The following is a 115343-nucleotide window of genomic DNA, read 5'->3' as shown; positions in this document are numbered from 1 at the left end:
AAGGCGGCCGCACAGGTGCTGGACAACGAACTGATCCACCAGACCAATGCCTGGAAGAAAAAGCAGATCGTATATCTCGACCCACAGGCGGCCTATATCGTCAGCAGCGGCTATACGGCGCTCACCACCCTGCTCGATCAGGTCTACAAGGCCGTATCCGAGAAGAAGTCGTAAAAACTGCTGGGCACCCGCTCCTGAAGGCTGCTCCACACTCCCCGTCATCCTCGGGCTTGACCCGAGGATGACCAAGGAGAGGTCGAACACCTGTTTCGGCAGCCTGCGAAGCCACCGGGAGCTTTCACCATTTTCGAAAAACCACCAACGTGAAATCCCTGTCTCTCATCTTTGCCCTTCTGCTGGCGCTGACACTCACCATCGTCAGCCTCTTCGTCGGTGTGAGCAACGTCTCGCTGGCGACGCTGTTTTCACCTGACACGAGCACGGATGCGCTGCGCGTGCTGCTCGTCAGCCGTATTCCGCGAACCTTGGCGCTCATACTGGCCGGAAGCTCGATGGCGATTGCCGGCCTCATCATGCAGATGCTGGTGCGTAACCGCTTCGTGGAACCTTCGACGGCAGGCACCACTGAATCCGCCGGCCTTGGCCTTTTGGTCGTCACCCTGCTTGCGCCGGAAACACCCATATTCAGCAAGATGCTGGTGGCGGCAGCTTTTGCGCTCGCTGGAACAGCGCTTTTCCTGCGCATTCTGGAGACAGGTACCGTTGCGCGACGTGCTTCTGGTGCCGCTGATCGGCATCATGCTTGGCGGCGTCATTTCCGCCGTCACCACCTTCTTCGCCTATCGTTTCGATCTCTTACAATCGCTCGGCGCGTGGATGACCGGGGATTTTTCCGGTGTTCTGCGTGGCCGCTACGAATTGCTGTGGATCGGCTTCGTTTTCGCCATCGCCGCCTATCTAGCCGCCGACCGCTTCACGGTGGCCGGCATGGGACGTGACTTCACCACCAATCTCGGCCTCAACTACCGCCGGGTGATGGCGCTCGGCCTCACCATCGTCTCGCTGGTCAGCGCCGTCGTTGTCGTGACCGTCGGCATGATTCCCTTTCTCGGACTGATCGTGCCGAATGTGGTCAGCCTGATGATCGGCGACAATATGCGCCGCTCCGTGCCCTGGGTGGCGACGCTTGGCGCGGTCTTTGTTCTCTCCTGCGACATCATCGGCAGAACGGTGCGCGCGCCCTATGAAGTGCCGATCGGAACCGTGGTCGGTGTCATCGGCAGCGCGCTGTTCCTCTATCTCCTGCTGCGGAAACGCCACCATGCGTGAGAGACATCCCGACCGGCGGGCGAAACTCGTATTGCTGGCGCTTCTGGCGCTGGCGCTCATCTCCATGGCCGCCTTCATGACGCTCGGCGCCAAGGGAAGCTGGAGCTTCGTGCTGCCGTTTCGCGGCATCAAGCTTCTGTCGCTGCTGCTGGTGGCTTATGCCATTGCCGTTTCCACGGTGCTGTTCCAGACGGTCACCAACAACCGCATTCTCACCCCTTCGGTGATGGGTTTCGATTCACTCTATGTATTAGTGCAGACGGGGCTAATTTTCGTTTTCGGCTCCGCAACCGTTGTCATGATCGATCCGCAGCTGAAGTTCCTTACTGAGACCGCCCTGCTCGTCACCTTTTCCGCCCTGCTCTATCGCTGGCTTTTCGTCGGCGCGGAACGCAGCCTGCACCTTCTAGTGCTGGTCGGCATCGTCTTCGGCGTGTTCTTCCGCAGCCTCTCGGGTTTCATGCAGCGGGTGCTGGACCCCAATGAATATGCGGTGCTTCAGGATGTGCTGTTCGCCAGCTTCAATTCCATCGATCCGACGCTTCTGGCGGTCTCGGCCATCATTATCGGCGCGGTGACGATCATCGGCTTGAGGCTCCTGCACACGCTCGACGTCCTGTCGCTCGGCCGCGCAACGGCCATCAGCCTCGGCATCGAATACAAGCGCACCGTCACCGTCATCCTCGTTCTGGTCTCCGTGCTCGTCGCCGTCTCCACCGCACTCGTCGGCCCAGTCATGTTCTTCGGGCTGCTGGTCGCGGCCCTTGCCCATTATCTCACCGGCAACGGCAAACACGCCTATGTACTGCCGGCTGCAATCCTCATCGCCATCATCTGCCTCGTCGGCGGGCAAGTGGTTCTGGAACGGATATTCGCCTTCGATACGGCGCTCTCCATCATCATCGAATTTCTGGGCGGCATCGTCTTTATCGGTCTCATTCTCAAGCGGGGTGCGCGATGATCATCGCCAGTCAGATCAGCAAATCCTATGGCGACACGCTCGTTGTCGATGGCGTCTCAGTCTCCATTCCGGCAGGCGGCGTCACCTCCATCATCGGGCCGAATGGTGCGGGAAAATCCACGCTGCTCTCCATCGTCGCGCGGCTGATGTCGATGGATGCGGGAACCGTAACGGTGGATGGGCTGGATGTGACCAAGACCCCTTCGGACATGCTGGCGAAGCGGCTCTCGATCCTGCGGCAAGACAACCACATCTCATCGCGCCTGACGGTGCGCGATCTCGTCGGTTTCGGGCGTTATCCCTATTCCAAAGGTCGCCCCACCATCGAGGACAAGGTCCATATCGACCGGGCGCTGGAGTATCTCCATCTCGAAACCCTCGCCGGCCGTTTTCTGGATGAGCTTTCCGGTGGCCAGCGCCAGCGCGCCTTCGTGGCCATGGTGCTGTGTCAGGATACGGATTACGTACTGCTCGACGAGCCGCTCAACAATCTCGACATGAAACACGCCTCCAGCATGATGAAGATCATGCGCAAGGCCGCCGACGAGCTTAAGAAAACCGTCGTTCTGGTGCTGCACGACATCAACTTCGCCTCCTGGTACTCCGACACCATCATCGCCATGCGTGAGGGCCGAATCTGCCATCAGGGGCCGGTGGATGACATTATCCGGCCGGAGGTATTGGGAGAAATCTACGACATGAGCATCCGCGTCAATGAGATAGACGGCCGGCGCATCTGTCTGTTTTATGAGTGAGGCATGATGACCGTGCAGAATTTTCATCACCGCTGTCCTTAACGTGGAACAGGGCCCAGGGCCCAGGCGTTAAACGACGGTCCTTTTCCCAAGCGGCATTCCGTCCGCAACTTCAGGAGACATCGATGAAGACGCACAAGACGAAGAACGACCTACCTTCCAACGCCAAGTCGACGGTGATGGGCATTCTGAACGAGACGCTGGCTTCGGTGATCGATCTTGCCCTTGCGACCAAGCAGGCGCACTGGAACCTGAAAGGCCCGCAATTCATCGCCGTCCACGAACTTCTCGATGGCTTCCGCACCCAGCTTGACGATCACGGCGATACCATTGCCGAACGCGTCGTCCAGCTTGGCGGCACGGCGCTCGGCAGTCTGCAATCCGTCTCCTCGACAACGAAGCTGAAGGCCTATCCGACCGATATCTACAAGATTCACGACCATCTCGAAGCGTTGATCGCGCGTTATGGCGACGTGGCCAACATGATCCGCAAGGCGATTGACGATTCCGACGAGGCAGGCGACCCGACGACAGCGGATATCTTCACCGCCGCCTCACGCGATCTCGACAAGGCGCTGTGGTTCCTCGAAGCGCATGTGCAGGAAAAGAGCTGACCCGGAACGGGTTCAACTCTCCGCCAAACGACAAAGCGCCCGGACAAGCCGGGCGCTTTTATCATTCCTGACCATCAATGCCGCCGCAGAACGGCAAGCCCGATGTCCCGCAGCATCTCGTGGTCGAGAATGCCGCGCTGGGCGCTACGGATCAGAACCGCGGCGCACTCATTGGCGACATGGCTGCTGCGATCTTGAAGGCACTCGAAACATACGCCGTCGAAAATATTCTGCAGATCGGTGATCTGCTGGGGCGACAATTGCGCGCCGACTCTTTCAAAAGCTGCATACGACAAGGCTCATCCTCCCGATGATGATATGCCAAGTATCGTTTCTTCTTTTCGTGGGCATAAAATTTGTACACCCGAACGAATCACTTGTCGAATCAGATTTTAACCAAATGTAAACAGGTTATTTTTTGGCCATCAGGCCGGTTGCATCCCGTTTACAACCTAAATAAAGGCCAGCCGAAACAATACCTTCGTCCAGAATAGCGCTGTTTTCCGCCGCATCGGTCCGACCGCTTCGAATAAACCCGTGGGCCAAGCGGATTTCCACCGAAACCGCAAAAGAAACTGTTGCATTCCAAAATCGATTGAGCGATATAGCACCCGTCGCCGCAGTTAGGCGCCTCGCGGTCCAGCGAACTACCCCGGACCAGCGAATTTTGAGCGGGTGTAGCTCAGGGGTAGAGCACAACCTTGCCAAGGTTGGGGTCGAGGGTTCAAATCCCTTCGCCCGCTCCAGTTTTCCTAAGAGATATCAGATCTATCGAAGCGGCTTTCAGGCCGCCGCTCTGATTTTTTGGCTGCCGATCTAGATAGTTCGTCTTCAGCCACAAACTCCCTACGCACTCGCCCAGCCGACGCCCGGACCAAAGTCACGCGCATTGAATGCCAAACTTATCCCCCGGAAGGGTCGTTTTCAGCGGCACAAGGCACGTCTTCCGGCATCGAGATGCCGGTTAAGGGACGTCATTTTCTTCTGTATTAAATATTACTTTTATTGATAATAATGAAGTAAATAACTAAGTTATAGATACACTATCGCTAATAATACATAATTATTTCTTAAGTGTATAAGTATATCCATCGTCGATAAAGTGCATGACGCCAAAACAAGACCCATGAAGGGATCGATCTTTTCTTATTGAGGGTTGTAACGATGAGAAATATTCCCGTCGTCGGAAAATTTTTGACTGTATTTGCGCTGTTCGGCATTTGCGCGATCCTGATCGCGGCCTATGCCGCCGTGCAGATCAAGTCGATCGATAAAAGTTATACCGAGCTTCTTGATCATGACAGTGCGGCGGCCTTGAATCTGGCGTTGGCGAACCGTGCCCTGTCGAACGGACGAGCCGCTTTGGCCGATATGATGATTGCCTTTACGGATGAGGGAAATGCCGCTGCTGAAGTTGAGGTAAAAGCCACACGCAGCGAGTTCACGCGGTTGATGGATGAAGCCATCGCCAATGTCCCTGAAGACAAACGCCTGCCTCCGCTCAAGCAGGAAGCCGTGACGCTCTACGACGTAACGTGCAAGAACGCCTGGCATCTGGGCCGAACCGCAGCGAATGTGGATGAGGCGCTTGCATCGCAAAAAGCGTTCGGCACCGAGTGCCAGCCGGTCTTCGGCAAGATCGGCGCCAATCTGACGCAGATAGCCACGGACATTATGGCCCGGAGCAACAAGCAGAGCGATCTTCTGACCGAGGCGAGCGATAATACTGCGCTCGTGACCGTCGTGGCGGTCATCCTCGGCTTCATCACCGTCGTTGTCCTCGGATATTTCGCGATCCGCAGCTGGCTGGTTATGCCGATGCAGGGACTTGTCGGCACCATGCAAACGCTTGCGGACGGCGACCTTTCCGCCAACATCATGGGAGCGGACCGACGCGACGAGGTTGGCACGATGGCCAAGGCCGTGCAGGTCTTCAAGGACAACGAGTTGAAGGCCCGCCGTCTGGAAGAGGATACGGCACAGGTGCGTGACCAGTCTGAAGCGGACCGTCAAAGAGCCGCCGAGATCGACCGCAAACGCGCCGCCGAAATGACGGAAGCGACAAGCGGCCTGGCCGACGGCTTGAAGCATATGGCCAATGGCGACCTCTCCTACCAGCTGGTAACACCTTTTGCAGCGGACTTCGAAAGCCTGCGTGCGGATTTCAATATGGCCGTAAACCAGCTCAACAAGACGCTGATTTCCGTTGCCGATGTCACGGCCACGATCGATGACGGCTCTCGTGAGTTGAGTACCAGTGCGGGCGACCTGTCGCAGCGCACGGAAACCCAAGCCGCCTCGCTGGAAGAAACAGCGGCAGCACTCGACCAGATCACCAGCAACGTCAGCAATTCGACAAAGCGGACGGAAGAGGCACGGATCGTGGCCGTTGAGGCTAACCGGTCGGCGCAATCATCCGGTCAGGTCGTCGCAAATGCGGTCGACGCCATGAAGCGCATCGAAAGCTCTTCCAGCCAGATTTCCAACATCATCGGCGTCATTGATGAGATTGCCTTCCAGACCAATCTGCTCGCACTGAACGCAGGCGTCGAGGCGGCCCGCGCCGGCGAGGCAGGCAAGGGCTTTGCGGTTGTCGCGCAGGAAGTGCGTGAGCTTGCCCAGCGTTCGGCGCAAGCGGCCAAGGAAATCAAGGAGCTTATCCGCAACTCTGCCGACGAGGTTCAGAACGGCGTTAAACTGGTGACCGCGACCGGCGACGCCCTGAAGGTCATCGAAAGTCACGTCATCGCCATCAACACGCAACTCGACGCCATCGCGACATCCGCACGGGAACAGTCGGTCGGGTTGGCCGAGGTCAACAGCGCCGTCAACCAGATGGATCAGGTGACGCAGCACAATGCCGCGATGGTGGAAAGGGCGACGGCCTCCAGTGCATCGCTTGCAGGCGACGCCGAGAAACTCCGCCAGATCGTTGGCCAGTTCAAGCTGGATGGCATAACCGTCAGCACCAGCACGGCGAGAACCGCATATCAACCATCGACACCGATGCGCGTTGCGGACAACAACGCGCAACCGAGGCCATCTCCGGCACGGCGCATGATCGGCCAGGTGGCCGCCGCACTCGGCGTCTCCACCGCCTCGAAAGAGCAATCCTGGTCCGAGTTCTGATCTACACGCCAAACGACACCCGGACAGCCTGTCCGGGTGTCGTATATTCTTACCCTCTGGCAATGACTATCAGGCAGCCTTGTCCCAGATAGGTGCAAGCCCATCCGGCGAGACGATGCGACCATCCGGCCTGGAGAGCGCACGGATCGCAGCCATTTCATCGGCAGACAGCGTGAAATCGAAGATCGCGAGGTTCTCATCAACGCGGGCTTCGCTCACCGTTTTCGAAAGTGCCACCACGCCCTGCTGCTGCACCAGCCAGCGCAGCACCACCTGTGCCACCGACTTGCCCCGGCTTGCGGCGATGTCCTTCAGGACCGGATCGGCAAAAACCTTACCGTCGGCCATGCCGTAATAACCCGTGACCGACATGCCGGCGGCCTTGGCCGCCGCGATCACCACGTCCTGATCGATATAGGGGTGGTATTCGATCTGATTGGTGACAATCGGCGCCTTGGAAAGACTGACCGCCTCGGCCATCAGCGCCGTATTGAAGTTGGAAACGCCGATATGGCGGACCTTGCCGGCTTCACGAACTGCATTCAGCGCGCCGATCTGTTCGGCAAGCGTCAGCGCCTCATTAGGCCAATGCAAAAGCAGGAGATCGACATAATCGGTCTTCAGTTTCGCGAGGCTCTCATCGACGGAAGCAAGGAATGCATCGTGCTTATAGTTCTCCACCCAGACCTTGGTGGTCAGGAAGATATCACCACGCGCAACGCCGGAACCGGCAATGGCTTCGCCGACTTCGGCCTCGTTGCCGTAAATCTGGGCGGTATCGATATGGCGGAAACCGGCTTTCAGCGCATGCGGAACGATCCGCAGAACATCAGGACCGGGAATACGGAAGGTGCCGAAGCCAAGCGCGGGGATAGAAGCGCCGTTCGCGGTTACATCAAACATATATTTTCTCCTAGGGGTTTTCCCGGCCAGCCCTGCTGGAAATGGCCGGGATTTATATGAAAAGCTCAGGCGGTTTTCAGTGTGAGCGCGGCGCGGCGATCAAGCGCGCCGCTCCAGAGGGTGAGAATGAGGGCAAACGCGACGAGGATGGCGCCGACCCACGGGGTTGCCGCAAGACCCATCGGCGATTCCACCACCAGACCGCCGAGCCATGCGCCAATCGCGATGCCGAGATTGAAGGCGGCGATATTGAGTGCCGAGGCGACATCGACGGCACCCGGGCGATGTTCCTTGGCCAGCTGCACCACATAAAGCTGCAGGCCGGGAACGTTGGCAAAGGACAGGAAGCCAAGCGCCGCCAGCGTGATGAGCGTCAGAACCGGCGAGACGGCGGTGAAGGAAAAGACCAGAAGCACGATGGCCTGCGCCAGAAAGAGGCCGACAAGCGCCTTGACCGGGTTATGGTTGGCGATCTTGCCGCCACCAATGTTACCGGCGGCAATGGCAATGCCATAGAGCACGAGGATCAGGCTGACGCTGGATTCGGAGAAGCCGGTGACGTCCTGAAGAATCGGCGCAAGGAAGGTGAAGGCGACGAAGGTACCGCCGTAACCGAGCGCGGTCATGGCGAAAACGATGAGCAGGCGGCCGGAACCCAGCACACGCACCTGATCGAGAAGGCTTGCGGGCGGCGCTTTCTTCAGTGTGGACGGCAACAGGGCCGCGATGCCGGCAAAAGCAACAACACCAAGAGCGGCAACCGCCCAGAAGGTAGCGCGCCAGCCGAAAATCTGGCCGATATAGGTGCCGATCGGCACGCCGGTGACGATGGCGACGGTCAATCCCATGAACATCATGGCGATCGCCGAGCCGCGACGGTTTTCCGGCACGAGATCGGCGGCGATGGTGGAGCCGACGGAGAAAAACACACCGTGGGCGAAGGCGGCAAGCACCCGCGCCACCAGAAGCGCCTCATAGCTGGGAGACAGGGCAGCAGCGGCATTACCGATGGTGAACAGCGCCATGAGACCGAGCAGCAGCGGCTTTCTTTCTATCTTGCCGGTGAGCGCGGTCAGGATCGGCGCACCAAACGTAACGCCCAGCGCGTAGACGCTGACGATGAGACCGGCAAGCGGCAGGGTGATGTGGAGATCGTTGGCGACCGTCGGCAACAGGCCGACGATGACGAACTCCGTGGTTCCGATCGCGTAAGCCGCGATCGTCAGGGCAAATATGGCCAGTGGCATGATGAATACCTCTTCACCCGGAGCGAGATCACGGGCGTTGTGGGCAGCGTGTGCTGTCCGGTTGGATCAATTGTGTGAGTGCAATATGGGCGAAGGGGACTTGCATGATAATCAGCAAGATTGGATAAAGGCCTTTGAATTGATTTCACAGGTGGTGCGACGATGGACAATCGGGCCGGAGAAATGGAAGTCTTCGTGGCGGCGGCCGAACTGGGTAGTTTTTCCGCCGCAGGACGCAGGCTGAAACTTTCGCCCTCGGCGGTGAGCAAACTCGTCACCCGCATCGAAGACCGGCTCGGCACCCGCCTCCTCGCCCGCTCGACCCGTGTGGTGACGCTGACGCCGGAGGGAGAAATCTATCTTTCGCGGGCACGGCGCATTCTGGCCGATATTGCCGAGACGGAGCAAATCGTGGCAAGCGGCGGCAAGGTGGTGCCGCGCGGGTTGCTGCGCGTCAACGCCACGCTGGGTTTCGGCGAACGTTACCTTCTGCCGCTCGCGCCGGAGTTTTTATCGCTCTATCCGGAAATCGAGCTGGATATTTCGCTGACCGACGGCGTCATCAGCCTGATCGAGGAACGCACCGATATCGCGATCCGCTCCGGCGCGATGGGAGATTCCTCCCTGAAGGCGAGAAAGCTGAAAGAAGTCCGCCGGGTCATCGTCGCCTCCCCCGCCTATATCGAAAAACACGGCATGCCGGAAACGCCGCAAGATCTGGCGCGTCACAATTGCTTCAGCTTCAACTTCAGCCGCAGCCTCAACGAATGGCTGTTCCGCGATCCCGGCTCAACGGAGGTGTACCGCCTTCCCGTAACCGGCAATGCTTCGGTCAATAGCGGCATGGCGATGCGCAGGCTCTGCCTGACCGGCCTTGGGCTGGCAAGGGTCGGGGAATTTCATGTCGAGCCGGATATCGAGGCCGGTCTGCTCGTTCGGGTGCTGGAAGACTACAATCCCGAAGACATGGAAGTGATCCACGCCGTTTATGCCGGCCACGAGCATCTGGCCGCCCGCGTGCGCGCCTTCATCGATTTTCTCGCCGCAAGGGTCGGGCGGTAACGGCGCGGGACCGGATCACGTCAAACCACGCTGTGAACCAGCTTCGCCAGCCAGTCGACAAAGACCCGGACCTTGTTGGTGACATGGCGTGTCTGCGGATAGACCACATAGATCGGCATCGGTTCGCGCCGCCATTCCGGCAGAACCGGTACCAGCTCGCCACGCGCGAGCGCATCCTTGACCATGAAAACCGGTAACTGCACGATGCCCATGCCCGCCAGCGCCGCATTGAGATAGGTGCGGCTGTCATTGACAGACACGACATAATTCGGGGTCAGCTCGACGCTGCGCACGCCGTTGTCGAAGGAGATCGGCATGATCTGGCCGGAGGTGGCATTGAGATAACCCACCGAATAGTGGCCGTTCTCCAGATCCTCCGGTTTTTCGGGCATGCCGAAGTTTTCGATATAGAAAGGTGCGGCAAATGTCTCGAACCTGAGCTCGCCGACTTTGCGGGCGATCAGCGACTGATCGCGCAGCACGCCGACCCGCAGCGCGCAATCGACATTCTCCGCGATATAATCGACCAGACGGTCGCCGACGCCGAGGTCAAGACGGATTTGCGGATAACGCTGGTAAAATTCGCAAAGATGTGGAATAACGATGAGGTCCGCGAAGGCACCGGCCATTTCGACACGCAGCCGGCCGGATGGCTGTACCTGTGCACTGGACATGCTGCCATCAAGCTCTTCGATTTCCGATAATATCTGCGAGGCCCGCTCATAATAGAGAGCGCCGTCCGTTGTCAGCATAACCCGGCGCGTCGTGCGGTTGAGAAGAGTGGTCTGCAAATGCGCTTCCAGCGCCTGCACCATATTGGTCACCGTGGTTTTAGGCATGCTCAGCGTGGTCGCGGCGCGGCTGAAATTGCCTGTTTCGACGACACGCGTGAACACTCGCATAGCAGAAAGCTGATCCATATACCTATTATCCGTATTTTTGGAATAGTGTTTTCATTTTGACGTACTTGATCGATTTCGCCCGAACAATAATATGAATTTCAGATTTTGCAAATAAGGTGAGCTGCCTGGTGGCGGCGCACGGGACCGGATCAGATGAAAGCGCACTGGGAAAATATCGAAAGCTGTGGGGGCTCCGCATCCCAGCTCTCCCTGCGCCGATATGAAAACACCGGCCTTTGCAGCCACCCGCCCGTGGTCCTTTATCTGCGCGGCGGCTCGTTTCTGGAAACGGGCAGCAATTGCCCGGAGCCGCCCGTGGCCCGCGCACTCGCGGAAAGCGGAGCGATCGTCGTCGAGGCCGACTATAGCAAGTCGTCCGGCAACGAATTCCCGATGGTGATCGACTGCGCCTTCGAAGCGCTCGACCATCTGAGCCGGGATCGAAAGCATTATGGCAGCGCGAAATCGCTGCTGTTCGTCGCCGGCGAAGAGGCGGGCGGCAATGTGGCAGCGGGACTTGCACTGAAGGCCCGTGACCGCATGCCCGGCAAGCTTGCCGGACAGATACTTCTGTCGCCCATGATCGACCCGATGATGACGACGGAATCCTTCCGCGACGCGGACAGGATCGGCATGCGCCAGCGCTGGGCGGATGGCTGGAGCCATTACCTTGCCAAGGCCTGCGGGTTTTTCCACCCCTATGCCGCGCCCTGCCAGTGCACGCGGCTGAACCGGGTGGCGCCGGCGCTGATCTTTACCGCCGAGGATGACCCTCTGCGCGACGAAACGGTCAACTATGCAGACCGGCTCATCGCCTCCGGTGTCAGCGTCCGGCAGCATGTTTTCCCCGCCGGCATCGGCTGGACGGGGCTTTATCAAGGAGAGGGCGGCGGATGGGTTTCATCCGTCTGTTCGGAGTTCAAGACCTTCGTTGACCAGATAAAACACTGAATACCGCATTTATTGAGAAACTGACCGGCTCCTGATCCGAGCCAAGGAGAAACCCATGACGCTGAACAACAAGCGCCGGGCCCTGACGGGCGCCGGTATCGGACTTGCCTTGTCCGTTGCAGCTGCCGCGCTGATTTTCGACCTGCCCGCCAGCCGTGACGCCACGGCAGCCTCCACGCCAGCCGCACCCCCGGCTATCCCTGTTACCGTTGCCAAGGTGGAAAGCCGCGACGTGATGCGCTGGGAAGAATTTTCCGGCCGTCTGGAAGCCGTTGACCGCGTGCAGATCCGCTCGCGCGTCGCCGGCCAGATCAAGGCCGTGCATTTCCGCGAAGGCGCGCTGGTGAAGGAAGGCGACGCCCTCTTCACCATCGACCCGGCCCCCTATCAGGCCGCGGTTTTGGGCGCTGAAGCCCAGGTCGCCTCGGCGCAAGCCAAGGTCGGCCTTGCCAAAACGGAACTTGACCGTGGCCGCAGGCTTTCCGACAATCGCACCATCTCCCAGAGCGATCTCGACCAGCGGCAAAGCTCGTTTGCGGATGCCGAAGCCCAGCTTCGCGCCGCCCGCGCAGCACTGACCACGGCCCAGCTCGATCTCGGTTACACCGAAATCATCGCGCCGGTTTCCGGCAAGGTCGGCCGCATCGAAATCACCGCCGGCAACCTCGTCGCCGCCGGTTCCACCTCCCCTGCCCTGACGACGCTGGTTTCGGTCAACCCGATCTACGCCAGCTTCAACGCCAGTGAAGGAACGGTGGCGAAAGCGCTTTCCGAACTGCCGAAAACGACCGACGCTCTGCCCGCACTCGAACAGATCCCGGTGGAAATCGGCACGCTTTCGGACCAGGGCACGCCGATCAAGGGCACGCTGCACCTGATCGACAACCAGGTCGATTCCGCCAGCGGCACCATCGGTGTGCGTGCGGTCTTCGAAAACCCGGATGGCAGGCTCATTCCCGGCCAGTTCGTGCGGGTGCGCATGGGTGAACCGAAGCCGGAAAACCGTATCGTCATCAGTGACCGCGCCATCGGCACGGATCAGGACAAGCGGTTCGTCTTCGTCGTCGATGCCGAAAACAAGGTGAGCTACCGGCAGATCAAGCCCGGCGCACCGGCAGACGGCCAGCGTATCATCGATAGCGGCCTTGCCGCCGGCGATACGATCGTCGTCAACGGCCTGCAGCGCATTCGCCCCGGTGCAACCATCGCACCGCAGGCGGAAGACAAGGTCGCCGCCTCGCAATAACGATCCCGGCGCCTCGCCTTCGTTGCGGGACGCCATTCCATAAAGAACCGGCATGACCGGCGGCAGGAAAGCCGCCGGAACGGCCTTCGCATTCCAAATACCCGGAGAGGGACTGGATATGAATATTTCCAGATTTTTTGTCGACAGGCCGGTATTCGCCGGCGTGCTGTCGATCCTGATCGTGGTGGCAGGCCTTCTCGGCATGCGCGCCCTGCCGATTTCCGAATATCCGGAAGTCGTTCCGCCATCCGTCGTTGTCCGCGCCACCTATCCGGGCGCGAACCCGGCCGTTATCGCTGAAACCGTCGCCACGCCGCTTGAAGAACAGATCAACGGTGTCGAAGGCATGCTCTATATGGGCAGTCAGGCGACATCGGACGGCGTGCTCACGCTGACCGTAACCTTCAAGCTTGGCACCGATCCTGACAAAGCGCAGCAGCTGGTGCAGAACCGCGTCTCGCAGGCCGAACCGCGCCTGCCGGCGGAAGTGCGCGCACTCGGTATCACCACCGTCAAAAGCTCGCCCGACTTCATCATGGTCGTCAATCTGGTGTCGAAAACCGATGCCTATGACATCACCTACCTGCGCAACTATGCGACGCTGAACGTCAAGGACAGGCTTGCCCGCATCGAAGGCGTTGGTCAGGTGCAGGTCTTCGGCGCCGGTGACTATTCCATGCGCGTCTGGCTCGATCCGCAGAAGGTTGCCGAACACGATCTCGCCGCCAGCGACGTTTCCGACGCCATCCGCCAGCAGAACGTACAGGCGGCAGCCGGTGTCATCGGTGCTTCGCCAAGCCCGAACGGCGTCGATCTACAGCTCAACGTCAATGCCCAGGGCCGTCTGACGACGCCGGAGGAATTCGGCAACATCATCGTCAAGAGCGGTGCCAACGGTGAAATCACCCGCCTGCGCGATGTCGCCCGCATCGAACTCGGTGCAGCCGACTACACGCTGCGCTCGCTGCTCGACGGCGAACCTGCAGTGGCGGTCGCCGTGCTTCAGGCTCCCGGCTCCAACTCCATTGAAATCGCCGACAATGTGCGCGCGACGATGGACAATCTGCAGCTGGCGATGCCTGATGGCGTGAAATACGAAATCGTCTACGACACGACGAAATTCGTTCGCTCGTCCATCGAAAAGGTCGTTGATACGCTCCTCGAGGCCGTTGGCCTCGTGGTGCTGGTGGTTATCCTCTTCCTCCAGACATGGCGCGCCTCGATCATTCCGCTGATCGCCGTTCCGGTCTCGATCATCGGTACCTTCGCCGTCATGTATGCCTTCGGGTTTTCCATCAATGCGTTGACTTTGTTCGGCCTCGTGCTGGCAATCGGCATTGTGGTGGACGACGCCATCGTGGTGGTCGAAAACGTCGAGCGAAACATCGAAAACGGGCTATCGCCGCGTGACGCCACCTACAAGGCAATGCGCGAGGTCTCCGGGCCGATCATCGCAATCGCGCTGGTTCTGGTCGCCGTCTTCGTGCCACTCGCCTTCATCTCGGGTCTTTCCGGCCAGTTCTACCGGCAGTTCGCACTGACGATCGCCATTTCGACCGTCATCTCAGCGATCAATTCGCTGACGCTTTCGCCCGCGCTTGCAGCCCTACTGCTGAAGGAACACGGTGCGCCGAAAGACTGGCTGACCCGCGTCATGGACCGGCTTTTCGGCTGGTTCTTCCGTGGCTTCAACCGCGCCTTCGGGGCCGCCTCCAACGGCTACGGCAAAACCGTGGGCGGGCTGGTGACGCGCAAGAGCCTGGTGATGATGGTCTATATGGCGCTGGTCGCGGCCACCTACAGCATGTTCAGCATGGTCCCGAGCGGCTTCGTACCGGCGCAGGACAAGCAGTATCTGATCGGCTTCGCCCAGCTTCCTGATGGTGCAACGCTCGACCGGACCGAAAGCGTCATCAAGCGCATGAGCGATATCGCCATGAAACAGCCGGGCGTCAGCCACGCCATCGCCTTCCCCGGCCTGTCGATCAACGGCTTCACCATCGGCTCCAACTCCGGCATCGTCTTTGCGGTTCTCGACGACTTCGAAAAGCGCAAGACGCCGGAACTGTCAGGCGGCGCCATCGCCATGCAGCTGAACCAGAAATATGCGGGCATTCAGGATGCCTTCATCGCCATGTTCCCGCCGCCGCCGGTCAACGGCCTCGGCCAGACGGGCGGCTTCAAGCTGCAGATCGAGGACCGCGCCGGTTACGGCTACCAGACGCTTGACGAAGCGGCGAAAGCCGTGATCGCCAAGGCATACCAGACGCCGGAGCTGGCAGGCATCTTCTCCAGCTTCCAGATCAACGTACCGCAGCTCTTCGCCGATCTCGACCGTGCGAAGGCCGAGCAGCTGGGCGTTTCGGTCAGCGACGTCTTCCAGACGCTGCAGATCTATCTCGGTTCGCTTTATGTCAACGACTTCAACGCCTTCGGGCGGACATACAGCGTGCGTGTACAGGCAGACGCGCAGTTCCGCGCCCATGCAGAGGATATCGGCCGCCTGAAAGTACGCTCGTCCACCGGTCAAATGATCCCGCTTTCCACGCTCCTGAAGGTGGATGCGACAACGGGACCGGAGCGCACCAACCGTTATAACGGCTTCCTTGCAGCCGATATCAACGGCGGACCGGCACCGGGCTACTCTTCCGGACAGGCACAGGCAGCGATGGAAAAAATCCTTGCCGAAAACCTGCCGGCCGGTATTGACTACGAGTGGACGGACCTGACCTACCAGCAGATCCTTGCCGGTAACTCCAGCATCGTCGTCTTCCCGCTGGCGCTGCTGCTCGTCTATCTCGTGCTCGCCGCGCAATATGAAAGCCTCACATTGCCGATCGCGATCATCCTGATCGTGCCGCTCGGTGTGCTGGCTGCGCTCACGGGCGTCTGGCTGACGGGAGGGGATAACAACATCTTTACGCAGATCGGCCTTGTCGTCCTTGTGGGCTTGTCGGCGAAAAACGCGATCCTGATCGTGGAATTCGCTCGCGAGCTGGAATTCGAGGGACGAACGCCGCTTCAGGCGGCGGTCGAGGCAAGCCGGCTTCGCCTTCGCCCGATCCTGATGACGTCGCTCGCCTTCATCATGGGCGTGGTGCCGCTGGTCATCTCCACCGGCGCAGGCGCGGAAATGCGCGCGGCCATGGGTGTCGCGGTGTTCTCCGGCATGATCGGGGTGACGTTCTTCGGCATCTTCATGACACCGGTATTCTACGTTCTGTTGCGCAAGCTGGCCGGTAACCGTCCCCTCATCCAGCACAAACAGGAAGAACCGGCCAATTCGGACTACAAACTCGAAAAGGCCGGCTGAGACTTACTCCAATCCACCGCAAACCTTCGACGCAAGCACGCCGCGCATCCCACGATGCGCGGCGTTTTTGTTGGAATGAATGTCCATGTGCATCGCCTGAAATAGAATCCGTTTCAATGGCTTAGATGGAAATCACAAACATGTTGCGTCGCAATAAAGACGCCCAGAACAGACTATACCTAAACAAGGCAACAGACACACAAAGAAACAGTGCTATTTTATTCTTTATGCTTTGTGGTAATTTGAAGAACAGGGTGATTCGGACTAAATGATTTAGTTCAGGGGCGACATGATGGAGCAAGAATACGAGAACTGGGCAACGACCGTTGCCTATTCGATCGTGATGCACGAAGGTCTGGATCTGGCGCTTGCCGCGCAAAATCTGGACAGGGGCAAGACCAGAAACAATCGCGAGCGGCTGATGGAAGCCATACGTACATCGCTGCTGGAGGCCCGTTCGCGCAGCCATCTGACGGTGGCGCACCGGCTCTGAATTCCGTCTGCCGTGTCTGATGCTGCCGGAGGATCAGGCCGGAAGCAGGTCGGTGCGGATCGCGGCTTTCAGCGGCAGGTGGTCCGAGGCGATGCGCGCCAGCGCGCTGTCATGCGCCTCGACCTGCTCGATCAATCCCTGACGATTGGCGATGATCCTGTCGAGCGCCAGCACCGGCAGGTTGGACGGAAAACTTGGCACCGCGGGCGGCAAGGCGCCGAAAGCATCCCTCAGCGTATTGAGCGACGAGCCATTGCCGAGACGCCATTCGTTGAGGTCTCCCATCAGGATGGTCGCACATTCGTTGCGCGCTTCCAGAAGGCCGATAAGCGCCTTCGCCTGCTGGGCACGGGAATGGCGCAAGAGACCGAAATGCGCGGCGATGATGCGCAGCGTGCCACCGCTTTTCAAATCCAGTTCCACGACGAGCGCGCCGCGCGGCTCCAGCCCTGGCAATTTCAGCGTATGGACATCCCGCACAGCGCCTTCCCTGAACAGCACGACATTGCCGTGCCACCCGTGCGCCTTCACCCCGGCCTGCACCCGCACGGGAATAAGCCCGCTTTCCCGCTCCAGCCGGGCAAGATCAAGCAGACCCGTGCGCTCACCGAAACGGCTGTCCGCCTCCTGCAGCGCGATGATGTCTGCGCCGATTTCCTGAATGACGCGGCTGGTGCGGTCCGGATCGAACTTGCGGTCGCGGCCAACGCACTTATGCACATTGTAGGAGGCGATGACGGGAAAGGAGTGATCTCTCACCGCCTGCCCCGCTTTCTTCCTTTGGTGACGGTCGCGCAGCGACTGCATGACGAAGGCGGGCAAACTGCTGTTCTTCGCCAGGGCCGTTTTTTCGCTGTCCAGCAAACCGTTTTTCTTCACGCTGCAATGTCTCCTCACAGATTGAAAGTGTCAGAGCGCCCTTTCAGACGCGTGGCGCTCTAAAGATAGGGCGAAGCGAGCCACAGGATACGCTCCCCCAAACGAACAACGAATGGCCGCGCATTCAGTTCGCTCAGCCGGACGGGCAAGGCGGTCGCGCGCGCATCCCGGATGCGGTTCCCGATCGTCGCGGCGAATTCTTCATCCATGACCTCGAGATCGATCTCGAAGTTCAATCGCAATGAGCGCGGATCGAGGTTGGAAGAACCGATATAGCTCCAGCACCCGTCGATCACCAGAAGCTTGGAATGGTTGAAAGCCCCCGTCGCCCGCCAGATGCGGCAGTAATTCTTCAGCATCTGGTCGAATTGCGCCGTCATCGCCCTGTCCACAAGCACCAGATTGTTGCTTTTCGGCACGATGATATCCACCACGACTCCCCGCCTTGCTGCGGTAATGAGCGCCGAAATAAGCTCCCGATCAGGGAGAAAATAGGGCGACATGATGAGAATGGAGGAACGGGCGACGGAAAACGCACCCATCAGCATCTTGTGATTGGTCTCGATGCTCTTGTCCGGCCCCGAGGATGAAACCCGGGCGACGATCTGCGAACCCGGTACGCCATCGGGAATGGCGATATCCCAGACCGGCGTGTCCAGAAGCTCCCCGGTCGTGAACCGCCAGTCCTCAGCCGCGATGGAGAAAAAGTCAGACACCACCGGCCCACTGATCTTGAAATGGGTGTCGTGCGCCTGGTGTTCGCCACCGAATTCCAGGGTGAAACCCTCACGGATATTCATGCCGCCGCTAAACGCGATGCGCCCGTCCACCACGAGGATCTTGCGGTGGGTGCGCAAATTCGCATAGGGCAGCCGAAGCCCCATGATGACATTGCCGTTGAAGACATCGGCAACGATGCCCTTCTCCCGCAGCGTCGGCAGGATGCTCGGCACGGAATAACGTGCGCCGACCGCATCCACCAGCACCCGCACTTCCACACCGCGAAACTTCGCCCTTTCGAGCGCCCCAACAAAACGGGCGCCGATCCTGTCATTGTCGAAAATATATGTTTCGAGGATGATCGACCGTTTCGCCTCTTCGATCGCCTCCAGCATGGCGGCATAGGCCGTGTCACCGGTGACAAGCGGTTCGATACCGTTGCCGGTTGTCAGCGCATGGCGCGTCACCCGGTCGCCGAGTGTCTTCATCGCCTCGAAACGACGCCCGAACCGCGCAGCGATCACCTCACCGCTCGCATCCAGACGCGCGACGCGATCCATGATCTCGTCCTGCATGAAGGATCGCTGTTGCCGGATGTTGGACCGGCGGATCCGGTTGATGCCGGCAATCGCATAAATGACCGCGCCGACGATCGGCGACAGCACGATGACGCCGACCCAGCCAAGCGCGGAGCGGACCTCCTCCTTCGTCATCGTGGCATGCACGGCCGCCACGGTTCCCATCAAAATGGAAAGAACAGCAAGGATATGGGGCCAATAGGCGATGACGAGAGCGAGCATGCTGCGACTATAGAGCAGTTCGGCGATCCCGCAATGACAACCCCGCACTGTAGGCCCTGCAAGAAGAGTGGACCACGAGCTTTCCGCCCATCCTTTTGCGGGACAGACCCTTGCGGGATTAACGGTGGAAAGTGACGGTGCGATATGTCATGAGAGCGCATCTTGATCTGTGAGCAGGGGCACTTGCGGGCTTCTGCGGCGTTTGAAAGCAAGAAGGCCGTGATGCAGGAAAATACACAGGGCGCCGTCATCGTTATTTCCAGCCACGTCATGCGTGGATCGGTCGGCAACCGTGCCGCGGTCTTCGCGCTGGAGACGCTGGGTTATCCGGTATGGGCAGTGCCCACCATCGTTTTGCCCTGGCACCCCGGCCACGGCCCGTCCACCCGGATGCGCTTCCAGGACGACGACTTCGACAAGGCCATGACCGACCTCGAAAACGCCAAATGGATCGGCGAGGTCAAAGCGATACTCACCGGTTATTTCGGAAGTGCCGCACAGGTCCGCTCGGTCGCAAGGCTGATCCGCAATCTCAGGGAGAAAAACCCGGCGCTCGTTTATGCCTGCGATCCTGTCATGGGCGACAAGGGCGGGCTTTATATTCCGGTGGAGACCGCAGAAGCCATCCGCGACGAACTCATTCCGCTTGCCTCGGTCGCAACGCCGAACCGCTATGAACTGGCGTGGATGAGCGGCGCGGAGCTTGAGACCAACAACGCCATCATGGATGCCGCCCTCGCCCTCGGCCCTTCGAAAATGCTGGTCACGTCAGCCGTGCCGATGATGGCGGGCGGCACCGGCAATCTCTATCTGAGCGGCCGGCACGCCCTTCTTGCGGAACACCGCGCCATAGATGACGCGCCGAACGGTCTCGGCGACCTGATGGCGGCACTGTTCCTCGCCCGCCTGCTGGAAGGCATGGACGACGAAAAGGCGCTGCAACTGGCCACCGCCAGCGTGTTCGAAATACTGGCGCGAACCAAAAAACGCGACATGAACGAATTGACGCTGGAGACAGACGCTTCAAGTCTCTCCACACCCATGGCCATGGTGCAGATGCGCCATCTCTTGCATCCTTCACGCAGCAAGCGCAAATAGCGCCTTTAAGGATTGGTCTTCAACGCACCAGGTTCGCCTCCTGATCTTGGTCCAAGCATAACGGTACTGCGATATCATGAAAGATTTTCCAGAAACCCTTCTGAACGGCTACAAGAACTTCATGAGCGGCCGTTATGCCGACGAACGCGAAAGATACCGTGTTCTGGCCGATACCGGACAGAAACCACAAACCCTGTTCATTGCCTGTTGTGACTCCCGTTCGGCGCCGGAAACGATTTTCGACTGCGGACCGGGAGAATTATTCGTCATGCGAAACGTCGCCAACATGGTGCCGCCCTATGAGCCTGATGGTCAGTACCACGCCACCTCCGCCGCCATCGAATATGCCGTGCAGGTTCTGAAGGTGAAGGACATCGTGGTCATGGGCCACGGCCGCTGCGGTGGCATTCAGGCCGCGCTCGACCCGAACCTTGAGCCCCTGTCGCCCGGCGATTTCATCGGCAAATGGATGAACATGGTCAAGTCGGCAGCCGAGCAGATCCAGAGCAACGACATCATGACCGCCTCCGAGCGTCAGACGGCACTGGAGCGCGTTTCCATCCGCAACTCCATCGCCAACCTGCGCGGCTTCCCCTTCGTCAAGGCGCAGGAAACCGCCGGCAAGGTGAAGCTGCATGGCGCCTGGTTCGATATCTCGACCGGCGAATTGTGGGTGATGGACAGCAAAACGGGCGACTTTCGCCGCCCGGAACTGTGATTGAGTCGGGTGGTTCTGCGGGCACCGTTTGGGCCTGCTCCGGTAACTCCGTCATCCTCGGGCTTGTCCCGAGGATCTAACCACCCAACAGAAAATCGAAGCGTCGCAGATCCTCGGGACAAGCCCGAGGATGACGTCGAGAATGCGGATAAGGCCTTGCGATCACAAAGCCTGTCAAACCAACGGCCCTATTGGCCGTCGATCGACTTGCCGATGAAGGCGATGGCCTGCTGATAGACGCTTGCGGCGTTCCAGCCCTGAATGGCCGCGTAGTTCGTCTGGCCCTGCTGATAACCCGCACCGCGCTGCCAGCCGTGACCGACAAGGAAATTGGCCGTGGAGGCCAGCGCATCGGCGCGAGAGCCGACGAGATCGATACGACCGTCACGGTCGAAATCCACACCGTAGCGCACGACGTTCAACGGCAGGAACTGCGTCTGGCCGATTTCACCATGGGCAGCGCCCTTGGCGTTGACGTTCAGCGAACCGTTGCCGACGAGCTTCAGGGCCGCATAAAGCTGCTCAGTGAAATAATCAGAACGGCGGCAGTCGAAGGAAAGCGTCGCCACGGCGGAAAGCGTGTGCTGGTTGCCCATGAAGCCGCCAAATCCGGTTTCCATGCCCCAGATGGCGAGCAGCGGGCCGGCCGGCACGCCGTAGGCCTTTTCGATCGAGGCGAAGAGAGCCGCATTGTTCTTCTTCATGGTCTTGCCGCGCGAGATGATCGTCTGGCCGCCACGCTTCTGCATGAATTGATCGAAGGACAGCTTGAAGCTGTGCTGGCCGCGATCGGCGCGAATGGTCGGCTGGTTGTAGGAGACGCCGGAGAAAGCGCGATCGAGCACCGAGGCACTGACACCGCGGCCCGCCGCTTCCTGCTTGAAGGCACCGACCCAGGCGTCGAAGCCTGCCGAAGTGTTGCCGCATTGCGCAGCCACAACCGGCGTCGCCGCCATAACCGAAACCATGGCTGTACCAGCCAGAATTGCCTTCATTGCCCGCATCAAAATCTGCCTTCGATATCCTTTGGGGAGTTCATCCCGAGAACCAAAACGTCACCGCTGTATGAATTTAGGTGCCAAATTGCCTTTTGGCGGCCTAAATTGCCTTTCGGCAGCAAGACCTGCAAATAAACTGGCCGTGATCGTCACCAATCAAAAAACCCGCCTGCCCACACGGAACAGACGGGTTATACTTAACGAACCTTAAAAAATCGTATCAAGCAGCCGCCTTGCGGGGCTTGATGAGACCACGATTGACCAGAAGTTCGGCGATCTGGATGGCATTGAGGGCAGCGCCCTTGCGCAGATTGTCCGAAACAACCCAGATGTTGAGGCCGTTTTCAACCGTCGCATCCTCGCGGATACGCGAAATATAGGTCGCATCTTCGCCGGCGGATTCAACCGGGGTGATGTAGCCGCCATCTTCGTGCTTGTCGATGACGAGGCAACCCGGCGCTTCGCGCAGGATGTCACGCGCCTGATCGGCGGTGATCTCGTTTTCGAACTCGATATTGACCGATTCCGAATGGCCGATGAAGACAGGAACGCGCACGGCCGTGCAGGTTACCTTGATCTTCGGATCGAGCATCTTCTTGGTTTCAGCAAGAACCTTCCACTCTTCCTTGGTGTAGCCGTCTTCCATGAAGACGTCGATATGCGGAATGACGTTGAAGGCGATGCGCTTGGTGAACTTCTTGTTCTCGACCGGATCTGCGACGTACACGGCGCGGGTCTGCCTGAACAGTTCGTCCATGCCTTCCTTGCCAGCGCCGGAAACCGACTGGTAGGTGGAGACGACGACGCGCTTGATCTTGGCGAAATCATGCAGCGGCTTCAGCGCGACGACGAGCTGGGCCGTGGAGCAATTCGGGTTGGCGATGATGTTCTTGCGGGTGAAGCCCGAGATCGCATCGGCATTGACTTCCGGAACGATCAGCGGAACGTCCTGGTCGTAGCGCCATGCGGACGAGTTATCGATGACGACGCAACCCTGCTGGCCGATCTTCGGCGACCACTTCTTGGAAATCTCGCCGCCGGCCGACATCAGGCAAATATCCGTGTCGGAAAAATCGTAGTTTTCGAGGTTGGAAACCTTCAGCGTGCGGTCGCCATAGGAGACTTCCGTGCCCTGGGAGCGGGAGGAAGCGAGCGGCACGACTTCATCTGCCGGAAAACCACGTTCGGCCAGGATGTTGAGCATTTCGCGACCGACGTTGCCGGTGGCGCCTACAATTGCAACTTTGAAACCCATGATCAAGCTCTCTTTCTGTCTCTCCTCTTTTGGGTGAGGTGGGGAACCCGCATCGCATTGCGGCTTCCTCGATCCCCAGCCAAACCGGGGAGAGAGCGGCGGGCCAGAGACGTCAGACGGTTTTAATCGTCGTTTTGGCCGTAATTCGGATGGAATAAGAAAGGCGCGGATCATCGCCGGCGGATTGTGCCGGTCCTTCCATAACAATCATGTCTGCAACATGCTTGCGCAAGGTGATGCTCCTTCTTCGCGAGAAGCTATTAGAAGGTTTGGTGTTCGTGTCAAGGAAAAAGGCGTGTTCCGAGCCGCGGGACACAAACCGGCAAACACCGCCTCGCGACATTTTTGCACGTTAAACATTAGACTAAAGTCATAATCCGAAAGCATCGCTCTTATTGGGGTTAATTTTCTGTCACTCTGACACCATGCGCATTGCACCCTTATGGGGGAGTCCGGAGGAGAGACAGGGCTCTGCAGTGCGCCCATTTGACATCTGTGGAGGACAGACAATGGCAAACGTAGCAGCCGTGAGCGGCGCCGCCCGTCCCATGACGGGCGAGGAGAAGAAGGTGATTTTCGCCTCTTCTCTCGGAACAGTCTTCGAATGGTACGATTTTTATCTGTACGGCTCGCTCGCGATCTATATCGGCGCGAACTTCTTCAGCCAATATCCGGAAACGACACGCAACATCTTCGCGCTTCTGGCATTTGCCGCCGGCTTCCTCGTGCGCCCCTTCGGCGCACTGGTGTTCGGCCGTCTTGGCGACATTGTCGGTCGTAAATACACCTTCCTGATCACCATTCTCATCATGGGTGTTTCGACCTTCCTCGTCGGCGTCCTGCCCGGCGCGTCCCAGATCGGCATCGCAGCTCCGGTCATTCTCGTCATCCTGCGCATGCTTCAGGGTCTGGCGCTTGGCGGCGAATACGGCGGTGCTGCAACCTATGTGGCCGAACACGCGCCCAACGGCCGCAGAGGCTACTACACCTCATGGATTCAGACGACGGCAACGCTCGGCCTGTTCCTGTCGCTGGTGGTCATTCTCGGCGTGCAGTTCGCACTCGGCAAGGAAGCCTTCGCAGCCTGGGGCTGGCGCATTCCCTTCCTCGTTTCAGTTCTGCTGCTTGGCGTATCGGTCTGGATTCGTCTGAAAATGAACGAATCCCCCGCCTTCAAGAAGATGAAAGAAGAAGGCAAGACCTCCAAGGCACCGCTCAGCGAAGCCTTCGGCCAGTGGAAAAACGCAAAGATCGCCCTGCTTGCCCTCGTCGGCGCCGTCATCGGTCAGGCCGTCGTCTGGTATACGGGCCAGTTCTATGCGCTGTTCTTCCTGCAGAGTATTCTGAAGGTGGACGGCCAGTCGGCCAACATCATGGTCGCGGTGGCCCTCATCCTCGGCACGGGCTTCTTCGTGCTCTTCGGCTGGCTTTCCGACAAGATCGGCCGCAAGCCGATCATTATGGCCGGTCTCATTCTTGCAATGCTGACCTACTTCCCGCTGTTCAAGGCGCTCACATGGGCGGGCAACCCGGCACTTGCACAGGCGCAATCCACCGTTCGTGCCACCGTTACCGCCGCTCCGGGCGACTGCAAATTCCAGTTCAACCCGACAGGCACGGCGAAATTCACCACATCCTGCGACATCGCCACCTCGTTCCTGACGCGCAACTCCGTTCCCTATGACGTCGTTGCGGGAGCAGCCGGCGAGCCGGCAAGCGTCAAGATCGGTGACGCCACCATTGCCAGCTACGACGCCATCGCAGCCGGCGCGGATGCTTCCGCGAAGGACAAGGCCTTCCAGAAGCAGGTCAACATCGCGTTGCACGACGGCGGCTACCCGCTGGTGCGTGGCGCGGCACAGGTGCCGGACGCCAAACTGGATGCCTTCATTGCCGCCAATCCGGAACTCAACCTCAATGCGGTGGCCGTTCGTGCCGCCGACAAGAAGATGGTTGCGACCGACAAGCTGGTAACGGACAAGCTGCTGACACCGGCCGAGGCCGCTGGAGCTGCGGAAATGGCCGTCTACAGCATTGCCGGTGGTGGTGCCTTCGCCATGGTCGCCGATCCGGCCGCCGTGAACTGGGTCGTCATCATCGCGGTTCTGACCGTCCTCGTGATCTATGTGACGATGGTCTACGGCCCGATCGCGGCCCTCCTGGTCGAACTGTTCCCGACCCGCATCCGCTACTCCGGCATGTCGCTGCCCTACCATATCGGCAACGGCTGGTTCGGCGGCCTTCTGCCCGCCACCGCATTTGCGATGAGCGCGGCGAAGGGCGACATCTATTACGGCCTCTGGTATCCGATCGTCTTTGCAGGCATCACGCTGGTCATCGGCCTGCTGTTCCTGCCGGAAACCAAGGATCGCGACATCCACACCATGGAGTGAACCAAGGGCCTGACGGACATTTTCGGAACCCGGCGCGCAGGCGCCGGGTTCTTTTATTGCGCGGTGAGCCGCAATATCGAATGAACTGTCGCAGGGGCCTGACATTCCGTCGCAGGTAAGACAAAATCAATATGGAGACAAAGTCCCCCTGAATAGGTTATGACCCCCCCTACATTTTCGGGCAGAGGGAGAGCCATTTTGAAGATCGGAACGCCTAAGGAACTATATGAGGGCGAGGCGCGCGTCGGTATGACGCCCGACAGCGCCCAGGCATTGCAGAAACTCGGATATGATTGCATCCTCGAGACAGGTGCGGGCAAGGCGGCGGGATTTTCCGACGACGCCTATCGCGCAGCCGGTGTCACGGTCGTCGATAGCGCCGATGCGCTTTACGCCGGCGCTGATATCATCGCCAAGGTTCGTCCGCCGGAAACGTCGGAGATTGATCGCCTGTCCTCGGACAAGACGCTGATCTCGTTCTTCTACCCCGCACAGAACAAGGACCTTCTGGAGCAGGCGAAGGAAAAGGGCGCAAACGTCATCGCCATGGACATGGTGCCGCGTATTTCCCGCGCCCAGAAGATGGACGCCCTGTCCTCCATGGCCAATATCGCCGGCTACCGCGCCGTCATCGAGGCGGGCAATAATTTCGGCCGCTTCTTCACCGGTCAGGTAACCGCCGCCGGCAAGGTGCCGCCCGCCAAGGTTCTGGTCATCGGCGCAGGTGTGGCCGGTCTTGCCGCCATCGGCACAGCCACCTCGCTCGGCGCCATCACCTATGCCTTCGACGTGCGCCCGGAAGTGGCCGAACAGATCGAGAGCATGGGCGCCGAATTCGTCTATCTCGATTTCGCCGACCAGAGCCAGGACGGTGCAGCCACCGGCGGTTATGCCGCCCCCTCCTCGCCGGAATTCCGCGAGAAGCAGCTCGAGAAATTCCGCGAACTGGCACCGCAGATCGATATCGTCATCACCACCGCGCTCATTCCGGGCCGTGACGCCCCGAAACTGTGGCTGGCCGACATGGTGGCGGCAATGAAGCCGGGTTCGGTCATCATTGACCTTGCTGCCGAGCGCGGCGGCAATTGCGACCTGACGGTTCCCGACCAGCGCGTCGTCTCCGACAACGGCGTCATCGTCATCGGCTATACGGATTTCCCGAGCCGCATGGCGACGCAGGCCTCGACGCTCTATTCCACCAACATCCGTCACATGATGACCGACCTGACGCCCGCAAAGGACGGCAAGCCGGTTCACAACATGGAAGACGACGTCATCCGCGGCGCGACCGTCACCTATCAGGGCGAGATCACTTTCCCGCCGCCGCCGCCGAAGATCCAGGCCATTGCCGCGCAGAAACCCAAGGAAAGAGCAAAAGAGCTTACGCCTGAGGAGAAGCACGCCAAGGAACGGGCTGAGTTCAAGGCGCAGACGAAAAGTCAGGTCGGCCTGCTGGTCATCGGCACGGCGGTTCTGCTTCTTGTCGGCCTCTATGCGCCGGCAAGCTTCATGAGCCATTTCATCGTCTTCGTGCTCGCCTGCTTTATCGGCTTCTCCGTCATCTGGAATGTCAGCCACTCGCTGCACACGCCGTTGATGGCGGTGACGAACGCGATTTCCGGCATCGTCATTATCGGCGCGCTGCTGCAGATCGGTTCCGGCAATTGGCTGGTGGTGCTCCTTGCCTCGCTTTCCGTCCTGATCGCGACGATCAACATCGTCGGCGGTTTCCTCGTGACACGGCGCATGCTCGCCATGTTCCAGAAGTCCTGAGCCGTGTAGGGGACACTTTATGACCATTGGTATCGTTTCCGCGGCCTATGTTGCCGCAGCCGTTCTTTTCATCCTTTCCCTCGGCGGCCTTTCCGGACAGGAAAGCGCCAAACGCGCCGTCTGGTACGGCATAACAGGCATGGGCCTTGCCATTGTCGCCACGGTCTTCGGACCTGACGTCGGCAACTGGTTCATCGTGCTTCTGATGCTGGCGGGTGGCTCCGTTCTCGGCTACTTCGTCGCAAGCCGCGTACAGATGACCGAGATGCCGCAGCTTGTCGCAGCCCTTCACTCCTTCGTCGGTCTTGCCGCCGTCTTCATCGGCTTCAATGCCCATATCGAGGAAGCGCATGTCGCTTCGCTCGATGAGACGGCGCGTTCATTGTTGACCGGCTTTTCCGCCCTCCTCGCCCACAAGACGCCGGTGGAACTGGCCATCATGAAGGTGGAGGTCTTCCTCGGCGTCTTCATCGGTGCCGTCACCTTCACCGGTTCGGTCGTCGCCTTCGGCAAGCTGGCCGGCAAGGTGGATGGCAAGGCGAAGAAGCTGCCGGGCGGACATGTCCTCAATGCGAGCGCCGCGATCCTGTCGCTCGTGCTGCTCCTCATGTATTGCAACGGCGCCGGCGCTTGGACGCTGGTGCTGATGACGCTTGCCGCCTTCTTCATCGGCTATCACCTGATCATGGGCATCGGCGGCGCCGACATGCCTGTCGTCGTTTCGATGCTGAACAGCTATTCCGGCTGGGCAGCAGCTGCCATCGGCTTCACGCTCGGCAACGATCTCCTGATCGTCACAGGCGCGCTGGTCGGTTCCTCGGGTGCGATCCTCTCCTACATCATGTGCAAGGCCATGAACCGCTCCTTCGTCTCTGTCATCCTCGGCGGCTTCGGCGGCACGACGGGTCCGGCGATGGAAATCGATGGCGAACAGGTAGCGATCGATGCCGAAGGCGTTGCTTCGGCGCTGAACGATGCCGACAGCGTCATCATCGTTCCCGGCTACGGCATGGCGGTGGCGCAGGCGCAAAGCGCGGTGTCCGAACTGACCCGCAAGCTGCGCGCCGACGGCAAGACCGTGCGTTTCGCCATCCACCCGGTGGCGGGCCGCCTTCCCGGCCATATGAACGTGCTGCTCGCCGAAGCAAAGGTGCCTTACGACATCGTGCTGGAAATGGACGAGATCAACGACGATTTCCCCAATACCGACGTCGTCATCGTCATCGGCTCCAACGACATCGTCAACCCGGCGGCACAGGACGATCCGAACTCGCCCATCGCCGGCATGCCGGTTCTGGAAGTGTGGAAGTCCAAGCTGGTCATCGTCTCCAAGCGTGGCCAGGGAACGGGTTATTCCGGCATCGAGAACCCGCTGTTCTACAAGGACAATACCCGCATGTTCTACGGTGACGCCAAGAAGTCGATCAACGAACTTCTGCCGCTCATCAAGTAACAAAAAGGGCGTTTCCGGGAGACCGGAAACGCCCTTTTGATTTTCTGAGAACGCATTCCACCTTGACGTCATCCTCGGGCTTGACCCGAGGATCCATCGCGCGTCGGGTTGTGGATCCTCGGGTCAAGCCCGAGGATGACGACGGTGAGGTTCGAGCTGGTACTCAGCCAAAACGGTCGCCTTAAAGCACCCGGTAACGCCGGTTGAAATACATCAGCGCTTCTTCGCCTTCATTGATCTTCATATCGACGACATCGCAGATCAGAATATCGTGCGTGCCGCCATCGTGCGCCTCGCGGATGCGGCAATCGAAGGAGACCAGAGCGTCTTCCAGAACCGGAGCGCCGGTTTCAAGCACGCCCCAGCGCCCGGCGGCGAAACGTTCGTCCGCCGGCGTCTTGCCGCCGAACAGGGTGCTCAGCGCCTCGTGCTTTGAGGCAAGCGTGTTGACGCAGATGACGCCGTTGCTCTTCACCACCTTGTAGGCGGAAGCATTGCGATTGAGGCAGACGAGCAAGGTAGGCGGATTGTCGGAAACGCTGCAAACGGCCGTCGCTGCAAAACCCGCACGTCCAGCCACCCCGTCCGTGGTGACGATGTTGACCGCCGCACCGAGCCGCGCCATGGCGTTCCTGTATTCGAGGCTGCGCTGCTCAGCAGTCTTCGTCTCCATTTCCGCTTCCTTTTCAAGAGACATCATCCGCATCTAACCCATCCTTCCTTAACAGGCCCTCAAGCCAGCACGCAGGCGTCGTCAAAGCCGAGGCGCGGCAGACGGCCGAACAGTTTCGACGGATCGCCGTAACCGAGATTGATCAGGAAATTGGATTTCCACGTCGTGCCCGCGAAAAACGCCGTATCCACCTTGCCTTTGTCAAAACCGGACATCGCCCCGGTATCCAGTCCCAACGAGCGGGCCGCAATAATGAGATAACCCGCCTGCAAAGTGGCATTGCGGAAGGCCGTTTCCTCGGCGACGGCCGGGCTAGAGGTAAACCACGAACGCGCGTCGGCATGTGGAAACAGCACCGGCAGTTTCTCGTAAAATTCGCGGTCGATAGCAGCGATCACCGTCACCGGTGCAGCCATGGTCTTTTCGAGGTTGCCCGAAGAAAGCGCGGGCCGCAGCTTTTCCTTGGCTTCCGGGCTGCGCACGAACACGAAACGCGCCGGCGAGCAATTGGCCGAGGTCGGCCCCATCTTCGTCAGATCGTAAATTGCTCTCAGTGTCTCGTCGCCGACCGGCTTGTCAGCCCAGCCATTATGGGTGCGTGCCGCGGTGAAAAGTGCTGCAAGTGCCTTATCGTCGAGTGCTGTCGTCATTGTCTTAAAAATCCTGTCAGAATGGCCGTGTTGCCGGCAGCAGAAACCGCAAAAGCCGCGCGTTGAAAAGGTCAGTCTCGGTGATATTGACCGCATGCGCCCCGAAATCGAGGAGACAAAGTTCGCTTTGCGGCAAACCCTCAGCAAGACGCAGCGACCGGGTATAGGGCACCAGAAGATCGTCCTTCGTCGCCACCAACAGCACCGGATTGTCGATCTCGCCAAGACGGGTATCGATATCGAAGGCCCTGAGCGCCGCGATGCGCCGAAGCACATTCGCCCTGCCCTGAAAATGCGCGACACCATGCGCATCGTCGCGTGCAAGCCGCTCCTGATGTTCCGACATCCAGGCCGCCGGATACAGAAACAGCGGCTGGGCTTTCACGAAAGCCTCGACGCCGGATTTCTCCAGAAGCTCGATCCGCACATCAAAGCAGCGCCCGGAATGCGGATCGGCCTTGCTCCATGCATTGATAAGAACAAGCCTGTCGATGAGGCCGGGCTGGCGCAGCGCGATATCGAGACCGATCAGACCGCCGAGCGCATGACCCATGAAGTGAAATTTTTCGAGGTTCAGAGCCGAGACGATCTCCAGCACATCATCCGCCATGGCCGATATGCCGCCATCCGCCGGCACTTCGCCGCCGGTCCTGCCGGTTCCGCGATGGTCATAGGTGACGATCCGGAAATGACCGGAAAGAGCCTCGATCTGCGGCGTCCAATAGGTGCCCGACCCGCCCAGTCCCGATGACAGCAGGATAGTGGGCGCCTCAGGCTCGGCCCGGCCATGAACCTCGAAATGCATCATCTTGCCGTGTCGCCCCTATTTGCCGATATGGGCGACAGTGGCGATTTCCACCAGCGCGTCAGGCTTTACGAGGCCGCACTGGATGCAATAACGCGCCGGCTTGTCGCCGGGGAAATATTCGGCGTAGACAATGTTGACGGCCTGGTAGTTCGCCCAGTCGGTGATGAAGATGTGGTTCATCGTCACGTCCTCCATCGTGCCCCCGGCGGTCTCAATAACGGATTTGATGGTTTCCAGAACATGGCGGGTCTGCGCGCTGGCATCGCCCACATGCACGACATTATTGTCCTTGTCGAAGGGCAGCGTGCCGGAAACATAAACCACGCCATCGGCGAGGGTTCCCGGCGAAAAGGGAGCGATGGGTTTGCTGGTACCGGCAGGCACGACGATCTTTTTCGGCATTTCGTTCTCCTCTTTGTGTTTCTCAATCAATCGGTGACGGGTGCGGCCTGCGAGATGACGCCGCAGAAATCATTGACGGTCGCCACCCAGCCGAAAAATTTCTCGACATTGTAGACCGTCGCCTGCTGGATATAGTCCGGGCCGAGATGATGCGTGGCATCCTCCAGCATCACCCCGAAATATTCGAGATGGAAGGCGTCGCGCAGCGAGCTTTCCACGCAGACATTGGTGGCGATGCCGACGAACACCAGATTGCGGATGCCGCGGGCACGCAGAACGCTGTCCATATTGGTGTTGAAGAAACCGCTGTAACGCGTCTTCGGCACCAGAATGTCGCCGGGCTGCGGCTGCAGCTCGTCGACAATGGCATAATCCCACGTCCCCTTGGCAAGCAGCTGGCCCTGCAGTTCCGGCCTTTTGCGCATCGTCTTCAGCGCATTGGACTTGTGCCAGTTGGGCGAACCCGGCCCACCCGCCTCGACATAGTCCTTGTCCCAGCCATTCTGGAAATAGATGACCTGAACGCCCGCCGCCCGCGCTGCATCCAGCGTCTTCTTGATGTTGGCGATGGTGCCCTTGGCCCCGGAAATGTCGAACCCGGCCAGATCGACATAACCGCCCTCGGTCGAATAGGCGTTCTGCATATCGACCACGACAACGGCGGTCTCGCTGGGCTTGAGGGTAATCGGCTCCGGCCGTGCGGGAAGTGTGACACTTTCCGAACGGCTTTCCGGCCCCTTGTAACCCGCCACGACGGCTTCGCTCATTCCGCAGCCTCCAGTTCGGCCAGAACATGCTTGCGGCTCTTCATCAGCGGCTGCACATATTTGCCGAATTTTTCGACGCCTTCGAGGAAATCGTCAAAGGTCAGCATCACGCCGCCCGTTCCCGGCACTTCGCTCATCTCGTCCAGCATGGCCGCCACCTCCTCATAGGAGCCGATCAGCGTTCCCATGTTGATGTTGACCGCCGAGACGGGATTGGACATGTGCCGGACATTGGTGTCGGAGCCGGATTTGGTGTCGACAGAACTCTGCAGGCCGAGCCACTTGATCGCCTCCTCATCCGCGCCCGCCTTGTAGTGCTCCCACTTGGCCCAGGCATCCTCGGATTTTTCCTCGGCAAGGATCATGGTCAGCACGACGGATTTAACATCGCGGCCGGTCTTTTCGGTTGCCGCCAGAAGTCGCTCATTGGTGGGCGCGAAGGCCTTCGGCGTATTGACGCCAACGCCGAAGCAGAAGCTGTAATCGGCGAATTTGGCCGAGAACGCCATGCCGGAATTGGAGGAACCGGCGCAGATGAGCTTCACATCCCCCTGCGGCACCGGCTTCATGCGGCAATCCTCCATCTTGAAGAACTTGCCGTTGAAATCCGATTGGCCATCGGTCAGCAGCTCTTTCAGGACCGAGGTATATTCGCCGAGATATTCGTAGCGATCACCGAAATAATCATCGCCCGGCCAAAGCCCCATCTGGCTGTATTCAGGACGCTGCCAGCCGGTAATCAGGTTGATGCCGAAGCGGCCGCCGGAAATGGAGTCGATCGTTGTCGCCATGCGGGCAACGATGGCCGGCGGCATGACCAGCGTGGCGGCCGTGCCGAACAGCTTGATCTTGGAGGTGACGGCGGCAAGGCCCGCCATCAGCGTGAAGGATTCCAGATTATAGTCCCAGAATTCGGTCTTGCCGCCGAAGCCGCGCAGCTTGATCATCGAAAGCGCGAAGTCGAAACCATATTGCTCCGCCTTCAGCGTGATCGCCTTGTTCAGGTCGAAGCTCGGCTTGTATTGCGGCGCGTTTTCGGAGAGGAGCCACCCATTGTTTCCGATCGGTATAAAAACACCAACTTCCATTTTGCTGTTCCCTTTTTGGCGTCAGGTGTCTCCTGACTTGACAAAAGAGTAGCAGGTTCTGTGCCAGACCAAATAAAATAATTTTATCAAATGGATAAAATTTGGGGGCGCATCGAGCCTTGACCAAAAGATAAAAATTTTATCATTTGGTAAAAATATTTGCCTGTTTATTCGGCATAAATGAAGTGTGCAAAATGGGAAATGGGCGGCTGTCGCAATGGCCCGCAAGTCTTGAAAACGCACGCTCACGCTCTGCGTCATCCTCGGGCCTGTCCCGAGGATCTATCCACGTTGCGTAAAATCAATCGGTTGCAGATCCTCGGGACAAGCCCGAGGATGACGACGTGAAGTTTTCAGAACTACGATCAATCTTGGATAGCTATCACCGAGCTATGCCAAAACCTCAAACGAGGCGCTGCTGCGCATAGGCATGTACGGCGCGGAAGGCAGCCTCGGCGCCTGCGACAACACGCTCTTCCTCTTCAACCGTCAGCGAAATTTCATCGAGCGCGGCCGTAAATGTGCGCCAATGCAGGCCGCGTCCTTCAGGAGCGCCGGCCAGATGGCGTGCGCCGAATTCTTCGTTGAGCCCAAGCTTGGCCGCATCTTTCAGAAGGAACGCCGCACCGAGATTGGAGCCTTCCACCACATAAAGCCAGCCCATCGCCTCAGGCAGATCGAACGGCGTTTCGCCGGTAAAGCGCGGCGCTGCGGTTTCGGGAATAGCGTGACCGAGATCGGCAAGGTCCTGCTCAATCATCGCCAGACGACGGCGACCCTTGAGATCGGGCAGCAGGCCATCGAGCGCCGCGTTGGAGAAGAAAGCATCGAGGTCGCGATGGAAAAGATATTGCGTTTCCACGAATTTGCCGAAGTTCTCCCGGCTCTCAAACGGCTTGGCTGCCATGATGAATGTATCGAGACCGCCATGCGCGCCGCGCGTCGCAGCCCTCAGGCGCTTCACTCGGCTCTGCTCGATCTCTTCCACAGGCGCTGACGGCTCCACAACGGTCATGATACTTCCCTTTATCCCACAAACAGATTGCCTGATAAAAATCTTTACTGAAACAGTCAAATTTTATTTTAGCATTTTTTGGTGTTCAGCGGAAAAATGACATTCGCGTAAACCGCTGTAAACATTCCATGCCTCACCGGATGCAACACACCCCATCAAGCAGCCTCCGGAACCAATCCGCCCACCATTCCAGCCTACCGAACAATCATCTTGCAATTACTGCTTTACAACTAACATGTCAGTATGCCATCAATCTGCAGCCATCTTGGAGGAGCATCTTAATTGACCCAGAAATTCGGCCTTTCGGCAGCCCTGACGACCCCTTTCAAAACTGACGGAACCGTCGATATCGAAGCCATGATCGCGCATGCCCGCCGCTGCCTTGCAAATGGCTGCGACAGCGTGACGCTCTTCGGCACCACCGGCGAGGGATGCTCCGTCGGCAGCCGCGAACGGCAGGTCATTCTCTCCCGCTTCATCCAGGCAGGCATTGTGCCCTCCCGTCTGGTCACCGGCGTTCTGGTGGATTCCATCGAGGATGCGGCCGAACAATCGGCCGAGGCCCTGAAAGCAGGCGCACGCAACATTCTTCTCGCCCCACCCTCCTATTTCAAGAATGTCAGCGATGACGGCCTGTTTGCGTGGTTCTCGGCGGTTTTCGAAAAGATCGGCAAGGGCGCGCGCGACGTACTCGTCTACAACATTCCTTCCGTGACCATGGTGACACTGTCGGTCGAGCTGGTGGGACGGTTGAGGAAGGCGTTTCCGGGCATCGTCACCGGCGTGAAGGACTCCTCCGGCAATTGGGCACATACCGAGCGTCTGCTGAAAGAGCATGGCGATCTCGTCATCCTGATCGGCGATGAGCGTGATCTGGCCAAGGGCGTTCGCCTCGGCGGTCAGGGCGCTATCTCCGGCGTTGCCAATTTCCTGACGCAGGAAGTCCGCGCCATGGCCGTTGACGGCAAGGACGACCCACGCATCGTCGATCTTGTTGTGGAACTTCTGAAATTCCCGGTTACGCCCGCCGTAAAGGTGCTGGTATCACACACGACAGGGGAAAATATCTGGTCTGACGTGCGCGCGCCGCTCGTTGCCATTTCACCGGAGGACCGGCGGCAGATCGAAGGCGCATTTGATGCGCTGTTTCGCAGGCAGGCCGCCTGAACAGACCTTGAAAGGTTGAGCATGGACGATACCGGCGAACAGACATTGCGGGAACGGGCGTATGAAAGCTTTACGCATCACCTTCTCTCGCGCGACGTTCGTCCGGGGCAGTTCATCTCGCAACGCCGCCTCGTGGAATTGACCGGTTTGCCGCTAGGGGCGATCCGGGAAGCAATTCCACGGCTGGAGGCGGAAGGTCTGATCAAGACCGTGCCGCAGCGCGGGTTGCAGGTTGCCCATATCGACATCAACCTCATCCGCGAAGCGTTCCAGTTCCGTATCTTTCTCGAAAAGGAGGCCGTGGCGCTCTTTACCCGTTCGGCCTCCGACGAGACCATCGCCAAGCTGTTGAAACAGCACCGCGATATTGCCGAAGCGGCTGAAAAAGGCGGGGAATCGCCGGAACTGGACCAGCACGCGCAGCAGGTGGACTGGGGCATGCACGATGCCTTTATCGACGCGCTCGGCAATTCGATCATCTCGAATGCCTACCGCGTCAATTCCATCAAGATGCGCCTCATCAATCAGGAGCGCTTTCGCATCGCCGGTCACGTCAAATCGGTGATGAAGGAACATCTCGCCATTCTCGAAGCCATCGAGAAGCGATCCGTCGAAGACGCCGTGGAGCGGCTCACCGCCCATATCCGCAACGCAAGGGACAGGGCGCTGGCGGTGTAGGGCAATTTCGGCAGGGACACAGAGGATCCTGCGCCGGAATTGCAAGAAAATAAGCAACAAGCCGGGGTGAGGAGAATTTCCGGCTAACTGGAGGAGAACTGACATGAAGCATTCATTGCTCAACCCCACGCGTCGCGCCTTTTTGGCAGGCACGGCGGCGCTTGGCGGCAGCGCGGCGCTCGGCATTCGCCCGGCATCGGCGGCGGTGAACTGGAAAAAACACGCCGGCACCACCCTTGAAGTCAACCTCGTCAAAAGCCCGCGCAGCGAAACGCTGATCAAATATCTCGGCGAATTCGAAGCGCTGACCGGCATCAAGGTCAATGCCGAAGCAACGCCTGAACAGCAGCAGCGCCAGAAGGTGGTGATCGAGCTTTCCTCCGGCAAGCCGAGCTTCGATGTGGTGCATCTGAGCTACCACGTTCAGAAGCGCCAGTTCGAAAAGGGCAAGTGGCTGGCCGATATCAGCGGCTTCCTGAAGGACCCGTCGCTGACCGATCCTTCGCTCGTCGAGAAGGACTTCGCCGAAGCCGGCATGCTGTTTGCCAAGGATAGCGACGGCGTGCTGCGCTCGCTGCCCTTCTCGGTGGATTACTGGATTGTCTACTGGAACAAGGAACTGTTTGCGGCGAAGGGCCTGAAATATCCTGAGACCTTCGAGGAACTGGTAGCGGCGGCGGAAAAAATCACCGATCCCGCAACCAACACCTATGGTTTCGTCGCGCGCGGCCTGAAGAACGCCAATACCCCGGTCTGGACCTCGCTGATGCTGGGTTACGGCGCAAAGCCGATCAGCGCGGACGGAAAGATCGACACCGAATCCAAGGAAGCCGTCGAAGCCGCCAAGCTCTATCAGCGCCTGATGACCAAAGCCGCCCCTCCCGGCGTCTCCGGCTTCAACTGGGCGGAAGCGCAGTCTGCCTTCCTGCAGGGCAAGATCGGCATGTGGTTCGATGGCGTCGGTTTTGCGCCGCCAATCGAGAACCCGGAAAAGTCCCGCGTGGTCGGCAAGGTCGGTTACGGCGTCATGCCGAAGGGTCCGGCAACACAGGCCGCCGGCACTTTCGGCGATGGTCTGGGTGTTGTCGAAGCCAGCAGCAAGAAGGAAGCGGCCTATCTCTTCTGCCAATGGGCGATCTCGCACGACATGGGTGCGCGTCTGCTGCAGGCAGGTGCGGGCGTTCCGTTCCGCCAGTCCATCCTCGAAGACCAGAAGGTGCGCGAAGGCGTGAAGATGCCGGCCGCCTGGCTGGATGCGGTTGTCGGTTCCGGCAAGGTCTCGCAGCTTGCCCTGCCCGTCATCATTCCGGTGACGGAATTCCGCGACATCTACGGCGTCGGCCTCACCAACATGATCGGCGGCGCCGACCCGGCAGCCGAACTTAAAAAGGCGACGGAACAGTTCGCACCCGTTCTGGCGCGTAGCGAGGGATAATGGCCTCCGTGAGCATCGAAAACACCAAAACAGGCGTCAGTCGTAGAGAAGGGAGCAAGCCGGCAAGGCTTGCTCCCAACTACTGGCCCTTTGTCATACCGGCACTTGTCGTCATTTCGGCGGTGATCGTTTTTCCATGGGTCTTCACCCTGTGGATGAGCGTGCACCGCTGGACACTCGGACAGGAGCAGAGCTTCATCGGTTTCGAGAATTATATAAGGCTCGCAAGCGATATCAGGTTCTGGGAATCCCTGTGGCACACGCTCATCTATACCGTGCTGTCGGTCGTCGCCCCACTGTTCCTTGGAACATTGGCGGCACTGGTTTTCGATGCGCAATTTCCGCTGCGCGGTTTTCTGCGTGGCGTCTTCGTGATGCCGATGATGGCGACCCCGGTCGCCATCGCGCTCGTCTGGACCATGATGTTCCACCCGCAGCTCGGTGTTCTGAACTATCTTCTGTCCTTGATCGGCATCGGGCCGCTGGAATGGATCTACAACCAATCCACCGTCATTCCCTCGCTTGTACTGGTGGAAACCTGGCAATGGACGCCTCTGGTCATGCTGATCGTGCTCGGCGGTCTCGCTGCCGTACCGCGTGAACCCTATGAGAGCGCCGAAATCGACGGTGCCAACGCCTGGCAGAAGTTCCGTTACCTGACCATGCCGATGATCGCGCCGTTCCTGATGATCGCCGTCATCATCCGCTCCATCGATGCCGTCAAAAGCTTCGACATCATCTATGCGATGACGCAAGGCGGACCCGGCACGGCCTCGGAAACGATCAACATCTACCTCTATAATACGGCGTTTTCCTATTACGACATCGGTTACGGCTCAGCCATGGCCGTCGTCTTCTTCATCATCATCGTGGCGCTGTCCTTCGTACTTTTGATGGTGCGCCAGCGCGCGCAATGGAACGAGATGGAGGACCGCTGATGACCCGCCAATTGCTCAAACGTAAAACCCTCGACCGCATCGGCCTCTTTTTCGTGGCGCTGGTGATGATTTCGCCGGTCATCCTGTTCTTCATGTGGATGATCTCGCTGTCGCTGAAATACGAAATCGACAACGGCGCCTATCCGCCGATCCTCATCCCCGAACGTTTCGCCTGGTCGAACTATGTGAAAGTGTTCGAGGAAAATAATTTCTTCCTCTATTTCTGGAACTCGGTCCTCGTCACCGGTGCCGCCACCATTCTGGCGCTAGTGATCGGTGTGCCCGCCGGTTACGGCATCGCGCGGCTGAAGGCGGAAAAGTCGGCGGTTGTCATCATGATTGCACGCATGACACCCGGCCTCTCCTTCCTCATCCCGCTGTTCCTGCTGTTCCAATGGCTGAACCTGCTCGGCACGCTCTGGCCGCAGATCATCATCCATCTGGTGGTGACGGTCCCTATCGTGGTCTGGATCATGATCGGCTATTTCGAGACCACGCCGAAGGAACTGGAAGAAGCGGCAAGCATCGATGGCGCATCCTCATGGCAGGTGTTCCGGCTGGTGGCGCTGCCGATTGCCAAGCCCGGCATCGTCGTCTCCTTCATTCTGGCGGTCATCTTCTCGTGGAACAACTTCGTGTTCGGCATCGTGCTGGCCAGCCGCGAAACGCGTACCCTGCCGGTTGCGGTCTACAACATGCTGTCCTTTGAACAGGTGAGCTGGGGACCGCTTGCCGCCGCCGCGTTGATCGTGACGCTACCGGTGCTGCTGCTCACCATGTTCGCACAAAAACAGATCGTGGCGGGCCTGACCGCCGGCGCCGTCAAGGGCGGCTGAACCAACCAATTAAAAATACGGGAACATCCACATGGCACCGGTCAATATTCAAAACGTCCAGAAGCGCTTCGGCTCAGTCAACATCATCCACGGCATCGATATCGATATCAAGGATGGCGAATTCGTCGTGCTGGTCGGCCCTTCCGGCTGCGGCAAATCCACCCTGCTACGCATGATTGCGGGCCTGGAAGAAGTGAGCGACGGCGAAATCCACATCGGCACACGCGAGGTCAGCAACCTGCCCGCCCGTGACCGCGATATCGCCATGGTCTTCCAGAACTACGCCCTTTATCCGCACATGACGGTGAAGGACAATATGGGCTTCGCGCTGAAGCTGAAGAAGGTGAGCGCCGACGAAACCAAGGCCAAGGTTGACAAGGCCGCCGCCATTCTGGGGTTGGACAAGCTGCTCGACCGTTATCCGCGCCAGCTTTCCGGCGGCCAGCGCCAGCGTGTCGCCATGGGCCGCGCACTGGTGCGCGATCCGCAGGTCTTCCTGTTCGACGAACCGCTCTCCAACCTCGACGCCAAGCTGCGCGTGCAGATGCGCGGCGAGATCAAGGCCATGCACCAGCGCATCGGCACCACCACCATCTACGTCACCCACGATCAGGTGGAAGCCATGACCATGGCCGACAAGATCGTGGTGCTGCATGATGGCGTGATCGAACAGATCGGCGCGCCGCTCGAGCTTTACGACCGCCCGGCCAACCTTTTCGTCGCCGGCTTCATCGGTTCACCCGCCATGAATTTCATTCGTGGACGCGTCGAAGAAGGGGTGTTCCGCACCGTGAAGGGCTTAAGCCTTCCCCTGCCCACCAACACCGATATTGCCGCACTGGGCGGCCGCGACCTCGTCTATGGCGTGCGCCCGGAACACATCCGCGCGGCAAGCGGCGGTATCGAAGGCCGGGTCGAACTGGTCGAAGGCACCGGCTCGGAAATCTACGCCAAGCTGAACTGCAAGGGCGACGACATCGCCTGCCTGTTCCGCGAACGGCTGGATGTACGGTTTGGCGATACGATCCATATCGCCATCGACCCGGAAATGGTGCATCTCTTCGACAAGGCAAGCGGCAAGCGCATCTGAGATGCATTTCCGGTAAAACAAAAATACAGGGTGGAAAGTATGGAGAGCCAACACGAGAGCCGCAGGCATGTGCTGTGTGTGGGCGCCGCCGTGCTCGACACCCTGTTTCGTGTTCATGACATGCCAAAGGGTGAAGGCAAGGTCCTGCCCTATGAGATGCTGCAGATCGCCGAGGGCATGGCATCCAGCGCAGCCTATGCGGTGCATCGCATGGGCGGCCGCGCCAGCCTTTGGGGTGCGGTGGGTGACGACGAGACCGGCAGCCGCATCCTGCGCGATCTCGCCGAAAGCGGCATCGACACATCAGGCATGACGGTCGCTGCCGGCGCTCGTTCCGCACTCTCGACAATCATAATCGATGATCGTGGCGAGCGACTGATCGTGCCTTTCTACGATCACAGGCTGCACGAGAAGAAGCGCTCCTGCACGCCGGCAGACCTCGCGCCTTTCGACGCCGTTCTGGTGGATGTGCGCTGGCCGGAACTGGCGCTCGATGTTCTTGATGTGGCGCGAGCACTCGGCAAACCCGCCATTCTCGATGGAGACGTCGCGCCTGTCGAAACGCTTGAGAAGCTTGCGCCTGCCGCAACCCACATCGTTTTTTCCGAGCCCGCCGCCGCCCGGCTGACGGGGCTTGAGACCGTGAAAAACATGCTGCCGGTGCTGCACGCCCGCTACCCGCAGACCTTCATCGCCGTCACCGCCGGACCGGCAGGTTGCTACTGGACGGAAGCTGGCGATCCGACCGTGCATTTTCAGGAAACGATGCAGGTCAAGGCGGTGGACACGCTGGCGGCAGGCGATATTTTCCACGGCACCTTCGCGCTTGCAGTTGCCGAAGGCATGGAAAGCCGCTCGGCCATACGGCTCTCCTCCGTTGCCGCCGCACTCAAATGCACCGTCTTCGGCGGCCGCGTCGGCGCACCCTTGAGAGCAGAGGCCGAAGAAGCCATGCGGCAATGGCTGGCACAGGAGCAGGAACCGGCTGAGCGCGCCTCCCGACCGCATACGTTGTCCGCATAAAACTATTCCATTTTTGCGATGCCGTTTCGCTGCGAACTAGGCTAACGTTCGGACAGGCAAAGCTTTTCGGAAGCTGCGCTCGCCCGACACGTCAGCCTTAATTCCGCAAAAGTGACCGACCCGATGCACGAGACGACCCGCCCGAGACTGCGCGATATCGGCTTGCCGCCCGGCCATTTTAAGACCGGCGCACTCAACGCCATTACCGATGTCGAAGGTGTGCTTGTTGGCCACTCCACGGTGATCGAAGGCGATACGATCCGCACCGGCGCGACCGCAATCCTTCCGCACAGCGGCAATCTCTTTCAGGACAAGGTGCCCGCGGGTTTTGCGGTCTATAACGGCTTCGGCAAATTCGCCGGCTCGACCCAGATCGAGGAACTGGGCGAGATAGAAACGCCTGTTATCCTTACCAACACACTCGCGACCGGCAGGGCGATTGAGGCAATCAACCGCCATACGCTGTCGCAGCCGGGCAATGAAAAAGTCGTCTCTATCAACGCCATCGTCGGAGAGACTAACGATTCTCGCCTCAACGATATCCGCGCCGGACGCCCGACCGTCGAGGAAATCTCGGCTGCGCTGAAAAACGCTGATAAAGGCCCGGTGGCCGAAGGTGGCCTTGGCGCCGGAAGCGGCACCGTGGCTTTTGGCATGAAGGGCGGCATCGGAACCGCATCCCGCATCGCCACGATTGCCGGGGAAACCTATACGCTCGGCGTTCTCGTGCAGTCCAATTATGGCGGCCATCTCCTTGTCTGCGGCAAGCCCTATTTGAGCCCCGAGCACAAGGACAAAGACGGTTCCATCGTCATCATTGTCGCAACCGATGCGCCGCTATCGTCGCGCAATCTGAAGCGCTTGGCCGCTAGAAGCTTCGGCGGCCTTGCACGCACAGGCGCGGCACTGAGCAACGGTTCCGGCGACTATGCGCTGGCATTTTCGACCAATGAACGGCTTCGCAAAACATCCGCACGCCGCAAAGCCGTGGCGGATTTCCCCGAGCTTTCCAACGATGCCATTTCGCCGCTGTTCGAGGCCGCTATAGAGGCGACCGAAGAGGCGATCCTCAATTCGCTCTGCGCGGCAGCGACGACAACGGGCTTCAATGCCGGAACCGGCAAGGTCGCAACGGTCGAGGCCATTTCCATCGATACCCTTAAAACCCTTCTTTCAGCCTGACTTTTCCAGACGGAGTTTTCATGACTAGCCAATCCGGTCGCATCGTTTATCTCAACGGCGAATTCCTGCCCGAAGCGGAAGCCCGCCTTTCCATCTTCGACCGCGGCTTCCTGTTCGGCGACGGCATTTATGAAGTCACCTCGGTTCTCGAAGGCAAGCTGATCGACAGCGACCTGCACATGACGCGGCTGGAACGCAGCGCCCGCGAAATCGACGTGCCGCTGCCGGTCACGACCAAGGAAATCGTCGAGGCCGAACGTCGCCTGATTGCCGACAACAACCTTGTCGAAGGCATGATCTACCTGCAGCTGACGCGTGGTGCGGAAGACCGCAACTTCCTGTTCTCCGCTGATCTGAAGCCAACACTGGTCATGTTCACTCAGGCCAAGAAGCTCATCGGCACCCCGGTCGAAGAGGCCGGCATTGCGGTGAAATCCGTTCCCGACCAGCGCTGGGAACGCCGCGATATCAAGACCGTCTGTCTCCTGCCGCAGGTCATGGCAAAACGCATTGCCAAGGCGGAAGGTTGCGACGAGGCGTGGATGATCGAGGATGGTTTCGTGACCGAAGGCGCTTCCTCGACTGCTTATATCGTCACCGCCGATAAAAAAATCATTACTCGTGGCAACAGCAACAAGACCCTGCCCGGCTGCACTCGCCTTGCCGCCCTGCAACTGGCCAAGGAAGCCGGCTTCACGCTGGAGGAACGGCCTTTCACGCTGGAAGAAGCGCTAAACGCTGACGAAGCCTGCCTGACCAGCGCCTCCAACTTCGTGGTTTCTGTGACGAAGATCGACGGCAAGCCGGTGGGCAACGGCAAGCCCGGCCCGATGGTAAGCCGCCTGCGCGCGCTTTACCTCGAAAACGCCCGCCGCACGGCGATCTGAGAACGCCTCAATCTTCGAGAACCGCCCATATTCGCTCGACAACGGGGCGGCGGTTCTCCTTTGAACGGTAAAGCCTGATATCAACGGCAATATCGAAGCTGTGATCGGCGGCGCGAACCAACGTGCCGCTATCCAGCTCATGCCGCATCAGGCTTTCCGGCACCCAGGCGACACCCCAGCCCGCCATCGCCATAGCTTTCAGCCCTACCGACATACTGCCTTCATGCACCCGCTCGAATTTCGGCAGGCGCGCGCTCAGGAGATCGCGCAACAGCGGCCCGAAGAACGATGCTTTTTCGTAATCCAGATAGGCAAAGGGTTTTTTCGCGTTTTCCGTCAGGCTGTGTAAAGGCGAGCCGTTCTCGGTCGGCGCGGAGACCGGGATAATGTTTTCCGCGCCAAGCACCCGGAATTCGAAGGTCTGCGCATCAAGCAGCATCGGCACTTCCGGGTGAGCGTAGGTCAGAAGGAAATCGCTTTGCCCATCCACCAGCGAATTGAGATTTTCCTCCATGCTGCCGGAATCGGGTCGCAGCACCGAAAACAGTGGCCCCGCCGTCTCGTTCACCCGCTTCAGCCAGTCCGGAAAGAAGGTGAAGGACAGCGTATGCAGCGCCGTCAGCCGCACCGTTCTGGCATCCGCACCGTCTTCCTGCAGCAGGGTGCGCCGGGCGTGGTAAAGCTGTTTCAGCGTTTCCTGCGCCACCGGAACGAACTTCACCCCGGCCTCGGTCAGCCGTGAGGGATAGGAGGCGCGGTCGACCAGCGTGGCGCCGACCCAAGCCTCGAGTTGCTTGATCCTGCGGCTGAATGCGGATTGGGTGACATGCCGCTCTTCCGCCGCCTTCGAAAAATTGAGCGTTCCGGCCAGCGCCAGGAAATCCTCAAGCCATTTGACTTCCAAGGGCCTGTTCTCCTCACAAAGATGTTGTCCTAGCCTTCAGCCGGAACATGGGGTCTTTATTAAGAGCAATGGCAGCTGATTGAAACCCTTTTAGGAAACCTCAAGCTGTTGAGGAAACTGCCTGGGCCTTGCTTCCGTCATCCTTGGGCTTGTCCCAAGGATCTAAGCACGTCAACAAAATCAATCGTTTGCAGATCCTCGGGACAGGCCCGAGGATGACGTCGAGTTTGCGGAAAGCGACGGGATCAGTCTCAAACCGTTAGTGGCTTCTCGAATATTCGATCATCCGCGCCCGGCTGGAAACCAGCTCGATCCGGTCGTCACCCAGCCGGTTCAGGCAGATGCGCTTCGTCCACGGCCCATCCGAGAGCGTGAACAGGAAACGGCCATTACCAAGTGCCTTCAAAGGCATGCTGCGGCGCGTAGGGCCGATGCCCATCGTCAGCGTCGAACCGCTGATCGTGAATTCCGCTCCCTCATCCGAGCGCCATGACCCCGAAAGACCATCGGGCACCGCATGGTCGCCGACCGGCAGGAAGCGGCGGGCGGCGTGGCCTGCCTCGCCGACGATCGCATCGCCCTCGAGCTTCAGAAGCATCGGAGAGGATGCGGAGCGCGACGACACCCAGCCATCGGCCACTTCATAAAGCGTGTCGTCGCCATCGATGAAGGTGGAGGTGCTGCCCTTGATCTCCAGCCACCACGGTCCGCTTTCGGTGACGTAGAGGCCTTCCGGCAGGCTGGCGGCGGGTTTGGGCAAAGGCAGACCTGTCAGGGTCGCCATGCTTTCCAGCGCGATCTTGAAGCCGTTGGTATCCTCGCGGTTAGACACCACGACGAAGCCCGTGCCGTTTTCCGGATCGAGCAGGAAGTAAGTTTTGTATCCCGGGTGTGAACCGCCGTGACCGACGAAACGTCTGTCACCGAGATGCGACCAGCGCAGGCCGAGACCATATTCACTCATCCGTCCATCGGCGAGTGGCCGCTCGGTGGAAAGTCCGTCCAGAACGCCTTCAAAGCTGCCCTCACCGCGCATCAGGCCCTGCAGCCAGCGGGTCAACGCTTCGGCACTGCCGGCAAGACTGCCCGACGCGGAAATATGTAGGCCGGCTGCCGAAAGCTGCCAGTTGCTTTCCGCCTTCCAGTAGCCGGGTACCAATCCATCAACCGGATCGTTCCAGACATCCGGCGCCTTCAGGAAAACACCGAACGGACCGGCAATTTGCGCCTGCACGAAATCATCGAAACGGAAACCATGGCGCTCCAGCGCCGCCTCCACAAGACGATAGCCGGTATTCGAATAGGAAACCTCGCTGCCGACCGGAAAGTTCAGTCGGTTCAACCGCGACAGATAGTCGAGAAGCGGCCCCGCCTTCGTTTCGGTGTAGACGGAAAGGCCAAGCAGAGAGAGGCACTCGCGCGTATCCGGCAGGCCGCCGCTCATATCCAGCGCCTGCCCGACAGTGACGTCGCGGAGCGGCGATTGCAGCTCCGGCAGATGCTTGCCGAGCGGGTCGTCAAGCCCGATCAGATCGGAATGGGCAAGCACCATGGCGCAGAAGGCATGTTTGGTGACGGAGGCATAACGTACCACGCTTTTCGGCGTAAACGGTGCGAAGGTGGAAAGGCTTTCGACGCCGCCCGCATGGGCAAACCGGATGCCGCCGAGATCGAAACCAATCACCGCCCCGCCCGGCTCGTTGCCCGCCCATTGCGAGACAAAGCTCTCGGCAAGCGTTGAAGCGGCGTTCCAGTCGAGTTGCTGTGACATTGTTCGGTCTCGTGTCTTTGTTTCGACGCCGATAGCCTCGACGTCACCGCTTGTTTCTTCTCCCCGCCGGGGAGAAGGTGGCCCGAAGGGTCGGATGAGGGGGCAACGTTGCCGGATTTCGGAGAGCTTGCCCCCTCATCCCGCTGCCGCGACCTTCTCCCCGGCGGGGAGAAGAAGCGAGCGGCACCCACTCGATCCATACGCAACGTCGGTTAGGCGACCCGACCTCAGGCCGGCTCTTCCAGCCGGATGCTCAGGCTGCGCAGCTCTTCCGTATGCGGATGTTTGATGCGGCCGTCGCGCAGATCGCCCGCGCTCAGCTGTTCAACCATGTCTCCATTCAGCATCACGCCCACCTGCGGGCAAAGATGCGCAATAACCGCGAGATTGTGGCTGACGAGAATATAGGTGAGATTGCGCGCCGCACGCAGATCCTGCAACAGGTTCAGGATTTCCGCCTGCACCGAAACGTCGAGTGCCGAGGTCGGCTCATCGAGCAGCAGAACCTCAGGGTCGGCGATCAGGGCGCGTGCGATGGCGACACGCTGGCGCTGGCCGCCGGAGAGCTGATGCGGAAAACGGAAACGCACCGCCTGCGGCAGGGCCACGTCAGACAAAGCCTGCTGGATGCGTTTTTCGATATTGTCCATGCCGTGAACCAGCGGCAATTCGCTGAGAATGCGGTCGATGGTCTGGCGCGGATGCAGCGAACCATAGGGGTCCTGAAACACCATCTGCACCTGCCGGAAGAATTCCGGCGTGCGTTTCAACGGTGCGTCCTTGCCGGCAAAGGCGATGCGGCCTTCCCAGCTTTCATTGAGACCGGCCATGGCGCGCAGGATGGTGGACTTGCCCGAGCCGCTTTCGCCGACGATGCCGAAGCTGCCGCCCTTTTCAACAGAAAAGGACACGCCCTTCACCACTTCACGGTCGCCGAACTTGATACGGAGATTGTCGACGTCGATCATTGGCTGGACCACGCTGCATCACGGTTGAGAACGGGAAGACGCTCGCGCGGATGCGTCAGCGAGGGGATGCAGTTCAAAAGTCCCTGCGTGTAAGGATGCTGGGCTTTCAGGAGTTCGGAAGCCTTCAGCTCCTCCATCACCCGGCCGGAATACATGACAGCGACGCGGTCGCAAAAATGCGAGACGAGCGGCAGATCGTGGCTGATGAGGATGAGACCCATGCCGCGTTCCGACACCAGTTCCTCGATCAGCCGCAGAATTTCCGCCTGCACCGTGGCGTCGAGAGCGCTCGTCGGTTCGTCGGCGATCAGAAGCTCGGGATCGGGCGCCAGCATCATGGCGATCATGACACGCTGGCCCATGCCGCCGGAAACCTCATGCGCGTAGGACGAGGCGACCTGGCGCGGATTGCGGATCTTCACCTGATCGAGCAGGGCGATTGCCGCTTCCATGGACGCACGCTTGCTGCCGCCCTTGTGGGCGCGCCAGGCTTCCGCGATCTGTGCGCCCATGGTCTTGACCGGGTTCAGCGAATATTTCGGGTCCTGAAGGATAAAACCCGCGCGCTTGCCACGAATCTGGCGCATCTGCCTTTCGCTGGCGGAGAGCACATCGATACCGTCGAAGGAGAGCTTGTCGGCCCTGATATCGGCATTGGAGGGCAGAAGTTTCATCAGCGCGCGCGCCGTGAGGCTCTTGCCCGAACCGGATTCACCGACGATGCCGAGCTTTTCGGTTCCAAGCTTCATGGAAACACCGCGCACCGCCTCGAAACGGCTGGTGCGGGTCTGGAATGCGATCTTCAGATTTTCGATTTCGACCAGCATGGCTCAATGTCCCTTCGGGTCGAGCACGTCGCGCAGACCATCGCCAAGGAAGTTGAAGGCGAGCGAAACGAGGAAGATGGCGATGCCCGGAATGGTGGCGACCCACCATTGTTCGAAGATGAAGCGCTTGGCGGTGGCGATCATCGCGCCCCATTCCGGCGACGGCGGTTGCGCGCCCATGCCGAGGAAGCCGAGGCTGGCGGCGGTGATGATGATCGAGCTCATGTCGAGCGTGATGCGCACGATAAGGCTTGGCACGCAGAGCGGCGCGATATGGCGGGCAATGATGCGCCAGGCGGAAGCACCCGTCAGCCGGTAGGCCGCAACGAAATCGCTGCCACGAACCGTCATGGTTTCGGCGCGCGCAAGACGCGCATAGGGCGGCCATGCGGTAAGCGCGATGGCGAGAATGGCGCTTTCGACGCCCGGCTTCAGCGCCGCAACGAAGGCCAGCGCCAGGATGAGGCGCGGGAACGCCAGAAACACATCCGTCACCCGCATCAGCACCGTATCGACGATACCGCCGAAATAACCGGCGATGCAGCCGATGGCGAGGCCGATCGGCGCAACGAGAACAACGACGGCAATGACCATGCCGAGCGTGACGCGACCGCCGTAAAGAATGCGCGAAAGAATATCGCGGCCCAGCTCATCCGTGCCGAACCAGTGTACTGCGCTCGGAAAGGCAAGGCGGTTGCCGAGGTTCTGCGCGGCGGGATCGTAAGGTGCGATGGCGGGAGCCAGCAGCGACAGCGCGATGAAGACGAGAATGATGGTCAGACCGACCACCGCCAGCGGATTGGACTTGAGGTTCAGCCAGATGCGGTACCGATTTCCCCAGGCAGCCTGCCTGCGGGAATGCGGCGTCTCATCCAGCGCCCAGTTTCTGAAATTAGCTAACATCATCGAACGCGGGGATCCATTACTCGGTAAAGTACGTCTGCAAGCAGGTTGAGGCCGACATAGATCAGGCCGATCAACAGGGTTGCTCCGACGACGGGGTTCATGTCCGCGTTCATGAGCGAGACGGTGAGGTATTGGCCAAGGCCCGGCCAGCTGAAGACGGTTTCCGTCACCACCGCACCTTCGAGAAGGCCGGCATAGGTGAGCGCGATAACCGTGACGAGCTGCACGGCAACCGTCGGGAAGGCATGCCCCCAGATGACGGTCATCGCCGAAAGCCCCTTGGCGCGGGCAGTGATGACATATTCGCCCTTCAGCGCATCGATCATGAAGGCGCGCGTCATGCGGGTAACATAGGCCATGCTGAAATAGGCAAGGATACAGACGGGCTGCACCATATGGGCAAGCGCATCGTAAAAGGCGCCCCAGTCACCGGCGAGCAGCGTATCGACCGTCATCAGACCGGTGACCTGCGTGATCATGCCGTCATAGATGATGTCCTGCCGGCCCGGTCCGGGTGCAATGCCGAGTGTGGCGTAAAACACCAGGAGCGAAATCAGCGCCAGCATGAAAACGGGCACGGAATGGCCGGCAAGGCAGACGACGCGGATGACCTGATCCGTCAGCTTGCCCTGTTTGACAGCGGCCCAGACACCGAGCGGAATGCCGATCAGGGCAGCGAGAATGAGTGCTGCCGTGGCAAGTTCGAAGGTGGCAGGAAAGACGCGGGTAATATCCACCCAGACCGGATTGCGGGTCAGGATGGAATTACCGAAATCGCCGTGCAGGACCTGCGAGACATAATGGAAAAACTGCACGACCAGCGGCTGGTCGAGGCCCATTTCGGCACGCACGCGCACGATGACGTCTTCAGGCGCATTGTCGCCGACCGCCGCGATGACGGGATCGACGGGCATGACGCGCCCGATCATGAAGGTGATGATCATCAAACCGAACAGCGTCAGAATGACGCTGCTCAGTGTCGACGATATGCTTTTGATGCGCTTGTTCAATGTTACGCTTTCTTAGCATCGTGGTAGGAATTGCCCTCGGACAGAACGCCCAGTTCAAAACCGGAAACGCCCTTGCGGAAGGCAGCCGTCTTCGTCGTCTGGAACATGAAGACGAACGGGCTGTTCTGCATGTGCTCGCGCTGCAGGGCTTCATAAAGCTCGATACGCTTTGCCGGATCCTGCTCGTCACGGGCAGCTTCCGCCTTGGCGGCGAAATCGTCGTTCTTGAAGCGCGAACGCCACAGGAACGGCTTGGACTTCACATCGTCGCCATTGTCCTTGTTGATGTTGAAGACATCGGCATTGGAATGCGGATCGAAATAATCCGTACCCCATGCGGAAAGCGCCATCTGATGCTCGCGGGCGCGCATCTTGGTCAGAACCTGACGGTTCTCGGCCGATTGCAGACGCACCTTGATACCGATATCGGCAAGGTTTGCCTGGATCGCCTGCGCCAGATCCGGGTAGGGCTGTGCGGAGTAATGATCCATGGTGATCTCGAAACCGTCGGCTAGGCCGGCTTCAGCCATCAGCGCCTTGGCCTTTGCGACATCGCGCTGGAACGGCGTGTCATCGACGGCGCCGGGGAAACCTTCCGGCTCGAAGCTCTGGTGAACCTTGTGGGACAGCGGCACGATGTTTTCCTGCATGCCCTTGTAGTCCAGTGCCCATTTGATGGCCTGCCAGACCTGTGGCTTGGCAAGGTTCTCATTGCCCTGGTTGAGCGAGATCAGCACCAGCGAGGCAATGCTCTTGCGCTCCAGCTCGATGTTCGCGTCGTTCTGGGCGCTACGCAGCTGTTCCGAGGTGAGGTCGCGGGCAATGTCGATATCGCCCTTCTGCAGCATGAGAAGCTGGGAAGACGGATCGGTGACGTGGCGCAGGATGATGCGCTTGATGTTGCCCTTGTAGGGACCGTTCGGGTTGACCGTGAGTGCTACGCTTTCGCTCGGCTTCCAGGCCTGCAGAACGAAATCGCCGGAACCGGCGCTGTTCTTCTGCAGCCAGCCATTGCCGAGGTCTTCGCCCGAAGCATTGGCCAGAACGGCCTTCTTCTCGACGATCGCGCCGATGTTGGCGGACAGGCAATAGAGCAGGAAGGAGATGGCGGTCGGCTTTGCCGTCGTCAGCTTCACCGTCTTGTCGTCGGCGGCAACGATGGTCGTCTCGGCATTCTCAGGCGTGAAGCCGAACTGGCTGATGATGAAGGCCGGGCTCTTGTTCATCTTGATGGCGCGCTGCAGCGAGAAGGCAACGTCTTCCGCCGTGACTTTCGCGCCGCTGGAGAAGGTCGCCTCGTCACCGATCACAAAGGTGAAGACCTTGCCTTCGGCGTCGGCTTCCCAGGATTTCGCGATGACCGGATCAACCTTGGTGGAATCTTCGCGATTGGCGCGTACGAGCTTCTGGTACATGTTGGACATGATTTCACCGCCGACGGCTTCGAAGCCTTCATGCGGATCAAGGCTCGTCATATTGTCCAGCTGCTGGGCGACCACCAGAATATCCTTGGGCGTCGCAGCAAATGCCGGAATGCGCGCATAGGACAGGAACGGCACGGCTGCGCCGGCGATCAGCAGGTTGCGTCTTGAAATCATCGAAAATCCCCTTTCGGACCTTATTTTTCGGAAACGGTGGGGGTTTGCCCCAATCCAGTCATTTTTTTTATGTTTTCCCGCGATTACCACGAGCAAACGAGGCGCGACCAATTCCAAATTTGGCAGAGCCTATGCATGGATTGCATTTGCTCCGGCCTTGACCTTTCCTCTACCAATTCCCAAAACTCTGACGACCGCGCGCTCGCGCCCCGCCCGTATCCAAAGGTGAATGACCATGACCGATGAAAAAACCGTACCCGTCTTCGACGGCCACAATGATGTGCTTTTGCGGTTATGGCGGTCGGGCAATGCCTCGCCCGAAACACTTCTCATTGAGGGTGATACGGTTGGCCACATCGATCTGCCGCGCGCCAAAAAGGGTGGTCTGGCCGGCGGCCTCTGCGCCATCTACGTCCCCTCGCCCAGCATGGACAAGGACGCAAACGGTGACTATCCGACACCGACCGAAGCGGACGCCCTGAAGGCGACACTTGGCATGGCTGCCCTGCTGTTCCGCGCCGAGAAACAATCGGGCGGCGCGCTGAAAGTCTGCCGCACGGCCGCCGATATCCGCAGCGCCATGGCTGAAGGCGCCTTCGCCTCCGTTTTCCATATCGAGGGCGCGGAAGCGATCGGCACCGATCTGGATGCGCTGCACGTTCTCCACGAGGCCGGCCTTCGCACGCTCGGACCGGTCTGGAGCCGTCCGAACATCTTTGCTTACGGCGTTCCCTTCCGTTTCCCGTCGACACCGGATATCGGCCCCGGCCTCACCGATGCCGGCAAGCGGCTGGTGAAGGCCTGCAACGAGCTGAAGATCATGGTCGACCTGTCGCACATGAACGAGCAGGGTTTCTGGGACATCGCCAGGATTTCCGACGCCCCCCTCGTGGCGTCCCATTCCAACGCCTATGCGCTGTGCAACCACAGCCGCAACCTGACGGACCGTCAACTGGACGCTATCCGCGACACGGGCGGCCTGGCCGGCATCAATTTCGGCGTTCTGTTCCTGCGCCAGGACGGGGTGAAGAACCCGAATACCGATCTTGGCGAACTGGTCCGCCATGTGGATTACATCGTCAACCGCATCGGCATCGATCACGTCGCACTCGGCTCGGACTTCGACGGCACCACCATTCCCGCCGCCATGAAGGATGCGGCCGACCTGCAATTGCTGGTCGCGGCCCTGCGCAACGGCGGTTATGACGACGCCACACTCGCCAAGATCTGCCACGGCAACTGGGTGCGCGTGCTGGAGAAGACCTGGGGCGCATAACGCGCCCCGACTTCAACCTCTGATCCGGTGCATCCGCGCCGGAGACATGAAGCGGCAGGCCCTCAGGCCTTTGCCGCTTTCTTTTTGCCCATGGCGCGAAACGCCAGAAGACCGGCAACCACGGCAATCATCGCCCATTTGACCGGCAGCGCATCCGCCGTTTCGCTGCGGATCGGCAGAACCGTCACCGTTCCCGGACGCGATTCATATCCGGCCTGGCCGCTCGCCTTGGCATCGGCGATCTGCTTGGGCGAAACGACCCATTCAGCGCCCCGCATCTTGTCAACGGTCATGTAGCCGCCGCCCGCCAAAAGAGCGACAACCAGCGAAAGCACTATCCTTGTGGGCAAGTTCATTTGCATCTCCCTTCAATTGAAAGGAGCGTTAGTCGCATCAAACGGGGCAACCAAGCAATCGGAACGATCAATTCACGGCGTTTTTGAGCAAAAAAGCAAATCGCGCTCTTTTTGGTTGCGTTTTTCATTTTAGAGACGAAAATCTCGTTTGTTTATCCACAAACTTCACATCGACACGTCATGCATTTCTGCTAAGCAAATTTCCTCAACCGAAACGAATTAGCGACACAATCCTGTGGTTCGCCAACCAAGGGACTGGCGCTGGAAAAAGCAAATGGCAGACAAGAGCGAAATTATACAGACCGATATTACCGAATCCCCGGTTGAAAGCTTCTTTGCCAGAAACCGGCCGTATCTGACGGCCATCGCCATTACGCTCATCTTCGTGATGATGACGTTTGCGATTTATCGTCTCACATCCGAAGTACGATACGATGATGTGATCTCCGCCCTTCTGGGAACCTCGCTTCCGGCCATTCTTCTTGCGATCGTCTTTACGGCGCTAAGCTTCCTGTCGCTGATTTTTTATGACGCGAATGCGATCGAATACGTCGGCAAAAAGGTTCGCTTCCCCTCCATGGCGGCCACCGCTTTTGCCGCTTACGCCATCGGCAACACTGCGGGATTTGGCCCCTTGAGCGGCGGCGCCATCCGTTTTCGCGCCTATTCCCGGCTTGGACTTTCGCCGGGTGACATCGCCCGCGTCATCGCCTTCGTCACGCTGTCCTTCGGGCTGGGGCTTTTGTCGGTCAGCGCGCTTTCAACCTTCATCGTCGCACCACGCATCGCCGCCATCATTGGCCTTGACGCGACTGTTCTGAGGGGCGCATCGCTCGCCGTCATTGCCGTTCTTGTTGCCACCGCCTATGTCGGCCGCAACGGTAAAGTGATCCGGCTCGGCAAATGGCGACTGCGCCTTCCCGACAGCCGCACCTCCTCGCGCCAGTTTCTCGTCTCCGCTTTCGATATCGCCGCCTCGGCCTCGGTGCTCTACGTGCTGCTGCCCGAAACGCATCTCGGTTGGCCGACATTCTTCGCGATCTATGCCACCGCCGTCGGCCTTGGTGTTCTCAGCCACGTTCCCGCTGGTCTCGGTGTCTTCGAAACCGTCATGGTCGCCGGGCTCGGCAACGCGATCAGCGTCGATCAGCTGCTCGGAAGCCTCGTTCTTTATCGCGTCATCTATCACGTCCTGCCGCTGGTGGTCGCCATTCTGGTGATGATCGTTTCCGAAATGAAGCAGTTCGCGGCCAAGCCGGTGGTCTCCGATATCAGCCAGCTTGCCGTGCGGCTGGCGCCACCGCTGCTCTCCACCTTCGCGATCATTCTCGGCACCATGCTGATCTTTTCGAGCGTGACGCCGACGCCCGGCAGCAATCTGGATTTCCTGTCCAACTTCGTGCCCCTGCCGATCATCGAGGCGGCGCACTTTCTGACCAGCATTCTCGGCCTCGGCCTCGTTGTCGCCTCCCGCGGTCTCGGACAGCGGCTGGATGGGGCCTGGTGGATTGCCCTCGTTGCAGCATCGCTGGCGCTCATCCTTTCCCTGCTGAAGGCGATCGCGGTTTTCGAGGCAATCTTCCTCGGCATCTTCATCGCGGCCCTCGCCCTCAATGTGCGCAGCTTCAACCGCCATGCCTCGCTGGTCAAACAGGCGCTCGGACCAAGCTGGCTCGCTGCAATGGCCGTCATCATCGCCGGCGCGGCAACGATCCTTCTGTTCGTCTATCGCGATACCGATTACAGTCACACATTGTGGTGGGAATTCGAATTCTCCGAAGAAGCCCCGCGTGGGCTGCGCGCCCTTCTTGGTCTGGTGCTCGCCTCCTCGACCATCGCAATTTTCAGCCTGATGCGGCCGGTCACCTTCAAGCCGGATTCGATCCAGCCGGAAGACGTCGAACGCGCGACTGACATCGTCATGCAACAGGATTCGGCCGACGCCAATCTGGTGCGCATGGGCGACAAGCATGTGATGTTCTCGGAAAGCGGCAGCGCCTTCATCATGTACGGCATTCAGGGTCGATCGTGGATCGCCTTTGCCGACCCCGTCGGCGACGAGGAGGATTTCCCCGATCTGGTCTGGCAATTTGTGGAATCGGCCCGTTCGGCAGGCGCACGCGCCGCCTTTTACCAGATTTCGCCTTTCCTCCTGTCCCATTGCGCCGATGCTGGCCTGCGCGCCTTCAAGCTCGGTGAACTGGCGCTGGTCGATCTCGCCGCTTTCGAATTGAAGGGCGGCAAGCTCGCGACCCTTCGCCAGTCCCTGAGCCGCGGCGCCCGGGACGGGCTGACGTTCGAAGTTGTCGAGCGATCGCAAGTTCCGGATATTCTGGACGAGCTGAAGCAGGTCTCCGATGGCTGGCTTGCGCACCACAATACGCGGGAAAAACGCTTTTCGCTCGGCGCCTTCGAGCCGGACTATATCCTGTCGCAGCCCGTTGCCGTGCTGCGCAAGGACGGAAAAATCACTGCTTTCGCCAACCTCATGGTGACGGACACGAAAAAGGAAGCCACCATCGACCTCATGCGCTTTTCGGCGGATGCGCCGCGCGGCTCGATGGATTTCCTCTTCGTCAGCATCATGCAGCATCTGCGCGACGCGGGATATGAAAGCTTCAATCTCGGTATGGCGCCCATGTCCGGCATGTCGAAGCGCGATGCAGCACCTGTGTGGGACCGCATCGGCAGCACACTTTTCGAACATGGCGAACGTTTTTACAACTTTAAGGGGCTTCGCGCGTTCAAGACGAAGTTCCACCCGAAATGGGAACCGCGTTACCTTGCCGTGCAAAACGGTGCAGACGCCGCTCTGGCGCTGATGGACGCGACGGTTCTGATCAGTGGCGGTGTCAGAGGAGTGATCGGAAAATGAGAAAATACAACATGCTGAAAGCGGTCCTTGCCGCCTCCGCCCTGTTCGTCTCCCCACTATTTGCTTCCAGTGCCGCCTTTTCGCAGGACAAGCCGGCCTATGACACCGGCATGATCCCCGCCGAGCACATCATGGTGCCGGACAGAGATATTCTGGCCAGCGTCTTCCTGATCTCCGACGCCGATGGATGGACGAGTGCGGATGATGAGCGCGCCAAGGCGCTGGTGGAAAAGGGTGCCGCCGTGGTCGGCATTGATTTCAAGGAATATCTGAAGGCACTCGAGGCCGATGACGACGAGTGCATCTACATGATCTCGGACATCGAGTCGCTGTCGCAGCAGATCCAGCGCACCGCCGGAACGTCCAGCTATCGCCAGCCCATCCTCACCGGTATCGGCAAGGGCGGAACGCTGGCGCTGGCAATGATCGCGCAAAGCCCGGTTTCCACAATCCAGGAAGCCATCGCGGTCGACCCCAAGGCCGGCCTGCCGCTTCAGAAGATACTCTGCACCCCCGCCACCAAGGACAAGGTGGATGGTGAAACGGTCTATGGCCTGACAGATGGCCCGTTGCCCGCGCCGGTCAGCGTGCTGTTCACGCCCGATGCTGATCAGAAGGGCCGCGACCACGTCAACGCCCTGGTGAAGCTGCATCCCGATATCGAAGTGACTGACGTGACCGGCAAGGCGAACGAGGTTCTGTCCCAGACCCTGTCCGACAAGGTCGATGCAGCCGGCGATACCAGCAGCCCGCTCGGCCTGCCGATCACGGTTCTTGAAACGACCCCGGTGATGGACACCATGGCGGTGATCTATTCCGGCGACGGCGGCTGGCGCGATCTGGACGAGGAAGTCGGCGGTGCCCTGCAAAAGCAGGGCATACCCGTGATCGGGGTCGATGCGCTGCGTTACTTCTGGAAAGAAAAGCAGCCGCAGGAAGTGGCGAACGACCTTGCACGCATCATCGATACCTACCGCAAGGAATGGAAGGTTCGGAACGTGGTGCTGATCGGTTATTCCTTCGGCGCCGATATCATTCCCGCCACCTATAATCTTCTGCCGGACCGCGCGAAATCGCATGTCGTGCAGCTCACCCTGCTGGGACTTTCGACCGAAGTCGATTTCGAGATTTCCGTCCAGGGCTGGCTCGGCGTTGCCGGCGAAGGCAAGGGCGGCAAGACCATCGACGACATCGTCAAAATAGACCCGAAGCTGGTGCAATGCGTCTATGGCACGGAGGAAGAGGATGAAGATCCCTGCCCCGGCCTGAAAGCGAAGGGCGTGGAAACGATCGGCATCGAAGGCGGCCACCATTTCGATGAGGATTACGAAGGGCTCGCCAAGCGCATCGTGACCTCGTTGAAAACCCGGCTACCGAAATAGGCTGCCGCGACCTGAAGGGCTTCGGGAGATTTCCCGAAGCCACACCGATGGTTCCGTCGGAATTCACCCACCTGAAGTACCACCGGCAACATGCCGGCTCCCCGAATGACCGATATCGGCTCGGAAACCTTCCTTGATAGGTTCCCCGCGTCATGGCCATACTTGCGGAATCGATTAAAGTATTATTCAAAAGAAATATGCTGGCGGCGAATATCCATGGCATTTCCGCAACCATGCTTCTGTTGATTACCAATCATGGATTTTATATTTCCGGACCGGTTCAGGGAGCCGCCGCATGCCCGCACGAAAGACCAAAACACCAGTTCTCGTGGAACGCATCGACCAGTTCGTCGGCCGCGTCAGGGAGGCGATGAAAAGCAGCGACGCGTTGCGAAACAAAAAAAATCCGCGATCTGTGGGACGCCGAGGTCCGCTACCATTTCGACAATGGCCGCACGGAAAAGACGCTCGAACTTTACATCATGAAATATCGCTATGCCCTGAAGGCCGAATTCGGCCCGAAGAGCACGCCGCTTGCCATCTGCAACATGAAAAAGCTGCGGGAGCGTCTGAACACCTATATCGAGCGGGCCGACTATCCGAAAACCGGTGTGGCGACATCCATCGTCGAAAAAATCGAACGTGCGGAATTCAATACAGCCGGCCGCAAGCCGACAGTCCTTTTGCGGATCGCGGATTTCATTGCAGCGATGAATGGCCTCGGCTCTAAAGAAGAGATGCAGGCTTTGTGGACCGCTGAAATCGGCATCATGAAGGGCAGAGCCCAGACAACGATCATTTCCTACATCACGAAGTACCGCAACGCCATCCGCGAAGCCTTCGGCGACGAGCATCCGATGCTGAAGATAGCGACCGGTGACGCCGCGATGTACGACGATGCGCGCCGGGTTAAGATGGAGAAGATCGCCAACAAGCATGGCGCGCTGATCACCTTCGAGAATTACCGGCAGGTCTTGAAGATTTGCGCCGATTGCCTCCAGTCCAACGATCCCCTGATGATCGGCATAGGCCTGATTGGCATGACGGGACGACGCCCCTACGAGGTCTTCACGCAGGCGGAATTTTCCCCTGCCCCCTATGGCAAGGGCGTTTCCAAATGGAGCATCCTGTTCAACGGCCAGGCCAAGACGAAACAGGGCGAAGGAACGAAGTTCGGGATTACCTACGAAATTCCGGTTCTTGCCCGCTCCGCCGCCATTCTCTCCGCTTATCAGCGCCTGCGCGAAAGCGGGCAGGGAAAACTGTGGCACGGCATGTCGATAGACGATTTTTCATCGGAAACCCGCCTGCTGCTCCGAGACACGGTTTTTAATCTGTTCGAGGATCTCTGGCCGAAGGAAGAACTGCCCAAGCCCTATGGCCTGCGGCACCTTTACGCCGAGGTGGCGTATCACAATTTCGCACCGCCCCACGTCACCAAGAACAGCTATTTCGCCGCCATTCTCGGACACAACAACAACGACCTCGAAACCTCGCTGTCCTATATGACCTATACGCTGCCGGAAGATCGCGATGATGCGTTGGCGCGGGCCAAACGCACGAATGAACGGACATTGCAGCAAATGGCGACGGTCGCGCCGGTGTCCGCCAAAAACCCACGGTAGTACCCGGAACCGCTCCAGAAAAAGCGTCCAATACACCTTGCTTCGAAAATTGCGCTGGACCAGCTGCCGGCCGCATTTTCGTATGCCTGTTCCGGCAGTCCAGACAAATGCAGGTGCATGCGCTTTTGACAAGCCTTTACCCTGTTATCTGCCGGCGTGGTGTTGGCACCTCGGGCGGCTTTTGCCTGCACACGACCTAAACGCGGCAACGTAAATCCTCCATCCATCAATATAAATTCAGCCTAATTTAATAATATAAAATCCTTGTTACAATTATTATTTTTAATAGTACAGCTACACGCAAGGATATACTATAATAATTCACCGCAGTACTGGTTAACACATGGATTTCAGCCATGGTTTTTTCGGAGGCACATGGTGCTGCCCGCATATACGACTTACGCTCTCTACAATCGTGATCTGGGATTGTCGCTGAAACGTGTCGCGAGTGACCCGGTCGTATCGCGCGACGCCAAATATTATGCGGACAATATCGGCAAGGTCAAAAACCTAGACGATTTTCTCAAGGACTACAGACTCTACTCCTACGCCATGAAAGCCTATGGCCTGGAAGAGATGACCAATGCCACGGCCTTCATGAAGAAGGTGCTGGGAAGCGACCTCAACGATGCCAACAGTTTCGCCAACAAGCTGAAGGACACACGCTACCGCGACTTCGCCGCGGCGTTCGATTTCGGCAATATCAAAACAGAAAAAGCGGTTCAGACCAAATCCCAGCAGGACCGGCTGATTGCCACCTATCACGACACGATCAAACAGGAAGGCGCGGAACTAAAGGAAGAGACGCGTTTTTACAACATCATCATCGACAAGGTTGGCCATGTCGATGATATCTTCAAGAACACGCGGCTTCGGGATTATATTTTCAAATCCTTCGGCGTTGATGCCGAAACCTTCAGCTACAAGCATATCAAGGATGTTCTGAGCAGCGACATCAGCAGTGCCGATAGCTACGTCAACAAGACCTACAAACCGTTGATCACCGACTGGCAGGCAAAAACGGCCGACCTGCGCATCGAGCGGGCGAAGATTGCCTCCACCGACAAGGTGGCGCTCGCAAAGATCGACTATCTGATCAGCCAATATAACAAGCGTATCAACGATGCCAACAAGCTGTTCGAGATGGCGGCGGCGTTTAATTTCCGGGACGATGGCCGCGTGGATGATGGCATGCCGGCGCAGACGGCGGCCCAGAAGCGGCTGACCAACGAGACCTACGTTCTCTCAAATCCTCGCCTGACACAGGCCGGAGCGGTTCTCAACCGTGATTATTTCACGGACAAGATGAAAACCATCACCGAGGTCAACCAGATGACCCAATTTGCGCGCGTTAGAACGATGCTCATCGTCAGCTTCAATCTGACAGACAACGACAAAACGGATGAGAAAATCAAGTGGGCTCTTTTACAAGACCCGGACGATGCACAAAGCCCGATCCACAAGGAGAAAGACAAGGGCCTCGTCGATCTGGCGCGGGCCTTCAATTTCGGTGCGGACGGCAAGGTCGAGGCCGGAAAGGTCGTGCAGACCGAACCTCAGCTCAGCACCATGATGAACCTCTATTTCAGCCGTTACGACGACAAGGACGAGGCGGCGGACGAAAAGGTGATCAAGGATTTCAAACGCTATGTCGGCCTGACAAAAAACCTCGAGGATTTCCTGTCAAATGCGCAGGCTGCGGTCGTTATTCGAAACTTCGCCCTCAAGGCCTTTGATATTCCCGCTGAGGAAGCGTCACCCTTCAAGCTCAAACGGGTATTCACCAGCGATCTGTCGGACCCGAAAAGCTATGTTAACACCCTGAAGGACAATCGCTTTGTACGGCTGGCCAAGGCTTTCAACTTCAATGCCGAGGGCAAGATCGGCTCGCCACGGCTCGCCCAGGCGGAAAACGAGATCACCCGCATCTCGCGGAGTTATTTGACGGAAGTCACCCGTTGGGACAAGGACAAGAAGATCAAGGAAAAGGGGCAAAAAGAGGTCACTTATTATCGCGAGAAAATGGAGACGCTCGAAACCGTCGACCAATTGCTTGCAGACCGCCGCCTGCTCGATTTCATGCTGGTTGCGGAACGCATTGATCCCAAATCGGTCACCACCGATTATCTGAAGAAGATTTTCAAGTCCGACCTTAAGGATGCCAAAAGCTTCGCCAATACCGAAAAAGATGCCCGCTTCCGCGCGCTTGCCGGTTCTTTCAATTTCGACGCCAAGGGAAATATCGCCGCGAAAGCCGGCCAGGGCGTGCAGAATACCCGCAGCCTCATGGAAACACGCGACAAATATGTTCGCCAGACCCTTGAGCAACGGGCCGGTGAAGAAAATTCCGGCGTTCGCCTTGCGCTTTATTTCAAACGGATGGCCGGCGGTATTTCCAATCCTTACGACATACTGGCTGACAAGGCGCTTGCCGAATTCACCCGCACTGCTCTTGGAATTCCGGCCGAAACCGCAAATTCCAAGGTGGATGCGCAGGCAAAGATGATCGAGAAGAAGCTGAAGATAAAGGACCTGCAGGACCCCAAGAAGGTGGAAAAGCTGGTCAACCGCTTTCTGCTGACATTCGAGGCGAACAATTCAACCTCCGATCCGCGTCTGGCTCTGTTCGGCAACGGCGCCAAGTCGATCAGCGGCAATACGCTTGCGACCCTGGCGCAACTCCGCAGCGGCCGCAGAGGCTAAACTTCCGCTAGAGCATTTCCAGTAAAAGCGCGTAGCGGTTTCACGTCGGGAAAATGCGTAAAAACAATGAAGTAGAGTGTTTTTGCGTTTCGGAGAAAAGCGGAAATGCTCCAGTGCTGGCCGCAGGTTTTATCCCGCGGCCAGCACTGTCTCCGTCAAACCCGCTCATCACCAGACGTGCGATAAAGCAGGGTCAACACGGTCAGCGCCAGCCCCGCCAACGCCACCGAACCGAAAATGTAGAAATTCCACTCCGGCGCCAGCCCCCGTTGCAGCACGAGGCCGCCGATCATCGGACCGGCAATGCCGCCCAGCCGCCCGACCGCCAGCGAGAAGCCGAGACCCGTGCCGCGAATATGGACCGGATAGAGCCGTCCAACCAGAACATTGGCAAGAATCTGGGTTCCGATCGTTCCGGCACCCGCAAGGGCAACGAAGACATAGAGAAGCGGCCCCTTGTTCACCGCCAAAGCCCAGATCGAGGCGGCACCGATGGCAAACAGAACTGCCACGACGACCTTGACGTTACCCTTATCGGCGAAGCGTCCACCGATGAGAATGCCGATCGCGGCCCCGACATTGAGCATGATCGAGAAGCTGAGTGCCGAGCTGATATCGTAGCCCATCTTGTTCATGATGGTGGGCAGCCAGTTGACCATGCCGAAGGTCAGGAGCAGCGAGCAAAAGTGAATGCCCCAGGCATTCAGCGTCGAAAGCAGCCGGCCTTCCGAGAACAGGGCGCTAACGCCACCCTTTTGGATTTTGGCATGCGGCACGATGCGTTGCAGGCCATAGGTGTCGCAAACCCCATCGGCTTCCGCCTGCCGGCCCTTGCTCGCCAGCCATTCAGGCGATTCCGGCAAAAGCCGCATGAACAGCGGCAGAAGGATGAGCGGCAGGCCGCCGATCAGCATCAATGGCCGCCAGCCATAGGCCTCCAGCAGGAGGATGCCCATGAGGCCGGAGAAAATGCCACCGATAAGGTAACCGAGGAAAGACAGGGAATTTGCCTGCGCCCTGCGTTTGGGCGGCGAGAATTCCAGCACCAGCGCCGTCACCGTCGGCAAAAGCGCGCCAAGGCCGAGACCGGCCAGAAAGCGCGTGATTTCGAAGGCGAGGAAGTTCGGCGTCATGGCCGAGGCGATCATCATCGCAGAAAACCCGGCAAGGCTGATGAGAACGACCTTGCGGCGACCGATACGGTCCGCCATGGTGCCAGCAAACAGCGCGCCGAGCAGCATTCCCATCAATGTCAATGCAGCAGCACGACCGACCATGGCAGGATTGAGCGCCCAGGCCCCTTCCTTCAGCAGCGCCGGTGCAACCGCGCCGTAAACGACCAGATCGTACCCGTCGAACATGATCATCAGGCCGCATGTCGCGATGACGCCGGCCGGGTTTTTCGTCCGCACTGAAGCGGCGCTCATATAGTTCGTGGACATATTCCTCCCTTTCACGCATGAACGCGCCATCCGGAATGGATCGACGTCTTCCCGTTCTTGCGATTGCTCCGTGGGTACCCGGCTTGCTCCACCCTGATGTGTGTCCCGCTCCTGTCAAGACACATATCGCCGATGTCACCCGCCTCTGATTAAATGTTGCATTTGCAAAAATTGCAATTGAAATATTAACGATAATCAGCTGCCATCGCTCGTGTGAATTTCAGTCGCGTTGCAGCCCCGAAATTCTCGACAGCGTTGGCGTCCAGCTCAAAATACGAATGCGGTTATAGACGCCGTGGATGACAAACGGATCGGCGTCACTGAAAGCGATGACATCCTCGATTTCACGGGCTTCGACAATGACAAGGGCAGCCGCAGACCCTCCGCTATCCGCCTGCATCGGCCCCGATGCAAGAATTCTGAACCCTTCCGGCACGCCATCTTCGTTGCGCAAATGGGCTTTGTGAGCGTCCATCTGCGCCACCCGTTGCTCCACGGCTGCGGGATCGCTCTCGGCAAAACGCACGTAAAGCCCGGGCCGGTCGCTGCCGCCAGTCATCGGGCGAGCACGAAATCGTGGTTCACCGACCAGAACCAGTCGCCGGCAAAACCCAGATCCCCCGCCTTTTTCGCATCTTCCACCCGCTGAAAATCGGCCAGCAGGCTTTCCTTCACACCAAAAACCGCGTCCGAACGGATGTAGGGATCATCAGGGTCAAAAATATGCGTGACAAGCGTGGTGAAGCCTTCTGCCGAAACGATATAATGCAGGTGTGCCGGCCGGTAAGGATGCCGCCCCATGGCCCGCAGCAGCTGTCCGACAGGACCGTCATCCGGTATCGGATAATATTTCGGCTTCGCCGCCCGGAACCAGTAGCACCCGTCCTCGCCGGTGACGAATACGCCGCGCAGGTTGAAATCGGGCTGAATGCCCTTCTGCTGCACGTCATAGAAACCTTCGTCATTCGCCTGCCAGACATCGATGCGCGCACCTGCGACCGGCACTCCATCGGTATCGAGAATACGCCCGGTTACCACCATATCCTCGCCCTTGCCGTCGAGGCAGATATTGGCGCCCATCGGCATTTCCGGCGCATCGGCCACATGAAAAGGCCCGAGAACAGTGGATTCCGAGGCACCGCTGGGCTTGCGGTGATTGATCGCATCGACCAGCATCGAGACGCCGAGAATATCGGAGAACAGGATCCACTCCTGCCGCCACTCGTTGCAGATCTGGCCAACCTCGGTCAGAAAATGGATTGCCTTCATCCATTCTTCCTCAGTCGGCTCGATTTCTTTCACCGCCTCGTGAAGCTTGCGGGTAACGACCGCCATGATCTCCTTGAGGCGCGGATCGTCGCAATCGCGCATGCGGGCGATCACGGTCTCGGCCGAACGTTCCTCGACGAAATAGCCGTCATCACCGGTCGTTTTCATGTCCGTCATATCTTCCTCCCATCACTCCGGCCGTGCGCCCTCGAAGGCGCGTTGCAACAGGGCGCGGATCGCGGTTTTTTCGATTGGCCGCGGGCACCAGTAAGGATTGGCCGTCGCAAGCTCGGCCATAGGATCGAGATTTTCCGGCCGCACGCCGAGCGCAGCAAGACTAGCCGGCGCGCCGAGCCGGACGGCGAAATCGTAAAGTCCCGCCCCGGCCCTGCCGCCAACCAGTGCCGCAAGTGGCGCAAGCAAATCCGGCACCGCCTCTTCCACATAAGCGATGGTGTGCGGCAGAAGCACCGCATGGGTTTCCGCATGCGGCAGATCCAGACTGCCGCCAAGCGTGTGGCAAAGCTTGTGATGCAGCGACATGCCAACAGCGCCCAGCACCGTGCCACACAGCCATGCGCCGTAAAGCGCGGCTTCCCGCGCCTTGACATCCTGCGGCTGCGCTCTAACGCCAGAAAGCGCCTCGATCATCGCCCGCAATCCCTCCACCGCCATCAGACTGACGATCGGATTGCGATCCTGAGCATAAAGCGCCTCGGCCGCATGCGCCATGGCGTTCAGCCCGCTCGTCATGCTGATGGCGACAGGCAGCCCGAGTGTCAGCTCCGCATCGTAAATCACCACTTCCGGCAGAATTTCCGGCCCACGCATGGTGGTCTTCACGCCATTTTCCGTCTGGCCGAGAATGGGTGTCACCTCGGATCCGGCATAGGTGGTTGGAATGACGATCTGCGCCGCATCGGTGCGCAAGGCGATTGCCTTGCCGAGACCGGTGGTAGAGCCGCCGCCCAGTGATAGGACGCAATCCGCACCGGCGGCGCGATAGGCGTCGACCGCCTTTTTCGTCACCTCGACCGGCGTGTGCATGGCCGCATCGGAAAAGACACCAGTAGCCAGTGGGCCGAGCCGAGCCGCCAAGACTTCCGCATCATCCTTCTGGTGAGGGGTGGAAAGCACCAGCGCCCGCGACAGGCCGAGGCGGCGGATTTCCTCCGCCACGCCCGCTGAACTGCCCGCACCGAAGACGATGCGAGCGGGGGCCGCCATATAGACGAACGGCTGCATGGCTCAGGCTCCGTCGAGCTTGAACAGGCGGCGCGCATTGGTGCGACCGATCTTCACCCGGTCTGCCTCGGCGATGCTCGTCGCGTTGAACCAGTCGGAGGCGTGATCGATGTTCTCGAAGGGCCAGTCGGTGGAGAACAGGATGCGGTCGGCGCCGATTTCCAGAATGGCGTCGATCAGGGTCTGGGTGCGGAAATTGCCCGAGGTGGTGATGTGGAAATTCTCATTGAAATAATCCATGAAACGGCGCTTGGCCGGGTAGCGCGGCGGCAACTTCACCCAGGCATTGCGATGGTCAATGCGCCACATCATGTAGGGCAGGCCCTCGCCCATATGGCCAAGAATGATGTTGAGGCGCGGATGCTCGTCGAACAGACCTGATGCCATGAGACGCAGCGCGTGAACCGCCGTTTCCTGCGCAAAAGCCCAGGTGGGGCCAAGCAGCCAGGGATGGCCGTCATAGATGCGCGAATCCTGTGGCAGCGGATTACGCGGATGCAGGTAGAAAGGCACATCGAGCTTTTCGAGCTCGCCCCAGAACGGACGATATTGCGGCAGGTCGTAATAAAGCGGCGTCTGGCCGTCACCTTCCTGACTGAAGCCGTTAACGAGCGCGCCGACGAAGCCGAGATCGTTGACGCAGCGCTGCAATTCCTCTGTTGCCGCATCCGGGTCCTGCAACGGCAGGGCGGCGAAGGCGAGGAAGCGGTCCGGCCGTTTGGCGCATTCTTCAGCCAGAACGTCATTGGCGCGCCGCGCAATCTCGATCGCCTTCTTTTTATCGGGAATGGCCTGCACCGCCGGTGCATTCAGCGACAGGATCATGGTTTCGATGCCATGCGCATCCATCAGCTTCAGGCGCGTATCCTGAATGTCGAGCAGGCGATGCTGCAGTTCCTTCCAGTAGTCACCGGGCACGAACCCGGCCGAATCCTGAAGTGTTTCCGGGATTGCGAAATGCTCTTCGAGAGCGACCTTGCCTTGCATGTTGTTTCCTCCGAAAATCGCTGTTCAGTTGCCGCCACATGTGCGGTCAATATTGGCCCTTGGGTTCCAGGCCGAGCATGCTCTGGCCGATCATGGTGCCCACGGCATCCCAGTTCATGCTGATATGGCGGCCCACCGCGTTCGCATCCCGCCAGGCCCGCTGCACCGGATTGGAAAGATCGAGCCCGACGCCGCCGGTGGAATCGTTGAGTGCCTGCACGGCGCGCAGCGCCAGCGAGACGGAAAAGGACTGGCCGCGACGGCTCAGAAGGCGGTCATCAACCGTAAATTCCGCCCTGCCTTCGACCCTTGCCTGCGAGAGCGCCTGTGCCCGGGCAACATCGCGGAGCAGGATTTCGCAAGCTGCGTCCACGCTTGCCGCCGCTTCCGCGACACGCAACTGGATGGTTGGAAATTCGGCCATGCGGTTGTTGCCGCCCGCCACCGCGCCACGCGTCACGCGGCCGCCGACGTGATCGACATAGGCGGCAAGCGCGCCCTTGGCCGCGCCGACGCCAGTTGAGGCCAGACAGGAAGGAATGCCGGTCAGAAGCGGCATATTGAACAGGCCTTCTTCCGCATAATAGCGTCCGCCCGGCGTGTTCCCGCTGGTGGCGTCCGGAAAGGTCAGAACCCGGTGTTTGGGAACGAAGACGTCATCGAGCACCAGCGTCTTGGAACCCGTGCCGGCAAGCCCCACAACATGCCAGGTGTCTTCAATGGCATATTGGCTTGCGGGCACGAGAAGGAAGGCGGGAACCGGCTTGCCCTCGCCCTGCGGCGGCAGAATGGCGGCGCAGAGAGACCATTGCGCATTCTCGCAGCCCGAGGCAAAGGCCCATTTGCCGCTCAGGCGATAACCGCCATCGGCGGCCTCCGCCATCTTCACCGGCGCATAGGAACCGCACAAAAGCGCGTCAGGGTTTTCGCCCCAGACATCGGCCTGCGCCTCCTCTGGAAACATCGCCAGCAGCCATTGGTGGGCGGAAAGCAGGCCTGCGACCCAGCCGGTCGACGCACAGGCCGCCGAAAGTTCGATATTGGCTTCGACCAGCTCGGCGAAATCGCCGCCTTTGCCGCCAAAGGCGCGCGGTTTGACGATATCGAAATAGCCGATACCGCGCAGCGCCTCGAGATGGGCGGCGGGAACGCGCCGGGCCTCCTCGGTCTGTCTGGCGCTAGACCGAAAAAGATCGGCTATGCCGGCAACGCTGCTGACGAGGCGGGCAGGCGGGATCGTTTGCGCCGGCTGCGGCGCATGGCTCATATCGTTCATGATTGTCTCCTTCCGGAAATGACTTGGCCGGAAAATATCAGGCGGGCACGCCTGCCGGGCTTGCGGCACAATATTGCGCGTTTTCGTAAAGCAGCGGCCGCGTCGTCTCGCTGACGTCTGCCGAAACCACCTGACCGATGAACACCGTATGCGTTCCATATGGCATTGCCGCGACACGGCGGCAGGCGATGGCGGCATGGGCCGTGGGCAGATAGAGAACACCGTTTTCGTGACGCTGCCACTCACCGTTGCGGAAGCGCTCTTCCGGCGAAACCTTGCCGCTGAAAGCATCGGACAGGGCAATCTGGTCCTGCGTCAGCACGTTGACGATGAAATCAGGCCGGCAGAGCAGCAATTCGTGCAGCAGCGTGCGGTTGTTCAGGCAAACCAGAAGAGAGGGCGGCTCCATCGAGACCGATGTCACGGCCGTAACCGTCATGCCGTGATCGCGCTGATCACCGGAGGCACAGGCAGTGATGACCGTCACGGTTGCCGGAAAACGGCGCATCGTCGTGCGGAAATTCTGGCCGACGCCTTCAGGCGCAAGATTGTTCAGGCCAAATAGTGCTGATGTCATAAGATCCTCCCAAATCCTGCATTCTTAATTATTTTCATTTGCAACATTTGTCAATGCAAATGTTTTTCGATGCCAGATATCGCGATATGGCCTCGCAGTCCCCGGTCTTCTGGAGCGAAACTATTGAAACTGATGGATTATGCCGGTACAGCCGATGGGTGCGTCGCAGGATTTGCGCACATGGTTGTCAAACGGGGATTTGCTTGTGTCTTATCAGTTCACTGACTCGGTACCCTATCTGCTCAACTGGGTAGGCGTTCGGCTTGGAGAGCGTTTCTCCGTAAGGCTGGCATCCTACGACATCACCTTGCCGATGTACCGCGTGCTGGCGACGCTGAGACAACAGGAAAGCAAAACGCTGACCGAGCTTTCCGATCTCGTATCAGTGGAGATTTCCACGCTTTCCCGGCTCGTTGGCCTGCTCGTCAGACGCAACCTCGTCAGCCGCGAGCGGCCGGTCGACAATGCGCGCATCGTGCGCATCACGCTCACGCCAAAGGGTGAGGAACTTGCCGAAGAACTGATGCCCATCGCGGCCATGTTCGAAAAGACCGCAATCGAAGGCCTCGACCCTGCGGAAGTAAAACTTTTCAAAAGCATCCTGCGGCATATCGGCCGCAATATCGCTGGTCTCTGACGCCACCATCCGACGCAACGCCCGCGTCCCCGTGACGCCCGCCTTACGATCTCTGCGTGCAATGTACTTGCAATGGCCGGTTCCTATCCCTCGCGGAAACTTAACCGAAGTTGAGAGGAATGCCCCATGCCTGAGAGATCGTCACCCGCAATCCCGGCAACGCTCGCCCTTATCGCCGCATCGACCCTGCTTGCGGCCTGCGCCTCGACAGTCATGAAAAGCTACGTCGGCGCTCCCATCACCAGCGTGATGCTGGACTATGGGCCGCCGGATAATATTTATGGCCTCGGCCCCGGCCAGCAGGCCTATCAGTGGCGGAAGAACAAGACACAGGTCGTCGCCGGATCGTCCAGTGGTGAAGTGCGGTCAACACGGCGCGGAGAACGTTACGAGGTTTCCGAGACGCCGGGTTATGTCGAGCGCATCGATTGCTTCTATACTTTCTACACGCGCAATTCCGGGAGCGAATGGTATGTGACGAGCTTCCGGCAGCCTTCGCTCGAATGCGAATGACCGTTGTGGGATTTCAAAACTCACCCGCTACCCCGCGTTTGACCGCCGCTTTGATACTTAAAGCGGCGGCGCTCTTTGAACATTCTCCCTGGGATCTGTCATCGGATCGACCGGTCAGAAGCGATAGTTCACGCCGGCCTTGATGACGTGATCGCTCACATCGGTTTTCGACCTGCCGCTCGCGGTCGTCGTGGTCACATTTCCCGTGCTCACATAGTTATATTCAAACTTGGCAGACAGGCCGCCGCCGAAGCTCTGTTCGACGCCCGCGCCAACCAGATAGCCCTGTTTCCAGCCATCAGGACCCGTAACGCCGTCCTTATCCTTGAACTTCGTCGTGGTCAGGCCGGCGGTGCCGTAAACAAGCGTGCGGTCGAGTGCCACGCCGGCCTTCATCTTGGCGGCACCGCGGAAACGCTCTCTCAACCGGCCGTTCGGCACACGCGCATCATTCCCAAGATAGGAACCTTCGACTTCCGCGCCGACAACGCCGGAGCCGAACTGGAAGTTATAACCGGCCTGTACACCACCTGTCAGACCACGGCCGCTGGCCAAGGGGTTGACCTTCGGTGAGGCGAGACCACCATGCACACCCACATATCCGCCACTCCATGAGAATGCCGGCGTGTTGCTGTAGTCAAAAGATTGCTGATTGTAGTTCGTAATATCTGCGGAATAGGCATTGGTTGCAGCCAAAATGGCAATGCTAACGGCGACAAGCGATTTTTTGACGATCGACATGAATGACTCCAGACGAAACCGACGCACCCTAGTCTGGCGCTTGCAAGGTTTCAGTTCGCGTTGAAGAACCGGAAACCGGCTCCCGTTGGCCTGCTGCACCCATCGCCATGACGTGCGAATGAACTCAGCAGATAAGGGCATTTTCCCCCGCGAGAATTGCGTCTGCATTGCATGCGACAAAATTAATTAGAAATAATTCATTTATTTAAAAGAGTTACGCGAATTTCCTTAACTAAATAGTAAGAAATTTCATCATCGAAACGCGCCTGATCGCACAAAATCCCATCAGCTAGACAATGTCAGTCGCAGCATCTTTCGAAGCCACCGAGCGAATTTCCAGCCGGACGCAAAAACCGGGATTGAGATCGAGAAACAGGACACGTCCGCAATGAAGCTCGGCCGCCTTTTGAACCAGGTTCAACCCGAGGCCGGCTCCCGGCGAGTTCGTGTTGACGCGGTGAAACGGCTCGAATACCTGCTCACGTTCCGAGACGGGTATGCCTGGCCCTTCATCGCAAACGTCAATGAAGCCCGCAGCACCGACCCGGATCGTGATAGCGCCCTTGCCGCCACCATGGTCGATCGCGTTGCGGACGAGGTTGACGACCGCCATCTCGATGATCGACGTCTGCATCGTCAACACGACGGGCCCTTCGCTCGGTTCGAAATCGAACTCGTAACCGGCATCCATCGCAATCGGCGCAAGGTCGGTTGCGATGCGCTCGACAAGAATGTTCAGATCCTGCTGTACGGCGGGCAATTCCACTGCGCCGACCGCCTGCATTTCGAGAAGTTGATGCGCGACGCGCGAGAGGCGATCGATATCGGCACGGAGCTGCCGGCTCAGCTCATCGTCGGGCAAAAGATCGGCCCGAATGCGTGCGATCGCAATCGGCGTTCTCAACTCGTGAGCGGCATCGGCAAGAAAGCGGTTACGGCGATTATATCCCTCATCCAGCTTGGAGAGCGCAACGTTGAAGGCATTCACCAAAGGAATGATTTCACTGGGCACCTTCGAACGATTGATACGGGCGGAACGGTTCTCGAAATTGATCGATTGCGCCTGACTGACCGTTTCCATGAGGCCACCCAGCGAACGGCCAACCGCCCGTGGCGTCACAAGCAATGTCGCAATGCCCGTCAGGAACAGCATGGGCACAACGACAATAAGGATGATGAAGCCGAAACCGGGCAATACGGTGAGCCAGCGGACGGCGCCGTCGGCGTCTTTTTCCAGATCGAGCTGCAGGCTGATCCAGAGATTGAGACCATCATTCGGAAAACTCTTTTCCGTCCCGGCCATGAATTGCAGCCGCCCAATAGGCGTATCGCGATTTTCCATGGTGGCGCGAATTCTTTCCGAGGCTTCCAGACGTGCCAGCTCAATGGTGTGCGGGAGTGCCGCCATCAGAGCGAGGGGTATTTCTCCATATTGCGAGACGATTTCATCGCCATCCCGCACCGTGAACCACAGGTCCGGGTTGCGTTGTTTCAGCTCCGCCAATTCGGGCGTAGCCGATACCTGCACCCGCCCCTGACCATCTCTCGTCACGCTTTCCGCAACGACACGGACAGCTTCTTCATTGGCATCCTCCAGCTGCGGATTGATGATCCATATCCAGCTGATAAGCAGGGCGACAAAGAGAACGAGAAGAAACGCCTGCAAGGCGAAAAGACGCTTCATCAGCGCCCACCGCAGGGATCCGTTGCGCTCCTGCTTCATGTGTTCGACCGGATGAGATAACCGATGTTTCGCACGGCTCTTATCTCGACCGTGGCCTCGGCCTGCGCGAGCTTCTTCCTGATCCGGGAAATATGGGCATCGAGAGCATTCGATTCGATCTCATCATCCAGAGTGTAAACCGCCTCGACCAGATTGGATCGCGTCACGATACGGTTCGGGCGTCGCATCAAAGCCTCGAGCGCCAGATATTCCCGACGCCGAAACTCGATGATGGAACCGGCAATGGTGACTTCATTGCTCTTCGGATCAATGCTCAGATTTCCGAAACTCACATATTTGCTGGAAAGCGAAGGCCCGCGTCTGTGCAGCGCCCGCAGACGGGCAAGCAACTCCTCGATCGCAAAGGGCTTGGCAAGGTAGTCGTCCGCTCCGGCATCAAGCCCGTCAACGCGGTGATCGACGCTTCCAAGTGCCGTCAAAACGAGGATCGGCACGGAGTGCCTGGCCTTGCGAAGCGCGGATACAAGGTTAAGCCCCTCGCCATCGGGAAGACGGCGGTCCAGAACCAGCACATCGTAAGACCCGTCACGCGCCAGAACATCGGCATCGGCAATCGTGCTGACGTGATCCGCAAGCACATCGCGCCGGCGCAGGGCTTCGAGCAGTGCTCGCGCCATTTCGGGTTCATCCTCAAGAAGCAAGATCCGCAATGACTTTTCCTCAAGGGTGAACTCTTGCCGTCCTCACCACTGGTCGGTGAATGTTACAGCTACATTGCAGGCGGGAGCCAAATTACTCTTCTTCTACCGCCTTGCCAGACTCAAACCGGCCGGTATCCATGCCTTGCATAAAACCGGTCAAGCTCGCGCTGCTGCGGCACCTCACCGGTGTAGATTGCGATGTAGTCCGGGATCCTTTTCATCCGCACGGCCACATCCTCCTCCGACTGCATGGAGATATAGCCGATCTGCACGAGATAGGTGGTCCGGGCACGCACATCCGCCATCGTTTCGGAATGGCCGAAACGCATGAACATGCGCGAAAGCGCATCCATTCTCGTCTGGTCGGCTTCGCGCACCTCGGCAAGAATATCATCGGATTGAAGAGCCCAGCTGCGAACCGCAAATTCGAACCTGTTGTCGAAAAGGCCGGAATCCAGCCAGCAATCGAAAACATTCAGCATCGCTTCGGCCAAAGTCTCCGCATAGGCCTCCGACTGCCTGACGATGCTGCCGGTATTCTTCTCGCGCCAGCGGGAGACGAGTGCTGCCAGCAACTCCTCTCGATCCCTGAAGAACCAGTAGAAACTCGTGCGCGACAGGCCGAGTTTTTTCGCCAGCGGCAGGATTTTCACGGAATCCACGCCGGATTCGAGAAGGGTCTGGTAGGCAGCCTCAAGCCAGCCCTCCTGCGATCCGCGCCAACCGGTCTCGTTCAATGTCGCTTCCATGATGATTTCCTAGCAAATCGGTCTGGTCGCGACAAGGCGAATGTCCACCTATGTTCAAATCACAAACACATGTGTTTTATTAATTGACACTTATGTACATTCCCAATTAGCCTTCCTGCACAAACATTCTTGGAGCACGGTCGCCATGTCGAATGATCCCCTTCTTCAGCCCTACCAGCTGAAGCATCTCACACTGAGAAACCGCATCATCGTCACCTCGCATGAACCCGCCTATCCGGAGGATGGCATGCCGAAAGGGCGTTACCGCGCATATACGCTCGAACGGGCCAAGGGCGGCGTGGCCATGACGATGACGGCCGGCTCCGCCGCCGTCTCCAAGGACAGCCCGCCCGTCTTCAACAACCTCTTGGCCTACAAGGATGAAATCGTTCCGTGGATCAAGGAGATGACCGACGCCGTGCATGAAGAGGGTGCGGCGATCATGATCCAGCTGACACATCTTGGCCGCCGCACCCGCTGGGACAAGGGCGACTGGTTACCCGTGCTGGCACCATCCCACCAGCGGGAAGCGGCACATCGCGCTTTCCCGAAGAAGATCGAAGACTGGGATATCGAGCGCATCATCAAGGACTTCGCCGATGCTGCTGAGCGCATGAAGGCGGGAGGCATGGATGGGGTGGAACTGGAGGCCTACGGCCATCTCATCGACCAGTTCGTCTCGCCCCTAACCAACGAGCTGGATGGACCCTATGGCGGTTCGCTCGACAACCGCATGCGCTTCTGTCTCGACGTCTTCAGGGCGATGCGCGAACGTGTGGGCGACGATTTCATCCTCGGGGTCCGTTATACCGCCGACGAATGTCTTGAGGGCGGCACCGGAAAGGCGGAAGGCCTCGAAATCTCGCGGCGACTGCGGGACAGTGGCCTGATCGACTATCTGAACGTCATTCGCGGCCATATCGATACCGATCCCGGCCTGACCGACGTCATTCCGATTCAGGGCATGGCCAACGCGCCACATCTCGATTTCGCTGGCGAAGTCCGCGCAGCGACCAACTTCCCGACCTTCCACGCCGCCAAGATCCAGGATGTCGCCACCGCCCGCCACGCGATCGCCTCCGGCAAGGTCGACATGGTCGGCATGACCCGCGCCCACATGACGGACCCGCATATCGTGCGCAAGATCATGGAGAAGCGCGAGGACGATATTCGCCCTTGCGTGGGCGCCAATTACTGTCTCGACCGCATCTATCAGGGCGGCCTCGCCTTCTGCATTCACAATCCGGCGACAGGCCGCGAAGAAACGATGCCGCACGAGATCACCAAAGCGGATGAACGCCGGAAGGTGGTGATCATCGGCGCCGGTCCGGCCGGGCTTGAGGCTGCGCGCGTCTGTGCCGAGCGCGGCCATGAGGTCGTCGTCTTCGAGGCCGCGAACAATCCCGGCGGCCAGATCCGCCTGACCGCACAAAGCGAACGCCGCCGCGAAATGATCAGCATTATCGACTGGCGCATGAGCCAGTGCGAAAGGCTCGGCGTTACCTTTCACTTCAACAGCTGGGCTGAAACGGACACGGTTCTTTCCGAAAACCCGGATGTGGTGATCATCGCCACCGGCGGACTGCCGCATACCGACGTGCTTTCAAAGGGCAACGATCTGGTCGTCTCGGCATGGGATATCATTTCCGGGGACGTCAAACCGGGCACGAACGTGCTGGTCTTCGACGATGCCGGCGACCATGCGGGCCTGCAGGCAGCGGAATTTCTCGCAAAAGCGGGCGCAAAAGTGGAGATCATGACACCGGACCGCGCCTTCGCGCCGGAGGTCATGGCGATGAACCTCGTTCCCTACATGCGCTCGCTGCAAAAGCTCGACGTCACCTTTACCGTTACCTATCGGCTGGAAGCGGCGGAAAGAAACGGCAACCAGCTCGTCGCCCGCGTCGGCAGCGATTATGGCGGCGTAACGAAATCAAGGGCCGTGGACCAGATCGTCGTCAATCACGGCACAGTTCCGCTGGACGATCTCTATTTCGAACTCAAGCCCGGCTCGAAGAACCTTGGCGAAACATCCTATGACGCCCTGCTGGCGGGCGCAGCCCAGACGATCGACCGCAACCCGGAAGGCGCCTACCGGCTGTTCCGGATCGGCGATGCGGTCGCCGCACGCAATACGCATGCGGCGATCTACGATGCGCTGCGTCTCGCAAAGGACATTTGAGAGAACCCGCAGCAATAAGGTTTGAACCTCAAGCCTGTATCAAGGCAATGCCACGGTTCTTGAACCCGAGTGTGACATCGCTTGCGGGCGGCAGGCTGGTCTCGACGGCGTGGTCGATGATGAAGAGCGTGCCGATATCGGTCTCGACTTCATATTCGACGTGACCGCCGAGATAGGCGCTGTGCAGCACCCGCCCGGCAAGTCCCTGCCCGCCCGATTGCGCGATGGAAATCGCACCCGGACGAACCGCGAGCTTGGCCGGGCCGGGCTTGGCGTTGCGTGCCGCAACCCGGTGATCGATCCCCCCGACGCGGATCAGCGCATCCGCGCCCTCAAGGCTAACCACCTCGCAGCCGACGACATTCGCCTCGCCCATGAAATCGGCGATAAAGGAGGAGGCCGGCGCCTCGTAGAGTTCCCGCGGCGCACCAGACTGGGCGATCTCGCCTTCCTTCATCACGATGATCCGGTCGGAAACGGCCAGCGCCTCGTCCTGATCATGCGTCACGTAAACAGCGGTAAAGCCCAGCCGCTGCTGCAATTCACGGATTTCGGTGCGGACGCGGCGGCGAAGACGCGCATCGAGGTTGGAAAGCGGCTCATCGAGCAGCAGCACCTGTGGCTCGAGCACCAGCGCGCGGGCAACCGCGACACGTTGCTGCTGACCGCCGGAGAGTTCGGCCGGCAGGCGATGCCCCATGCCGGCGAGACCCACGAGCTTCAACCCTTCTTCCGCCTTTTCGCGCGCCTCCGCCTTGCGCAGCCCGGAGGACTGCAGGCCATAGGCGACATTGTCGAGCGCCGTCATGTGCGGGAAAAGCGCGTAGGACTGGAAGACCATCGAGACATCGCGCTCATTGGCCGGCAGCATGGTCACATCCTTGTCGCCGATCAGGATGCGTCCTGCCGTCGGATGCTCCAGACCCGCCAGCATGCGCAGCGTCGTCGTCTTGCCGCAGCCGGAGGGGCCGAGCAAAGTCACCAGCGTTCCGGGCTCGATAGTGAGCGACAGGTCGGGAATGGCGGTGAAGGCGCCGAAGGTCTTGCGGACATTCTGAAAGGTAACGGAACCGGGCTTTACGGAAATCATGCGGTTTTCTCCTGAGCGAGAGGAACGGAGGAAGCGGACGGCAGTCCCGCGACGCGGTTTTCGCGCCGCAGGCGACGCTCGCCCACAATGAGCTGGAAGCCGGTGATAACAGTGATCATCACCACGATCAGCATGGAGGAATAGGCAATGGCCACACCGTATTCGCCGTTTTCGACGAGACCGACGATGTAGGAGGTTGCCATGTTGTACTGGGCGCTGACGAGGAAAATGACGGCGCTGATCGAGGTAATCGCGCGGACGAAGGAATAGACCAGAGCCGCCGTGATTGCCGGGCGCAGCAGCGGCAGGATGACCTTCCTGATCGTGCGGAAACTGTCGGCACGCAACGTCAGCGAGGCCTCATCAAGGCTCTTGTCGAGCTGGCTCATCGCCGCGATGCCGCCGCGCACGCCGACCGGCATGTTGCGGAAAACGAAGCAGGCGATCAGGATCAGCGCCGAGCCCGTCATTTCTACCGGCGGCAGGTTGAAGGCCATGATGTAGCTGACGCCGATGACCGTGCCGGGAATGGCGAAGCTCATCATAAGGGCAAATTCGAAGATGTTCCGCCCGGCGAATTTCTGCCGCACGATGATATAGGCCGTCAGAAGACCGACGGCAGCGGTCAGCGGCGCCGAAACCAGTGCAATCTCCATCGTCGTCCAGAACGAGTTCCAGGCCACGCCGGTCCAGGCAATCGAGCCATTGGAGAAGCTGACGGAGAAGGCGCGGATGTAGTGATCGAAGGTCAGCGAATTGTCGAGACCCCAGGTCTTCACGAAACCGCCAACGAGGATCATGCCGTACACGACGATGGTGAAGACCATCCACGGCACGACAACGGCATGGACACCAATCGAAAGACCACGCGGCAGCGCGATATGCGCTCCGCTGTCACCCTTGCCGGTAACTGTCGCGAAGTTCTTGCCGGCCAGCCAGAAACGCTGGGCGAGGAAAGCGGAAAGCGTGAAGCACAGCAGGATAATGGCCAGAACCGCGGCACGCGAGGGATCGTTCTGCGAGCCGACGACGGCAAAGAAGATTTCCGTCGACAGCACCCCATGGGTGCCGCCAAGCACCAGCGGATTGCCGAAATCCGCCATGCTTTCGATGAAGCCGATGAGGAAGGCATTGGCGAGGCCGGGCTTCATCAGCGGCAGCGACACCCGCCAGAAGGTGCGCCAGCGGTCGGCACGAAGCGTCTGCGACGCCTCCTCCATCGACGGGCTGACACCTTCGACGACGCCGATCAGCACCAGGAAGGATATCGGCGTGAAGGAGAGAACCTGCGCGATCCAGATACCAGTCAGGCCGTAAAGCCAGCGGCCGGGTTCGATGCCGAAGAGATAGGAAAGCCATTCGGTAACGACACCGGCACGGCCAAACAGCAGCGTCAAGGCAAGGCCGATGACGAAAGGCGGCGTGATGATCGGCAGAACCGTCAGAAGGCGCAGACCCTTCTTGAAAGGAAAGCGGGTGCGGGTGGCAACCAGCGCGAAGCCGAGCCCAAGCACCGTTGAGCCGAAGGCAGTCATCAGGGCAAGGAACAGCGTGCGCCAGGCAACACCGCAGCGCTCTTCGCCCATCACGCAGCCTAGGCTCCAGATGCCGGGATCCTTGATATTGCGGATGAAGCCATCAGCATTGAAGGAGCCGTCGAAATCCTGAACGGATGCGATCAACATGCTGCCGATCGGATAAAACACGAAAACGGCGACGAGAAAGGCCAGAATGGAAATCGAGCCGACGACAAAAGCGTCGCCCTTCATCACGCCACGTTCCGCAAGCCCGAAAGCAAACAAAAGCACGAAGACCAGCGCCATGATAACGGCACCTGCGCCCATGGCGGGTTGGCCATCGGAAAGCATGCCGAACAGGTTTTCACTGACGCTCCATGTCCAGCCGGTAAAGCCGATCGCCAGTCCCTGCAAAATCAGAACCACGAGACCGGCAGCACCGATCCACGCAAGCAGCTTGCCGCGCCGCATCGGATCGCTGATCGGGCGGACAATGCATCCGGCAAGGAAAAACAGGACGGCACCGGCAAGCCAGGGTTTTCCATAAACCAATATTTGCAACACACCGGGCGCATTGCTGGGGGAAGACAGGAATTCCGACAGCCAGCGGAAGCTGAAAAAGCCGCCTTCAATGCGATACCAGGGAAGAAAAATGAGGGCCAAAGCCCCGAGCGCCAGGACAATGTTCAGCCTGCGATTGCCACGTGTCATGGCCGACCTCGCTTATTTCATGCCGATGAAAGAATGGCGGACACCCCGGCTTTTAAAAGCCGGGATGCCAATCGCCGGAGTTCAGATCAGTTCGCGACCGCACCGACCTCGCGGTCCCAGCGCTCCAGCAGCGCCTTGCGCTTGGCCGGGTCGCCATAGGTCTTGAAGTCGTAGTCGATGAGCTTGATGTCCTCGAACTTCGGCGCTTCCTTCGGCACTTCCGCCGTCTTGTTGGACGGAAGCTGGAAGGACTTGGCGTCCTTCATGCGTGACTGGACCTCTGGCTTCAGCGCCCAGTCGTACCAGGTCTTCGCATTTTCGAGGTTCCGGGCACCCTTGATGATCGACATGGAGCCGATTTCGTAGCCGGTGCCTTCGCAGGGCGCGATGGACTTGACCGGGAAGCCTTCCGCCGTCTGCGCCACCGCATCATGCATGAAAACGATGCCAAGTGCCGTTTCCCCACGCGCTGCCGCCTTGACCGGCGCGGAACCGGACTTGGTGTATTGCGAGATGTTGGCGTTGAGCTTCTTCAAATAGTCAATCGCCTGATCTTCGCCCATGATCTGCACGAGCGAGGCAAGCGCCGTATAGGCGGTGCCCGAAGAGTTGGGATTGGCGATCTGGATTTCGCCCTTCAGTTCCGGTGCGAGCAGATCGGCCCAGCACTTCGGCTCCTTGTAACCCTTGGACTTGAAGATTTCGGTGTTGTAGCCCCAGCCCAGCGCGCCGGCATAAACGCCAACGGTTCTGTAACCGGTGCTTTCCGCCTGTTTGACGGCCCAGTCCTGCAACTGATCCAGCATCGGCGACTTGTATTCGAGCGTCAGGTTCTCGGATGCCGCCTGCATGTGCGGATCGCCGGTGCCGGCCCACCAGATGTCGGTCTTCGGGTTGCGGGCTTCCGCACGCACCTTGGCATAGGTTTCGCCGGAAGACAGGCGAACCATATTGACCTTGATGTCATGCGACTTCTCGAAGTCGCCCTTCATCTGCTCGCAGATGACGACATCGGCCGAGCAGATCAGGTTGAGTTCACCTGCCGCCTGTACCGATGCGGCGCTGAGTGCCGTGCCGGCAAAAAGCAATGTGGAAAGTATCGTCAGTCGCATGGTTATCCTCCTGTTAGCTTGCGTCTGAATGGTTGGGCAGTGCCAAAAACATGGCTCTGCCGGTCGCGGCACCTTGTGTTGCCACGCTGTCTTTTTTTGCGGTCTAGATTTGCTGACCCTACTGGGTGGGGTGAATCTCGTTGTCGAAGCGGCTTAACAATCGACTTCGCTCTTCGGGCTGGCCAAAGGTGGCGAAGTCGTAGTCCACCATCTTGATCATCGATATATCAGGCGCCGTCAGCGGCAAGGTCGCCTTGGCGTTGGATGGCACCTGATTCTGGCCCGCCTTGGCCCCGGTCTCCTGCCCTTCCGGGCTTAGCGCGAATTTGACGAAGGCCTGAGCCAGCGCATCGTGACGGCTGCCCTTGACGATGCTGACCGCCCCGATCTCGTAGCCGGTTCCCTCGCAAGGGGCGACGATCACCAGCGGGAAGCCTTCGATCTTCTGGGTCACCGCGTCGTGCATGAAGGAAATCCCGATCAGGACTTCGCCTCGCGCCGCAGCCTTTACGGGTGCTGCACCGACCTTGGTATAGCTCGTCACATTGCGGTTGAGCTTCACCATGAAACTGAAAGCCTCCTCCTCGCCGAAAAGCTGGACGAGGGTAGCGAGCATGGTGAAGGCCGTGCCGGAATAGTTCGGATTGCCAGTCTGGATGTGGCCGCGATAAATGTCCTTCGCCAGATCCTTCCAGCAGGTCGGGGCCGGCAGATTGTCTTTGGCAAGCAGCTCCGAATTATAGGCAAAGCCGAGCGCACCGGCATAAATCCCCGCCGATTTCGACCCGGACATCGCATAGAAGTTCTGTGCCCAGGGCAGCAAATCCTGCTGATGGGCGGGCTGGTATTCTTCCAGCAGGCCTTCCGAGCCTGCCTGCAAATGAGTGTCACCGGTGCCTCCCCACCAGACGTCGACAGTCGGATGGGATCGTTCGTCACGGATCTGATCGAGGATTTCGCCGGTACTCTTGCGAACCATTGAAATCTCGACACCCATCCGGGTTTCGAAAGCCCGCTGCATGGTCACGCACCAGGCCTCGTCGACGCCGCACAGGACGTTCAACTTGGTTTCGGCCATGCCATGCCCCGCGCCGCACAGCCATAAGGCCATGCTCGCCGCAAGTGCGGTCAATGCTCTCAACTGAGCCTCCCTGCTTGGAACCTCCCCGTTCCAATCTCCGCCAACAACATGTCACATCCTGTCCGCGCCGCAATCGAAGAATGGTTACCAATCTTTCACCGCACCGCCGAACAAGATTACAGTTATTACAATTATGACAGCAGAGATAACCAGCCAGCCTTTGAAGATCGCCGCCACCGTGCCTATGATGGCGGCGGGAGGAATACACAGTGCTTAATCAGAAGGTTCGCATTCTGATCGTCGAGGACGATCCGGATATGGCAGAGCTCATCTCAGACCTCGTCGAGGCCGAAGGCTGGCTGCCCACCTGCGCCCGGTCCGCCGAGGAGGCGGACGAAATCTTGGCGAAGGACAGGATGCAGCTTGTGCTCGTCGACCACAATCTGCCCGGCACCTCCGGCCGCGCCTTTGCCCAGAGGCTGCGCAGCCAGATCGACATCGGCATCGTCATGGTCACGGCCGCCGGCAGCGCCGCCGACCGGGTTCTCGGTCTGGAGACGGCCGCCGACGATTATGTGGTCAAACCCTTCGAACCAATCGAACTCACGGCACGGATCAAGGCCGTGCTGCGCCGGACGATCCCCTCGCTGAAGCAGGAAAAGGAGAGCGAGCGCGACCATGGCCGCGCAGCATTACATCTCAGCGACTGGGCAATCGACCTTGATGCGCGGCGGGCGGTTTGCCTCAGCGATCGCAGCAAAACGCTGACGACCGCCGAATTCGCGCTTCTGGAAATCCTGGCAGAAACGCCCAACCAGCCCGTCAGCCGCTCCCAGATCCTCGACAGGCTAGGCTCGGAAAGCGACCGTTACATCGATCGAAACGTCGACGTGCTGGTGTTGCGGCTCCGGCGCAAGATCGAGCGAAACCCCGATCTGCCACGTCACATCAAGACGCGGCGCGGCAGGGGTTATGTGCTGCACACCGACGAGGGCGAGCTTTCCCCGTGATCAGCCGCTCCTTCCTTTCCTCGATCGCCTTTCGCCTGCCCTTTGCGATCGTCTTCATCTGCATTCTCGTCTTCAGCCTTTCCGCCATCGCCATCTACGGCCTGCAGCGTGCTCGCGATGAAATGGCGGCTTACGGGCTGCAGGCCTTTTCGAGCCTTGCCAAGGCGTCGCTGGTTTCGCGGCAGGTCTCCGATCTCGTATCGAGCGCGCCTTTCCTGATGAATGCCGCCTCACCCTATCGCGTTTCCAGCGAAAGCCGGTCCGTAGTTCAGCAGGTCGACATCCTGCTCCAGATGACAGGGCCGGACAACGGTGACCGGGTCGCCCGCGGCTTCGCCAACGAGCGCATCGTCGAACTGCTCGAGCTGATCAGGACACAGACGCTGGACCTGGCAAAGGATGCCGATGCGGCACAGGGCCACAAGGCGGAAGCGGCAGCCGCGCTTGGCGAAATTGCCACCGGTCGCGGCATCGCCGATCCGGAACTACGCCGGCGGATGAACGGCATCGTGCAGGCCGCATCCGCATCTGACAGCCTCTTCCAGCTTGGCGAATTGCGCCGCCGCTACGTCGCGGAAACCACGGCGCGGCAGGAAGGTTATCCCGGCGAGCGGCTCCCCGCAGCCGAGATGCAACCCTATGAGCGGGTTTTCGAGGCCCAGAGCCGCTACCTTCTGGAGATGTTCGCGATCCGCGCCTCGGTATCCCGGCTTCACATCGTCTCGCGTGATCTCTCCCATGTCACGGAAACCCAGAGCGATGCGGTTGCCCGCAGTCTTAACGAGGACCTGATCTCGACCTCCGATGCTCTTAGCCGGCTATTGGTCATCGTCGCTCTCGCTTCGCTTCTGGTTCTCGTGATGGCGACATTCTCGATCCGGTCGGTGATGCGTGTCTCGCGCGGGATCGCGACGCTTTCCAACGGCATGAACGCACTTGCCAAGGGAGAGAAGGATGTCGGCCCGCCTTCCTATACCGGGTCTGGAGACTGAGCTGATCCGCCTGCTGGATGCCTTCCGTGCTTTCCATGACAGCGTGGATCGCGTCTCCCGCCTCCGGCGCACGGCGGAAGCGGCGGCCCGCACCATCCGCTCCACCTTCCGCAACATGAATGAGGGAATAGCGCTGTTCGATCCGACCGGCCGGCCGATCACCATGAACCGCCGGATCATCGAGCTTGTTGGGCGCTCCGGCTCCTCGCGAAAGCTGCAGCTTCGCCGTTTTGTCGAACCGATTCCGGAAATCGACCCGTCGCTGCTGCCTTTTAATAGCGAGCGCGGCGAACTGATCGACCGGGCTGTCGTGCGTCATCGCACCGAGGATCAGCGGGTGATCGAAGTGTCGATGTCGCGCCAGCCGGATGGCGGCATCGTGCTGCTTGCCCGCGATGTGACTGCTCTCGATCGACAGGAGGCGGAGGTCGCAAAAGCCCAGAGGCTGGACGGCATCATGCGCATGACCCATCAGGTCAGCCATGAGGTCGGCAACATGATCGGCATCATCACCGGCAGCCTTGGTCTGCTGGAGCGCGAAGCCGGTTTCAACGATCGTCAGAAACGGCATATCGCTCGTATCCGCAAGGCGGCAGATCGCGGCCGTTCCCTCGCCAGCAGCATGCTGACCATCGGCAGTCAGCAGCCGATCCATCCGAGTTGCATCAATGTCGCAAACCTGCTGCGCGGCATGGCGGATATCCTCGAGATTGCGGTTGGCCCGAAATGCCGGATCGGACTCGACCTCGACGAGGATCTTCCCTCGATAGCGCTCGACCCTGCGCTCCTCGAGCAATCCGTCCTCAACCTCTGCCTCAATGCCGCAGCGGCCATGCCCGAGGGTGGCCTGATTTCGATCAGGGCCACTTCCGAGAAGGATACACTTGTGATTGCCGTCACCGATGAGGGCATCGGCATGACGCCCGAGGCCGTCGACAAGGCGTTCGAGCCCTATTTCACCACCCGGCAAGAACATGGCGGCGCAGGCCTCGGCCTCGCAATGGTCTACGGCTTTGTCCGCCAAAGTGGTGGCGAAGCTCACATCGTCTCGAAGCCCGGCGAAGGCGCAACGGTGCAACTGACTTTTCCGATAGGCGCCGACCACGTCCAGATCCGATGATTTTGCGAAGGCCTTCCAGGGGGAGGAATTCGTCAATCAATTGAATTGTTAACCTCCGATCAACTCAGAATATTCACTGTCCGTTTCTTCCTGCTGGTTAGGATCACGCTATCCGAGTATGGGAAACAGTGTCGTCGTGAGAAATCAACCAAAAGCTGAAGCCAGTGATCCGCAAGTTTATCTGACCGCGCGTCTTGCGACCGCGCAGTCTCGTATCGAGAAAACCTTTCTCGAAGGCGGATCCGTGCTCGTTTCGGTCATGGACATCCTGAGCCAGCTCATCACTATATTGGACCGTATGACGGGTTCGATGGACGGCGACACCGCCGATGCCGCAGTGGCCAATATGCAAAAGACCATTGAGGACATGATCCGCCTGCCGGAAACCGAACAGGTGCGGCAAGCCGCCTTTGTTGAGATGAGTTCCCTCTGCAAATCCGCAAGCGGCCATGTCGATGATATCCGCGAGACGATCCGTTACCTGAAAACCTTTGCTGTCACGGTAAAAATCACCGGCGCAGGCATCGCTGAATTCTCCTCTTTTGCCGAAGAGATCCGCGAACGCATCCATTTCGGCGGTAACGAAGTCGGTAAATTCGCGCAGTATCTCGATCTCATGGACAAGCAGCTCGCAAGAGCCCGCGATGTTTCCGCCGTTATCGGTGCGGATTTTGAGGCGACGATCCCGGGTATTGTCGGTGGCCTGAAGACGAACTCCGGTCGCATTGGCGAACAGCATCGCGCCATGACGGCCATGGCAACCAAGGTGAAATCGGTCGCGCAGGGCGTGCAGGGCAAGATTGCAGCAACACTGTCGTCTCTCCAGATCGGTGACATCACCCGCCAGCGCGTCGAACATGTGCAGACGACGCTGGCGCTGTTCAACGACTATCTGAATTCCAAAGAGGCACAGGCTTTAAACGCCGCCGAAATGGATGCGCTTTACGACACCGTCTTCGAAATGGTCAGCGCCCAGATCGACGAGATGGCGACCACGTTCCAGCAGGATTGCCGCAAGATATTTGCAGGCATCTCAAGTTTTGCCGACGATGCCGCAACCATTCTTTCGCTGCGCGACACGCTGGTCGAAGACGCCGCCAATGATGGCGGCAGCGCGCTACAGCTGCTTGAAAAGGACATAGCCAAGGCTTGTGATCTCGCCGGGCGTGTTCAGGAAGGCATCGCGGATGCCAACGCCGTCGTCTCTTCCGTCACCGGTACCGCGCAGGACCTGTTGCACGGCATTGAAGTCCTGCGCTCGATCAAGACCGAAATCCACTACATGGCGCTCAACTCGAACCTGCGCTGCTCGAAACTGGGTGACGAAGGCCGGTCGGTCAATGTCGTCAGCGGCGAGCTGCGCGTCTTTGCCGACAAGCTGGAAAGCCCGGCGGAGTCGATCGTCTCCAATCTCCATCGTATCGAAAGCGCGATTGGAAACCTGATGACGGCCGAAAACCAGAGCGCCGGCGACCTCCGGGAACCGTTGAACGAAGCGCTGGAAGCCATAAGCCGCGCCAAGGATCAGATGGAAACCGGTCTTCAGGATCTTGCGACGGAAGGCCAGGCCGTTTTTAGCCGCATCAGCGCTGCCGTGATCAAGCTCGATTTCGAAAGCGAACTCGGCGACGTTCTGAACGAATGCCGGCAGGTGGCGAGCGATCTCACAAGCGGCGACGCCCCGGACATTTCCGCATTCGCGGAGAAAATCCAGCCGTTTTCGACGCAAATCTACAAGCTCTACACGATGGCGCAGGAGCGCGACGTGCATCTTCGCTATCTGCCGGTCGATCTTGCGCCCGCGCAGAAAGAACCGGCCTCCACCGCCGTCGAGGATGATGACGACCTGTTCGCAGACGCGCTTTTCTAGAGCATTTCCAGTAAAAGCGCGTAGCGTTTTACGTCCGGAAAATGAGTAAAAACAAAAAGATAAGTTTTCTGGCGTCAGGCCGCGTGCATCAGTTTGCCGAGGCTTTTCGTGCTGGAAGCTTCCAGGCGGCGGAGAACCTCGGTCGCGAAAGCTTCGGCGTTCTGCAAGGCTTTGTCGAGATTGCTGACATGGCCGGATTTCATCATATGCAGGCATCCGTCGAATTCGAACATGTCGCGGAAGGCCGAGCGTTCGAAAATGGGCGTATCGAGCACGCGCACGTTTCTGCGCGCCAGCAATTCCCGTGCCGCCAGAAGTGCACGGGTCGTGACCAGCGGGTTGACGCGGGTCAGCACAACCGAATGCTCGATCCGGATATTCGCCTTTTCATCGAGATAACGCAGCAGTTCCAGCACCTGCGCACCGCCCTGCGCATCCATGGTGCTGCCCTGAACGGGTATCAGCACATGATTGGAGAGACCGATCGCAGTCGCCAGCAAGGGTGATTGCGCGCCGGGCAGGTCGATGATCACATGGTCGAACGCGCGGCGGCTGTCGATGACATGCTGTTGCAGCGTCGCCGCCGTCACATAGGTGATGACTGAAAAATCGACCCGCGCATCGGCCTTTTCACGCCAGCGGGAAATCCAGCGCTGCGGATCGGTATCGATGACGCAAACCCGCGATCCGCGCCGCGCCAGTTCGGACGCCAACAGAAGAACCGCCGTGGTTTTTCCGGCACCGCCCTTGGTGTTCGCGAAGGTGATAACTGGCATGGCATGATCCGGAAAACTGGGCGGAGACGGTCATGCCTCGCGGAACGCACCTGTCGCATGGTGTTGCCGACATCATTGGTGAGTTTGGTTAATGCGGGGTAAAAATCGGGGCAGGCAGTCAGCGGCGGCGGTCCTCAGCCTGAATTTCCTGCGCGATCCTGTCGAGCGGCAGAACCTTGTCGACACCGCCATGGGCAATCGCTTCCTTCGGCATGCCGAAGACGACGGAGGACGCTTCGTCCTGCGCCACGGTGAAAGCTCCGGCCTGATGCATCTCCAGCATGCCGCGTGCGCCATCGTCGCCCATGCCCGTCATGATGATGCCCATGGCGTTGGCACCGGCAGCACGCGCGGAAGAACGAAACAGCACATCCACCGAGGGCCGGTGTCGCGAAACCAGCGGCCCGGAGCGGATCGAAACGCGATAACGGGCGCCCTGCCGTTCCAGCAGCATATGTTTGTCGCCCGGCGCAATCAGCACATGCCCGCGCAGCACCGGATCTCCGTCTTCGGCCTCCTTGATCTCGACGTCGCAGAGACTGTTCAGGCGTTTTGCGAAGGCGGCGGTAAATTTTTCCGGCATGTGCTGGACGATGACGATGCCGGGTGAATTGGCCGGCAGCTTCATCAGCATTGCGCGCAAAGCTTCGGTGCCGCCGGTGGATGCGCCGACACAGACCACCATTTCAGTCGTGCGTGCCATGGCCTTGCCCGAAGGCGGCGGCAATACGGCGTCAGCGGTCAGCTTGGCCTGCGGACCGCTTGCGGCAGCCGCGCGCAGTGCCGCCCGCGCATTACCGACACGGGCATGTGCCGCACTTTTGACGACCTCGCAGATGCGCGTGGCCTGCTCCGCCAGATGATCGGCGGCACCTATCCTCGGTTTGAGGATGATGTCGACTGCTCCCGCCTCCAGCGCCTGAAGCAGGGTTTCCGACCCGGCCTCGGTCAGCGACGAACACATGACCACAGGGATTGGTTTCTGCGACATGATCTTGCGCAGGAAGGTGATGCCGTCCATACGCGGCATTTCCACATCAAGCGTGATGACATCGGGAATTTCTTCCTGAATGCGCTTGGCCGCGACAAACGGATCGGCAGCGGCCCCGATCACCTCAATGCCGGGATCGCTTTCGAGAACCTCCGTCAGGGTCTGCCGGACGCTGGCGGAATCGTCGACGATGAGAACGCGGATTTTTTTCGACATGGCTCTCTGCCGCTATTGCTTCTTGAAAACGGTATTGGCGACCTGACGCAGGGGAAGGTCGATACCGGTTATCGTTTCGGAATGACCAATGAAAAGGTACCCGCCCGGCACCAGGCGCTTGCACAATTGGGTGAGCACATGCACCTGCGTTTTTTTGTCGAAATAGATCAGCACGTTACGGCAGAAGAGGAGATGCACGGCATCACCAATCTGGTAGTTCGGGTCCATCAGGTTAAGGCGGGCGAAACCGACCTTTGAACGCAGCCGCGGCACGATCCGGACCTCCCGGCGCCCGGCATCGACCGGCCGCATGACATATTTCCGCATCATTTCTGCCGGAACCGGCTCAAGCAGTTCGCGTGCATAAATGCCGCTGTGCGCTTTCCGAAGCACATCAGTGGAAAGGTCGGTGGCAAGGATGCTGAAGTTGTTGATGACCTGTTTCTCGGTCGCCTCGGCCAGCACCATCGCCATCGTGTAGGGTTCCGCACCCGTCGAACAGGCGGAACTCCAGGCACGGATGCGTCCGTGGCCTTCGCTGGCGAGCGCCGGCAACGCGAATTTCTCCATGTAGTCGAAATGGTTCGGCTCACGGAAAAAATCCGTCTTGTTGGTCGTCACCACGTCGATCAGATAGATTGCTTCCTCTTCCAGCCCGTCTTCGCGGAAAAGGAAATTGCAATATTGGCCGAAGGTGGCGTGGCCCGTGGCGCGAAGGCGCTTGCGCAGACGTCCTTCCAGCATGGTGCGCTTGCTGTCCGGCATCTTTATGCCGCTGTAATTATAGATGTATTCGGAGAGCAGCCGAAAATCCCGCTGGCTTAGGCCATCCTGCGAAGAACTGGAAGCAATGGAGGCATCCACGGAAACGGCCCTCCTCATGCGGCCTGAACCGGCTTGCCGCCCTGTCGGGCGATGGCGTTTTCCTCATTCGAGAAAAGCTTCGCAAGATCGATGATGACGACGAAATCGCCTTCGCGGCGAACGACGCCGGCGATGTAGTCGGAATTCCAGTGAACGCCGATATCGGGAGCGGTCTCCATCTGGTCACGGCGGAACGGCGTCACCTCGAAGACCTTGTCCGCCACCAGACCGATGGCGAGCGTGCGGGACGGGAACGGAATGTCCAGCACCAGCACGCGGGTATGCGGTGTCCGCACGCTGCGGCTCATTCCGAGCCGCAGCCGCAGATCGATGATGGGCACACCCTGGCCACGCACATCTCTCAGACCCAGCAGATATTCCGGGCTATGCGGAATCTTGAAAGTGTCCTCATGGTCGAGGATTTCACGGACGACCGCGACGGATACCGCAAAGACCTCCTCACCGAGGCTGAAAGTCACGAACTGGCCTTCTGAAGACGTGCTGGTCATGGTCAAGCGCTTTCCCTGAAGTGAGCGTCGTCGGCATCGGGACCGCCAATGGACATATCCAGTGCGAAGCCCTTGGCGCGTTTCTGCTGGGCGGCCACGGTGTGTGCAGGGGCAGGCTTGTGCGCCGTGGCCCGGACTGGAGCCGCTACGGTTTTGCGCGGCGCCGGTTTTTTCGCTGGTGCGGAAAAGTCCGCCGACCTGGCACCGGCACTGTCGACCTTGAAGAAGGCGATGCTGCTCTGCAGTTCTTCCGCCTGTGCGGCCAGCTCTTCCGAGGTCGCCGACATTTCTTCCGAAGCGCTGGCGTTCTGTTGCGTGACCTTGTCGAGCTGCTGGATCGCCTCGTTGATCTGGGAGGCGCCGATATCCTGTTCACGGCAGGCAGCGGAGATTTCGGCCACCAGTTCAGCGGTCTTGCGGATGTCCGGCACCAGACGGTTCAGCATCTCGCCCGCGTCAGCGGCGGCCTTGACGGTTTCACCCGACATGGCGCTGATCTCACCGGCTGCGGCCTGGCTGCGCTCGGCAAGCTTCCTGACTTCCGATGCCACGACGGCAAAGCCCTTGCCATGTTCCCCGGCACGCGCCGCTTCGACGGCGGCATTCAGCGCCAGAAGGTCGGTCTGGCGGGCAATTTCCTGCACGATCGAGATCTTCTCGGCGATGGTGCGCATTGCGACCACGGCACGGTTGACGGCTTCGCCGCTGGCTTCGGCATCCTTGGACGACTGACGCGCGATCTTTTCCGTCTGCGCGGCATTATCGGCATTCTGCTTGATGTTGGCCGCCATCTCTTCCATCGAGGCCGAGGCTTCTTCGGCAGACGACGCCTGCTCGGTTGCGCCCTGGCTCAGCTGTTCAGAGCTGGCCGACAGTTCCTGGCTACCGCCGGAGACGTTGTTGGCTGCGCTGAGCGAATCCGCCACGACACCACGCAGGCGTTCCACCATGATATTTACATGTTCGAGCAACTGGCCGATTTCGTCGCGGCTGGTGATTGCAGCCGTTTTCGTCAGGTCTCCCTCCGCCACGTCGCGAACAGCGACAATGGCGCGCGACAGGCCCTTGTTGATCGACAGGGAAAGCCAGATGGCGGAGACCAGCGAGATCACACCGGCCGCGCCTGCCAACGTTGCCAGAGTGTTGAAGATCACGTCATAAGCGGCGTTGCTTTCATCGTCGGCCTGCTTGATCGCGCCTTCCGTCAGGCCTGCCAAAGCCTGGGTCATGGCATCGAGCTTTTCGCCTGCGACCGTGCCTTCCGTCTGGTTGAGTTCGACGGCAGCTTCACGCTGGCCGGATCGCATCAACTGAATAACGCGATCCTGCAAAGGGACAAATTCGCCCCAGAAATTGCGGACTTCGCTCCATTTGGGCCGAAAATTCTCCGGCGCATTCTGCTCGCCCGCCGCAAGTGCGGTCAGGAAATTCTTGCGTTCCATTTCAATGGCGGCCAGCGCCTTCTGCATGCGCTCAGTGGAGGAGGAAAGGAGCATATCGCTTTCGGCAAGGCCCAGCCCGTCAAAAGCTGCAGCAAGATCGTTGGCGACGTCATCCTGCTGGATCGGGCCGGCGACCATACCGTCCTTGTAAGCATCGAGCTGGTTCAGGCCATAGACACCGAATGCGGCGCAGGCGATCATGAGGGACATGAGAAGCGCAAAAACAAGCGCCAATTTCAGTTTAATCGTAAATCGCATTCATCAAACTCCTGAGAGCATATTTCGAGGGACACTTGATCGATGCCAGACATGAACCGGCCGTGGTCGATCGGATGCGCGTCTCCTCCCGCAGATCTCAAATCCTGTCGTTCGTTCCGTCCCGGCAAAACCGGTCATCGCGGCTTTGCCGGGGCGGATAAATTCTCTGGGCTCAGGCGCTTTCGCGGAAATCCGCGTCGTCGGCATCGGGACCGCCCATGGACATATCCAGTGCGAAACCCTTGGCGCGGGCTTGCTGGGCGCTGACGGTATTGTCCGTCTGCGGTTTGCGAACCGGGGCCGGCTTCATCGCCGGACGTGCAGCCGCAGGCTTTGCGGCAGGCCGGTGCGCGGCCTGTGCAGGGCGCGACGAGAGGCCGGTGGCATCGACCTTGAAGAAGGCGATGCTGCTCTGCAACTCTTCCGCCTGTGCGGCCAGCTCTTCCGAGGTCGCCGACATTTCTTCCGAAGCGCCGGAATTCTGCTGCGTGACCTTGTCGAGCTGCTGGATCGCTTCGTTGATCTGGGAGGCACCGATATCCTGTTCACGGCAGGCGGCGGAGATTTCAGCCACTAGTTCGGCGGTCTTGCGGATGTCCGGCACCAGACGGTTCAACATGTCGCCCGCATCTGCGGCAGCCTTGACGGTTTCACCGGAGAGCGAGCTGATCTCGCTGGCTGCGGCCTGACTGCGTTCGGCAAGTTTGCGCACTTCCGATGCCACGACGGCAAAACCCTTGCCATGTTCCCCGGCACGAGCCGCTTCGACGGCGGCGTTCAGTGCCAGCAGATCGGTCTGGCGGGCAATTTCCTGCACGATGGAGATCTTCTCGGCGATGGTGCGCATTGCGACCACCGCACGGTTGACGGCTTCGCCGCTGGCCTCGGCATCCTTGGACGACTGACGTGCGATCTTTTCCGTCTGGGCGGCATTGTCGGCGTTCTGCTTGATGTTGGCAGCCATCTCTTCCATCGAGGCCGAGGCTTCTTCGGCAGACGACGCCTGCTCGGTCGCGCCCTGGCTCAGCTGTTCAGAGCTGGCCGACAGTTCCTGACTGCCGGAGGACACGTTATCGGAGGCGGAAAGCGCATCGGCAACAATGCCGCGCAGACGCTCGACCATCCGCTCCAGCGCAAGACCCAGAGTGTCCTTGTCGGACAGTGGTTTCGGCATGACGGTAAGATCGCCATCGGCAATCCGGTCGGCAATACCTGCCGTATTGCGCAGATTGCCCGTCATCACGTTGATACGTGCCACGAGATCCTTGATCTCGTCATTGGTCTTGATCTCTACATTCTGATCGAGATCGCCGATCGAAACCGCTTCCGCCACGGTCATGATCTTGCGCAATCCGCTGCTGATACCAAGCGCGATCCAGAACGCCGTCGCGAGTGCGATGAGCACGGCAATGACCGATGCGCCAATCAGCAGCGTACGGGTCCACTCATAATCGCTTGCCGCCGCCTGTTTCGACTCTTCGAGGCGATCGCGGTTCATCTTGACGCCTTCGTCCAGTTTCCCGGTCAGGGCATTGGCAGCCTCGCGGCCTTTGCCGGAGGAGAACGACGCAGCGAGCGACGTATTGCCCTGCGCAACCAGTTCACGAACATGGTCGTCACTGGCCTCGAAAGCCTTGGAGATGGCCTGGAGATCCGTCCAGAACGCACGCGTCTCGGTGCTGGCGGTCGCTGCCATCTCGTTCAGCATGGCCGTCAACTGGTCGCGGCTTTCGTTACCGGCCGCCTTGAAACGCTGGGTTTCCTCCGGCGTGGCGGCAAGGATGATGTTTTTCTGCGACCGGACGGTTGCCAGCGCCAGCGCGTTCATCTGGTGAACCTTGTCAAGGCGAACGACCGTGCCGTCGACCACGTCGTCCATCGCATCCTTGGCGAGACCGAGGCTGTAGATGCCGTAGCCGGCCGTTCCGGCAAGCATCAGGATCAGAAAGCCGAAGGCAACCGCCAGCTTCATCTTGATTGTAAATCGCATCTCAATGCTCCTTGGAAAGTTCGATGACGTTGCCGCGCGCGCTGGAAGAAATCGGTCCGGCCTCGCGATGCCCCGTGAAAATTGCTGTCAGATTGGGAAGAATGACGAACTCGCTGCCGCGTTTGATCAGGCAGTGGATATAATCCGCCCGCCACCGCATGCCGACACTCGGCGGCGGCTCGCTTGCTGCCCTGCTGAACGTCGTCACCTCATTGACCTTGTCGGTCCTGATGCCGATCAGTGCCGGCTCATCGTCGAACTGCAGTTCTATGACAACGATGCGGCTATCAATCGTCCGCTCAGTGGCGTCCATGCCGAAGGCGAGGCGGATATCAGCCAGTGGAATGACCTTGCCGCGGAAGTTGATAACGCTCGCCACGAAGGTTTTCGCACCGGGAACAGCGGTTTCCGGCAGGAGATCGAGAATTTCCCGCACCTTCGCCGCCTCTATGGCGAAGGTCTCGCCTGCGATGTTGAAGGTCAGCACCTCCACCGCGTCGGAAGCGCCCCAAAATTCGTCGGTCTGTTTCAAGAGAGACTGGTTCATCCCGCTGCCCGCAAGCGCGCCTCCTGCTGTTGCCCCGCTATCACCAGATGGGCGACATCGAGGATGAGGGCGACATTGCCGTCACCGAGGATGGTTGCACCGGAGAAGGTCGCGACGTCATGGTGCAGTTTCGACATGGCCTTGATGACGGTCTGGTGGTCGCCGATGATTTGGTCGACCACAAGCCCGACCCGTTCGGAGCCGGTGGAAATGACGACGATCTTCTGGAATTGATCGGGCTTCGTTCCGGTATTGAACAATTCGCGCAGGCGAATGAAGGGAACGAGGCTCTCGCGCAGTGAAATGAAGGACCGGCCCCGCGAGCGAATATCGTCGTCGGGCGACAGTTCGAGGCATTCCTCCACCGCCGGCAGCGGAATGACGTAACAACCATTGCCGACGCGCACGAGCAGGCCGTCGATGATCGCCAGCGTCAACGGGATCGCCAGTGAAACTTCCGAACCCGCGCCCGGCGTGCTGGTGACGCTGATCGTGCCGCGAAGGGCCTCGACACTCTTCTTCACCACATCCATGCCGACACCACGGCCGGAAAGACTGGTGACTTCCGAAGCCGTCGAAAAGCCCGGCTGGAAGATCATCTGCAGCAGTTCCTGATCGCTGACCTGTGCGTTCGGAGCCAGAAGACCGGAAGCCTCCGCTTTCGCCCGGACGCGCTGGCGATCGATGCCACGGCCATCATCGCGGATGGTAATCGTCACATCGCCACCCGACTGGCGGGCAATGAGGGTGATCCGTCCCGTCGCCGGTTTGCCGGCTGCCACACGCTCATCGCTTTTCTCAAGGCCATGATCGCAGGAGTTACGGACAAGGTGCACGAGGGGATCAGCCAGACGCTCGATCACGGCCTTGTCGACTTCCGTGCCCTCGCCCTCGGTTTCCAGCTCGATCTGCTTGCCGGTTTCCCGCGCCAGATCGTGGATCAGACGACGGAACCGACCAAAAAGCTGGGAGATCGGCACCATGCGCAATACCATCATCGTATCGCGAAGTTCTCCGGAAAGACGCTCGACATCCTCCGAAACCGAGCGCAGCAGAATATCGACGCTGCCGCCGGCCAGCTGCGAAAGGCGGGACTGGGCGATGACAAGTTCACCCACCCGGTCCATCAACTCGTCAAGGCGTTCAGCCGGCACCCGCACGTTTTCAGCCGTCTTGCCGCCCTTCGGGTCGGCTGCGATTTTTTTGACTTCCGGCAGAATTTCGGGAACGGGCGGTTGTTCTTCGACAACCGCTTCGATTGCACGGATATCGATCTCCATATCGTCCATCACGAAGATGAAGACATCGTCGATCGCCGATTGCGGCTGATCGGTCGTCAGCCGGACTGTCCAGCCAAGATGGAGGTCGCTCGGATTGAGGGCGTCGAGAGGTGGCACCTTCGAGGTGTCGGCGACGATCTCACAATCGCCAAGCTCGGCCAGCTCATCCAGAAGACCGAGCGGATTGGTTCCGTTCGCCATGGCGTTGACGGGCAGCCGGAACCGGATTTCCCATGTGGCGGCTTTCGGTTTTATCTTCTCTCTCGCGATATTCTGCGCAGGAATATGGGTCAGGACACCGCCATCGCCATGGGTGCCGACTGCGGCACGAAGCTTGGCAAGCAGCTGCTCGCCAACATCACCCTGCACGCCGTGCGGATTGTCGACCAGCGCCTGCATATGATCCTGCGCTTCGAGAACGGCTGCGACCAACTCGCTGGTTGCCGGGACCTCGCCCTTGCGCACCCGGTCGAAGGCGGTTTCGCAATGGTGGGTGAAGGCGGCAAGCGCCTCGAATCCGAACATTGCCCCGGACCCCTTCAATGTATGCAGTCCGCGGAAAACGGCGTCGATCTGATCCTGATCGGTCAAATCGTGAAGCAGATCCAGAAGGCCCCCCCTCGATTTGCTCGAAGAGTTCCGCCGCCTCCGTTCTGAAAACCTGAATAGGGTCCAGTGTCGTCATTTTCCGAGGACCTTTCTGACGATCTTGACCAGGTGTTCGGCATCGAAAGGCTTGGTCAACCAGCCGGTGGCGCCGGCGGCCTTGGCGCGCGCCTTCATGTCGGCATCGGATTCCGTGGTCAGAAAGATGATCGGAATGCCGGTATGGGCCGGCGATTGCCGAAGCGCCTCGATCATTTCGAGACCATTCATATTCGGCATGTTGAGATCAGTGACGATCAGGTCGAAATTCGCGCCCTTCGCCTTGGCAAGACCATCCTGCCCATCGACAGCCTCGGTAATCTGGTAACCTGCACCCGTGAGAGCGATCTTCGTCGTCATCCGGATGCTGGCGGAATCATCAACCGTTAAAATATGTGCGCTCACTTTATGTCCTTTCATGCAGCCAGAATTGGCGGGAGGCTGCATCCATCCGCGACAGGAAACCGCCCCGCCGCAATGTCTGCAAAACCTGACCGCCGGCCGGCTCTTTCAATGTTATCGTCTTGTTGTTCTGTGCTGCGAAATTGCGCGAGGCTTCCATGAGCTGCACGAAGCTCAGATCGGCATCCGCGTTTTCCGGCACCTCGACCACCAGCCTGTCGGTGTCTCGAAGATTGTCCAGAAGAAGACCATGCGCGGCGGCAATCGACCGGATGGAAAGTGCCTGCGGCAATTTCAGTGTTTCGTTCGTGGTTTCATCAGACATGGGGAACCTCCCGAACGGCTTCGATGTCCTTGCGGCCGTCCACCTTGATCGACTGTTCTTCCGGCTCGTCCGGCATTTCCAGGCTCGGTACTTCGATCTCCAGAACCTCATGACCCGTCATGAGCCTCTCGATCAGGGTCCATTGCCGTTGGAAAGCCGCGACGCAGGCGGGATCGAAATGGCTGCCGCTCTGCGCGATAACATGGGCGTACGCCTCTTCGGCCGACCACGCCTTCTTGTAGGGACGCTCGGAGCAGAGAGCCTCGAAGACATCGGCAATGGCGACGATACGGGCTTCCAGCGGAATGCGATCACCCGACAAGCCGTGCGGATATCCCGTTCCATCCCATTTTTCGTGATGGCCGCCAGCAATCGCCTCCGCTATGCGCAGCAGGTCGGATGATCCGTTTTCGAGAATTTGCACACCGATACCGACATGTTTTCGCATTTCGGTGATCTCGTCCGGTGTCAGACGACCCGGCTTCAGCAGCACGCTGTCGGAAATTCCGATCTTGCCGACATCGTGCAGCGGCGCGGCGAGATAGATCATGCGGCAATGCTCGTCATCGAGGCCGAGATCCTTCGCCATCAGCATGCTGATTTGCGCGACGCGGGAAATATGATCGCCGGTGTGGCCGTCGCGGAATTCGATGGCGCGCGCCAAGCGCCAGATGATTTCCTCTTCGCGGGCCGCCAGTTGCCGGGTGGCCTTGCGCACCTCATCCACCAGCCTGCTTGCCTGTCCGGCAAGATCGCACTGCGCCTTGCGCAAGGCGAGGAGATTGCGCACCCGCGCCTTCAGCTCCACGGGGTCGAAGGGCTTATGGATGAATTCCGTCACACCGGTCTCTATCGCTTCGATAAGGATAGGCCGGCCTCTTTCCGAGGTGATCATGATGACAGGCACATGCGAGAAATGCTCATATGCATTCAGTGCCTTGAGAAGCTGTATGCCATTATATTTCGGCATCGTATAATCGACCACAAGCAGATCGACGGCATTGTGGCGGCAGAATTCCAGCGCCTCCGTGGGATCGGTGAACTCCACAATGTTGCGCACATCCGAAAGCTCCCGGATCGTCGCATTTAAGGCAACAAGAATAGATTTGCTGTCATCGACCAATACGATTTGCACAAGTCCTCGCTATCATTGGATTGCGGGCGAATGGACGCGCGAACTCCTCCGCTTCACGGAGAGAATTCAACGGATCAGGAAACATTTTTTTGGGAAAAGACGACCGCGTCATGCGGTCAGGGGAATGAAGCGTCTGCGCGAAATTAGTGTGCGTAGACAACTTCTTATATGAATAAATTGACCAGATGTTGGTTAACAGTGACTTAAGTGTGACTTATCAATACTTATAATGAAGCGCCGGTAGCGCCCCATCCCACGGGAATGTGATCCGGTTTCGGAGCGGCTCGGTTCAGCCGGCAATCGCTCTATAAATGGAGGAAGTACCTGACTGTAAAAAGGGCGGCAAGCTAGTCGCCGCCGCCCCATACACGCATTTTTGTCAGGTCAACATTTCACGACCCACAACCATCAGAACATGCGGGGAATGACGTCCGTTTCTCCGCCCCTGTCAATCAGCCTGTGCTTCAGCGATCCGGCAACGTGAAGAGCGATACAGGCCAGCATCAGATAGGCGCCGTATTTGTGAAGCGCATCAAATACGGCAAAGGCCGCATCATTTTTAGGAAGCAGTTCCGGCAGGTGCTGGATAAAGAAAAAGGGAACGCCGTCGCTTTGCGAAAAACTGCTTGAAAGCGAATAGCCAAGCAAAGGCACGAGAAGTGTCAAGGTGATCAGCATCCAATGGACCGCATGCGAGAGCATTTTTTCCCATGGCGCGAGTGCCGGCGGTGTCGTGGGCATGATCTTCTTGTATCGCCAGCGAAGCGCAAGATGGACGAGCGCCAGCAACCAGACCAGAACACCGAATTGCTTGTGATTTGGGTAGAGAAACGAAGCCGTTGCCATGTCGCTCTCCGGCAGGCTCGTCATGTACCAGCCGGAGGCGATCAGACAGATGACCAGCAACGCCCGCAGCCAGTGCAGACAGCGAACAGGCAGGGGGTATTTTGCCACAAGACGTGTTTTTATCAGGCTGGACATGAAAACCTTCTCCAAGGCGAGTGTTTGGTTGGATCGCACGTTTCATCGGGCTGCTTGGGACAGCCTGATTTTTTGACGACCTCTCATGTTTCTGCACTGGCGTTTTTCAAGGTGAAGAACACCGCCAAGGCGAGAGTGCCGAGCAGGGTTGCGGCAGATGTGAGAAGCACGGCATGTGCGGTCGAGAAAGCGCTTTTGCCCGCGCCGATCAACGATGTGGCAAGATCGCCGGAAAGCTTTTCGGCCACCACATAGGTGTCGCCGATGGAGCGGATCGCCGCTTCCGCATACTCCGGCGCAACACCCTCCGGCACCGTCATCGAGGCGGCATATATTGCCGAAAGCGCCACACCAAAGAGCGTGATGCCAAGACCCGCGCCAAGCTCGTAACCCGTGGCTTCCAGAGAACCCGCAGCACCGCCTTTCTCAGCCTCGACAGCACCCATGATGGCAATCGACGAGGCGGTCAGTCCGATACTCAAGGAAAGGCCAAGCAAGGCCAGAAGTGCCGGAACGACCGTGCCCGGCTGGTGAAAATTCGATTGCGCCAGTGCCGCCAGCGAAAAGGCGGCAACGAGGAGCGAAAGACTTGCAACCACCCGCAGTCCGAACCGGTTCGAAAGAAAGCCCGCAACCGGGCCGCCCAGGGCCGCAGCCGCCATGATTGGCAGCATGAAAAGGCCGGCTTCGAGCGGAGACTTGTCGAGAACGAACTGCAATTCCTGCGCAAGCGTCAGTTCCACCCCGGCAAGGGCGCCGGCAGTGACGATGGCCATTGCGATGCCGGTAACGATCGCCGGGCGGGAGAACAGGGACAGGTCAAGCATCGGCTCTGCCGCCACAAGCTGGCTTCTGACGAAGATGAAGACGGCGGCAAACCCTGCGAATGCGGCACCGGCCGCGATCCAGAGCGGCTGCTTTTCGCCAAACCCGGATTTCACTGCGAAAACCAGAGCGACGATGCCGACGATAAGCAGCAGGGCCTGCTGGATCTGCCATTTTCCCGGCGCAACCGGCTCATTTTTCGGCAAAGCGAAGGCGATGATCGGGGCGATCAGAAGAACCACCGGAATGTTGATGAGGAAAACCGAACCCCACCAGAAATGCTCCAGCAAAGCGCCACCCACGAGCGGGCCGACGGCAGCACCCGCCGCTCCCACCGTTCCCCAGAGTCCCAGCGCCATGGCGCGTTCGCCCGGATCTTCGAATGTCCGACGGATAATTCCAAGCACGCAGGGCATGATCATCGAAGCGCCGAATGCGAGCAGGATACGCCCGGCAATCAGCATGGCCGGCGTGGTGGAAAAAGCCGCGACGATGGAGGCTGTGCCGAAGATCATCAGACCCGTCAACAGCACCTTTCGATGACCGATGCGGTCGGCGAGCGTGCCCATCGGCACAAGCAGGCCGGCCATCAGCAGCGAGTAGATATCGATGATCCAGAGCACCTCGGTGCTCGAAGCCTGCAATGCCAATGTCAGTGACGGCACGGCGATATGCAGGATCGTCATGTCGAGGACGACGGGCAAAAATGCGAGCATGACCGCAAAGAGGATCAGCCATCTCCGCTTGGAGCGCTCTGGAGGCTGGGTAATCTTGCTGTCGAAGGAGAGTGCCATTTTCTTAACCGATGTTCACGCTTGTGTTTCGGGATACGGAAAGCTGGCGCTGACCAATTTGTACGGCCTTGCGACAATCCAATTCCGCATCGCAGCAATTATCGGTTGGGCTTTGCGTTTTGATGGAGGAAATGTGGAGAATGTATGGAGTGGAATAAATTGCCACCCATCCCCGCATCGATGGTGGGTTCAAAAAAGAACCCGCCCCCCGCTAACTATGAGATTGGTTTTCCAAGCGATATCTCGAACATCGCGCCACCCTTCGCAGATGGACTGTAGCGGATCTCGCCGCCATGCGCCTCGACGACGGCGCGAACGACGGACAATCCGAGCCCGCTGCCCGCCGCCTCCTGGAGCCCCGACTGCACGCCTCGGGTAAAGGGTTCGAACGCTCTCGGAGCGATATCACTTGCAAGCCCCGGCCCTTCGTCCGAAACGCGAATGACGGCCCGTTGGCCTTCTTCGACAACCGCGATCTCGATGGCGCCCCGTACCGCGTACCGGCGCGCATTGGTTATCAGGGCCAGAAGCGCCTGACGGATTCGCAGCGCATCCGCCTGAACGACGATATCGGCCAGATCGAGCCTCAGTTCGAAACCATCCGCTTTCAATTCCGGCTCGACCAGAAGAGCCAGTTTTTGAATTTCGGCCTTTAGGGGAACCGGCTCGAGACGAAGATCGAGATGGCCGCTATCGGCAAGCGTGACGGTTCGGAGATCTTCCACCAGCCGCGCAAGGGAATCCACTTGAAGAACAAGGCCCTGCAACGAGTGTTCATCGGGTTCGAACACACCATCGATAATGCCCTGCAGCCGCCCTTTCAAAATCGTCAGCGGGGTGCGCAGTTCATGCGCGATCGTCGCATTCCACAGCGTCATATCCGCCGCCATGTCCTGCAGGCGTTGCGCCATGGCATTGAAATCCGCAACCAGATGTGCCGTTTCTCCAAGCGAACGGTCTCCGGGAAACGCGCGCGCGGACAGATCGCCGTCCTTGATGCGTCTGGCACTTTGGGCAAGCGATTCAAGAGGCTCGAGAATACGCTTCGCCAGTCTGACGGAGGCGACCGCCGCCCCGATGAGCGCAACGAAGATCAGGCCCGACAGGATGAGGAAATCCAGACCCGTCAACCAGTCATCGGATGTTTCCGACCAGGGGTGGAAATAGAAAATGATGCTGAAGGCGATGTAGGTCCCGAAGAAAACGACAAGCGCGGCAATCACCGTCACGGCCGACATGGCGAGCAGGATTTGTCGGCTCAGCCCCTGTCGCAGCATCACGGATCCACCGCCAGCCGGTAACCAATGCCGCGAATGCTCGCGAGCATGCCTTCGGCACCGGCCTGATCGAGCTTCTTGCGCAACTTGCTCAGATGGCTGTCCACCGTGCGGTCCAGCGCATCGGAACCGGGAAGACAGGCATCCACGAGTTCGCTGCGCGTAAACGCCTTGCTGGGTGTCCTTGCCAGATGCGCAAGCAGCCGGAACTCCGTCAGCGTCAGCATCAGCGGCCTCACATCGCCGTCTTTTTCAAGCCGTGCCTGATAGCTGTCCAGATCTATGGTGAGAGGGCCGACCCGGACAACCGCACCCGCATGGGCAAGGCCCGCCCGCCGCAGAACCGCCTTGGCCCGGGCGACGACTTCAATGGGATTGAAGGGTTTGACGATATAATCGTCCGCACCGATCCGCAGACCCTGAAGCCGGTCCATCTCCTTGTCGAGAGCGGTGATCATGATGGCGGGCGTGTTCCCGCGCCTGCGAACCTCGGCCAGAACTTCCCAGCCATCGAGACGCGGCATCGTCACATCGACAAGAACGATATCGGGTTTCAGTGAAAGGTGCAGTTCCAGTGCCACTTTGCCGTCGCGGGCGTGCACCGTGCGAAACCCCTCGCGGGTGAAATAGGCCTCGAGAATGCCGGCGATATTCACATCGTCCTCGGCGATCAAAACTAGTGCTGCCATGGTTATTTGAACTCCTTGGCCCATCAATGCCACCGAAAGCGACCGCCGTCGAGCATCGCACGCCCGCCTCCATCGGCCAGCAACACAACCTCCACAAAACCGAAACCTGACGCGCCTAAGGGCTGCGGCATAACAAGTCTCTCACGATTTTGGATGGTAAAAAATGCCCCTGCGACGCACATCTCACCGGTTGAAAATTGCTGTGCTCCTTTTTCCGGCCGTTTTTCTGTCCGCCTGCGGCGATGAGAAAGCCTCACGCCAGGCGGCTGCCACCGAACATACGGAAGCGGCTCGCGTCAGCGTATTGAATGTCCAACCCGCAAAAGTGGTCGTTTACGACGAATTGCCGGGACGTATTTCTGCCTACCGCACCGCCGAGATACGCGCACAGGTGAACGGCATCATCCAGAAGAAGCTGTTTCAGGAAGGAGCGTCGGTCGATGCGCGCACGCCGCTTTTCCAGATCGACCCGGCACCCTTTGCTGCCGACGCCGAGGCAAGTGCTGCGGTACTGGCGCGTGCCGAAGCCGAACTGCTGAACGCACAGATCAAGTTCGATCGTGCCGGACTTCTGTCGTCGCAGAAAATCCTGAGCGCGGAATCCTTTAACAATGCCACGGCGACACTCGCCCAGGCCAAGGCAAATGTCGCCGAAGCGAAGGCCAATCTGGCGCGGCGCAAGCTCGAATTGTCCTACGCCACGATCAGTAGCCCGATTGCGGGTGTAATCGGCCAGTCCTTCATGAGCGAAGGCGGCCTCGCATCGTCTTCGGCAACCGCGCCGCTGGCGGTCGTTCAGCAGATCGATCAGGTCTATGTTGACGTCCGGCAGTCATCGATGAGCAAGGAACTGCTCAGGGACATGGCCTCCGACGGCGGCGGCGAGAAGACCGAAGGGCTGCCGGTGAAAATCTTCTCCATCGCCGGCAAGCCATACGAGCAACCCGGAAAGCTATTGTTCTCCGATATTTCCGTCGATGCCGCCACCGGCAGCCTCGGCATCCGGATCCTTGTTCCCAATCCTGCCCAGCAATTACTGCCTGGCATGTATATCCGCGCCAAGGTGCCGCGCGCCATTTATTCCCAGGCGCTGATGGTGCCGCAGGAAGCGGTGCTTCGGGACCCATCGGGGCGACCGCAGCTTATCGTCTTAGGTGCCGATGGCACAGGCAACCGGCGCAACGTCGAAACCGGCGCTCTTGTCGATGGCCAATACATGGTGCTGCACGGCGTTTCCGCCGGTGAAACCATCGTCATCCTCGGACAAGACCGCGTGCAGCCCGGCGAGAAACTGCAAACGACGCCCTACCGCCCATCCGCCAACGACATAAAAAGCTAAGGAGCGGTCGACCATGCCACAGTTCTTTATCAACCGGCCCGTTTTTGCCTGGGTCATCGCCATTCTGATCGTCATAGCCGGGGTCATTTCGATCCCGCAGCTTCCCGTCTCGCGCTTTCCGGTAATCGCACCGCCGAGTGTTTCGATCTATGCGACCTATACCGGAGCGACGCCGCAAACCATCAACGACAGTGTCACCAGCCTGATCGAACGCGAGCTTTCGAGCGCAAAGAACATCCTCTATTTCGACTCCTCGGCCGACTCGTCCGGCAGCGCCAACATTACCGTCACGTTCAAGCCCGGCACCGATCCGGAGCTTGCGCAGGTCGACGTTCAAAACCGTCTGAAGGCAATCGAGCCGAGGTTGCCGGAGCAGGTGCGCCGTGCCGGCCTCACCGTGGAGGCGGCTTCCTCCGGATTTTTGATGATCGTCTCCTTGAAATCCACCAATGGTGGGCTCGATCCGCTCGCGCTTGACGATTATCTCGTGCGCAACATCTCGCCGGAACTGAAGCGCGTAGCCGGTGTCGGGCGCGTGCAATCCTTCGGCTCGGAAGCGGCGATGCGCGTATGGGTCGATCCGGTACGCCTTGTGTCCTATTCGATCTCGATGACTGAAGTCACACAGGCGATCCAGTCGCAGAACGTACAGGTGGCCCCCGGGCGACTGGGTGAAGCCCCTGCCCTTCCCGGCCAGAAAGTCAGCGTTCCCTTGAATGTTTACGGACAATTGCAGACGCCGGAGGAATTTGCGCAAGTCATTCTCCGCTCCAATCCCGACGGCTCGAAACTGACGCTCGGCGACGTCGCAAGGATCGAGATCGGATCGCAGACATCGAGCTTCTCGATCCTCGACGGTGGCAAGCCCGCAACGGCCGCGGCCATCCAGATGACGCCCGGAGCCAATGCGGTCAGCACCTCGAAAGGTGTGCGCGACCGACTGGCGGAACTGGCGACGACGATGCCTGCGGGTCTAGAATATGCGATTTCCTACGATACCGCGCCTTTCGTGAAAGTGTCGATCCAGAAGGTGGTGCAGACGCTCGCCGAAGCGATGGTTCTCGTCTTTCTCATCATGCTGCTGTTCCTCCAGAACATTCGCTACACCCTGATCCCGGCGATCGTCGCACCCATCGCGCTTCTCGGCACATTCGCGGTGATGCTGGCGATCGGTTATTCGATCAATGCCCTGACCATGTTCGGCATGGTGCTCGCAATCGGCATAATCGTGGATGACGCGATCGTGGTGGTCGAAAACGTCGAACGCATCATGGCGACGGAAGGTCTGTCACCGCGGGAGGCGACCAGGAAGGCGATGAGCGAAATCTCCGGCGCCGTCATCGGCATCACGCTTGTCCTCACCGCCGTGTTCCTGCCCATGGGCATGGCCAGCGGTTCGGTGGGCGCGATCTATCGGCAGTTCACGGTTTCGATGGCCGTGTCGATCCTGTTTTCCGCTTTCCTGGCGCTCAGCCTCACACCGGCGCTTTGCGCCACGCTGCTGAAACCGATCGCGGCGGATCACCACCAGCGCACCGGCTTCTTCGCTCGCTTCAATCGTGGTTTCGAGCGGCTTACCACCCGTTATGCCGGCTGGGTGGCGGTCCTCATTGGCAAGACCGGCCGGGTTATGGTGGTCTATGCCGCCATCGTCGCGGCGCTGGCCTATGGTTACAGCACTTTGCCAACGGCTTTCGTGCCGGAGGAGGATCAAGGCTCCTTCATGACGTCCTTCACATTGCCGGCCGAGGCGACGGCGGAGCGCACGCGTGCGGTCGTCAATCTGTTCGAAGAACATGTGAAGGAACGCCCTGACATCGAGAACAACCTGACCATCATGGGCTTCGGTTTTTCCGGTTCCGGTGCGAATACGGCCATGTCCTTCACTACGCTGAAGGACTGGGGCAAACGGTCCACGACCGTGGATGAAGAACTGACTGCCGCAACGACCGCCATGTCCGCCGCCGAAGAAGGGCAGGTCTTCAGCCTGAAACCGCCGGCAATCGACGAACTCGGCACGACGTCAGGCTTTGCGCTACGGTTGCAGGACCGAGCCAACCATGGCGCGGACGCGCTTCTTGCCGCTTCCGCGCAGCTGACGCAGCTGGCCGGTAAAAGCAGCCTTCTGAGCGATGTTCGCGTAGATGGTCTGCCGAGCGGGCCAAGCGTCACGCTGCTGATCGACCGGCAGAAGGCAAGCGCGCTCGGTGTTGCCTATTCCGCGATCAGCGACACGCTGGGCGGTGCGGTAGGCTCCACCTACATCAACGACTTTCCGCGTGCCGGACGCCTGCAACAGGTTATCGTGCAGGCCGAAGCCTATAGCCGCATGCAGGTGGATGACGTCTTGAGCCTTCATGTCAGAAACGACACCGGAAAAATGGTGCGGCTCTCGGAATTCGTCACGGCGGAATGGTCGACTATTCCTCTGCAGGTAACCCGCTACAACGGTTATCCCTCCATGAGCATTTCCGGATCGGCCGCCGCCGGTGTCTCGAGCGGCAAGGCGATGGAGGAGATGGAAAGCCTCGCCTCCCGGCTGCCCAAGGGCTTTGCCGTGGAATGGACCGGCCAGTCGTTGCAGGAGCGGCAATCCGGCGCGCAGGCGCCCTTGCTGATGGCGTTTTCCTTTCTGATCGTTTTCCTCGTGCTCGCAGCCTTATACGAAAGCTGGACCGTTCCGCTGTCCGTCATGCTGGTGGTGCCTCTGGGTATTCTGGGTGCGGTGATCGCCGTTCACCTCAGAGGTCTGGAAAACGACGTCTTTTTCAAAGTCGGGCTGATTACGCTGATAGGACTTTCAGCCAAGAACGCCGTATTGATCATCGAATTTGCGCGAAAACGGCAGGCGGAAGGGCTGAATTTGTCGGAAGCGGTGATCGAAGCCTCGCGGTTGCGCTTGCGCCCAATCGTCATGACGTCGCTTGCCTTTACCCTGGGCATCCTTCCGCTGGTGATCGCCAAGGGGGCCAGCTCCGAGACACAAAACGCCATCGGAACCGGCCTTTTCGGTGGAATGATTTCGGCAACCATTCTCGCCGTGCTTTTCGTTCCGGTCTTTTTCGTGATCGTCGCACGGCTTTGGCAAGGCAGGCAATCGGCAGAAACCCAGCCTGTGCCATAGTCCCGGATACCGCCGGGGCGCTGAATACAGCGGGCTTTGTCAGTTCGCCTGCATCAGCGCCACGGCGTCCGGACCCGCGGGAAAGCGGAGCTGTCCGGCGGTATCATGGACAGCGTTCCACACCGCCTCCGCAACATCGCTTTCCTTCGTCGTCAGGGTCGGTCTGGCAAAGCCCGCAAGAATTGGCTGCGCAAATTCGGCATAGTCGCCCGGAAGCAGTTGATCCAGCGGCAGGATGGCATTCGCCGTAAAACTCGTCGTCGGCGCATAACCGGGCTGGACCAGCTTCACGCGGATATCGAAATAGCCAAGTTCGTGCGCCAGCGAACCTGAAAAACCCTCGATCGCCTGTTTGCTGGCAGTATAGGCCGCTGCCAGCGGAAACGATCCGAGCGTGACACTGGACGTTACGTTGACGATGGTGCCGGATCGACGTTCACGCATCTGCGGGATAATCGCCTGCGTCATCGCCATAACGCCGAAGCTGTTGGTATCGAAAATCCTGCGGATCGCCGCCATCGGCGTGGCCTCGAACGCGCCGACCATGCCGATACCGGCATTGTTGACCAGCACATCCACCGGCCCGGCCGCTTCGATGAGGGCGGCGATACTCTGTTTGCTCGTCACATCGAGGGGCAACACACGCAACCTGTCTGTTTTGCCACCGAACAATGCAAAATCGGGGCGCCGCATCGTTGCGATGACATTCCACCCCTTGGAAAGAAAAAATTCGGCAACCGCTTTGCCATAACCCGATGAAGTACCGGTAATCAGGATCGTCTTCGACATCATCTGTCTCCTTGGTTTCATTAAGGAGAAGCATAGACAACGCCATCAAGACGATACATAATCAGAAATCCAGTAATAGTTATTGATCGTCCAGAATGGATCCACTCAGCGACATCATCACCCTCCTGCAGCCCAGTGCCGCCGTTTCAAAGCCGATTTCAGGCCGTGGTACTTGGGGTGTCCGATATCAGGCACACGACGCGCCGGGTTTCACCATCGTTCTTTCCGGAACAGCATGGGTCATCTTCGATGGCAGGGAGCCGTTGCAGCTAGCGCAAGGTGATTTCCTGCTGTTGCCGACAACACCCGCCTTCTCGCTTTGCAGCGAACCGGGTGTCGCATGCATCCCGGTCGAGCCGAGAAGCGAGGCAGTCAGGCATGGGGATCAGGAAGGCGAACCCTGCTTTACCGCACTCGGCGGCAGCTTTGCGTTCGAGCGGATCAACGCACCGCTTCTGCTCGGATTGCTGCCCGATCTCATCCACATCCCTGCATCGGCAGGGCGGGCATCACGGTTTGGGCGGCTGGTAGAATTATTGTCGGAGGAATGTATCGCCAACGAACCCGGCAAGGAACTGATTGTCCAGCGCATGCTGGAGGTGCTGCTGGTCGAAGCGTTGCGTTGGCGCAGCCTCGGCAATGAGCTAGCTCCAGCGGGGCTGTTGAACGGCATGCGCGAGCCGGGCATTGCCCGCGTGCTGAAAGCCATCCACGCCGACGTCCGCGCGAACTGGACCGTCGCCGACCTTGCCGGGATAGCCGGCATGTCGCGCTCGGCCTTTGCCGCGCGGTTCACTGAGATTTTGGGTTGTGCGCCGATAGAATATCTGGCCCGCTGGCGCATGGGTCTCGCCAAGGATGCGCTGGTGCGTGGGGCAAAGCCGTTGGACCGGATCGCGGACGAGATTGGCTACGAATCCGCCAGCGCCTTCAGCACCGCATTCCGCAAGCGGATCGGCATGGCACCGGGCAGCTTCGCCCGCAACCACGCGATGCCGGGGTAAGCATGCCCGGCATCGAAGGTCGGTGCGGATCGGATGCTCACCTTACGCGGTAAGCGGAGCCAAGTTGGCCTCGATCCTGTCCCGGAAGGGCTCATACCGGTTCGGCAACTTGAGTGCCTCACCAAGATGCGCCGTATCCTCATCCCGGTCGAAACCGGGTTCGTTGGTTGCAATCTCGAACAGGATCCCGCCTGGGGTCTGGAAATAGATCGCCCAGAAATAATCGCGGTCGATGACCGGGGTTACCTGATAGCCGGTATCCATCAGCGCCTTGCGAACCTCGAGCTGCTTTTCGCGGTTTTCGACCGCAAAGGCGATATGATGAACCGAACCCGCTCCCTGACGCGCAAAAGGCGTCTTCGGCAAGGCGGCAAGATCGATCGTATCCGCACCGTTACCACCGGGAATGACGAAGCGCGTCACATCGCCCTCAACCTCGGCCCGCTCATAACCCATGAAACGCAGAAGTTCTTCGGTTGCGGCCGTATCGTGAAGATTAAAACGTGCGCCGGTGAAACCGCGAATGGCGTTGTCTTCGGCGATGCCTTCCGCCAGCCACGGAGCACGCGCATCATTACCCTTTTCGATCAGCGCAAGGCCGTCACCATCGGGGCCGATGAAGCGCAGGCGATTGGCGCCAAACACCGTATCGGCCTGAATGCCAGCAACGCCTTCTGCAATGAGACGGTCTTTCCAGAAACCAAGCGCGCCCTTCGGAATGGAAAACTGGGTCTCCCCAACCTCACCGACGCCGGGACGACCGGCCATCATATGCGCGAAGGGGAAGTAGGTCATGACCGTGCCCGGTGTACCCTGCTCGTCACCGTAATAAAGGTGATAGACGCCGGGCTCGTCAAAATTAACGGTCTTCTTCACCCGGCGCAGGCCGAGCGTCTCAGTGAAAAATCTGTTGTTCTGCCGTGCGTCCGACGCCATGGAGGTGACGTGGTGCAGGCCCTTGATATCCTTGATCATCGCCGGCGCCTTTCTTCATTCGTGTGTCCGTTTCGATGGAGAGAGATGTAACCCACTTGATTGCGCTACAGAATTGCAATATTTATCTCGAATGCATTGCGGATTTTGAAATAATAAGATGAACGACCATAAAGCTCTCAAAACGTTTCTGATGGCGGCCGAAAAGCGTAACTTCGCCCAGGTCGCCCGCGAACTGGGCATGACGGCGGCGGCCGTCACCCGGGCCATCGCCGCGCTTGAAGATGATCTTGGTGTACAGCTTTTTGTCCGCACCACCCGTCAGGTCTCGTTGACGACGGACGGTGCCGTCTTTGCCGCACAAATTCAGCCAGCCGTCGAGGCATTGGAAAGTGCCCGGCGCGATGTCCGGAATGCTCATAAGGCTGATCAGGGCCGGCTGAGGATCAGCGCTCCGACATGGCTCGGCAAGACGGTGCTACCGCCGATCCTCTCGGGTTTCCGGGAACTTTATCCGAAAATGTGCTTCGAGATTTCCCTGTCGGACGGCCTCGTCAACATAGTCGATGACGACTACGATCTGGCGATCCGCATTTCCTCGGCCCCTTCTGACAAGTTCACCATCTGGCGCAAGATCAGAGCCGTGCCGAGAATATTGGTGGCGGCACCCGGCAGCCGGTTCACCGGGATGCAGCATCCAAGCGAACTGACCCCGGACGATTGCCTTGCCTATAGCGGTGAAAGCAGACGGGAAAACTGGGTGCTTTCAGACGGCGGATCGAGCATCACCATCGCGGCCGGCCGTGCATTCAGCGCCAATAATGGCGAAGTCCTCGCCGATATGGCGGCGGATGGATCGGGTGTGGCCATGCTACCGGGGTTTCACATCGCCGGCCATCTCCGCAGCGGCCGCCTTGTTCATGTCCTGCGTGGCTGGTCGCCGCCGGAGCTTTGGCTGACGCTCTATTATCCGCCCTACCAGGCCCTGCCACCCCGCATCGCCACTTTCTCGAAATTCTTCGAGGACCAATTGTCGTCACACATGGCGACGCTGGAATAGACATTCACGGTCCTCACCGAATTGCCGAACCGTTATTCAAACAGCGTATCGACAGGCTCGATCTGCACGTCGGATGAAGAGCAGCGAAGTACACCCGTGAAATAGACGAGTTCAAATCGAACTCCTATGGATCAGGCTTGCCCATGACCACTAGCGGTACCGAAGAGGGAAGTTTCTGACTTGGTGACAGGATTCGATAAAATGAAAAAATTGCCTTACGCCGCGTGGATCGCGCTGATGACGGTCTCTGTCCCGCCGGCATTCGCCGGATCAGTCGATCATCATTGGTCGGAAGATCCGATGACCCACTGCAAATTTACCGCGCCGGCGTCCTTGACGAATGGACCCACTTTCTGGACGGGCACATGCGTTGACGGGAAGGCCACGGGTACCGGCATGTTGCGCCGCCGCGACGGTAACCGGGCCGGGCCGGCTTTCTTTGGCCAAATGAAGCATGGTCTTCCCCAGATCGGTGTCGTTGATCTTGGCGATGGATACCAGGTCGTTGCATTCAGCGATGACGGCGTTGACCGAACAGAGCTTGAGCCTCAGGCCCGAATTGACGCATTTCGAATAGCAGTCGAGGCCGCGCGGCAAGTGAGCGCCAAATATGCGACCGAAAAGAATACTGTGTCGTCGCAGCACTATGACGCGATTGCAAAAACGCTCGAGCTCCAGATCGAATGATTTGAGTTTGAGTAAAGTGCCTTGAGCCGCACCGGGTTTGCAGGAGCTTTCTTAAGGAGAAAGAAAGCTTGAAGAACTTTTGGGTCGCGTCTGCGAAGACCAAAACACAAAAAGGGCTCCGAGTTTCCTCGGAGCCCTTTGATAATCTGGTAATTTTGGTTGCGGGGGCAGGATTTGAACCTGCGGCCTTCAGGTTATGAGCCTGACGAGCTACCGGGCTGCTCCACCCCGCGTTACCAGCGTAAATCCCTATGGGATTTATCGCGACTGCATCACAGGGAAGCTGTGATGCATACTGCCGGAGCAAATTGCCGAAGGCGATTTGTCTCCTGTAAGGGACGCACGGGGCGTTTTCCTTATGTTTTCATGTTCCGCAATGCAAAAAGGCCGCTTATGGCGGCCCTTTGTATCGGCTGGGCCGAGGTATGTGAATGAGAAGATTTATTGTTGCGTTTTGCAGACCTGGCAGCGACCTACTCTCCCGCGTCTTGAGACGAAGTACCATTGGCGCTGGGGCGTTTCACGGCCGTGTTCGGAAAGGGAACGGGTGCAGCCGCCCCGCGATAACCACCAGGTCGGCAAAACGCAACGATTTCCATTTATGAGATGGAAACAGTTTTCGAGAAGCTGGGAAGCTTGCGCTTCATTTAATTTAACACGTCTTTCTGCGACCGATCCGTATTCCACCTTTGCTCAAGGATGAGCGTGGCAGCCATACAGACCAGAGGTCGTCGCGCCCTGTGGCGCGGCCCGTCCGGAGCGCTATGCGCGTCAGGACAGAACAGAACAGATGATGTTCATCATCGATGAACATATTCAATGGGAACGAAGAAGTCGATCGAGCTATTAGTAACGGTAAGCTTCACATGTTGCCATGCTTCCACACCCGTCCTATCAACGTGGTCGTCTTCCACGGCTCTGATAGGGAACACTCGTTTTCAGGTTGGTTTCCCGCTTAGATGCCTTCAGCGGTTATCCATTCCGTATATAGCTACTCTGCTATGCCCTTGGCAGGACAACAGATCCACCAGAGATACGTCCATCCCGGTCCTCTCGTACTAGGGACAGATCCTGTCAATATTCCTACACCCACGGCAGATAGGGACCGAACTGTCTCACGACGTTCTGAACCCAACTCACGTACCGCTTTAAATGGCGAACAGCCATACCCTTGGGACCTGCTCCAGCCCCAGGATGCGATGAGTCGACATCGAGGTGCCAAACAACCCCGTCGATATGGACTCTTGGGGGTCATCAGCCTGTTATCCCCGGCGTACCTTTTATCCGTTGAGCGATGGCCCTTCCACACGGGACCACCGGATCACTATGACCGACTTTCGTCTCTGCTCGACTTGTCAGTCTCGCAGTCAGGCGGGCTTATGCCATTGCACTCGACGACCGATTTCCGACCGGTCTGAGCCCACCATCGCGCGCCTCCGTTACTCTTTCGGAGGCGACCGCCCCAGTCAAACTACCCACCATACACTGTCCCGGATCCGGATAACGGACCGCGGTTAGACATCCACGAAGATAAGGGTGGTATTTCAAGGATGGCTCCACACGAACTGGCGTCCATGCTTCAAAGCCTACCACCTATCCTACACATGCCTTGGCGAATGCCAGTGTAAAGCTATAGTAAAGGTGCACGGGGTCTTTCCGTCTGACCGCAGGAACCCCGCATCTTCACGGGGAATTCAATTTCACTGAGTCTATGTTGGAGACAGCGGGGAAGTCGTTACGCCATTCGTGCAGGTCGGAACTTACCCGACAAGGAATTTCGCTACCTTAGGACCGTTATAGTTACGGCCGCCGTTTACTGGGGCTTCAGTTCAGAGCTTGCACCCCTCCCTTTAACCTTCCAGCACCGGGCAGGCGTCAGACCCTATACGTCGTATTGCTACTTCGCAGAGCCCTGTGTTTTTGATAAACAGTCGCTACCCCCTGGTCTGTGCCACCCCATCATACTTGCGTAAAATGGGGTCACGCTTCTTCCGAAGTTACGCGTGCAATTTGCCGAGTTCCTTCAACATAGTTCTCTCAAGCGCCTTGGTATACTCTACCTGACCACCTGTGTCGGTTTCGGGTACGGTCTATACGGTGGAGCTATTTCCTGGAACCTCTTCGCCGCACATTCAATCCAGTAAGAATGTACAACACACGAGATCCGTCACTACCACCAGGCCCACGAATATTAACGTGGTTCCCATCGACTACGCGTGTCCGCCTCGTCTTAGGGGCCGGCTAACCCTGCTCAGATTAACTTTAAGCAGGAACCCTTGGTCTTTCGGCGAGGGAGTCTCTCACTCCCTTTATCGTTACTCATGTCAACATTCGCACTTCCGATATCTCCAGGGCCCCTCACAGGTACCCCTTCACAGACTTACGGAACGCTCCGCTACCACATGCCTTACGGCATATCCTCAGCTTCGGTGCATGGCTTTAGCCCCGTTACATTTTCGGCGCAAAGACCCTTATTTAGACCAGTGAGCTGTTACGCTTTCTTTAAATGATGGCTGCTTCTAAGCCAACATCCTGGTTGTTTTGGGATCCTCACATCCTTTCCCACTTAGCCATGACTTGGGGACCTTAGCTGGAGGTCAGGGTTGTTGCCCTCTTCACGACGGACGTTAGCACCCGCCGTGTGTCTGCCGACTAGTACTCCTCGGTATTCGGAGTTTGGTTAGGATCAGTAAGACGGTGAGTCCCCATAGCCCATCCAGTGCTCTACCCCCGAGGGTATTCGGTCGACGCTCTACCTAAATAGATTTCGCGGAGAACCAGCTATTTCCGAGTTTGATTGGCCTTTCACCCCTAGCCACAAGTCATCCCAATCTATTGCAACAGATACGGGTTCGGCCCTCCAGTTGGTGTTACCCAACCTTCAGCCTGCTCATGGCTAGATCACTCGGTTTCGGGTCTAATGCAACTAACTAAATCGCCCTATTCAGACTCGCTTTCGCTGCGCCTACACCTACCGGCTTAAGCTTGCTAGTTACACTAAGTCGTTGACCCATTATACAAAAGGTACGCCGTCACCCTTGCGGGCTCCGACTGTTTGTAGGCATCCGGTTTCAGGTTCTATTTCACTCCCCTCGTCGGGGTGCTTTTCACCTTTCCCTCACGGTACTTGTTCGCTATCGGTCATGCACGAGTACTTAGGCTTGGAGAGTGGTCTCCCCATGTTCAGACAGGATTTCACGTGCCCCGCCCTACTCAAGGACAATGACTGTTCTACGCGTAAGGGGCTATCACCCTCTATGGCCGACTTTTCCAAATCGTTCCGCTTTATTCATCATTGCCACTGGCCTGGTCCGCGTTCGCTCGCCACTACTTACGGAGTCTCGGTTGATGTCCTTTCCTGCAGGTACTTAGATGTTTCAGTTCCCTGCGTTCGCTTCTTACCCCTATGTATTCGAAAGTAAGATACCTTATCACAATGCTTGGAAACCCAGGCCGTTCATAAAACAGACTGGATTTTCCAAGCATTTAAGGTGGGTTGCCCCATTCGGAGATCCATGGATCAAAGCTTATTCGCAGCTCCCCACGGCTTTTCGCAGCGTATCACGTCCTTCTTCGCCTGTGCATGCCAAGGCATCCACCAAATGCCCTTAATTCACTTCTTCGTTCTCATTGTCTATGCTCATCCATAGCCGTTCCGAAGGAACGGCAACCCGGTTACCTTTTACAACCAGGTCATTTCCTGATGACATCGACGTGTTCGATACAATCCCCATATGAAGGCACGCCGGTGCACTTCGAGGTCGTATCATTAAGACCAGCTTCTCGAGATATCATCCGGTGATGCGCGGTCAGGCAACACCAATCCAGCATCTTCATCAGATGAAGGCCTAAACCTTCAAACAACAAAAATGCCTCGGACAAGCTTTCCTTCCTACCTCCAATCCCTCCACCAATTCCGGCCGACTAAGCCATCACAAGGTTTCTCTGGGACTGGGCTCGGACGCCTTGGGCCTAAACCCAAAACACCTGGAAGCTTCCAGACATATCTTCTCTTCACAATGTATTCAGAACAGGCATCAGTTCTTGCGAACGATGCAAACTTTTATTTCTTCAAAAGGATAACGCTTCACGCCGATCAGTTCACCCATACAGGCCGCAAGGCCGTCGGCCATGATTGGCCGGCCTGTCTGGAGCGCAGCGG

Annotated in this window: 91 protein-coding genes, 2 tRNA genes, 2 rRNA genes and 6 pseudogenes (1 of these 101 cut by a window edge); 42 read left to right on the top strand and 59 right to left on the bottom strand. The window is 59.1% G+C overall.

What is annotated here, in order from left to right; genetic code table 11:
- The 5 genes and pseudogenes from RBH10_RS10405 to dps all read left to right on the top strand — a co-directional run.
- Positions 1–174, top strand: partial view of a siderophore ABC transporter substrate-binding protein gene (locus RBH10_RS10405; protein WP_281037268.1) — the 3' end only. The gene continues 765 nt to the left of window position 1, outside the view; only the last 174 of its 939 coding nucleotides appear in the window; its start codon lies off the left edge, out of view; it ends in the stop codon at positions 172–174.
- 149 nt (positions 175–323) lie between these two features.
- Positions 324–1290: pseudogene (locus RBH10_RS10400) on the top strand (ABC transporter permease).
- Positions 1283–2251 (top strand): iron chelate uptake ABC transporter family permease subunit, encoded by a 969-nt coding sequence (locus tag RBH10_RS10395; RefSeq protein WP_281037270.1) that lies wholly within the window; start codon positions 1283–1285, stop codon positions 2249–2251. Before RBH10_RS10400 ends, RBH10_RS10395 begins: the two are co-directional and overlap by 8 nt.
- Complete coding sequence (locus RBH10_RS10390) at positions 2248–3006, top strand: ABC transporter ATP-binding protein (RefSeq protein WP_281037271.1); 759 nt, start codon at positions 2248–2250, stop codon at positions 3004–3006. Before RBH10_RS10395 ends, RBH10_RS10390 begins: the two co-directional genes overlap by 4 nt.
- A 125-nt stretch (positions 3007–3131) precedes the next feature.
- Positions 3132–3620 (top strand): DNA starvation/stationary phase protection protein Dps, encoded by a 489-nt coding sequence (gene dps, locus RBH10_RS10385; RefSeq protein WP_281037272.1) that lies wholly within the window; start codon positions 3132–3134, stop codon positions 3618–3620.
- 74 nt (positions 3621–3694) lie between these two features.
- Here the strand turns inward: dps and RBH10_RS10380 are convergent, their stop codons facing one another.
- Positions 3695–3916 (bottom strand): hypothetical protein, encoded by a 222-nt coding sequence (locus tag RBH10_RS10380; protein WP_082065719.1) that lies wholly within the window; start codon positions 3914–3916, stop codon positions 3695–3697.
- 375 nt (positions 3917–4291) lie between these two features.
- Here RBH10_RS10380 and RBH10_RS10375 point away from each other — a divergent pair.
- Together RBH10_RS10375 and RBH10_RS10370 are read left to right on the top strand one after the other, a co-directional pair.
- A tRNA-Gly gene (locus tag RBH10_RS10375) sits at positions 4292–4366 on the top strand.
- Between the two features lie 418 nt (positions 4367–4784).
- Positions 4785–6749: a methyl-accepting chemotaxis protein gene (locus tag RBH10_RS10370; protein ID WP_281037273.1), complete on the top strand. Its 1965-nt coding sequence runs from the start codon at positions 4785–4787 to the stop codon at positions 6747–6749.
- A gap of 69 nt (positions 6750–6818) precedes the next feature.
- Here RBH10_RS10370 and RBH10_RS10365 read toward each other — a convergent pair whose 3' ends face one another.
- On the bottom strand, positions 6819–7652 hold the full coding sequence (locus tag RBH10_RS10365; protein ID WP_281037274.1) for an aldo/keto reductase: 834 nt from the start codon (positions 7650–7652) through the stop codon (positions 6819–6821).
- A gap of 65 nt (positions 7653–7717) precedes the next feature.
- Positions 7718–8899, bottom strand: coding sequence for an MFS transporter (locus tag RBH10_RS10360; RefSeq protein WP_281037275.1), 1182 nt, complete (start codon positions 8897–8899; stop codon positions 7718–7720).
- 162 nt (positions 8900–9061) lie between these two features.
- On the opposite strand from RBH10_RS10360, the gene RBH10_RS10355 reads away from it, so the two are divergent.
- Complete coding sequence (locus RBH10_RS10355; protein WP_281037276.1) at positions 9062–9961, top strand: LysR family transcriptional regulator; 900 nt, start codon at positions 9062–9064, stop codon at positions 9959–9961.
- 20 nt (positions 9962–9981) lie between these two features.
- Here RBH10_RS10355 and RBH10_RS10350 read toward each other — a convergent pair whose 3' ends face one another.
- Positions 9982–10881, bottom strand: a complete 900-nt coding sequence (locus RBH10_RS10350) for a LysR family transcriptional regulator (RefSeq protein ID WP_281037277.1) — start codon at positions 10879–10881, stop codon at positions 9982–9984.
- Positions 10882–11016: 135 nt separating this feature from the next.
- Here RBH10_RS10350 and RBH10_RS10345 point away from each other — a divergent pair, with 135 nt between their 5' ends.
- The 4 genes from RBH10_RS10345 (at position 11017) to RBH10_RS10330 (ending at position 16866) form a co-directional block, all read left to right on the top strand.
- The gene (locus tag RBH10_RS10345; protein ID WP_281037278.1) at positions 11017–11814 is read left to right on the top strand and encodes an alpha/beta hydrolase fold domain-containing protein; all 798 of its coding nucleotides are present in this window, start codon (positions 11017–11019) and stop codon (positions 11812–11814) included.
- A gap of 55 nt (positions 11815–11869) precedes the next feature.
- Positions 11870–13060 carry an efflux RND transporter periplasmic adaptor subunit gene (locus tag RBH10_RS10340; protein ID WP_045017780.1) on the top strand — a complete coding sequence of 397 codons (1191 nt, stop codon included), beginning with the start codon at positions 11870–11872 and terminating at the stop codon, positions 13058–13060.
- 118 nt (positions 13061–13178) lie between these two features.
- The gene (locus tag RBH10_RS10335; RefSeq protein WP_045017781.1) at positions 13179–16373 is read left to right on the top strand and encodes an efflux RND transporter permease subunit; all 3195 of its coding nucleotides are present in this window, start codon (positions 13179–13181) and stop codon (positions 16371–16373) included.
- A 289-nt stretch (positions 16374–16662) separates the two neighbouring features.
- Positions 16663–16866 (top strand): hypothetical protein, encoded by a 204-nt coding sequence (locus RBH10_RS10330; protein WP_045017783.1) that lies wholly within the window; start codon positions 16663–16665, stop codon positions 16864–16866.
- A gap of 33 nt (positions 16867–16899) precedes the next feature.
- Here the strand turns inward: RBH10_RS10330 and RBH10_RS10325 are convergent, their stop codons facing one another.
- Positions 16900–17745 carry an endonuclease/exonuclease/phosphatase family protein gene (locus RBH10_RS10325; protein ID WP_281037279.1) on the bottom strand — a complete coding sequence of 282 codons (846 nt, stop codon included), beginning with the start codon at positions 17743–17745 and terminating at the stop codon, positions 16900–16902.
- 59 nt (positions 17746–17804) lie between these two features.
- Positions 17805–19265, bottom strand: coding sequence for a phosphatidylserine/phosphatidylglycerophosphate/cardiolipin synthase family protein (locus RBH10_RS10320; RefSeq protein ID WP_281037280.1), 1461 nt, complete (start codon positions 19263–19265; stop codon positions 17805–17807).
- Between the two features lie 222 nt (positions 19266–19487).
- On the opposite strand from RBH10_RS10320, the gene pdxY reads away from it, so the two are divergent.
- Together pdxY and RBH10_RS10310 are read left to right on the top strand one after the other, a co-directional pair.
- Entirely contained in the window at positions 19488–20363 is an 876-nt protein-coding gene (gene pdxY / locus RBH10_RS10315; RefSeq protein WP_281037281.1) for a pyridoxal kinase PdxY, read from the top strand.
- 76 nt (positions 20364–20439) lie between these two features.
- Positions 20440–21081 (top strand): carbonic anhydrase, encoded by a 642-nt coding sequence (locus RBH10_RS10310; RefSeq protein ID WP_045017787.1) that lies wholly within the window; start codon positions 20440–20442, stop codon positions 21079–21081.
- Positions 21082–21269: 188 nt separating this feature from the next.
- On the opposite strand, the gene RBH10_RS10305 is transcribed toward RBH10_RS10310, so the two are convergent.
- Positions 21270–22085, bottom strand: coding sequence for a lytic transglycosylase domain-containing protein (locus tag RBH10_RS10305; RefSeq protein WP_281037282.1), 816 nt, complete (start codon positions 22083–22085; stop codon positions 21270–21272).
- A gap of 214 nt (positions 22086–22299) precedes the next feature.
- Entirely contained in the window at positions 22300–23334 is a 1035-nt protein-coding gene (locus RBH10_RS10300; protein WP_045017791.1) for an aspartate-semialdehyde dehydrogenase, read from the bottom strand.
- A 509-nt stretch (positions 23335–23843) separates the two neighbouring features.
- Here RBH10_RS10300 and RBH10_RS10295 point away from each other — a divergent pair.
- From RBH10_RS10295 to RBH10_RS10285, 3 genes are all read left to right on the top strand, one after another.
- Entirely contained in the window at positions 23844–25727 is a 1884-nt protein-coding gene (locus RBH10_RS10295) for an MFS transporter (RefSeq protein WP_281037283.1), read from the top strand.
- Positions 25728–25925: 198 nt separating this feature from the next.
- Positions 25926–27500: a Re/Si-specific NAD(P)(+) transhydrogenase subunit alpha gene (locus RBH10_RS10290; protein ID WP_281037284.1), complete on the top strand. Its 1575-nt coding sequence runs from the start codon at positions 25926–25928 to the stop codon at positions 27498–27500.
- 19 nt (positions 27501–27519) lie between these two features.
- Positions 27520–28953 (top strand): NAD(P)(+) transhydrogenase (Re/Si-specific) subunit beta, encoded by a 1434-nt coding sequence (locus RBH10_RS10285; protein ID WP_281037285.1) that lies wholly within the window; start codon positions 27520–27522, stop codon positions 28951–28953.
- Positions 28954–29134: 181 nt separating this feature from the next.
- Here the strand turns inward: RBH10_RS10285 and rutF are convergent, their stop codons facing one another.
- The 7 genes from rutF to RBH10_RS10250 form a co-directional block, all read right to left on the bottom strand.
- Positions 29135–29659 carry an NADH-dependent FMN reductase RutF gene (rutF, locus tag RBH10_RS10280; RefSeq protein WP_281037286.1) on the bottom strand — a complete coding sequence of 175 codons (525 nt, stop codon included), beginning with the start codon at positions 29657–29659 and terminating at the stop codon, positions 29135–29137.
- A 26-nt stretch (positions 29660–29685) separates the two neighbouring features.
- A complete protein-coding gene (locus tag RBH10_RS10275) occupies positions 29686–30276 on the bottom strand; it encodes a malonic semialdehyde reductase (protein WP_281037287.1) in 591 nt (196 codons plus the stop codon).
- 16 nt (positions 30277–30292) lie between these two features.
- A complete protein-coding gene (gene rutD / locus RBH10_RS10270) occupies positions 30293–31084 on the bottom strand; it encodes a pyrimidine utilization protein D (protein WP_281037288.1) in 792 nt (263 codons plus the stop codon).
- 15 nt (positions 31085–31099) lie between these two features.
- On the bottom strand, positions 31100–31486 hold the full coding sequence (gene rutC / locus RBH10_RS10265; RefSeq protein WP_020810423.1) for a pyrimidine utilization protein C: 387 nt from the start codon (positions 31484–31486) through the stop codon (positions 31100–31102).
- 26 nt (positions 31487–31512) lie between these two features.
- Positions 31513–32253, bottom strand: a complete 741-nt coding sequence (rutB, locus tag RBH10_RS10260; RefSeq protein ID WP_060723695.1) for a pyrimidine utilization protein B — start codon at positions 32251–32253, stop codon at positions 31513–31515.
- Entirely contained in the window at positions 32250–33341 is a 1092-nt protein-coding gene (gene rutA / locus RBH10_RS10255; RefSeq protein WP_112954413.1) for a pyrimidine utilization protein A, read from the bottom strand. The genes rutB and rutA overlap by 4 nt, the downstream gene beginning before the upstream one ends.
- 403 nt (positions 33342–33744) lie before the next feature.
- Positions 33745–34356 carry a biliverdin-producing heme oxygenase gene (locus RBH10_RS10250; protein WP_281037289.1) on the bottom strand — a complete coding sequence of 204 codons (612 nt, stop codon included), beginning with the start codon at positions 34354–34356 and terminating at the stop codon, positions 33745–33747.
- Positions 34357–34638: 282 nt separating this feature from the next.
- Between RBH10_RS10250 and RBH10_RS10245 the strand changes: the two genes are divergently transcribed.
- The 9 genes from RBH10_RS10245 to RBH10_RS10205 all read left to right on the top strand — a co-directional run bounded on the left by RBH10_RS10245 (position 34639) and on the right by RBH10_RS10205 (position 43592).
- Entirely contained in the window at positions 34639–35523 is an 885-nt protein-coding gene (locus RBH10_RS10245; protein WP_281037290.1) for a dihydrodipicolinate synthase family protein, read from the top strand.
- Between the two features lie 21 nt (positions 35524–35544).
- A complete protein-coding gene (locus tag RBH10_RS10240) occupies positions 35545–36201 on the top strand; it encodes a GntR family transcriptional regulator (RefSeq protein ID WP_020810419.1) in 657 nt (218 codons plus the stop codon).
- Positions 36202–36304: 103 nt separating this feature from the next.
- Positions 36305–37636 (top strand): ABC transporter substrate-binding protein, encoded by a 1332-nt coding sequence (locus RBH10_RS10235; RefSeq protein ID WP_281037291.1) that lies wholly within the window; start codon positions 36305–36307, stop codon positions 37634–37636.
- Entirely contained in the window at positions 37636–38574 is a 939-nt protein-coding gene (locus RBH10_RS10230; RefSeq protein WP_045017820.1) for a carbohydrate ABC transporter permease, read from the top strand. The genes RBH10_RS10235 and RBH10_RS10230 overlap by 1 nt, the downstream gene beginning before the upstream one ends.
- Positions 38574–39410 carry a carbohydrate ABC transporter permease gene (locus RBH10_RS10225; protein ID WP_020810416.1) on the top strand — a complete coding sequence of 279 codons (837 nt, stop codon included), beginning with the start codon at positions 38574–38576 and terminating at the stop codon, positions 39408–39410. Before RBH10_RS10230 ends, RBH10_RS10225 begins: the two co-directional genes overlap by 1 nt.
- A 31-nt stretch (positions 39411–39441) precedes the next feature.
- Entirely contained in the window at positions 39442–40500 is a 1059-nt protein-coding gene (locus tag RBH10_RS10220) for an ABC transporter ATP-binding protein (RefSeq protein ID WP_281037292.1), read from the top strand.
- Positions 40501–40539: 39 nt separating this feature from the next.
- Positions 40540–41523, top strand: a complete 984-nt coding sequence (locus RBH10_RS10215; protein ID WP_281037293.1) for a sugar kinase — start codon at positions 40540–40542, stop codon at positions 41521–41523.
- A 123-nt stretch (positions 41524–41646) separates the two neighbouring features.
- The gene (locus RBH10_RS10210) at positions 41647–42705 is read left to right on the top strand and encodes a P1 family peptidase (RefSeq protein WP_281037294.1); all 1059 of its coding nucleotides are present in this window, start codon (positions 41647–41649) and stop codon (positions 42703–42705) included.
- Positions 42706–42725: 20 nt separating this feature from the next.
- Positions 42726–43592 carry a D-amino-acid transaminase gene (locus tag RBH10_RS10205; RefSeq protein ID WP_281037295.1) on the top strand — a complete coding sequence of 289 codons (867 nt, stop codon included), beginning with the start codon at positions 42726–42728 and terminating at the stop codon, positions 43590–43592.
- A 7-nt stretch (positions 43593–43599) separates the two neighbouring features.
- Here the strand turns inward: RBH10_RS10205 and RBH10_RS10200 are convergent, their stop codons facing one another.
- The 7 genes from RBH10_RS10200 to RBH10_RS10170 form a co-directional block, all read right to left on the bottom strand.
- The gene (locus tag RBH10_RS10200) at positions 43600–44496 is read right to left on the bottom strand and encodes a LysR substrate-binding domain-containing protein (RefSeq protein WP_281037296.1); all 897 of its coding nucleotides are present in this window, start codon (positions 44494–44496) and stop codon (positions 43600–43602) included.
- Between the two features lie 259 nt (positions 44497–44755).
- Positions 44756–46267 (bottom strand): serine hydrolase, encoded by a 1512-nt coding sequence (locus RBH10_RS10195; protein WP_281037297.1) that lies wholly within the window; start codon positions 46265–46267, stop codon positions 44756–44758.
- 227 nt (positions 46268–46494) lie between these two features.
- Positions 46495–47235 carry an ABC transporter ATP-binding protein gene (locus RBH10_RS10190; RefSeq protein ID WP_281037298.1) on the bottom strand — a complete coding sequence of 247 codons (741 nt, stop codon included), beginning with the start codon at positions 47233–47235 and terminating at the stop codon, positions 46495–46497.
- On the bottom strand, positions 47232–48062 hold the full coding sequence (locus RBH10_RS10185) for an ABC transporter ATP-binding protein (RefSeq protein ID WP_281037299.1): 831 nt from the start codon (positions 48060–48062) through the stop codon (positions 47232–47234). Before RBH10_RS10185 ends, RBH10_RS10190 begins: the two co-directional genes overlap by 4 nt.
- Positions 48063–48065: 3 nt before the next feature.
- Positions 48066–48968, bottom strand: a complete 903-nt coding sequence (locus RBH10_RS10180) for an ABC transporter permease (RefSeq protein ID WP_281037300.1) — start codon at positions 48966–48968, stop codon at positions 48066–48068.
- A complete protein-coding gene (locus RBH10_RS10175; protein WP_045017852.1) occupies positions 48965–49978 on the bottom strand; it encodes an ABC transporter permease in 1014 nt (337 codons plus the stop codon). Before RBH10_RS10175 ends, RBH10_RS10180 begins: the two co-directional genes overlap by 4 nt.
- A 2-nt stretch (positions 49979–49980) precedes the next feature.
- Entirely contained in the window at positions 49981–51576 is a 1596-nt protein-coding gene (locus RBH10_RS10170; RefSeq protein ID WP_281037301.1) for an ABC transporter substrate-binding protein, read from the bottom strand.
- 235 nt (positions 51577–51811) lie between these two features.
- On the opposite strand from RBH10_RS10170, the gene RBH10_RS10165 reads away from it, so the two are divergent.
- Positions 51812–52852, top strand: a complete 1041-nt coding sequence (locus RBH10_RS10165) for a dipeptidase (RefSeq protein WP_281037302.1) — start codon at positions 51812–51814, stop codon at positions 52850–52852.
- A gap of 62 nt (positions 52853–52914) precedes the next feature.
- Here RBH10_RS10165 and RBH10_RS10160 read toward each other — a convergent pair whose 3' ends face one another.
- On the bottom strand, positions 52915–53208 hold the full coding sequence (locus RBH10_RS10160; RefSeq protein WP_281037303.1) for a hypothetical protein: 294 nt from the start codon (positions 53206–53208) through the stop codon (positions 52915–52917).
- Positions 53209–53482: 274 nt separating this feature from the next.
- Here RBH10_RS10160 and mprF point away from each other — a divergent pair, with 274 nt between their 5' ends.
- The 4 genes and pseudogenes from mprF to RBH10_RS10140 all read left to right on the top strand — a co-directional run bounded on the left by mprF (position 53483) and on the right by RBH10_RS10140 (position 61793).
- Positions 53483–56083, top strand: coding sequence for a bifunctional lysylphosphatidylglycerol flippase/synthetase MprF (gene mprF, locus RBH10_RS10155; RefSeq protein WP_281037304.1), 2601 nt, complete (start codon positions 53483–53485; stop codon positions 56081–56083).
- An 11-nt stretch (positions 56084–56094) separates the two neighbouring features.
- A complete protein-coding gene (locus tag RBH10_RS10150; RefSeq protein WP_372339801.1) occupies positions 56095–57465 on the top strand; it encodes a virulence factor in 1371 nt (456 codons plus the stop codon).
- A gap of 295 nt (positions 57466–57760) precedes the next feature.
- Positions 57761–59090, top strand: a pseudogene (locus tag RBH10_RS10145) (telomere resolvase).
- 375 nt (positions 59091–59465) lie between these two features.
- Positions 59466–61793, top strand: a complete 2328-nt coding sequence (locus tag RBH10_RS10140) for a DUF1217 domain-containing protein (protein ID WP_281037307.1) — start codon at positions 59466–59468, stop codon at positions 61791–61793.
- Positions 61794–61948: 155 nt separating this feature from the next.
- Here the strand turns inward: RBH10_RS10140 and RBH10_RS10135 are convergent, their stop codons facing one another.
- The 7 genes from RBH10_RS10135 to graD form a co-directional block, all read right to left on the bottom strand.
- Positions 61949–63235 (bottom strand): aromatic acid/H+ symport family MFS transporter, encoded by a 1287-nt coding sequence (locus RBH10_RS10135; RefSeq protein WP_281037308.1) that lies wholly within the window; start codon positions 63233–63235, stop codon positions 61949–61951.
- Between the two features lie 220 nt (positions 63236–63455).
- A complete protein-coding gene (locus tag RBH10_RS10130) occupies positions 63456–63794 on the bottom strand; it encodes a YciI family protein (protein ID WP_281037309.1) in 339 nt (112 codons plus the stop codon).
- Positions 63791–64681: a hydroxyquinol 1,2-dioxygenase gene (graB, locus tag RBH10_RS10125; protein WP_281037310.1), complete on the bottom strand. Its 891-nt coding sequence runs from the start codon at positions 64679–64681 to the stop codon at positions 63791–63793. Before graB ends, RBH10_RS10130 begins: the two co-directional genes overlap by 4 nt.
- A gap of 12 nt (positions 64682–64693) precedes the next feature.
- Positions 64694–65749 (bottom strand): maleylacetate reductase, encoded by a 1056-nt coding sequence (gene graC / locus RBH10_RS10120; RefSeq protein ID WP_281037311.1) that lies wholly within the window; start codon positions 65747–65749, stop codon positions 64694–64696.
- A gap of 3 nt (positions 65750–65752) precedes the next feature.
- Entirely contained in the window at positions 65753–66736 is a 984-nt protein-coding gene (tsdA, locus tag RBH10_RS10115) for a gamma-resorcylate decarboxylase (protein ID WP_111842474.1), read from the bottom strand.
- 46 nt (positions 66737–66782) lie between these two features.
- A complete protein-coding gene (gene graA / locus RBH10_RS10110) occupies positions 66783–68012 on the bottom strand; it encodes an FADH(2)-dependent resorcinol hydroxylase oxygenase component (protein ID WP_281037312.1) in 1230 nt (409 codons plus the stop codon).
- A 37-nt stretch (positions 68013–68049) separates the two neighbouring features.
- Positions 68050–68589: an FADH(2)-dependent resorcinol hydroxylase reductase component gene (gene graD / locus RBH10_RS10105; RefSeq protein ID WP_045017876.1), complete on the bottom strand. Its 540-nt coding sequence runs from the start codon at positions 68587–68589 to the stop codon at positions 68050–68052.
- Positions 68590–68794: 205 nt separating this feature from the next.
- Between graD and RBH10_RS10100 the strand changes: the two genes are divergently transcribed.
- Both RBH10_RS10100 and RBH10_RS10095 read left to right on the top strand, forming a co-directional pair.
- Positions 68795–69226 (top strand): MarR family winged helix-turn-helix transcriptional regulator, encoded by a 432-nt coding sequence (locus RBH10_RS10100; RefSeq protein ID WP_045017962.1) that lies wholly within the window; start codon positions 68795–68797, stop codon positions 69224–69226.
- 126 nt (positions 69227–69352) lie between these two features.
- Positions 69353–69739, top strand: coding sequence for a hypothetical protein (locus RBH10_RS10095; protein ID WP_281037313.1), 387 nt, complete (start codon positions 69353–69355; stop codon positions 69737–69739).
- 114 nt (positions 69740–69853) lie between these two features.
- On the opposite strand, the gene RBH10_RS10090 is transcribed toward RBH10_RS10095, so the two are convergent.
- The 4 genes from RBH10_RS10090 to RBH10_RS10075 form a co-directional block, all read right to left on the bottom strand.
- Entirely contained in the window at positions 69854–70480 is a 627-nt protein-coding gene (locus RBH10_RS10090; RefSeq protein ID WP_281037314.1) for an outer membrane protein, read from the bottom strand.
- Positions 70481–70769: 289 nt separating this feature from the next.
- Positions 70770–72164: a HAMP domain-containing sensor histidine kinase gene (locus RBH10_RS10085; RefSeq protein ID WP_281037315.1), complete on the bottom strand. Its 1395-nt coding sequence runs from the start codon at positions 72162–72164 to the stop codon at positions 70770–70772.
- Positions 72165–72199: 35 nt separating this feature from the next.
- On the bottom strand, positions 72200–72874 hold the full coding sequence (locus tag RBH10_RS10080; RefSeq protein WP_045017886.1) for a response regulator transcription factor: 675 nt from the start codon (positions 72872–72874) through the stop codon (positions 72200–72202).
- A gap of 110 nt (positions 72875–72984) precedes the next feature.
- Entirely contained in the window at positions 72985–73614 is a 630-nt protein-coding gene (locus RBH10_RS10075) for a TetR/AcrR family transcriptional regulator (protein WP_281037316.1), read from the bottom strand.
- Positions 73615–73759: 145 nt separating this feature from the next.
- On the opposite strand from RBH10_RS10075, the gene RBH10_RS10070 reads away from it, so the two are divergent.
- Positions 73760–75796, top strand: coding sequence for an NADH:flavin oxidoreductase (locus tag RBH10_RS10070; RefSeq protein WP_281037317.1), 2037 nt, complete (start codon positions 73760–73762; stop codon positions 75794–75796).
- A 28-nt stretch (positions 75797–75824) separates the two neighbouring features.
- Here the strand turns inward: RBH10_RS10070 and RBH10_RS10065 are convergent, their stop codons facing one another.
- From RBH10_RS10065 to RBH10_RS10050, 4 genes are all read right to left on the bottom strand, one after another.
- Positions 75825–76886, bottom strand: a complete 1062-nt coding sequence (locus RBH10_RS10065) for an ABC transporter ATP-binding protein (RefSeq protein ID WP_045017892.1) — start codon at positions 76884–76886, stop codon at positions 75825–75827.
- Positions 76883–79114 (bottom strand): iron ABC transporter permease, encoded by a 2232-nt coding sequence (locus tag RBH10_RS10060; protein WP_281037318.1) that lies wholly within the window; start codon positions 79112–79114, stop codon positions 76883–76885. Before RBH10_RS10060 ends, RBH10_RS10065 begins: the two co-directional genes overlap by 4 nt.
- A gap of 86 nt (positions 79115–79200) precedes the next feature.
- A complete protein-coding gene (locus RBH10_RS10055; RefSeq protein WP_281037319.1) occupies positions 79201–80226 on the bottom strand; it encodes an ABC transporter substrate-binding protein in 1026 nt (341 codons plus the stop codon).
- 118 nt (positions 80227–80344) lie between these two features.
- A complete protein-coding gene (locus RBH10_RS10050) occupies positions 80345–81337 on the bottom strand; it encodes an ABC transporter substrate-binding protein (protein ID WP_281037400.1) in 993 nt (330 codons plus the stop codon).
- A gap of 239 nt (positions 81338–81576) precedes the next feature.
- On the opposite strand from RBH10_RS10050, the gene RBH10_RS10045 reads away from it, so the two are divergent.
- The 3 genes and pseudogenes from RBH10_RS10045 to RBH10_RS10035 all read left to right on the top strand — a co-directional run bounded on the left by RBH10_RS10045 (position 81577) and on the right by RBH10_RS10035 (position 86299).
- Positions 81577–82317 carry a response regulator transcription factor gene (locus tag RBH10_RS10045; RefSeq protein WP_281037320.1) on the top strand — a complete coding sequence of 247 codons (741 nt, stop codon included), beginning with the start codon at positions 81577–81579 and terminating at the stop codon, positions 82315–82317.
- Positions 82314–84429: pseudogene (locus RBH10_RS10040) on the top strand (PAS domain-containing sensor histidine kinase). Before RBH10_RS10045 ends, RBH10_RS10040 begins: the two are co-directional and overlap by 4 nt.
- Before the next feature lie 136 nt (positions 84430–84565).
- Entirely contained in the window at positions 84566–86299 is a 1734-nt protein-coding gene (locus tag RBH10_RS10035; RefSeq protein ID WP_281037322.1) for a chemotaxis protein, read from the top strand.
- A gap of 74 nt (positions 86300–86373) precedes the next feature.
- On the opposite strand, the gene RBH10_RS10030 is transcribed toward RBH10_RS10035, so the two are convergent.
- From RBH10_RS10030 to RBH10_RS09960, 16 genes and pseudogenes are all read right to left on the bottom strand, one after another.
- On the bottom strand, positions 86374–87075 hold the full coding sequence (locus RBH10_RS10030) for a ParA family protein (RefSeq protein ID WP_281037323.1): 702 nt from the start codon (positions 87073–87075) through the stop codon (positions 86374–86376).
- A gap of 118 nt (positions 87076–87193) precedes the next feature.
- On the bottom strand, positions 87194–88282 hold the full coding sequence (locus RBH10_RS10025) for a chemotaxis response regulator protein-glutamate methylesterase (RefSeq protein WP_281037324.1): 1089 nt from the start codon (positions 88280–88282) through the stop codon (positions 87194–87196).
- 12 nt (positions 88283–88294) lie between these two features.
- On the bottom strand, positions 88295–89164 hold the full coding sequence (locus tag RBH10_RS10020; protein WP_281037325.1) for a protein-glutamate O-methyltransferase CheR: 870 nt from the start codon (positions 89162–89164) through the stop codon (positions 88295–88297).
- The gene (locus tag RBH10_RS10015; RefSeq protein ID WP_045017903.1) at positions 89161–89655 is read right to left on the bottom strand and encodes a chemotaxis protein CheW; all 495 of its coding nucleotides are present in this window, start codon (positions 89653–89655) and stop codon (positions 89161–89163) included. The genes RBH10_RS10020 and RBH10_RS10015 overlap by 4 nt, the downstream gene beginning before the upstream one ends.
- A 2-nt stretch (positions 89656–89657) precedes the next feature.
- A pseudogene (locus tag RBH10_RS24885) lies at positions 89658–90728 on the bottom strand (methyl-accepting chemotaxis protein); the annotation flags it as partial.
- Between the two features lie 150 nt (positions 90729–90878).
- A pseudogene (locus RBH10_RS24880) lies at positions 90879–91298 on the bottom strand (methyl-accepting chemotaxis protein); the annotation flags it as partial.
- A gap of 229 nt (positions 91299–91527) precedes the next feature.
- Complete coding sequence (locus RBH10_RS10005) at positions 91528–93345, bottom strand: methyl-accepting chemotaxis protein (protein WP_281037327.1); 1818 nt, start codon at positions 93343–93345, stop codon at positions 91528–91530.
- 1 nt (position 93346) lies between these two features.
- A complete protein-coding gene (locus tag RBH10_RS10000; protein ID WP_281037328.1) occupies positions 93347–93892 on the bottom strand; it encodes a chemotaxis protein CheW in 546 nt (181 codons plus the stop codon).
- A pseudogene (locus tag RBH10_RS09995) lies at positions 93889–95857 on the bottom strand (chemotaxis protein CheA). Before RBH10_RS09995 ends, RBH10_RS10000 begins: the two are co-directional and overlap by 4 nt.
- Positions 95854–96222 carry a response regulator gene (locus RBH10_RS09990; protein WP_045017908.1) on the bottom strand — a complete coding sequence of 123 codons (369 nt, stop codon included), beginning with the start codon at positions 96220–96222 and terminating at the stop codon, positions 95854–95856. The pseudogene RBH10_RS09995 and the gene RBH10_RS09990 overlap by 4 nt, the downstream one beginning before the upstream one ends.
- 1 nt (position 96223) lies before the next feature.
- Positions 96224–96544 (bottom strand): hypothetical protein, encoded by a 321-nt coding sequence (locus RBH10_RS09985; RefSeq protein ID WP_281037330.1) that lies wholly within the window; start codon positions 96542–96544, stop codon positions 96224–96226.
- Positions 96537–97679 (bottom strand): HD domain-containing phosphohydrolase, encoded by a 1143-nt coding sequence (locus RBH10_RS09980; protein ID WP_281037331.1) that lies wholly within the window; start codon positions 97677–97679, stop codon positions 96537–96539. Before RBH10_RS09980 ends, RBH10_RS09985 begins: the two co-directional genes overlap by 8 nt.
- 408 nt (positions 97680–98087) lie before the next feature.
- Complete coding sequence (locus RBH10_RS09975; RefSeq protein ID WP_281037332.1) at positions 98088–98660, bottom strand: cytochrome b; 573 nt, start codon at positions 98658–98660, stop codon at positions 98088–98090.
- A gap of 83 nt (positions 98661–98743) precedes the next feature.
- Entirely contained in the window at positions 98744–100279 is a 1536-nt protein-coding gene (locus tag RBH10_RS09970) for an MFS transporter (protein WP_281037333.1), read from the bottom strand.
- Positions 100280–100494: 215 nt separating this feature from the next.
- Positions 100495–101556, bottom strand: coding sequence for an ATP-binding protein (locus RBH10_RS09965; RefSeq protein ID WP_281037334.1), 1062 nt, complete (start codon positions 101554–101556; stop codon positions 100495–100497).
- Entirely contained in the window at positions 101556–102245 is a 690-nt protein-coding gene (locus RBH10_RS09960) for a response regulator (protein WP_281037335.1), read from the bottom strand. The genes RBH10_RS09965 and RBH10_RS09960 overlap by 1 nt, the downstream gene beginning before the upstream one ends.
- Before the next feature lie 202 nt (positions 102246–102447).
- Here RBH10_RS09960 and RBH10_RS09955 point away from each other — a divergent pair, with 202 nt between their 5' ends.
- Positions 102448–103584, top strand: coding sequence for an efflux RND transporter periplasmic adaptor subunit (locus tag RBH10_RS09955; RefSeq protein ID WP_281037336.1), 1137 nt, complete (start codon positions 102448–102450; stop codon positions 103582–103584).
- Positions 103585–103597: 13 nt separating this feature from the next.
- Positions 103598–106708 (top strand): multidrug efflux RND transporter permease subunit, encoded by a 3111-nt coding sequence (locus tag RBH10_RS09950; RefSeq protein WP_281037337.1) that lies wholly within the window; start codon positions 103598–103600, stop codon positions 106706–106708.
- Between the two features lie 39 nt (positions 106709–106747).
- On the opposite strand, the gene RBH10_RS09945 is transcribed toward RBH10_RS09950, so the two are convergent.
- The gene (locus RBH10_RS09945; protein ID WP_281037338.1) at positions 106748–107497 is read right to left on the bottom strand and encodes an SDR family oxidoreductase; all 750 of its coding nucleotides are present in this window, start codon (positions 107495–107497) and stop codon (positions 106748–106750) included.
- 95 nt (positions 107498–107592) lie between these two features.
- Between RBH10_RS09945 and RBH10_RS09940 the strand changes: the two genes are divergently transcribed.
- Positions 107593–108501, top strand: a complete 909-nt coding sequence (locus RBH10_RS09940; protein WP_281037339.1) for an AraC family transcriptional regulator — start codon at positions 107593–107595, stop codon at positions 108499–108501.
- 42 nt (positions 108502–108543) lie between these two features.
- On the opposite strand, the gene RBH10_RS09935 is transcribed toward RBH10_RS09940, so the two are convergent.
- Positions 108544–109476, bottom strand: coding sequence for a VOC family protein (locus tag RBH10_RS09935; protein ID WP_281037340.1), 933 nt, complete (start codon positions 109474–109476; stop codon positions 108544–108546).
- 118 nt (positions 109477–109594) lie between these two features.
- On the opposite strand from RBH10_RS09935, the gene RBH10_RS09930 reads away from it, so the two are divergent.
- Both RBH10_RS09930 and RBH10_RS09925 read left to right on the top strand, forming a co-directional pair.
- Positions 109595–110494, top strand: coding sequence for a LysR family transcriptional regulator (locus RBH10_RS09930; protein WP_281037341.1), 900 nt, complete (start codon positions 109595–109597; stop codon positions 110492–110494).
- A 201-nt stretch (positions 110495–110695) separates the two neighbouring features.
- The gene (locus RBH10_RS09925) at positions 110696–111181 is read left to right on the top strand and encodes a hypothetical protein (RefSeq protein WP_372339785.1); all 486 of its coding nucleotides are present in this window, start codon (positions 110696–110698) and stop codon (positions 111179–111181) included.
- 156 nt (positions 111182–111337) lie between these two features.
- On the opposite strand, the gene RBH10_RS09920 is transcribed toward RBH10_RS09925, so the two are convergent.
- The 3 genes from RBH10_RS09920 to RBH10_RS09910 form a co-directional block, all read right to left on the bottom strand.
- A tRNA-Met gene (locus RBH10_RS09920) sits at positions 111338–111414 on the bottom strand.
- Between the two features lie 227 nt (positions 111415–111641).
- Positions 111642–111756: ribosomal RNA gene (rrf, locus tag RBH10_RS09915) — 5S ribosomal RNA — on the bottom strand.
- 250 nt (positions 111757–112006) lie between these two features.
- A 23S ribosomal RNA gene (locus tag RBH10_RS09910) occupies positions 112007–114804 on the bottom strand.
- Positions 114805–115343 lie beyond the last annotated feature (539 nt).

This window comes from Rhizobium sp. AN73 (assembly GCF_030757975.1).
Lineage (GTDB): Bacteria > Pseudomonadota > Alphaproteobacteria > Rhizobiales > Rhizobiaceae > Agrobacterium > Agrobacterium arsenijevicii.
The sequence above is the reverse complement of the archived record's forward strand: the minus strand, read 5'-3'. Positions and strand labels throughout refer to the sequence as shown.

Coding starts and splice junctions, on each gene's coding strand:
- RBH10_RS10395 (WP_281037270.1), top strand. CDS start 1,283: ATGCGTGAGAGACATCCCGACCGGCGGGCGAAACTCGTATTGCTGGCG.
- RBH10_RS10390 (WP_281037271.1), top strand. CDS start 2,248: ATGATCATCGCCAGTCAGATCAGCAAATCCTATGGCGACACGCTCGTT.
- dps (WP_281037272.1), top strand. CDS start 3,132: ATGAAGACGCACAAGACGAAGAACGACCTACCTTCCAACGCCAAGTCG.
- RBH10_RS10370 (WP_281037273.1), top strand. CDS start 4,785: ATGAGAAATATTCCCGTCGTCGGAAAATTTTTGACTGTATTTGCGCTG.
- RBH10_RS10365 (WP_281037274.1), bottom strand. CDS start 7,652: ATGTTTGATGTAACCGCGAACGGCGCTTCTATCCCCGCGCTTGGCTTC.
- RBH10_RS10360 (WP_281037275.1), bottom strand. CDS start 8,899: ATGCCACTGGCCATATTTGCCCTGACGATCGCGGCTTACGCGATCGGA.
- RBH10_RS10355 (WP_281037276.1), top strand. CDS start 9,062: ATGGACAATCGGGCCGGAGAAATGGAAGTCTTCGTGGCGGCGGCCGAA.
- RBH10_RS10350 (WP_281037277.1), bottom strand. CDS start 10,881: ATGGATCAGCTTTCTGCTATGCGAGTGTTCACGCGTGTCGTCGAAACA.
- RBH10_RS10345 (WP_281037278.1), top strand. CDS start 11,017: ATGAAAGCGCACTGGGAAAATATCGAAAGCTGTGGGGGCTCCGCATCC.
- RBH10_RS10340 (WP_045017780.1), top strand. CDS start 11,870: ATGACGCTGAACAACAAGCGCCGGGCCCTGACGGGCGCCGGTATCGGA.
- RBH10_RS10335 (WP_045017781.1), top strand. CDS start 13,179: ATGAATATTTCCAGATTTTTTGTCGACAGGCCGGTATTCGCCGGCGTG.
- RBH10_RS10330 (WP_045017783.1), top strand. CDS start 16,663: ATGATGGAGCAAGAATACGAGAACTGGGCAACGACCGTTGCCTATTCG.
- RBH10_RS10320 (WP_281037280.1), bottom strand. CDS start 19,265: ATGCTCGCTCTCGTCATCGCCTATTGGCCCCATATCCTTGCTGTTCTT.
- pdxY (WP_281037281.1), top strand. CDS start 19,488: ATGCAGGAAAATACACAGGGCGCCGTCATCGTTATTTCCAGCCACGTC.
- RBH10_RS10310 (WP_045017787.1), top strand. CDS start 20,440: ATGAAAGATTTTCCAGAAACCCTTCTGAACGGCTACAAGAACTTCATG.
- RBH10_RS10305 (WP_281037282.1), bottom strand. CDS start 22,085: ATGCGGGCAATGAAGGCAATTCTGGCTGGTACAGCCATGGTTTCGGTT.
- RBH10_RS10300 (WP_045017791.1), bottom strand. CDS start 23,334: ATGGGTTTCAAAGTTGCAATTGTAGGCGCCACCGGCAACGTCGGTCGC.
- RBH10_RS10295 (WP_281037283.1), top strand. CDS start 23,844: ATGGCAAACGTAGCAGCCGTGAGCGGCGCCGCCCGTCCCATGACGGGC.
- RBH10_RS10285 (WP_281037285.1), top strand. CDS start 27,520: ATGACCATTGGTATCGTTTCCGCGGCCTATGTTGCCGCAGCCGTTCTT.
- rutF (WP_281037286.1), bottom strand. CDS start 29,659: ATGCGGATGATGTCTCTTGAAAAGGAAGCGGAAATGGAGACGAAGACT.
- RBH10_RS10275 (WP_281037287.1), bottom strand. CDS start 30,276: ATGACGACAGCACTCGACGATAAGGCACTTGCAGCACTTTTCACCGCG.
- rutD (WP_281037288.1), bottom strand. CDS start 31,084: ATGATGCATTTCGAGGTTCATGGCCGGGCCGAGCCTGAGGCGCCCACT.
- rutC (WP_020810423.1), bottom strand. CDS start 31,486: ATGCCGAAAAAGATCGTCGTGCCTGCCGGTACCAGCAAACCCATCGCT.
- rutB (WP_060723695.1), bottom strand. CDS start 32,253: ATGAGCGAAGCCGTCGTGGCGGGTTACAAGGGGCCGGAAAGCCGTTCG.
- rutA (WP_112954413.1), bottom strand. CDS start 33,341: ATGGAAGTTGGTGTTTTTATACCGATCGGAAACAATGGGTGGCTCCTC.
- RBH10_RS10250 (WP_281037289.1), bottom strand. CDS start 34,356: ATGACCGTTGTGGAGCCGTCAGCGCCTGTGGAAGAGATCGAGCAGAGC.
- RBH10_RS10240 (WP_020810419.1), top strand. CDS start 35,545: ATGGACGATACCGGCGAACAGACATTGCGGGAACGGGCGTATGAAAGC.
- RBH10_RS10235 (WP_281037291.1), top strand. CDS start 36,305: ATGAAGCATTCATTGCTCAACCCCACGCGTCGCGCCTTTTTGGCAGGC.
- RBH10_RS10230 (WP_045017820.1), top strand. CDS start 37,636: ATGGCCTCCGTGAGCATCGAAAACACCAAAACAGGCGTCAGTCGTAGA.
- RBH10_RS10225 (WP_020810416.1), top strand. CDS start 38,574: ATGACCCGCCAATTGCTCAAACGTAAAACCCTCGACCGCATCGGCCTC.
- RBH10_RS10220 (WP_281037292.1), top strand. CDS start 39,442: ATGGCACCGGTCAATATTCAAAACGTCCAGAAGCGCTTCGGCTCAGTC.
- RBH10_RS10215 (WP_281037293.1), top strand. CDS start 40,540: ATGGAGAGCCAACACGAGAGCCGCAGGCATGTGCTGTGTGTGGGCGCC.
- RBH10_RS10210 (WP_281037294.1), top strand. CDS start 41,647: ATGCACGAGACGACCCGCCCGAGACTGCGCGATATCGGCTTGCCGCCC.
- RBH10_RS10205 (WP_281037295.1), top strand. CDS start 42,726: ATGACTAGCCAATCCGGTCGCATCGTTTATCTCAACGGCGAATTCCTG.
- RBH10_RS10195 (WP_281037297.1), bottom strand. CDS start 46,267: ATGTCACAGCAACTCGACTGGAACGCCGCTTCAACGCTTGCCGAGAGC.
- RBH10_RS10190 (WP_281037298.1), bottom strand. CDS start 47,235: ATGATCGACGTCGACAATCTCCGTATCAAGTTCGGCGACCGTGAAGTG.
- RBH10_RS10185 (WP_281037299.1), bottom strand. CDS start 48,062: ATGCTGGTCGAAATCGAAAATCTGAAGATCGCATTCCAGACCCGCACC.
- RBH10_RS10180 (WP_281037300.1), bottom strand. CDS start 48,968: ATGATGTTAGCTAATTTCAGAAACTGGGCGCTGGATGAGACGCCGCAT.
- RBH10_RS10170 (WP_281037301.1), bottom strand. CDS start 51,576: ATGATTTCAAGACGCAACCTGCTGATCGCCGGCGCAGCCGTGCCGTTC.
- RBH10_RS10165 (WP_281037302.1), top strand. CDS start 51,812: ATGACCGATGAAAAAACCGTACCCGTCTTCGACGGCCACAATGATGTG.
- RBH10_RS10160 (WP_281037303.1), bottom strand. CDS start 53,208: ATGAACTTGCCCACAAGGATAGTGCTTTCGCTGGTTGTCGCTCTTTTG.
- mprF (WP_281037304.1), top strand. CDS start 53,483: ATGGCAGACAAGAGCGAAATTATACAGACCGATATTACCGAATCCCCG.
- RBH10_RS10150 (WP_372339801.1), top strand. CDS start 56,095: ATGCTGAAAGCGGTCCTTGCCGCCTCCGCCCTGTTCGTCTCCCCACTA.
- RBH10_RS10140 (WP_281037307.1), top strand. CDS start 59,466: ATGGTGCTGCCCGCATATACGACTTACGCTCTCTACAATCGTGATCTG.
- RBH10_RS10135 (WP_281037308.1), bottom strand. CDS start 63,235: ATGTCCACGAACTATATGAGCGCCGCTTCAGTGCGGACGAAAAACCCG.
- RBH10_RS10130 (WP_281037309.1), bottom strand. CDS start 63,794: ATGACTGGCGGCAGCGACCGGCCCGGGCTTTACGTGCGTTTTGCCGAG.
- graB (WP_281037310.1), bottom strand. CDS start 64,681: ATGACGGACATGAAAACGACCGGTGATGACGGCTATTTCGTCGAGGAA.
- graC (WP_281037311.1), bottom strand. CDS start 65,749: ATGCAGCCGTTCGTCTATATGGCGGCCCCCGCTCGCATCGTCTTCGGT.
- tsdA (WP_111842474.1), bottom strand. CDS start 66,736: ATGCAAGGCAAGGTCGCTCTCGAAGAGCATTTCGCAATCCCGGAAACA.
- graA (WP_281037312.1), bottom strand. CDS start 68,012: ATGAACGATATGAGCCATGCGCCGCAGCCGGCGCAAACGATCCCGCCT.
- graD (WP_045017876.1), bottom strand. CDS start 68,589: ATGACATCAGCACTATTTGGCCTGAACAATCTTGCGCCTGAAGGCGTC.
- RBH10_RS10095 (WP_281037313.1), top strand. CDS start 69,353: ATGCCTGAGAGATCGTCACCCGCAATCCCGGCAACGCTCGCCCTTATC.
- RBH10_RS10090 (WP_281037314.1), bottom strand. CDS start 70,480: ATGTCGATCGTCAAAAAATCGCTTGTCGCCGTTAGCATTGCCATTTTG.
- RBH10_RS10085 (WP_281037315.1), bottom strand. CDS start 72,164: ATGAAGCGTCTTTTCGCCTTGCAGGCGTTTCTTCTCGTTCTCTTTGTC.
- RBH10_RS10075 (WP_281037316.1), bottom strand. CDS start 73,614: ATGGAAGCGACATTGAACGAGACCGGTTGGCGCGGATCGCAGGAGGGC.
- RBH10_RS10070 (WP_281037317.1), top strand. CDS start 73,760: ATGTCGAATGATCCCCTTCTTCAGCCCTACCAGCTGAAGCATCTCACA.
- RBH10_RS10065 (WP_045017892.1), bottom strand. CDS start 76,886: ATGATTTCCGTAAAGCCCGGTTCCGTTACCTTTCAGAATGTCCGCAAG.
- RBH10_RS10060 (WP_281037318.1), bottom strand. CDS start 79,114: ATGACACGTGGCAATCGCAGGCTGAACATTGTCCTGGCGCTCGGGGCT.
- RBH10_RS10055 (WP_281037319.1), bottom strand. CDS start 80,226: ATGCGACTGACGATACTTTCCACATTGCTTTTTGCCGGCACGGCACTC.
- RBH10_RS10050 (WP_281037400.1), bottom strand. CDS start 81,337: ATGGCCTTATGGCTGTGCGGCGCGGGGCATGGCATGGCCGAAACCAAG.
- RBH10_RS10030 (WP_281037323.1), bottom strand. CDS start 87,075: ATGCCAGTTATCACCTTCGCGAACACCAAGGGCGGTGCCGGAAAAACC.
- RBH10_RS10025 (WP_281037324.1), bottom strand. CDS start 88,282: ATGTCGAAAAAAATCCGCGTTCTCATCGTCGACGATTCCGCCAGCGTC.
- RBH10_RS10020 (WP_281037325.1), bottom strand. CDS start 89,164: ATGAGGAGGGCCGTTTCCGTGGATGCCTCCATTGCTTCCAGTTCTTCG.
- RBH10_RS10015 (WP_045017903.1), bottom strand. CDS start 89,655: ATGACCAGCACGTCTTCAGAAGGCCAGTTCGTGACTTTCAGCCTCGGT.
- RBH10_RS10005 (WP_281037327.1), bottom strand. CDS start 93,345: ATGCGATTTACAATCAAGATGAAGCTGGCGGTTGCCTTCGGCTTTCTG.
- RBH10_RS10000 (WP_281037328.1), bottom strand. CDS start 93,892: ATGAACCAGTCTCTCTTGAAACAGACCGACGAATTTTGGGGCGCTTCC.
- RBH10_RS09985 (WP_281037330.1), bottom strand. CDS start 96,544: ATGTCTGATGAAACCACGAACGAAACACTGAAATTGCCGCAGGCACTT.
- RBH10_RS09975 (WP_281037332.1), bottom strand. CDS start 98,660: ATGTCCAGCCTGATAAAAACACGTCTTGTGGCAAAATACCCCCTGCCT.
- RBH10_RS09970 (WP_281037333.1), bottom strand. CDS start 100,279: ATGGCACTCTCCTTCGACAGCAAGATTACCCAGCCTCCAGAGCGCTCC.
- RBH10_RS09965 (WP_281037334.1), bottom strand. CDS start 101,556: ATGCTGCGACAGGGGCTGAGCCGACAAATCCTGCTCGCCATGTCGGCC.
- RBH10_RS09960 (WP_281037335.1), bottom strand. CDS start 102,245: ATGGCAGCACTAGTTTTGATCGCCGAGGACGATGTGAATATCGCCGGC.
- RBH10_RS09950 (WP_281037337.1), top strand. CDS start 103,598: ATGCCACAGTTCTTTATCAACCGGCCCGTTTTTGCCTGGGTCATCGCC.
- RBH10_RS09945 (WP_281037338.1), bottom strand. CDS start 107,497: ATGTCGAAGACGATCCTGATTACCGGTACTTCATCGGGTTATGGCAAA.
- RBH10_RS09940 (WP_281037339.1), top strand. CDS start 107,593: ATGGATCCACTCAGCGACATCATCACCCTCCTGCAGCCCAGTGCCGCC.
- RBH10_RS09935 (WP_281037340.1), bottom strand. CDS start 109,476: ATGATCAAGGATATCAAGGGCCTGCACCACGTCACCTCCATGGCGTCG.
- RBH10_RS09930 (WP_281037341.1), top strand. CDS start 109,595: ATGAACGACCATAAAGCTCTCAAAACGTTTCTGATGGCGGCCGAAAAG.
- RBH10_RS09925 (WP_372339785.1), top strand. CDS start 110,696: ATGAAAAAATTGCCTTACGCCGCGTGGATCGCGCTGATGACGGTCTCT.